Annotated in this window: 95 protein-coding genes, 1 tRNA gene and 1 pseudogene (1 of these 97 only partly in view); 40 read left to right on the plus strand and 57 right to left on the minus strand. The window is 59.9% G+C overall.

Going from position 1 to position 115343, the window contains the following annotated elements:
- Window positions 1-206 precede the first annotated feature (206 nt).
- The 10 genes from TRM7557_RS04575 to pdxR all read right to left on the minus strand — a co-directional run bounded on the left by TRM7557_RS04575 (window position 207) and on the right by pdxR (window position 12837).
- Entirely contained in the window at window positions 207-1076 is an 870-nt protein-coding gene (locus tag TRM7557_RS04575) for a sigma-70 family RNA polymerase sigma factor (RefSeq protein WP_110590848.1), read from the minus strand.
- A 20-nt stretch (window positions 1077-1096) separates the two neighbouring features.
- A complete protein-coding gene (locus TRM7557_RS04580) occupies window positions 1097-1570 on the minus strand; it encodes a carboxymuconolactone decarboxylase family protein (RefSeq protein WP_058289041.1) in 474 nt (157 codons plus the stop codon).
- A gap of 78 nt (window positions 1571-1648) precedes the next feature.
- Window positions 1649-2536, minus strand: a complete 888-nt coding sequence (locus tag TRM7557_RS04585) for a dimethyl sulfoxide reductase anchor subunit family protein (protein WP_058289042.1) — start codon at window positions 2534-2536, stop codon at window positions 1649-1651.
- Entirely contained in the window at window positions 2536-3327 is a 792-nt protein-coding gene (locus TRM7557_RS04590; RefSeq protein WP_058289043.1) for a 4Fe-4S dicluster domain-containing protein, read from the minus strand. The genes TRM7557_RS04585 and TRM7557_RS04590 overlap by 1 nt, the downstream gene beginning before the upstream one ends.
- Window positions 3328-3415: 88 nt before the next feature.
- Window positions 3416-6238 (minus strand): molybdopterin oxidoreductase family protein, encoded by a 2823-nt coding sequence (locus TRM7557_RS04595; RefSeq protein ID WP_074942070.1) that lies wholly within the window; start codon window positions 6236-6238, stop codon window positions 3416-3418.
- Between the two features lie 21 nt (window positions 6239-6259).
- Complete coding sequence (locus TRM7557_RS04600) at window positions 6260-7267, minus strand: YeiH family protein (protein ID WP_058289145.1); 1008 nt, start codon at window positions 7265-7267, stop codon at window positions 6260-6262.
- A gap of 167 nt (window positions 7268-7434) precedes the next feature.
- Window positions 7435-8616, minus strand: coding sequence for an acetate/propionate family kinase (locus TRM7557_RS04605; protein WP_058289044.1), 1182 nt, complete (start codon window positions 8614-8616; stop codon window positions 7435-7437).
- Window positions 8616-9371 carry a TSUP family transporter gene (locus TRM7557_RS04610; RefSeq protein WP_058289045.1) on the minus strand — a complete coding sequence of 252 codons (756 nt, stop codon included), beginning with the start codon at window positions 9369-9371 and terminating at the stop codon, window positions 8616-8618. Before TRM7557_RS04610 ends, TRM7557_RS04605 begins: the two co-directional genes overlap by 1 nt.
- A 5-nt stretch (window positions 9372-9376) precedes the next feature.
- Complete coding sequence (gene xsc, locus TRM7557_RS04615; protein ID WP_058289046.1) at window positions 9377-11155, minus strand: sulfoacetaldehyde acetyltransferase; 1779 nt, start codon at window positions 11153-11155, stop codon at window positions 9377-9379.
- A gap of 194 nt (window positions 11156-11349) precedes the next feature.
- Window positions 11350-12837 carry a MocR-like pyridoxine biosynthesis transcription factor PdxR gene (gene pdxR / locus TRM7557_RS04620; RefSeq protein WP_058289047.1) on the minus strand — a complete coding sequence of 496 codons (1488 nt, stop codon included), beginning with the start codon at window positions 12835-12837 and terminating at the stop codon, window positions 11350-11352.
- Window positions 12838-13037: 200 nt separating this feature from the next.
- On the opposite strand from pdxR, the gene TRM7557_RS04625 reads away from it, so the two are divergent.
- The 3 genes from TRM7557_RS04625 (at window position 13038) to TRM7557_RS04635 (ending at window position 15761) form a co-directional block, all read left to right on the plus strand.
- Window positions 13038-13370, plus strand: coding sequence for an ArsR/SmtB family transcription factor (locus TRM7557_RS04625; protein ID WP_058289048.1), 333 nt, complete (start codon window positions 13038-13040; stop codon window positions 13368-13370).
- Complete coding sequence (locus TRM7557_RS04630; protein ID WP_058289049.1) at window positions 13363-14403, plus strand: permease; 1041 nt, start codon at window positions 13363-13365, stop codon at window positions 14401-14403. Before TRM7557_RS04625 ends, TRM7557_RS04630 begins: the two co-directional genes overlap by 8 nt.
- A 338-nt stretch (window positions 14404-14741) precedes the next feature.
- A complete protein-coding gene (locus tag TRM7557_RS04635; RefSeq protein ID WP_058288881.1) occupies window positions 14742-15761 on the plus strand; it encodes an IS110 family RNA-guided transposase in 1020 nt (339 codons plus the stop codon).
- A gap of 343 nt (window positions 15762-16104) precedes the next feature.
- Here TRM7557_RS04635 and TRM7557_RS04640 read toward each other — a convergent pair whose 3' ends face one another.
- The 6 genes from TRM7557_RS04640 to TRM7557_RS04670 all read right to left on the minus strand — a co-directional run bounded on the left by TRM7557_RS04640 (window position 16105) and on the right by TRM7557_RS04670 (window position 21397).
- A complete protein-coding gene (locus TRM7557_RS04640; protein ID WP_058289050.1) occupies window positions 16105-16395 on the minus strand; it encodes a PAAR domain-containing protein in 291 nt (96 codons plus the stop codon).
- Window positions 16395-17027 carry a hypothetical protein gene (locus TRM7557_RS04645; protein ID WP_058289051.1) on the minus strand — a complete coding sequence of 211 codons (633 nt, stop codon included), beginning with the start codon at window positions 17025-17027 and terminating at the stop codon, window positions 16395-16397. Before TRM7557_RS04645 ends, TRM7557_RS04640 begins: the two co-directional genes overlap by 1 nt.
- A complete protein-coding gene (locus TRM7557_RS04650; RefSeq protein WP_131727517.1) occupies window positions 17027-17971 on the minus strand; it encodes a hypothetical protein in 945 nt (314 codons plus the stop codon). Before TRM7557_RS04650 ends, TRM7557_RS04645 begins: the two co-directional genes overlap by 1 nt.
- On the minus strand, window positions 17971-18507 hold the full coding sequence (locus TRM7557_RS04655) for a hypothetical protein (protein ID WP_058289053.1): 537 nt from the start codon (window positions 18505-18507) through the stop codon (window positions 17971-17973). The genes TRM7557_RS04650 and TRM7557_RS04655 overlap by 1 nt, the downstream gene beginning before the upstream one ends.
- A gap of 260 nt (window positions 18508-18767) precedes the next feature.
- Window positions 18768-19313, minus strand: coding sequence for a hypothetical protein (locus tag TRM7557_RS04665; RefSeq protein WP_058289055.1), 546 nt, complete (start codon window positions 19311-19313; stop codon window positions 18768-18770).
- On the minus strand, window positions 19313-21397 hold the full coding sequence (locus TRM7557_RS04670; protein ID WP_165592410.1) for a type VI secretion system Vgr family protein: 2085 nt from the start codon (window positions 21395-21397) through the stop codon (window positions 19313-19315). The genes TRM7557_RS04665 and TRM7557_RS04670 overlap by 1 nt, the downstream gene beginning before the upstream one ends.
- A gap of 264 nt (window positions 21398-21661) precedes the next feature.
- On the opposite strand from TRM7557_RS04670, the gene TRM7557_RS04675 reads away from it, so the two are divergent.
- The 4 genes from TRM7557_RS04675 (at window position 21662) to TRM7557_RS04690 (ending at window position 25485) form a co-directional block, all read left to right on the plus strand.
- Window positions 21662-22294 carry a tyrosine-type recombinase/integrase gene (locus TRM7557_RS04675; protein ID WP_058289056.1) on the plus strand — a complete coding sequence of 211 codons (633 nt, stop codon included), beginning with the start codon at window positions 21662-21664 and terminating at the stop codon, window positions 22292-22294.
- Window positions 22295-22666: 372 nt separating this feature from the next.
- A complete protein-coding gene (locus TRM7557_RS04680) occupies window positions 22667-23299 on the plus strand; it encodes an alpha/beta hydrolase (RefSeq protein ID WP_058289057.1) in 633 nt (210 codons plus the stop codon).
- 57 nt (window positions 23300-23356) lie between these two features.
- The gene (locus TRM7557_RS04685; RefSeq protein WP_165592411.1) at window positions 23357-24913 is read left to right on the plus strand and encodes a sensor histidine kinase; all 1557 of its coding nucleotides are present in this window, start codon (window positions 23357-23359) and stop codon (window positions 24911-24913) included.
- 11 nt (window positions 24914-24924) lie between these two features.
- Window positions 24925-25485, plus strand: a complete 561-nt coding sequence (locus tag TRM7557_RS04690; protein ID WP_165592412.1) for a response regulator — start codon at window positions 24925-24927, stop codon at window positions 25483-25485.
- Between the two features lie 421 nt (window positions 25486-25906).
- Here TRM7557_RS04690 and TRM7557_RS04695 read toward each other — a convergent pair whose 3' ends face one another.
- Window positions 25907-26527, minus strand: a complete 621-nt coding sequence (locus tag TRM7557_RS04695; RefSeq protein ID WP_058289060.1) for a hypothetical protein — start codon at window positions 26525-26527, stop codon at window positions 25907-25909.
- A 453-nt stretch (window positions 26528-26980) separates the two neighbouring features.
- Between TRM7557_RS04695 and TRM7557_RS04700 the strand changes: the two genes are divergently transcribed.
- The 3 genes from TRM7557_RS04700 to TRM7557_RS04710 all read left to right on the plus strand — a co-directional run bounded on the left by TRM7557_RS04700 (window position 26981) and on the right by TRM7557_RS04710 (window position 33532).
- Window positions 26981-27469, plus strand: coding sequence for a hypothetical protein (locus TRM7557_RS04700; protein ID WP_058289061.1), 489 nt, complete (start codon window positions 26981-26983; stop codon window positions 27467-27469).
- Between the two features lie 111 nt (window positions 27470-27580).
- Window positions 27581-31477 (plus strand): hypothetical protein, encoded by a 3897-nt coding sequence (locus TRM7557_RS04705; RefSeq protein ID WP_131727518.1) that lies wholly within the window; start codon window positions 27581-27583, stop codon window positions 31475-31477.
- A gap of 192 nt (window positions 31478-31669) precedes the next feature.
- The gene (locus TRM7557_RS04710; RefSeq protein WP_235811394.1) at window positions 31670-33532 is read left to right on the plus strand and encodes a TniQ family protein; all 1863 of its coding nucleotides are present in this window, start codon (window positions 31670-31672) and stop codon (window positions 33530-33532) included.
- Between the two features lie 134 nt (window positions 33533-33666).
- Here the strand turns inward: TRM7557_RS04710 and TRM7557_RS04715 are convergent.
- The 5 genes from TRM7557_RS04715 to TRM7557_RS04735 all read right to left on the minus strand — a co-directional run bounded on the left by TRM7557_RS04715 (window position 33667) and on the right by TRM7557_RS04735 (window position 38592).
- Window positions 33667-33744 (minus strand) — tRNA-Arg (locus TRM7557_RS04715).
- 161 nt (window positions 33745-33905) lie between these two features.
- On the minus strand, window positions 33906-34415 hold the full coding sequence (locus tag TRM7557_RS04720; protein ID WP_058289064.1) for an asparaginase domain-containing protein: 510 nt from the start codon (window positions 34413-34415) through the stop codon (window positions 33906-33908).
- Window positions 34416-34520: 105 nt separating this feature from the next.
- Entirely contained in the window at window positions 34521-36707 is a 2187-nt protein-coding gene (locus TRM7557_RS04725; protein WP_058289065.1) for a methyl-accepting chemotaxis protein, read from the minus strand.
- Window positions 36708-36728: 21 nt separating this feature from the next.
- Window positions 36729-37139, minus strand: coding sequence for a rhodanese-like domain-containing protein (locus TRM7557_RS04730; RefSeq protein WP_058289066.1), 411 nt, complete (start codon window positions 37137-37139; stop codon window positions 36729-36731).
- Between the two features lie 178 nt (window positions 37140-37317).
- Window positions 37318-38592, minus strand: coding sequence for a replication initiation protein (locus TRM7557_RS04735; RefSeq protein ID WP_058289067.1), 1275 nt, complete (start codon window positions 38590-38592; stop codon window positions 37318-37320).
- Between the two features lie 746 nt (window positions 38593-39338).
- Between TRM7557_RS04735 and TRM7557_RS04740 the strand changes: the two genes are divergently transcribed.
- From TRM7557_RS04740 to TRM7557_RS04750, 3 genes are all read left to right on the plus strand, one after another.
- On the plus strand, window positions 39339-40706 hold the full coding sequence (locus TRM7557_RS04740) for an AAA family ATPase (RefSeq protein WP_058289068.1): 1368 nt from the start codon (window positions 39339-39341) through the stop codon (window positions 40704-40706).
- A gap of 3 nt (window positions 40707-40709) precedes the next feature.
- Window positions 40710-41771 (plus strand): ParB/RepB/Spo0J family partition protein, encoded by a 1062-nt coding sequence (locus tag TRM7557_RS04745; protein ID WP_058289069.1) that lies wholly within the window; start codon window positions 40710-40712, stop codon window positions 41769-41771.
- 241 nt (window positions 41772-42012) lie between these two features.
- A complete protein-coding gene (locus tag TRM7557_RS04750) occupies window positions 42013-42945 on the plus strand; it encodes a carbohydrate kinase family protein (RefSeq protein WP_058289070.1) in 933 nt (310 codons plus the stop codon).
- Here TRM7557_RS04750 and betI read toward each other — a convergent pair.
- Complete coding sequence (gene betI, locus TRM7557_RS04755; RefSeq protein WP_058289146.1) at window positions 42942-43535, minus strand: choline-binding transcriptional repressor BetI; 594 nt, start codon at window positions 43533-43535, stop codon at window positions 42942-42944. The genes TRM7557_RS04750 and betI overlap by 4 nt on opposite strands.
- A gap of 193 nt (window positions 43536-43728) precedes the next feature.
- Between betI and TRM7557_RS04760 the strand changes: the two genes are divergently transcribed.
- The 3 genes from TRM7557_RS04760 to betA all read left to right on the plus strand — a co-directional run bounded on the left by TRM7557_RS04760 (window position 43729) and on the right by betA (window position 48393).
- Window positions 43729-44937 (plus strand): choline transporter, encoded by a 1209-nt coding sequence (locus TRM7557_RS04760; RefSeq protein WP_058289071.1) that lies wholly within the window; start codon window positions 43729-43731, stop codon window positions 44935-44937.
- 192 nt (window positions 44938-45129) lie between these two features.
- Complete coding sequence (gene betB, locus TRM7557_RS04765; RefSeq protein ID WP_058289072.1) at window positions 45130-46587, plus strand: betaine-aldehyde dehydrogenase; 1458 nt, start codon at window positions 45130-45132, stop codon at window positions 46585-46587.
- A 150-nt stretch (window positions 46588-46737) separates the two neighbouring features.
- Entirely contained in the window at window positions 46738-48393 is a 1656-nt protein-coding gene (betA, locus tag TRM7557_RS04770; RefSeq protein ID WP_058289073.1) for a choline dehydrogenase, read from the plus strand.
- Window positions 48394-48569: 176 nt separating this feature from the next.
- Here betA and TRM7557_RS04775 read toward each other — a convergent pair whose 3' ends face one another.
- From TRM7557_RS04775 to TRM7557_RS04815, 9 genes are all read right to left on the minus strand, one after another.
- The gene (locus tag TRM7557_RS04775) at window positions 48570-50219 is read right to left on the minus strand and encodes an ABC transporter substrate-binding protein (protein WP_058289074.1); all 1650 of its coding nucleotides are present in this window, start codon (window positions 50217-50219) and stop codon (window positions 48570-48572) included.
- Between the two features lie 366 nt (window positions 50220-50585).
- Window positions 50586-51416, minus strand: a complete 831-nt coding sequence (gene iolB / locus TRM7557_RS04780) for a 5-deoxy-glucuronate isomerase (RefSeq protein ID WP_058289075.1) — start codon at window positions 51414-51416, stop codon at window positions 50586-50588.
- Complete coding sequence (gene iolE / locus TRM7557_RS04785) at window positions 51413-52309, minus strand: myo-inosose-2 dehydratase (RefSeq protein ID WP_058289076.1); 897 nt, start codon at window positions 52307-52309, stop codon at window positions 51413-51415. Before iolE ends, iolB begins: the two co-directional genes overlap by 4 nt.
- Window positions 52310-52324: 15 nt before the next feature.
- Window positions 52325-54154: a 3D-(3,5/4)-trihydroxycyclohexane-1,2-dione acylhydrolase (decyclizing) gene (iolD, locus tag TRM7557_RS04790; RefSeq protein WP_058289077.1), complete on the minus strand. Its 1830-nt coding sequence runs from the start codon at window positions 54152-54154 to the stop codon at window positions 52325-52327.
- Window positions 54151-56064: a bifunctional 5-dehydro-2-deoxygluconokinase/5-dehydro-2-deoxyphosphogluconate aldolase gene (locus tag TRM7557_RS04795; protein WP_058289078.1), complete on the minus strand. Its 1914-nt coding sequence runs from the start codon at window positions 56062-56064 to the stop codon at window positions 54151-54153. Before TRM7557_RS04795 ends, iolD begins: the two co-directional genes overlap by 4 nt.
- Window positions 56061-56840, minus strand: a complete 780-nt coding sequence (locus TRM7557_RS04800) for an ATP-binding cassette domain-containing protein (RefSeq protein WP_058289079.1) — start codon at window positions 56838-56840, stop codon at window positions 56061-56063. The genes TRM7557_RS04795 and TRM7557_RS04800 overlap by 4 nt, the downstream gene beginning before the upstream one ends.
- Window positions 56840-57937 carry an ABC transporter permease gene (locus tag TRM7557_RS04805; protein WP_058289080.1) on the minus strand — a complete coding sequence of 366 codons (1098 nt, stop codon included), beginning with the start codon at window positions 57935-57937 and terminating at the stop codon, window positions 56840-56842. Before TRM7557_RS04805 ends, TRM7557_RS04800 begins: the two co-directional genes overlap by 1 nt.
- An 89-nt stretch (window positions 57938-58026) precedes the next feature.
- Window positions 58027-58980 carry a sugar ABC transporter substrate-binding protein gene (locus tag TRM7557_RS04810; protein WP_058289081.1) on the minus strand — a complete coding sequence of 318 codons (954 nt, stop codon included), beginning with the start codon at window positions 58978-58980 and terminating at the stop codon, window positions 58027-58029.
- 119 nt (window positions 58981-59099) lie between these two features.
- A complete protein-coding gene (locus TRM7557_RS04815; protein WP_058289082.1) occupies window positions 59100-59921 on the minus strand; it encodes a MurR/RpiR family transcriptional regulator in 822 nt (273 codons plus the stop codon).
- 138 nt (window positions 59922-60059) lie between these two features.
- Here TRM7557_RS04815 and TRM7557_RS04820 point away from each other — a divergent pair, with 138 nt between their 5' ends.
- Window positions 60060-61220 carry a Gfo/Idh/MocA family protein gene (locus tag TRM7557_RS04820; protein ID WP_058289083.1) on the plus strand — a complete coding sequence of 387 codons (1161 nt, stop codon included), beginning with the start codon at window positions 60060-60062 and terminating at the stop codon, window positions 61218-61220.
- Complete coding sequence (iolG, locus tag TRM7557_RS04825; protein WP_235811395.1) at window positions 61220-62209, plus strand: inositol 2-dehydrogenase; 990 nt, start codon at window positions 61220-61222, stop codon at window positions 62207-62209. Before TRM7557_RS04820 ends, iolG begins: the two co-directional genes overlap by 1 nt.
- On the opposite strand, the gene TRM7557_RS04830 is transcribed toward iolG, so the two are convergent.
- The gene (locus tag TRM7557_RS04830) at window positions 62206-63129 is read right to left on the minus strand and encodes a GlxA family transcriptional regulator (protein ID WP_058289085.1); all 924 of its coding nucleotides are present in this window, start codon (window positions 63127-63129) and stop codon (window positions 62206-62208) included. The genes iolG and TRM7557_RS04830 overlap by 4 nt on opposite strands.
- A gap of 117 nt (window positions 63130-63246) precedes the next feature.
- Here TRM7557_RS04830 and TRM7557_RS04835 point away from each other — a divergent pair, with 117 nt between their 5' ends.
- Together TRM7557_RS04835 and TRM7557_RS04840 are read left to right on the plus strand one after the other, a co-directional pair.
- The gene (locus TRM7557_RS04835; protein ID WP_058289086.1) at window positions 63247-64164 is read left to right on the plus strand and encodes a beta-keto acid cleavage family enzyme; all 918 of its coding nucleotides are present in this window, start codon (window positions 63247-63249) and stop codon (window positions 64162-64164) included.
- Window positions 64161-65600, plus strand: coding sequence for a carnitine 3-dehydrogenase (locus TRM7557_RS04840; RefSeq protein WP_058289087.1), 1440 nt, complete (start codon window positions 64161-64163; stop codon window positions 65598-65600). The genes TRM7557_RS04835 and TRM7557_RS04840 overlap by 4 nt, the downstream gene beginning before the upstream one ends.
- 74 nt (window positions 65601-65674) lie before the next feature.
- On the opposite strand, the gene TRM7557_RS04845 is transcribed toward TRM7557_RS04840, so the two are convergent.
- On the minus strand, window positions 65675-66598 hold the full coding sequence (locus tag TRM7557_RS04845) for a GlxA family transcriptional regulator (RefSeq protein WP_058289088.1): 924 nt from the start codon (window positions 66596-66598) through the stop codon (window positions 65675-65677).
- Window positions 66599-66701: 103 nt separating this feature from the next.
- Between TRM7557_RS04845 and TRM7557_RS04850 the strand changes: the two genes are divergently transcribed.
- The 4 genes from TRM7557_RS04850 to TRM7557_RS19970 all read left to right on the plus strand — a co-directional run bounded on the left by TRM7557_RS04850 (window position 66702) and on the right by TRM7557_RS19970 (window position 73225).
- Window positions 66702-67862: an acyl-CoA dehydrogenase family protein gene (locus TRM7557_RS04850; RefSeq protein WP_058289089.1), complete on the plus strand. Its 1161-nt coding sequence runs from the start codon at window positions 66702-66704 to the stop codon at window positions 67860-67862.
- A 118-nt stretch (window positions 67863-67980) separates the two neighbouring features.
- Entirely contained in the window at window positions 67981-69993 is a 2013-nt protein-coding gene (locus tag TRM7557_RS04855; protein WP_058289090.1) for an acetate--CoA ligase family protein, read from the plus strand.
- 3 nt (window positions 69994-69996) lie between these two features.
- Window positions 69997-70776 (plus strand): carnitinyl-CoA dehydratase, encoded by a 780-nt coding sequence (locus tag TRM7557_RS04860; protein ID WP_058289091.1) that lies wholly within the window; start codon window positions 69997-69999, stop codon window positions 70774-70776.
- Window positions 70777-71017: 241 nt separating this feature from the next.
- A complete protein-coding gene (locus TRM7557_RS19970; protein WP_058289092.1) occupies window positions 71018-73225 on the plus strand; it encodes an FG-GAP repeat domain-containing protein in 2208 nt (735 codons plus the stop codon).
- A 52-nt stretch (window positions 73226-73277) separates the two neighbouring features.
- Here TRM7557_RS19970 and betC read toward each other — a convergent pair whose 3' ends face one another.
- The gene (gene betC / locus TRM7557_RS04870) at window positions 73278-74786 is read right to left on the minus strand and encodes a choline-sulfatase (protein WP_058289093.1); all 1509 of its coding nucleotides are present in this window, start codon (window positions 74784-74786) and stop codon (window positions 73278-73280) included.
- A 120-nt stretch (window positions 74787-74906) separates the two neighbouring features.
- Between betC and TRM7557_RS04875 the strand changes: the two genes are divergently transcribed.
- Together TRM7557_RS04875 and TRM7557_RS04880 are read left to right on the plus strand one after the other, a co-directional pair.
- Window positions 74907-75833, plus strand: coding sequence for a LysR family transcriptional regulator (locus TRM7557_RS04875; protein WP_058289094.1), 927 nt, complete (start codon window positions 74907-74909; stop codon window positions 75831-75833).
- Between the two features lie 297 nt (window positions 75834-76130).
- On the plus strand, window positions 76131-76919 hold the full coding sequence (locus tag TRM7557_RS04880) for an SDR family NAD(P)-dependent oxidoreductase (protein ID WP_058289095.1): 789 nt from the start codon (window positions 76131-76133) through the stop codon (window positions 76917-76919).
- Window positions 76920-77564: 645 nt separating this feature from the next.
- On the opposite strand, the gene TRM7557_RS04885 is transcribed toward TRM7557_RS04880, so the two are convergent.
- Window positions 77565-78473, minus strand: a complete 909-nt coding sequence (locus TRM7557_RS04885) for a DMT family transporter (RefSeq protein ID WP_058289096.1) — start codon at window positions 78471-78473, stop codon at window positions 77565-77567.
- Window positions 78474-78581: 108 nt separating this feature from the next.
- Between TRM7557_RS04885 and TRM7557_RS04890 the strand changes: the two genes are divergently transcribed.
- A complete protein-coding gene (locus TRM7557_RS04890; protein WP_058289097.1) occupies window positions 78582-79040 on the plus strand; it encodes an Lrp/AsnC family transcriptional regulator in 459 nt (152 codons plus the stop codon).
- On the opposite strand, the gene TRM7557_RS04895 is transcribed toward TRM7557_RS04890, so the two are convergent.
- From TRM7557_RS04895 to TRM7557_RS04905, 3 genes are read right to left on the minus strand one after another with little or no spacing between them, the layout of a single operon-like run.
- Window positions 78995-79777: a maleate cis-trans isomerase family protein gene (locus TRM7557_RS04895; RefSeq protein ID WP_074942093.1), complete on the minus strand. Its 783-nt coding sequence runs from the start codon at window positions 79775-79777 to the stop codon at window positions 78995-78997. The two genes, TRM7557_RS04890 and TRM7557_RS04895, sit on opposite strands and share 46 nt — an antisense overlap.
- 10 nt (window positions 79778-79787) lie before the next feature.
- Entirely contained in the window at window positions 79788-80948 is a 1161-nt protein-coding gene (locus tag TRM7557_RS04900; RefSeq protein WP_058289098.1) for a M24 family metallopeptidase, read from the minus strand.
- Entirely contained in the window at window positions 80941-81978 is a 1038-nt protein-coding gene (locus TRM7557_RS04905) for a pyridoxal-phosphate dependent enzyme (RefSeq protein WP_058289099.1), read from the minus strand. The genes TRM7557_RS04900 and TRM7557_RS04905 overlap by 8 nt, the downstream gene beginning before the upstream one ends.
- Before the next feature lie 172 nt (window positions 81979-82150).
- Here TRM7557_RS04905 and TRM7557_RS04910 point away from each other — a divergent pair, with 172 nt between their 5' ends.
- From TRM7557_RS04910 to TRM7557_RS04925, 4 genes are all read left to right on the plus strand, one after another.
- A complete protein-coding gene (locus TRM7557_RS04910) occupies window positions 82151-82612 on the plus strand; it encodes an Lrp/AsnC family transcriptional regulator (protein ID WP_058289100.1) in 462 nt (153 codons plus the stop codon).
- A 155-nt stretch (window positions 82613-82767) separates the two neighbouring features.
- Window positions 82768-83736, plus strand: coding sequence for an ABC transporter substrate-binding protein (locus TRM7557_RS04915; RefSeq protein WP_058289101.1), 969 nt, complete (start codon window positions 82768-82770; stop codon window positions 83734-83736).
- Window positions 83736-85439, plus strand: a complete 1704-nt coding sequence (locus TRM7557_RS04920; RefSeq protein WP_058289102.1) for an ABC transporter permease — start codon at window positions 83736-83738, stop codon at window positions 85437-85439. Before TRM7557_RS04915 ends, TRM7557_RS04920 begins: the two co-directional genes overlap by 1 nt.
- Window positions 85427-86470 carry an ABC transporter ATP-binding protein gene (locus tag TRM7557_RS04925; protein WP_058289103.1) on the plus strand — a complete coding sequence of 348 codons (1044 nt, stop codon included), beginning with the start codon at window positions 85427-85429 and terminating at the stop codon, window positions 86468-86470. The genes TRM7557_RS04920 and TRM7557_RS04925 overlap by 13 nt, the downstream gene beginning before the upstream one ends.
- A 41-nt stretch (window positions 86471-86511) precedes the next feature.
- On the opposite strand, the gene TRM7557_RS04930 is transcribed toward TRM7557_RS04925, so the two are convergent.
- Entirely contained in the window at window positions 86512-87411 is a 900-nt protein-coding gene (locus TRM7557_RS04930) for a LysR family transcriptional regulator (RefSeq protein WP_058289104.1), read from the minus strand.
- A 114-nt stretch (window positions 87412-87525) separates the two neighbouring features.
- Here TRM7557_RS04930 and TRM7557_RS04935 point away from each other — a divergent pair, with 114 nt between their 5' ends.
- Window positions 87526-88146, plus strand: a complete 621-nt coding sequence (locus TRM7557_RS04935) for a glutathione S-transferase family protein (protein WP_058289105.1) — start codon at window positions 87526-87528, stop codon at window positions 88144-88146.
- Between the two features lie 66 nt (window positions 88147-88212).
- The gene (locus TRM7557_RS04940; RefSeq protein ID WP_058289106.1) at window positions 88213-89835 is read left to right on the plus strand and encodes an FAD-binding oxidoreductase; all 1623 of its coding nucleotides are present in this window, start codon (window positions 88213-88215) and stop codon (window positions 89833-89835) included.
- Window positions 89836-89853: 18 nt separating this feature from the next.
- On the opposite strand, the gene TRM7557_RS04945 is transcribed toward TRM7557_RS04940, so the two are convergent.
- The 7 genes from TRM7557_RS04945 to urtA form a co-directional block, all read right to left on the minus strand.
- Window positions 89854-90177, minus strand: a complete 324-nt coding sequence (locus TRM7557_RS04945; RefSeq protein WP_058289107.1) for an FmdB family zinc ribbon protein — start codon at window positions 90175-90177, stop codon at window positions 89854-89856.
- Between the two features lie 53 nt (window positions 90178-90230).
- Entirely contained in the window at window positions 90231-91511 is a 1281-nt protein-coding gene (gene fmdA, locus TRM7557_RS04950) for a formamidase (RefSeq protein ID WP_058289108.1), read from the minus strand.
- A gap of 38 nt (window positions 91512-91549) precedes the next feature.
- Window positions 91550-92239: an urea ABC transporter ATP-binding subunit UrtE gene (urtE, locus tag TRM7557_RS04955; RefSeq protein ID WP_058289109.1), complete on the minus strand. Its 690-nt coding sequence runs from the start codon at window positions 92237-92239 to the stop codon at window positions 91550-91552.
- 14 nt (window positions 92240-92253) lie between these two features.
- Window positions 92254-92994 (minus strand): urea ABC transporter ATP-binding protein UrtD, encoded by a 741-nt coding sequence (urtD, locus tag TRM7557_RS04960; protein ID WP_058289147.1) that lies wholly within the window; start codon window positions 92992-92994, stop codon window positions 92254-92256.
- Window positions 92995-93010: 16 nt separating this feature from the next.
- The gene (urtC, locus tag TRM7557_RS04965) at window positions 93011-94132 is read right to left on the minus strand and encodes an urea ABC transporter permease subunit UrtC (protein WP_058289110.1); all 1122 of its coding nucleotides are present in this window, start codon (window positions 94130-94132) and stop codon (window positions 93011-93013) included.
- 12 nt (window positions 94133-94144) lie between these two features.
- On the minus strand, window positions 94145-95071 hold the full coding sequence (gene urtB, locus TRM7557_RS04970) for an urea ABC transporter permease subunit UrtB (RefSeq protein WP_058289111.1): 927 nt from the start codon (window positions 95069-95071) through the stop codon (window positions 94145-94147).
- A 137-nt stretch (window positions 95072-95208) separates the two neighbouring features.
- Entirely contained in the window at window positions 95209-96489 is a 1281-nt protein-coding gene (gene urtA, locus TRM7557_RS04975; protein ID WP_058289112.1) for an urea ABC transporter substrate-binding protein, read from the minus strand.
- 183 nt (window positions 96490-96672) lie between these two features.
- Here urtA and TRM7557_RS04985 point away from each other — a divergent pair, with 183 nt between their 5' ends.
- Window positions 96673-100008: a hybrid sensor histidine kinase/response regulator gene (locus TRM7557_RS04985; RefSeq protein WP_058289114.1), complete on the plus strand. Its 3336-nt coding sequence runs from the start codon at window positions 96673-96675 to the stop codon at window positions 100006-100008.
- Window positions 99995-100903 (plus strand): response regulator transcription factor, encoded by a 909-nt coding sequence (locus tag TRM7557_RS04990; protein WP_058289115.1) that lies wholly within the window; start codon window positions 99995-99997, stop codon window positions 100901-100903. Before TRM7557_RS04985 ends, TRM7557_RS04990 begins: the two co-directional genes overlap by 14 nt.
- Window positions 100904-101189: 286 nt before the next feature.
- Here TRM7557_RS04990 and TRM7557_RS04995 read toward each other — a convergent pair whose 3' ends face one another.
- The 6 genes and pseudogenes from TRM7557_RS04995 to TRM7557_RS19715 all read right to left on the minus strand — a co-directional run bounded on the left by TRM7557_RS04995 (window position 101190) and on the right by TRM7557_RS19715 (window position 106688).
- Entirely contained in the window at window positions 101190-102923 is a 1734-nt protein-coding gene (locus TRM7557_RS04995) for a SulP family inorganic anion transporter (RefSeq protein ID WP_058289116.1), read from the minus strand.
- Between the two features lie 108 nt (window positions 102924-103031).
- Window positions 103032-104711 (minus strand): bifunctional protein tyrosine phosphatase family protein/NAD(P)/FAD-dependent oxidoreductase, encoded by a 1680-nt coding sequence (locus TRM7557_RS05000; protein ID WP_058289117.1) that lies wholly within the window; start codon window positions 104709-104711, stop codon window positions 103032-103034.
- A gap of 87 nt (window positions 104712-104798) precedes the next feature.
- Complete coding sequence (locus tag TRM7557_RS05005) at window positions 104799-105680, minus strand: MBL fold metallo-hydrolase (RefSeq protein ID WP_058289148.1); 882 nt, start codon at window positions 105678-105680, stop codon at window positions 104799-104801.
- 89 nt (window positions 105681-105769) lie between these two features.
- Window positions 105770-106378, minus strand: coding sequence for a hypothetical protein (locus TRM7557_RS05010; RefSeq protein WP_074942094.1), 609 nt, complete (start codon window positions 106376-106378; stop codon window positions 105770-105772).
- Window positions 106378-106596 (minus strand): annotated as a pseudogene (locus tag TRM7557_RS20235) (DUF6691 family protein); the annotation flags it as partial. The gene TRM7557_RS05010 and the pseudogene TRM7557_RS20235, both read right to left, overlap by 1 nt.
- Window positions 106569-106688, minus strand: coding sequence for a YgaP family membrane protein (locus tag TRM7557_RS19715; RefSeq protein WP_165592406.1), 120 nt, complete (start codon window positions 106686-106688; stop codon window positions 106569-106571). The pseudogene TRM7557_RS20235 and the gene TRM7557_RS19715, both read right to left, overlap by 28 nt.
- 63 nt (window positions 106689-106751) lie before the next feature.
- Here TRM7557_RS19715 and TRM7557_RS05015 point away from each other — a divergent pair, with 63 nt between their 5' ends.
- Window positions 106752-107345: a GNAT family N-acetyltransferase gene (locus TRM7557_RS05015; RefSeq protein ID WP_235811396.1), complete on the plus strand. Its 594-nt coding sequence runs from the start codon at window positions 106752-106754 to the stop codon at window positions 107343-107345.
- Between the two features lie 3 nt (window positions 107346-107348).
- Here TRM7557_RS05015 and TRM7557_RS05020 read toward each other — a convergent pair whose 3' ends face one another.
- Entirely contained in the window at window positions 107349-108011 is a 663-nt protein-coding gene (locus TRM7557_RS05020; RefSeq protein ID WP_058289118.1) for a Crp/Fnr family transcriptional regulator, read from the minus strand.
- Window positions 108008-108478, minus strand: coding sequence for an RrF2 family transcriptional regulator (locus TRM7557_RS05025; protein ID WP_058289119.1), 471 nt, complete (start codon window positions 108476-108478; stop codon window positions 108008-108010). Before TRM7557_RS05025 ends, TRM7557_RS05020 begins: the two co-directional genes overlap by 4 nt.
- A gap of 119 nt (window positions 108479-108597) precedes the next feature.
- Here TRM7557_RS05025 and TRM7557_RS05030 point away from each other — a divergent pair, with 119 nt between their 5' ends.
- From TRM7557_RS05030 to TRM7557_RS20450, 4 genes are read left to right on the plus strand one after another with little or no spacing between them, the layout of a single operon-like run.
- On the plus strand, window positions 108598-109233 hold the full coding sequence (locus TRM7557_RS05030; RefSeq protein ID WP_058289120.1) for a peroxiredoxin: 636 nt from the start codon (window positions 108598-108600) through the stop codon (window positions 109231-109233).
- 25 nt (window positions 109234-109258) lie between these two features.
- Complete coding sequence (locus TRM7557_RS05035) at window positions 109259-110668, plus strand: cytochrome ubiquinol oxidase subunit I (protein WP_058289121.1); 1410 nt, start codon at window positions 109259-109261, stop codon at window positions 110666-110668.
- A gap of 14 nt (window positions 110669-110682) precedes the next feature.
- Window positions 110683-111684, plus strand: coding sequence for a cytochrome d ubiquinol oxidase subunit II (gene cydB / locus TRM7557_RS05040; RefSeq protein WP_058289122.1), 1002 nt, complete (start codon window positions 110683-110685; stop codon window positions 111682-111684).
- Window positions 111684-111794, plus strand: coding sequence for a DUF2474 family protein (locus tag TRM7557_RS20450; RefSeq protein WP_074942096.1), 111 nt, complete (start codon window positions 111684-111686; stop codon window positions 111792-111794). Before cydB ends, TRM7557_RS20450 begins: the two co-directional genes overlap by 1 nt.
- A 225-nt stretch (window positions 111795-112019) precedes the next feature.
- Here the strand turns inward: TRM7557_RS20450 and TRM7557_RS05045 are convergent, their stop codons facing one another.
- Both TRM7557_RS05045 and TRM7557_RS05050 read right to left on the minus strand, forming a co-directional pair.
- A complete protein-coding gene (locus TRM7557_RS05045) occupies window positions 112020-114323 on the minus strand; it encodes a mechanosensitive ion channel family protein (RefSeq protein WP_058289123.1) in 2304 nt (767 codons plus the stop codon).
- A 2-nt stretch (window positions 114324-114325) separates the two neighbouring features.
- Window positions 114326-115343, minus strand: the 3' portion of a protein-coding gene (locus tag TRM7557_RS05050) for a 2Fe-2S iron-sulfur cluster-binding protein (RefSeq protein WP_058289124.1). The gene runs 140 nt beyond the window's last position; only the last 1018 of its 1158 coding nucleotides appear in the window; the start codon falls outside the window, past its right edge — the gene reads right to left on this strand; it ends in the stop codon at window positions 114326-114328.

Below are 115343 nucleotides of genomic sequence, written 5' to 3' on the forward strand. Positions count from 1 at the left end.
GTCGGTGTCGTGCCGGGGGAGAGGTCCCAGAGTGGCGGCGCCGCCGGGTGGGCGGAAGTGGCAGGGCGTATCCGCCCTATGTGCTAAACGTTGTCTCTGCACAGCCCCAAAGATGGGGGCCGGGTCCTGATGATCGCGATCGAGGTCAGAGTAAGGGGCAGCCGTTGCCATCCCCTCAGCAGGGCGCGCGCGCGGCGCGCAACACCCTAGGACGGCGTGTCCAGCAGCGGGGCAAGATGCGCCGTCTTTTCGGGGTTTCGGACCACATAGATGCGGGTGATCTGACCGTCTTGGATTTCGACCGAGGTGGCCTGCACCAGACCGGCGTTTTCCTGATCGCTGACAATCCCTGGCAGACCGTTCAGATGGCAGAACTGCCAGCGCCCGTCGGTCCCGGTGGTGCCTTTGCGGGCAAGACCCGCAAAAAAGCGCAGCAGCCGGTCGCGCCCGTGGATCACATTGATCGCAGCGACCACCTTGCCGCCGCCGTCGGTGGCGATCTGCGCATCCTGCGCCAGCAACCGGGCCAATGTTTTGGTGTCGCCGGTGCGGCTGGCCTGAAAGAACGCGCGGGTGATCGCGGCCCCGTCTTGGGCGCTGACCACGCTGCGCGGGCGCAGATCCTGCAGATGGCTGCGGGCGCGTTCCACCAGTTTGCGACAGGCTGCGGGGCTTCGGTCCAATGTGGCGGCGACCTCGGCGTAGTCGGTGTCAAACACATCGCGCAGCAGAAAGGCCGCGCGCTCCAGCGGTGTCAGCCGTTCCAGCGCCATCAGCAAGGCAACCGAGACATCGTGGTCAATGCGGTCAATCGGACCATCGGTGACAATGGGTTCGGGCAGCCATGCGCCGGGGTAGTCCGCGCGTTGGCGTTTGGCGCGGCGCAGATGATCGAGACAGAGGTTGGTGGTGATGCGGATCAGATAGGCGACCGGGTCGTCAATCTGATGTGGGTCGCAGCCCTGCCAGCGCAGAAAGCAATCCTGTAGCACATCATCAGCGTCATGCACCGTGCCCAACATGCGGTAAGCGACCGCGAAAAGACGCGGCCGCAGCGACAGAAAATCTTCTGTCATTTGATGTTCAGACGCCGTGGTCACGCAGCTGCTGCCCCCTCGGGCAGAGCATGCGGCATGCGAAATCCGATCGCAATGCGGTTCCAGGTGTTGATGGCACTGATCAGCAGGCTCAGCGCGACCTGTTCGCGGGGCGCGAAATGGGCGGCGATCTGGGCGTAATCGGCGTCCGGCGCCTGCGAGGTTTCAATCCGGGTCAGCGCCTCGGTCCAGGCCAATGCGGCGCGTTCGCGCGGGCTGTAGACCGAGGCCTCGCTCCAGGCGTTTAGCAGATACAGCCGTTCGTCGCGTTCGCCATGCGCCTTGGCGTCCTGCCAGTGCATATTGATGCAGAAGGCGCAGCCATTGATCTGCGAGGCGCGCAGTTTCACCAATTCGATCAGACTGTGTTCAAGGCCACTGTCTTTGAGCAGGGTTTCCTGATCCATCATGGGGCGGAACAGGTCTCCGGCGATGGCAAAATGGTCAATGCGCGGGGCGTGTGTGTCAGACATGTTTGTCTCCTGTTTTGCGATGTCTGCACCAAGGACGCAGGCGCGCCCTTGGCTGTGACATGTCAGGAGAAAAAAACTTCAGCGTTTGCCGTAATAGAGACCGACCACATGCTCGGCCTCGGCAAAGAACAGCCAGCGGCAGCAGAAGACGCCCGCGATGTGCGACACCACCGCCAGTCCCGCCAGCGTGTGTTTCAGCGCAAGGCCCGAGACCGGCAGCAGCAGGAACAAGAGCGGCAGCACAAAGGCGAGCGAGACCCCGATCACTCGCAGCTTGAGGCTGTGTTTGCGGCCCACCACATGCACAAATTCCCGAAGCAGGTAATTGCTGCCGGTGTGCGGCGGTTCAAACGCGCGCACCGCGCCACGGTCGCCCAACCCGGTGGCGGAGCCAATGTCACTGCCCGCCGTGGCAAACGCCCGGTCGCCGCGCTGCCAATAGGCCAGCGCCACGGCGCCTGCGATCAGCAGCAGCCACGTGGCCAGCGTTTCCTGACCGGCCAGCAGCGCACCGCCTGCCAGCGCGAATGTCAGGAACTTCACCGGCACCAGCGCCATGTTCCAGCGCGGAATGGTCTTCAGCTGCGCATAGATCATCGAGGTGGTGAACACGGTTGTCAGCGACAGCATAGCGCCAATGCCGCCCAGAAACTGCCAGTCGGCGGCATAAAAAATGCGCCCAATCGCATAAAGACCCATGATCAAGAGGGCGGCCACGGCCGCGCAGCCTTCGCGGCTCAGCCAGCTGCTGCGCCACTGGGTGAACGCCTTCCATGCGCGTTCGGGATGCCCAAGGTGGAAGGTCGAGGCCAGAAGCCCGCCCACCGCCAGCGCGTAAGCCAAGGCAAAGAACACAAACGCCACCCCGCCCGTGGCACCGGGCATGCCGAGGCCGAGGAAAAACAACAGCCCAAAGCCAAGGCCCGAGAGCGTGGTGAAAACAATAACTGAAGGGGCTGGATGCATCAGTTCGATCCTCCAGAAGAATTTCCGGGTAGGGCGTCGAGCGCCTTGTCGAGCCAGCCAAGGAAGCCTTTGGGTTCTTCGGCGACGGGGGCGAGCAGGGGGGCAAGCACGTCGATGTCGCCCAGCTGATCCTTGGGGCGGGGCGGCAGGTATTTGTTCACGGGCCGCGTGCCCTGTTCCGGCATCAGATCCATGCCACCCCGTTCGGCCACGAGTTTGGAGACATCCGAAGTCGGGTCGCCAAGGTCGCCAAAGTGGCGCGCGCCTGCAGGACAGGTGCGCACGCAGGAGGGTACGCGGTCCTCTTCGGGGAGGTTTTCATTGTAGATCCGGTCAACGCAGAGGGTGCATTTCTTCATCACCCCTTCGGCCAGATCAAGCTCGCGCGCACCATAGGGGCAGGACCATGCACAGAGGCCACAGCCGATGCAGTCGCTCTCGTTCACCAGAACAATGCCGTCCTCGACCCTTTTGTAGCTGGCGCCTGTCGGGCAGACGGTCACGCAGGGCGCGTCCTCGCAGTGGAGGCAGGATTTTGGGAAATGCACCAGCTGCGCTGTGGGGCTGGGCTGGGCGCTGCAGGGGGCGGGCTGGACCTCGAAGGAATGCACGCGGTTCAGGAAGGTGCCGGAGGGGTCGGCGCCATAGGGGTCCTGATCGCTGAGCGGCGCGCCATAGTTTTCGGTGTTCCAACCTTTGCAGGAGATCACACAGGCATGGCAGCCGACACAGGTGTCGAGGTCAATGACGAGACCGAGTTTGCGGTCGGTGGTTGTGGGCAGGTCGGTCATTGGGTCTGGCCTCCTGACGTGTGGCGGATGTTGCGGCGGGGCGCTGCCCCGCACCCCGGAGTATTTTGGGCCAAAAGAAGGATCTGGGTCATTTTCCAACCTTCCATGTGAGCGCGTCGGGGGCGGTGGGGACAGGCGATTTTAGCGGGTCGAGGGCCGGTTGGCTCTGCTCCAGATCGTCTGGCGGGGCGGCTTTTTCGATTTTGACCTTGAGGTCGAACCACGCGGCCTGACCGGTGATCGGGTCGGAGTTTGCCCATCGCAGCCCGTCGCCTTTGGGCGGCAGAAGTTCGTGGATCAGGTGGTTCAGCAGGAACCCTTTGGTGGCCTCGGGCGCGTCTTCGTCCAGCGCCCAGGCGCCTTTGCGTTTGCCGATCGCGTTCCAGGTCCAGACGGTGTTGTCGTTGAGTGCGGCCATCTCCATCACCGGGACGGTGATTTCGCCGTGGGGCGAGGTGACGCGGGCCCAGTCGCCGTCGCTGAGGCCATTATCGCGCATCAGTTTTGTCGGCACGTACAAGGGGTTGCGCCCATGGATCTGCCGCAGCCAGGCGTTCTGGCTGCCCCAGCTGTGATACATGGCCATGGGCCGTTGGGTCAGCGCGTTGACGGTGAAGCCTTCGTTGCCCTGCTGGTCGGTCTCGTACCAGATTGGCAGCGGCGTCATGGTGTCTTTGATCCGCTGGCGCAGGTGTTCGGGCGGTTGGCGGTCGCCGTGGCCTTCGGCGGCCAGTTGGAACTTGCGCATGGGTTCGCAGTAGAGCTGGAACAGATAGGGTTGCGGGCTGTCGAACAGGCCCAGATCCACCGCCCAATCCTGATAGGCGCGGTTCCAGGGTTTGTAATAGGCGCCTTCCTCGGGCACATGGGTCAGGAAGAAGCCGCCATTGTCGATGTACTTGTTGAGCTGATCGGGGTTCACTGCGCCGCGGCCTACCTTGTCGCCGTCCTCACCCCGGAAGCCCGCCAGCGGGCCAATGCCCGGTTTGCGTTCGTGGTTGACGATATAGTCAGCGTAGTCTTTCCACTTGGCGCTGCCGTCCTCATGGGTGAAGCCCGGCAGCTTCATCTTATTGGCAAGCTGCACCAGCACCGACTGGAAGCCGCGCACGTCACGGTCGGGTTCGACCACCGGCCAGCGGATTGCGTCTGCGGCGCCATCAGCCTCGCAGATCGGGCGGTCAAGGAGCGAGATACAGTCGTGGCGTTCGAGGTAGGTGGTGTCCGGCAGGATCAGGTCGGCATAGGCCACCATTTCGGAGCTATAGGCGTCGGAGTAGATGATCCGGGGGATCACATATTCCCCGTCCTCATCCTTGTCGGTCAGCATCTCGATCACGCCGCGCGTGTTCATCGAGGAGTTCCACGACATATTCGCCATATACATAAACAGCGTGTCGATCTTGTAGGGATCACCGGCGTGGGCGTTGGAGATCACCATATGCATCAGCCCGTGGCTGGACATGGGGTTTTCCCAAGTGAACGCCTTGTCGATGCGGGCAGGGCTGCCGTCCGTTTTCAGGGCCAGATGTTCGGGGCCGTGGACGAACCCCAGATGCGGCCCGTCGAGCGGTTTGTTGGGGGTGACGCGGCAGTGGGGCGCGGGGTGGGCCTCGGGCGGTTTGGGGTAGGGCGGTTTGAAGCGGAAGCCACCGGGGACCTCGACCGTGCCGAGGATGATCTGCAGCACATGCAGCGCGCGGCAGGTTTGGAAGCCATTCGCGTGCGCCGAAACCCCGCGCATGGCGTGCATGGACACGGGCCGGCCGACCATGGATTTATGCACGTCGCCGCGGAAATCGGTCCATTGCTGATCAAGCTCAAACGCCTCTTCAAACGCGACGCGGGCCAGCTCAGCCGCGATGGCGCGGATGCGGGGGGCGGGGATGCCGCAGCGGTCGGCCACGGCTTCGGGGGCGTGCGCGTCCTTCAGGTATTCTTCCGCCATCAGCTGGAAGACCGAGACATGGGTCACGTCGCCCATCTGGAAGGACCCGCCGAGATCCGGGCGCACGCCTTTCATGTCAAAGGGCGCGAGCTTGCCGGTGGTGCGGTTGATCACCAAGGGCGCACCGGTGTCGTCGCGCAGGAACAACCCGTAATCGGGGCTTTCCGGGTCCCGGTTCACCAGCACCGGCGCATTGGTGAAGCGCGAGAGATATTCGAGGTCGATTTTCCCCGCCTTCATCAGGCAGTGGATCAGCGACAGGATGAACAGACCATCGGTGCCCGGCGTAATGCCGACCCAGTCATCAGCCACCGCGTTATAGCCAGAGCGGATCGGGTTGACGCCAATGACGCGTGCGCCGCGGGCTTTGATCTTGCCAATGCCCATTTTGATCGGGTTGCTGTCATGGTCTTCGGCGACGCCAAACAGCATGAACAGCTTGGTGTGGTCCCAGTCGGGCTGGCCGAACTCCCAGAAGGCGCCGCCCATCGTGTAGATGCCGGCGGTTGCCATGTTCACCGAACAGAACCCGCCATGGGCGGCGTAGTTGCAGGTGCCAAAGTTCTGCGCCCAGAAGCTGGTGAAAGACTGTGATTGGTCACGGCCGGTAAAGAACGCCAGCTTTTCGGGATTGTCCTTGCGGATGGGCTCCAGCCAGCCGGCGGCGATGTCCAGCGCCTCGTCCCAAGAGATCTCCTCGAACTCTCCGGACCCGCGCGGGCCGACCCGTTTCAGGGGCGCGCGCAGGCGAGAGGGCGCATTGTGTTGCATGATCCCGGCGGATCCTTTTGCACACAAGACGCCCTTGTTTACGGGATGGTCGCGGTTGCCCTCAATGTAGGCAACCTTGCCGTCCTTCATATGAACATTGATACCGCATCGGCAGGCACACATGTAACAGGTGGTCTGTCGGATTTCGTCCGAGACCTTGGGGGATGTTTCCACCCGTGGCTGTGTTGTCATGTTTCCTCCCTTGGCGATGGCTTAGGTCAAAAGCGAGATCCCTGTCAGAATGAAGCCTGCAATGAACAGGGTCTCGATCACAATAAGTGCGATGGCGGCGGCCCCGACAGAGAGCACCTGCTTGAGGTTGCTCTTCATGCCGACGGCGGCAATGGCGATCAGCAGGAGCCAACGGGAGGCATCGCTGAGGGTGTTGGCGAGTGCTTCGGGGATCACACCGAAGGAATTCAGGCCCGCCAGAACAATAAAGGCGATGACAAAGCCGGGCAGCAGCGGTGGCTGTTTGCCGTCGGATTTCTCAGACACATAGGCGCGGATCAGAAGCGAGGCGACCAGAACCACCGGGGCCAGCATGGAGACACGGATCAGTTTCACCAGCGTTGCGGTGTCGCCGGTTTCCTCGGAAATCGAGAAGCCCGCGCCGACAACCTGTGCCACATCGTGGATGGTCCCGCCGAGGAAAACACCCGCCTGAATGTGGTTGAACTCCAGATAGTTGGACAGGATCGGATAGGCGATCATGGCAATGGTGGACAGGACGGTCACGCCCATCACGGTAAAGATCAGCCGTTCTTCCGACCGGCCATCGCGCGGCAGGATGGCGCCAATGGCCATCGCAGCCGAAGCGCCACAGATCGCCACGGACCCGGCGGTCAGCAGGGCAAAGCGCCACTGGTGGCCAAAGAACCGCGCAACCAGCAGGCCAAAGCCAATGGTTGCCACAACACCGCCAATGGTCAGCGCGATCAGCGGCAGGCCCAGACCGGCCAGAACCATCATCGACACGCGTACACCCAGAAGGGCCACACCCAGACGCAGCAGCGAGCGGGCGGAAAAGGCGACGCCGGGCACGGTTTTGCCCTCTTCCCCCAGAAAGCTGACCGCGATGCCCAAAAGCAGCGCCAGCAGCATGGCGGGGGTGTCGTAATGTTCCGACAGGAACTTCGCCGAGGCGGCGACAATCACGGAAACGGCGATCCCCGGAAACAGCTCCTGCGCGCGGGCGTGCAGGGTCTGGACAAAGGGAATGGAGAGGAGCTTGGCGGCGGCTTGGGTCACGATGGTCTTCCGGGTCTTGGACTCAGGAGGAGTGAGTCAATTGGTGCATCATTTGTGTATCAATTCTGCCCAGGGCTTCAAGGTGAAACAATCGTTCCCAAAAAGCCTCTATCACAGATACGACATTTCGCCGAACCCTATCCCGGAGGGACCTTTTGCTTGGGGTCGAAAGCGAAGGTTTGCAGTCTTTTCGCGGCATCCAGCGCGATCTGGCGTTCTTCGTCTGCGGGGATAATCCAGGCGGCCACGCGGCTTTTGGGGTGGTGCAATTGTGTGGCCTTGGCGGTGTTTGCCTCTGAATCGGGGCGCAGGCCAAGGAAGGACAGCCCGCCCAGGATTGCGCCGCGCACATAGGCGTCGTTTTCGCCAATGCCGCCGGTGAACACCACCGCGTCCACCCCCCCCATTGCGGCCACCAGACTGCCTGCGTGGCGCACCGCCCAGTGGCAGAAATGGTCGATGGCAAACTGTGCCTCAGCCGTGCCGGCCTGTCCCAGCGCGCGCATGTCCGAGAGGCCACCGGACAGGCCCTTGAGGCCGCTTTGGTTGTTCAGAAGGGTGCGGGTGGCGTCGATGCCGTCTTCTTCGGCCAGACGCAGCACGGCGTTGGCGTCAATCTGGCCCGCGCGGGTGCCCATGGTCAGCCCTTCCAGCGGCGAATAGCCCATGGTGGTGGCCACGGATCTGCCGTTCAGGATCGCGCAGGCCGAGGCGCCATTGCCAAGGTGGAACGCCAGCACGCGGGCGGGCAGATTGGTGCCAGTCACGTCCGCCCAACGGCGCATGAGGGCGGCATAAGAGGTGCCATGAAACCCATAGCGGCGGATGCCGCGGGCGGTCACTTCGGCCGGGACCGCGTAGGTCGTGGCGATATCCGGGTTGGTGGCGTGAAAGGCGGTGTCAAAGCTCGCGAATTGCGCAAGGCCGGGCGCGTGGCGGCTGATCGCATCAATGCCCGACAGCGCATGCGGGTTGTGCAAAGGTGCGAGTGGCACGGCGGCTTCGATCTGGGCGCGCACATCGGGTGTGATCTCGCAGGCCTCTTTCAGTGTCGCGCCGCCATGCACCACCCGGTGGGCGGCGGCGGCGAGCTGGTCGCGGTCTATGCCTGCCTCGGCCAGCGCGTCCAGCACCGCCTCCAAGGCGGTGGCATGGTCGGGCAGCGGGCGGGTGATGTCGTGATCGCCACAGGTCAGCCGGCCTGCATCGGTGCCAATGCCTTCGGCCTGACCGTGCAGGATCTCGGTCAGGGCGGCATCAAAGACGGCAAATTTCACCGAGGAAGAGCCGGTGTTCAGAACCAGAATGTTTTGGGGCATCAGATCAGCCTCGCAATGTTCAGGGCCGCCAATGCAGCGAGCATCCAGAGTGTCAGGCGCCGGAACTGCACCGGCGTAATTCGGTCAAACCCAAGCGATCCGACCCAGACCCCAAGCCCGAGGATCGGGAAGGCCATGAGCGCGGCCTTGGCGGTGTCTGCTCCCACCAGCCCGTGACCGGCCATGATCGGCAAAGACAGGATGTCGAGCCCGGTCAGAAACACAATCATCGTGGCGCGAAAGGCCGCCGGTCGCATCGACTGGGCGGCCAGCGCGCCTGCGGTGGGAAGGCCGCCGACACCCGCGCCATTGGCGGCACCGGCCACAATTCCGACGGCAAAATGACCGCGCGGGCCAAGGTCCCGTTCCAACTGCCAGCCCGTCAGCAGGAACAGGCACAGCGTCAGAACAAGACCGGAAATCATCAGCCGCGCCAGAGAGGGGTCCAGCGCGGCCAGAAACCCCACCGCTGGCCACAGTGCAACAGCGGCGCCAGCCAAAAGCGGGATCGTGCGGCGCCAGTCCACATGGGGGCGGATGCCGCGGGCTTGAAAGAGGGTCATTGCAATCTCGCAGGCAAAGACCACTGGGATCAATGGCAGCGGATTGGTGACCACCGCTGCCATCAGGATAAAGATCGCGGAAAATCCAAAACCGGATAAACCCCGCACCACCGCCGCCAGAAAAAGCGCTGCACAGAGGAAGAGCCCCTGCGCAGCGGCCAGTTGGAACGGAAGTTCCGGGGAGAAATCCATATGGATCAGTCGACCTGCTGGGGACGCATGTCTTCGGCCGAGATGCCAGCAACCGCAACCGGCTGCTTCATCGCGTCACGGCGGAAGGGTTCGCCCAGTTCCTGGTTGATCATGGCTTCAATCAGGGTGGTGATGCCGTTCTTCTGGTCTTCGACCGCCTGATGCAGCGCCGAGGTCAGCTCGTCCATGGTGCGGGCGACAACGCCCTTCAGGCCACAGGCGTTTGCGATGCCCGCATAAGACACCTGCTGGTCGAGTTCGGTGCCGACGAAGTTGTCGTTGAACCACAGGGTGGAGTTCCGCTTTTCCGCGCCCCACTGATAGTTGCGGAAGACAACCTGCGTCACTGCGGGCCATTCGTTGCGACCGATGGCGGTCAGTTCGTTCACGGCGATACCAAAGGCACCGTCGCCCGCGAAACCAACAACCGGCACATCGGGGCAGCCGATCTTGGCGCCCATGACCGCAGGCAGACCGTAGCCGCAGGGGCCGAACAGGCCGGGGGCGAGGTATTTGCGGCCCTCGTCAAAATCCGGGTAGGCGTTGCCGATGGCGCAGTTGTTGCCGATGTCCGAAGAGATGATCGCTTCGCGCGGCAGGGCGGATTGGATCGCGCGCCAGGCCATACGGGGGGACATCCAGTCGGGTTTGTCGGCACGGGCGCGCTGGTTCCAGGTTGTGCCCGGATCGTCGTCCTCGTGGTCCATCGACGCGAGCTGCTGGGCCCAGCGGGATTTCTCTTCGGCGATTTTCGCTTTGCGTGCTTCGCGGCCTTCGTCACCAGCGGTGTCCGCAAGCTGCGACAGGATCGAGGTGGCGACTTTGGCGGCGTCGCCGACGATGCCAACCGTGACCTTCTTGGTCAGGCCAATGCGGTCAGGGTTGATGTCGACCTGAATGATCTTGGCGTCTGCGGGCCAGTACTCCATGCCGTAGCCGGGCAGGGTGGAGAAGGGGTTCAGACGGGTGCCAAGGCAAAGAACAACGTCCGCCTGCTTGATCAGCTCCATACCGGCCTTGGAGCCGTTGTAGCCCAGGGGGCCTGCAAACAGCGGGTGGTTGCCGGGGAAGGCGTCATTGTGCTGGTAGCCGACGCAGACCGGCGCATCGAGGCGTTCAGCCAGCGCTTTGGACGCGGCGATGCCACCTTTGGACAGGACCACGCCTGCGCCGTTCAGGATCACCGGGTTCTTGGCGTCGGACAACAGGGCTGCGGCTTCGGCCAGGGCGGTTTCGCCACCGGAGGGACGTTCGAATTCCACGATCGCGGGCAGTTCCACGTCGATCACCTGAGTCCACATGTCACGCGGGATGTTCAGCTGGGCCGGCGCAGAGGCGCGTTTGGCCTGCATGATCACGCGGTTCAGAACCTCGCAGACGCGGGAAGGGTCGCGGACCTCTTCCTGGTAGGCAACCATGTCCTCAAACAGTTTCATCTGTTCAACTTCCTGGAAGCCACCCTGACCGATGGTCTTGTTCGCGGCCTGCGGGGTGACCAGCAGCAGCGGGGTGTGGTTCCAGTAGGCGGTTTTCACGGCGGTCACAAAGTTGGTGATGCCGGGGCCGTTCTGCGCGATCATCATCGACATTTTGCCGGTGGCACGGGTGTAGCCATCGGCCATCATGCCGGCAGAGCCTTCGTGGGCGCAGTCCCAGAAGGTGATACCTGCCTTGGGGAACAGGTCCGAGATCGGCATCATGGCAGAGCCGATAATCCCAAAGGCATGTTCAATGCCATGCATCTGCAGCGTTTTCACAAAGGCTTCTTCGGTGGTCATCCGCATTGGGCTTCTCCTAGTCGTGTGCCGCTGAGGGGGCGGCGTTATGTGTCTGTTTCCCCGAGCCACGCGTTTTCATCGGGTTCACCGATATGAAGAAACGCCGCAGCTTTTCATCAGCATTAGGGACAGGCAGGGGTGTGGGTTAGGGCCAGATCTGGCTCTGCATATAGCCAGTGTGTCGGGCGGGGCGACTGGCCTTAGTCGCCTGCGTCGCGCAAAGCTTCCGCAAGCAGTGCAATTCCCGCAGGAATCCGGCTTGCAGGGATCGAGGAATAGCCCAAGCGGTAGTAATGCAGCGGCTGATGCGGGGCAGAGAAAAAGGGCGCGCCGGGTTCAATAAACACGCCTTTGCTGCGCAAAGATCGGGCAACTGGACCCATATCGAGGTGCGCAGGCCCCTCCATCCACAGCGACGAGCCACCGCTGGCGCCATGTTTGCCGAGTCGCACCTTGGTCAGCCCGTGTTTGGCAATGGCGTCTTCCAGAACTTCGCGGCGTTCCTGCAGGACGCGCGCGGTGCGGCGAATCTGGGCGTCGTAGTGCCCAAGCGACAGGAAATAGGCGACGGTGCGCTGAATATGGCCCGGCGGGTGGCGCAGCACATTGGCCCGCAGGGCGCGCGCCTGACGAATAAACGCCTCGGACCCCACCAAATAGCCCAGCCGCAGACCCGGAAACAGCGATTTGGAGAAACTGCCGAGGTAGATCACCCGCCCATCCGCATCGATCGATTTCAGCGCCGGCGAGGGGGCCGCGCCAAAGGACATCTCGAATTCATAGTCATCTTCGACCACCACCGCGCCAATATCCCGTGCGCGCGCCAGCAGCGCCTTGCGCCGCGCCATCGGCATGGTCACAGTGGTCGGGCTCTGGTGGCTGGGGGTGGTGAAGATCACATCGGTGTCGTCGCCGATCTGGTCGGGGGGCAGGCCCGCATCATCGACGGGGATAATATCCAGCTTGCAGCGGCGATGGGCCAGCTGATCGCGCAGGGTATAGTAACAGGGGTCCTCAATCGCAGCCTTGCGGTTGCGGTTCAGCAGCAGTTCCGAGGTCAGCCACAGCGCGTTCTGCGCCCCAAGGGTGATCAGGATCTCTTCGGGGCGGGCAAGGATGCCGCGCCGGGGCAGGGTATGGCGCGAGATATATTCGAGCAGAAGCGGGTCGTCCTGATCGAAGTAATCGCCGGTCATGGCGGCAAAGTCTTTTTGCCCCAATGCCCGCAGCGCACAAAGCCGCCAGTTGGCGTGGTCAAACAGGGTCTCGTCCGCCTGCCCATAGATGAACGGATAGCGATAGCTGCGCCAGTCCTGCGGCTTGCGGGGGGTATCCCCGCCAGTAAAGCTGCGGGTCAGATGGCGCTGCCAGTCCAGCTGGTCGGCGCTGTCGCGCAGATGCTGGGGCGCGGGCGCATAGCTGGGCGGCACCGGCGCGCTGTCCGAGACAAAATACCCCGACCGGCCGCGCGCAGACAGATAGTCGTTGGCCACCAGTTCCGTATAGGCGAGCGTCACCGTAATCCGACTGACCCCAAGGTGTTTGGCCAGCTTGCGCGAGGAGGGCAGCTTGTCGCCCACCCCAAAGCGGCCCGACAGAATACCGGCGGCGATCAGCTCTTGGATCTGCGCTTGCAGGGTGCCTTGGGCTTCGGGGTTCAGGAAGAAGGTGTCAACGGAAAGGGCCATGCGGCGGAGCCTAGACTGGACTTATGTTGGGGGCAATCTGGACTGTGGCTTGATTTGGCATTTTTATCCGGATCTGCTGTGCAATCGGGCGGCTGTGGCGGCTTGCAACCCGGCCCCTTGTATTGGGGGCGTCTTGAGGGCTTGGCGCGCCGTTCAAATAACCATATAACTAGTTTTGTGGTTGTGATTCGAGAGGCGACATGAACAGTGCAGAGGCAGCGGCAGGATTTGCCGCCATGGGATCAGAGGCGCGGCTGTCGGTGCTGCGGCTGTTGATCCGCGCAGGGGACGCAGGGCTGAGTGTCGGGGATTTGCAGACCCGCAGCGGGCTTGCCGCCTCAACGCTGGCCCATCACCTCAAGGTGCTGGCAGAGGCCGGGGTTGTGACCCAGGAACGTCAAGGGCGCAGCACCCTGTGCCGCGCGAATTTCACCCCGCTGGAGGCACTGGCGGGGTTCATCCTGAGTGAATGCTGCGCCGATGCAGAGGCCAGCACACAAACGGGCCCTCAGATGGAGCAAGCCAATGGTTGAACAGACACAAAACGCGCCTGCGATCAGCCTGGCGCAGGTCCTGAAAAAATGGCTCTGGAGCCCCTGGGCGCTGGGTGCGGCGCTGCTCTTGGCGGTGGCGCTGCTGGATCCGGCGAACCTTGGATCCGTCGCAGGATTTGCCGGATCGGCGCTGGTGTCGACGGCGAAATATATCCTCTTTGCGGTGCTCTTGCTGGCCTATCTGAAGGCCACGGGGGCCGAGGTCATGGTGGCGCGCGCCTTTGAAGGGCGCGAAACGCGAATGATCGTGATGGCCGCGCTGTTTGGCGGGCTTGCGCCGTTCTGTTCCTGCGAAGTCATCCCCTTTGTGGCCGGGCTTCTGGCGCTGGGCGCGCCTTTGTCGGCGGTGATGGCCTTCTGGCTGTCCTCGCCGCTGATTGACCCGCCGACCCTGTTAATTACCGCAGCCGCGCTGGGCTGGCCCTTTGCCATTGCCAAGGCAGTGGCGGCAGTGGCGCTCGGGTTGTTTGGTGGCTTTGTCATCAAGGCGCTGATGGGGCAGGGCGTGTTTGCCCAGCCACTGAAGGCCGCGCCCAAGCAAAGCTGCTGTGGCTGTGGCGCTCCAAAAGAAGAGGAAAAGCCGCTGTGGCGGTTCTGGCAGGAGGCCCCGCGCCGCGACGTGTTCCGTCGGGAGTTCATCCAGAACGGTCTGTTCCTGCTGAAATGGCTGGCCTTTGCCTATGTGCTGGAAGCACTCTTGGTGCATTATGTGGCTGCGGAAACCATTGCCGGTCTGGTCGGTGGCGAGGGCATTGGCCCGATCGCGATTGCCGCTGTGGTCGGGATGCCTGCCTATCTGAACTCTTATGTGGCACCGCCGATGCTGGCGGGGCTGATGACCCAAGGCATGAGCGGCGGCGCGGCGCTGGCGTTCATGGTGGCGGGGGCGGTGAGCTCGGTTCCGGCGATGGCGGCGGTCTGGTCGCTGGTCAAGCCGCAGGTGTTCGCTACCTATCTGGCGCTGGGGGTGACGGGGGCGATTGCGTCGGGGGTCATCTTCCAGCTGATGTAGGCGCCTGAGGCCACTGTTGCGAGGGGGCGCCCCGCCCCCCCCCTTCGCCGGACGCCCAGCCTGCGGCCATCCGCCCACAAGGGGTCAGTTGCGTATAGAGGTGTCTAAAGGGGCGACATCCTGTGGCGAAATTTGGGGTTTCTGTCCCAAGTGAACTGCAAGGCAATGCGCGCAGCAAGCCTTTGATCTGCCCAACAGCGTTTTGGGTCAAGGTTGAGCGGAGTTCAATTGGAACAGCGAAGGTCGGCAGTGCGGATGGGGTGGATGGCGTCTGCACCAAGCGTCGCATTTTGCGGCACACTGCAGAAGTCATCTTCTGTCAGGAAAGGAGCCCCATCATGGAAGTTACGACAATAGGATTGGATCTTGGGAAGGACGTTTTCCAAGTTCACGGTGTCACAGCTGACGGCACGGTTGCCTTCAATCGTTCGATCCGGCGGCGACAATTGCTCAAGTTCTTCGAAGCGTTGCCGCGTTGTCTGGTTGGTATTGAAGCCTGCGGATCTGCGCATCATTGGGCACGTGAGCTGACTGCGATCGGTCATGATGTACGGTTGATGCCTGCCACCTACGTTAAGCCGTATGTTAAACGCGGCAAGACAGACGCCGTTGATGCTGAGGCGATTTGCGAGGCCGTCACACGACCAACGATGCGGTTTGTCGCTGTGAAGTCGAAAGAGCAGCAGGCCCTACTGACCATCCACCGGGTGCGCCAGCTTGTCGTTCGCCAGAAGACCCAGATGTTGAATGTGATCCGTGGTCTTCTGCGTGAGTTTGGTCATGTAATCGGGAACGGACCAGTCGCCGCAATGCGCTTCATCAAGACGTTCCAGACGGATAACTGCCTGGACATGCCTGACGTGGCAAAGAGCATGCTCAAGACGCTCTGCGAACAGGTTAATGCGCTCGATGACCGGGTCACGTTTTACGATAAACTGATCGAGTATCATTCTCGGATCGATGAACGCGCCAAACGCATTAGGACCGTTCCTGGCGTCGGCCCCATCACTGCTTCGGCCATTGTCGCAACCATCGGCGACGGCCAACAGTTCAAGAATGGACGCGAGTTTGCTGCTTGGCTGGGACTTACGCCGCTGAACAAGTCGAGCGGTGGTAAAGAGCGCCTGGGCCGCATAAGCAAGAAGGGAGACCGATACCTTCGACGATTACTCGTGATCGGCATGACCTCTCAAGTTCAGCGTGCCCGTGGCTATCCAGAACGTGTGCACCCTTGGATCATGCAGCTTCTTGAACGCAAACCCGTTCGCCTCGCAACGATTGCTATGGCGAACAAGGCGGCCAGGATCATTTGGGCGATCCTCACCAAAGATACCTACTACCGCCAATCGGCGGCATAGAAGGAGCCGAGAAAACACGAATTGCAAGACGAATGCCATGATGGCACGTGCGGTCATCCGAAAACCTGAAATCCCGTGCTTTGTCCTGAACTCTCAGGTTCGCGTCGCCGATTGGGAACAGGTTTGCGGAACCCATCAAGGCCAGCGGCAAATATCCACGCCGCGATCAAAGGCCGGACACAGGACTGTACTGACCAACCGAGCAATCAACGCATTTTTCTCTTGCAAAGCAGACGCCATCCACACAGGACAAAGCACCATTTCGCTGCATATGTACCAATGGCGGCTTCCAATGTGTTGTCAGTTGAAACAACTCCCAATCTGTAAACCACAGGAAATAGGATTACCCGCCGATAAACACGTCTCCAGACCCATTGGAGATGGAACCGCCACAGTCGATGGCATCGCCGACGCGGCCAGCGGGTTGACCATTGATGAACACGCTGCTGGATCCTGCGGCCAAAGCCCGACCATGCGGCGGGTGTTTGGGCTTTGAATGCGCCGCAAAGGCATCGCCCTTGCGCAGAGCCTCAACGCCATTGGTAAAGACATCGCCACTCCCGGATGTTGCCGGGGTTGGTGGAAAGCCATCGTGACCTGATCCTGTATCGCCATTGCGTCCTGCTGCCGGCATTATACGCGCTCCAATGTATCAAATTCAGTATCTTTAAATGCGGTCGACCAGGCTGTGAGGAGCTCTTGGTCCGGCTGCGGCACTTGGCGCATCTTTGCGTGCAAAAAGGCGGCGATCTCAGGCGGCGCTTTGACCATTATTTCGCGTGGCATGTCAAACACCAGCGGCTCCTTGAGAGCTGCGAGCATGGCGCAAATTGCAATGTGCGAATTGCTGCCTGCTTCGACAATCTCGCTCAAACTATTGGCTTTGGTCAGAAGCGCGGGGTTGAGTAACCGCGCGGGCCGTTCGAATTCTGGTAGCGGTTTGAGAGGAAACCCAGACGTCTCCCAGCCCTCCCACACGTGGGAAATTTCTGCGTCTTTGCACCAAGAACAAGCGATCGCGCTATAAGCAGTCCACCCTGTTGCGGCGCTGAGAGCGCACCAGTTTTCGATTGGCACAGCTTCAAGTCCAGATAGCAACTCTCTCGAGCTGCGGTCCAAATGTCTACGCTCATATTCCAAGTCATCCGACTTCCAAAGATCGCCCCAGCCACGTGCCAATCTGTGCAATTTAGCCCAGATCTCAGGCAATGTTGTATCGTTGACCATGTTCGCGCCCTGCATTGGGCTATAATTTGTATGTGCCATCAATGATTCCAATCAGGCAAATCTTCAGGGCCCGCGTCTGTAAACAAGTCATCCAGGCTGTTCCACTTTTGACCGCTCGGGCGTTCGCCACCGAAAGGATTGACACGGGGCAACGGAAGTGAGTCATCGGTATCAAAGCCGAGTATGTTTTTCTCTGACGGGTCGCGTTTTGTATGCAGGCGGTTCCATTGGGTTATGCTGTAATCTGTTCGATAGGTGTCACGGAAAAAACCCTCTTCCTCGATCAAGAGGTCGCGGGCCTCGGGCATGAAATCCACACAACGCGTTGCACGGATCGGTCCGACAAAGTTTCCGTCTGCATTGATTTTCACAGTGATTAGGGTGCCGCCCAGAAGATGCTGTGCGTTATAGGCAAGCTGCCCCGCCGCATACCCCATCCGATGATGCGTATTCAGCATGATGGGCGTGTCGTTGCTGTCGATTATGAAAACTTCGGAATTCGGGAAGCCGTCTCCGCGCAACGTCGAAGTAATCTGCATTTCCAACACATCAGGGTCGCGATCGATTGCAAAGACAATGGTGCCGCTCAAGTCCAGATAGGGCACCACGAGGTTGTTGAAGGCCCGATTGGGCGTAAAAGCGTGGTTGATTCCACGAAAGTTCCATTGGAAATTACCCGTCTGCATGCCATTTGGGGCGAAGGGGCTGGAAACAAAACTAGCATGTCCTTCAGGCTTGGTTTCAGCTTCAATGTACTCTTCTCTAGTGCCCCCCAAAAACCAAGGCGCAGTACTGGGATCGGAGTTAACATCAAATTCAGTCCATGTAGAGGTCATAAAGTCGACTTGACCAAACGCATATATACGTGATGTCGAACTTAGACTCGCTGAGAATCCACGATTGTCGCCGTGAAAACCTAAGCCACCCAATCCGAATTTTTTATCAGGATGAAACGCTCGCGCGTGGATCACGTAGGCGCTCATTATTCAATCCATTTGAAAGAGGTGCCTGTTAACAGGAAATACAAATTTGACCTAGAAACGCTTTCTACGTCGTTTTCACATCCCCCTGTCGTATCAATTTCAAACTCATTGTAATCGATAAAGCCGTCGGTACGTGTTGAGGTCCGAAGATGCCCATTTTCAAGCATTTCTCTGGTGCCAGATACTGCGGTGATGCCAGTCCCCGTTCGCTTGAAAACCGGATTTCTGCCCAACTTCCCCTCTTGCCCAGAATAAATGAACTGCAGTCCGGCCCGCTCATAGGGTTCGGGCAGATTTATCACCACTGCATTGGGATGTGTTGGATAGATATTGTAGCTCAGAAATTCTGGCGGTTCATCAACAGGCGGCGTGTTTTCGCCCCAGAACACCACGAACTCGCCACAGTAGCCATCCGGAAGAAAAACATGCACTTCGGGTTTGTCCGGTTTGGACGCGCGAGCCCCGTTAATGAATTGCGTACCAAGGCTGATGATCAACGCCAGGGACAGCAAGGCGAGAAAAATATTCTTGAGCATTAGTTCAAATCAATCCGTGATCCATTGAGAGTGATATGGCTACCTTTGATGTTAATCGTTCCATCGCTTTGCGCTTGTATGAGAGTGTCGCCGCAACGAAATTCGATCTCTTCGCCGACAGTGACCTTCAGCTTCTTTCCGACCTCTACACGTTGCTTCGAGGCTGGTCGAAAATCCGCGTTTGTCACCATGGAAGCCAAGACCGCCCATGCCAAATTTCTCGTCCGGGTGAAACGCACGTGCGTGAAGCGAATAGACCGTCATTCCTCGATCCACTGGAAGGTTGAACCCGTCAATTCAAAGTATAGGTCTGGCGTGGGTTCTATCACCGGTTTTGCCGGGCTTTCACATACGATCGTTGTGCCGACAGAATACTCGTCAAATTGGATCCCACCGACCGTAGACGAACTCGTCGTGATTGTACCATCGGCCAGTACTTTTCTGGTCCCGAAGGTCGCCATAGATCCAGTGGAGGTGCGCTTGAAAACCGGATTTCTGCCCAACTTCCCCTCTTGCCCAGAATAAATGAACTGCAGTCCGGCCCGCTCATAGGGTTCGGGCAGATTTATCACCACTGCATTGGGATGTGTTGGATAGATATTGTAGCTCAGAAATTCCGGCGGTTCATCAACAGGCGGCGTGTTTTCGCCCCAGAAGACCACGAACTCGCCACAGTAGCCATCCGGAAGAAAAACATGCACTTCGGGTTTGTCCGGTTTGGACGCGCGAGCCCCGTCAATGAATTGCGTAGCAAGGCTGGTGATCAATGCCAGGGACAGCACAGCGAGAAAAATATTCTTGAGCATTAGTTCAAATCAATCCGTGACCCATTGATAATGATATGGCTACCTTTGATGTTAATCGTTCCATCGCTTTGCGCTTGTATGAGAGCGTCGCCGCAACGAAATTCGATCTCCTCGCCGACAGTGACCTTCAGCTTCTTTCCGACCTCTACACGTTGCGTCTTACCCACCGAAGTACGGCTGTTGCGGCGGGTTTGATCCATGCGATCTCTGGCAACGGTATCTGTGCGATCATTGCCTGCTGAAATACTGACATCAGCTCCGGCATCCAAAATCGCGTTTTTGCGGGCAGACAAGTATATGGTTCCAACAGCATTCATTATGAGATTGCCGACACCTTGCATCGCGCTTTTGCCGCGACCAATCAAGTAACCGATCTTGCGCACGCCTTCCCAATGTTTAGCAACCTCACCAGTTGCAAAAGTTTCTCGATTGGAACCGCTGACAGAGAGCGTGAAATCGCCCCCAACATGCTGCGTAGCCTGCCCCGCCACTTCGACCATACTATTGTGACCTATCGAAGTGAAATGGTTTGCATCAATACGCATGGTGGAGTTGTTTTGAATTTTCTGTGTCAGGTCCTTTTGCGCCCGCAGCATTATTTCTTCTTCGCCCGTTTGATCTTCGAACCGTAGTTCATTAAAACCGGGGCCTTTGTGGCTTTGCGAGCGGAAAGCGGATGCTGTCTTTCGAGCTGGCAGCTCATACGGCGGGGTGTTGTGGCCGTTGTAGACACAGCCCGTCACGATCGGTTTGTCGGGATCGCCGCGCAGGTGCTCGACGATGACTTCCATGCCGATGCGGGGGATGACCATGCCGCCCCAGCCTTTGGACGCCCAGTTCTGGCTGACCCGCACCCGCATCGAATGCGCGCCGTCGAGGTCCCAGTGGTAGCGCACCAGAATGCGGCCGTGTTCGTCGCAGTCGATCTCGCCGTCGCCCACAACCACCGCCGTCTCGGGGCCCTGCACCCGCGGGGCGGGTGTGCGCCGTTCCGGCCGGTAAGGCGCGCTGTCGGGCATCAGGACATAAGCGCCCTCATAGGGGGTCTCATCGCCGCCTGCGTCGCCTGAGCCATAGCCCTGCGCGCGAAATTGATGTTCGGCCCGCAGGCAGACAAAGCCTTGCCCCGTAGCGCCCGACACCGGATCTCCCGCAAGGGTCACCCGCCAGCCCGCGCCCAGCGAGACCACATCGCCGACCGCCTCGTGACGCGGGGCCTGGCCGCGTTCTTCGTCCAGGCGGCGGGTCACCACATGGCGGCCCTCGTCCTGGGTCAGATAGTCGCCGGGCCAGTCGTAGCTTTCCACATCGCCCTGCGGATGCGCGGCCTCGCCCATCTGGTCAGCCTCTTGGGTCGCATGGGGAATTTTGAAGTTATACTCGGTCAGCCGCACCGCGCCGGTGGTGATCCGGGCGGCGGTTGACCATTTGCGGAAATGTTCGTCCTCGTGGCGGTGAAACCCCTCGACCCCATAAAGGGGGCGCGTGCCGCCGGGCACTTCGGGCAGCTGAAACGTCGCATCGCTCAGCACCAGCGTGTGCGAGCCAGGGGCGTGTTTCCACGACCAGCTGATGCCATGGCGCTCCAGCTGGCGGCGGATAAAATCGGCGTCGCTTTCGCCATATTGGACGGTGTATTCCAGCACCGGATAGGCGCTCGAGGTCACGATCTCCAGATGCGGATTGCCCATGGCGCCATAAGTACTCAGCACCTCTTCGACGATTTCGATCACCGATTTATTGTGAAAGATCCGCATGTTACGCCGCAGCGAGGCGAGATGCAGCCAGGGCCGCAGCACCAGATCATAGCGAAACCCGTTCTCAAACGCGCCCCGGCTTCTGGCCTCGCAGACAATCCCGTCAAAGGCACGACGGCCCTGGGCGTGGTCGATTTCCACGGTGGCATGGGTGCCCAGAAGCGCGCTGAGATCCAGCTGATTGTTGAAAGAAAGCGCCTCAACACGCCATTCAAACGACCCCGAGATCTCCTCGCTGCCATCCATGCGCAACAGCACCAACTGGTCCCCGCCAAGCGCCGTCACCAGCCGACCCTGACGGTCCTGCTGCGAAAAATGCCTATTCAAAATAAAAATCCAACAAACAGTTAATGCAAGAGAGGTAGCAAGCCGAACGCCCGCACGCAAGACGTGTGTTAAGCGGTGTTGCAGCAAAGCAGCCCTAAGAACACAACGAAGCATTCAGTAAAGTGGGCTCAGACCGGACCAATGCCAGCGCGGCAACGACTGACATCGCGCGTCTCTGACACCGGTCATTCCTTCAGACTGTAGAGTCGTCCCGTCAGCGCGGTGCTGATGCTTGGGTGCGGAGGGCGGATCGGAGGGCATATTATGCCACGAGTTCAACTTCCCGCAGTCACCCCCAAGCGCAAGGCTTGGAACAAAGGACGCATCATTGGTCAGAAGAGGCCGCTGTTACCAAAACAGGTCTGGGCGATCCGGGCCAGGCTCGAACTTGCGGGCTACCTACGCGATCTGGCTTTGTTCAACATCGCCATCGACAGCAAGCTGCGTGGCTGTGATCTGGTTAAACTGGCAGTTCCTGATCTCGTCAAAGGTGACCGCGTCCGTGAACGTGTGTCGGTCATCCAGAGTATGACCAAGCGACCGGTTCAATTTGAACTGACAGAAAACACGCGCGAAACCGTGCTGGCTTGGGTCAAATCACCGGAGATGTTTGCGTGTCGGTTTATGTTTCCCAGCCGTTTCCATGATCGGCCTTACATCTCAACCCGCCAGTATCGACGGCTCGTTCGTGATTGGGTTACGGCGATCGGACTGGAGCCCAGCGGATATGGCACCCATTCGCTCCGCCGAACAAAGGCAGCGGAGATCTACCGAAAAACCGGCAATCTCCGTGCCGTTCAACTGCTGCTTGGCCACACCAAGGTCGACAGTACTGTTCGGTATCTTGACGTCGAACTCGAAGATGCCCTGAGCATCTCTGAGCGTATCGATATCTGAACCATCTTGGCGAACGGTCCTGCCGTTCGCCTTTCCGAAGCGGGTGTTTGTCCCTTTTGCGGCGTTGGTCGGTGCTGAGCCCAGACTCACCGATGCTGCAACACAGGTGAATGTCTGGTTCCAACAAAACTCGCCCTTACCTGGAGTTACTCAAGCACGTCCGCCTGATTCTTACACTTACTAGATAAGTAGTAGGACCGATGTTTTATTACGAGAAATCGGACACAGATGCGAGCTCATGGAAATGAGCGGGCCATTAGGCATTGAAATTAAGGGGGAAAATAACCCGAGTAGATCGTCAGATTATTTTGAAAGGAAAAATCGCCTCTCGTTCAGACTTAGGAGACAGATCATAAACAGTGGAGAACTTTCATGAATAAACGACTTTATAGCCTGATCCTTTCAGTCAGCGTTGCCTTGGGAGGGGCGGCCTCGGCGCAGTCGAAAGAAACACTGGAAACAGGGATCGATAGCGCGTTTTACATGAGCGACGCCGCATATTATCCTGCGGAGGGGAAAAGGGCCGTGGTTTTTGTGCCCGGTTTCATCTTCAACAAAGAAAGCTGGAAAAACCTTGCTACAAGATTGCAACAGGACGGCATTGCCTCAGTTGCGATCAGCGCCAAGTCCGAAGCCCCCATACGTCGCGCGATTCAAGAACTTACGCGTCGCGGGCACGGTGAGGTTGTTCTGATCGGCGGAAGCAGCGGCGCAGCCGCCATTCTAAATACCATGGAACAGGTCGTCGCGACGGACCACGTTTCGGGCGTTGTGCTGATGTCACCTGTTCGTGGCAATCCGATGGATGATCAACCCGTCAATAAATTATTCATTGTTTCTGAGGGGGAAAAGTCATTTGAAAAAGTGCAGGCGCTGCACGAGGGATCCATGGAGCCCAAATCTCTGATGACTATTCCAGGCAAGGCCCACGCACAGTTTCTGTTCTATGGACCTGACAAGGCTGACGTTGAAGCCGCAATTGTTGAGTTTGTAAAGGCGCAGTAATCTGTTGGGATGAAGAGAGGTTGGATCTATGTGTTGGCTTGTGCCGTCATCGTTGGCATGTCCACGGTGGCGGCCGGCTACTTCGGGCTTTCACGTGAACGGGCCGACCTCATCAAAGAGGCAGCGCGTTTGGAAAGTCAGCTTTCTGATGTGCTGTCTCAGAACCTGCGCGTGGCGTCGTTACTGTCGGGGCATCGTGAGGTTCATGCGGCACTTGCTGCGCATGACGGCGGGTCATCCGATCCGGATGCGCTAGGTCGATTGACGATCGAGACGGCCCGCGCGGCGATCCTTGTCGCGGATCGAAACGGGCAAGTCATTGCGGCTGGCCTGCGTGATCCAGAAGATGCGCAATTTATGACGGCTTTGCCGGAAACTTTGCGTCAGACGCTTAGGGGCTCGGCTTTGTCGCGACGGTTTATCACAGCCGACCCCATAGGCTGGGTATTTGAGGTCGGAAAACCCGTCTTTGGTCCGGGGCGAGAAAGGCTGGGATTCGTCTTGTCCTATCAATCTATCGACGACTTGGCACAGACCTGGCGCGCGCTGCCCGACAACCTTATCGTTGCGACTACTGATGGGAAAACACTCTTTGCGCACCGTCACTTTGCCAAGCCAGACTGGGGGCTGTTGCGCGAAACTGTCACCTCGCAGGTGCATGCAACACGTCTTTCTTTGCAACGAAATCCGCGTGTGCTGCTTGGGTATTCCGGGGTTGGTTTTCTGCTCGGCCTGGCAATATATCTGTCAGTCTTTTTTGCCCTTCTGAGCGCGACGCGGCGGCGGGCATTGGCCCAGGCACGGATTGATGCATTGGCTGAAGACGCGGCCATGTTAGAGGCCAGAGTCAAAGAACGCACCCAAGACCTGCGCGATGAGATCCAGCAGCATAAGCACACCGAACAAGCCCTCAAAGAAAGCCAGTCTCAGCTGATTCAAACCGCGAAACTCAAGGTGTTGAATGATATGGCGACGGGGCTCAGCCACGAATTATCGCAGCCTCTCTTTGCCTTGGAGGCGAGCCTGGATACGTTGGGATATCAGTTAGGCACATTGCCAACAGAGGCCAGCACCTTATTGGAGAAATCCCGCGCGGTTTGTCGGCGCATGGGGCAGATACTGAATAATCTCAAGAGCTTTGCCCGAAAGGATGACGCGCCGCCGGTCCTGACAGACCTGTCAAAACCGGTCGCAGCGGCAATTGATATTCTTGACTATGAGGCCAGGCGCAGCCAAATCATTGTTAAGCATCAGCTTCCGGACGATCTGCCAATAGGGGTCGCCACATCGCCGCGTTTGCAGCAAATTATTGTGAACTTGCTGGCAAACAGCTTTGACGCGGTTGCCAAGGATGGCACCGGCGCTGTCGTCATCGAATACCTCACGGGCCCTCAAATTCGGATCAGCGATAATGGTCCCGGCTTCTCCAACATCAATACCGCTCTCACCCCCTTTGTGACCACAAAAGCGGATCGGAACGGGCTTGGCCTGGGGCTTTCAATTTCGGCGGAGATTATGCAAAGTTTTGGCGGCGCGCTTGATCTTGCTTCACCCCCTGAAGGTGGTGCCTCTGTTACCCTGACCTTTGACCCCGGTGGGGAGGCGCGACAATGAAAAACGTGCTCTTGGTCGATGATGACAGGGATGTGCTCGAAGCGCTGGAATCGCGGCTTATGATCGCCGGATACAATGTGATCGCCTGTGCGTCTTATATCCATGCCAAAGACCATCTTGTACCTGGGTTTGAGGGATGTGTCGTCACCGATATCCGAATGCCGGGGAAAACCGGGCTTGATCTGATCGCGAGAGCCAACGCGGTGGACCCGGAATTGCCTGTTATTGTGCTGACAGGCTTTGCCGAGACCGAGACCGTGGTGAGGGCCATGCGCGAAGGAGCGGTAACGGTATTGGAAAAACCATGCCCGATGGAGATGTTGATCGAGACCATCGCCGAAGCCTTGGCCCGACGGGGCGCAGTTCTGAAGTTACGCAAATCCCGGGTCAAACGCGCCGTCGCGGGAAGACCGCCCAAAGACAGGGCGCTTTCACCACAACTCGCCGAATACGAGGCAGAATTGGTCCGGCGTGCGCTGAAACGCAATGATGGTAACAAAGCCAAAACCGCACAGGAACTTGGCATTTCAAGAAGTCAGCTTTATGCAAAGATCAAGATCTTGGGACTATAGCGACCGTAGGATGGATTTGAAGATTAGACTGAATATTCCAGTTTCCAACGGAAACGTCGGTCTGAATTTCAGGCGCGTTTCATCAAAGCTGCGATCTTTCTCCTGCCTGTCAGTGCCACGTTTGTGGCAGTTCGACAAATGAAAACCAGACATTGCCCTTTGAACAACTAAAGGCGGCAAAGCGGACAAACCGCCATTTCGCTGCGGATACGCCAAGGTCTGTTTTCGATAGGACAGTGGGAAAAAGCCGACCATCGTTAGGGGGCAATCGTGCCAAATCACATTTCAATAATGGACGAGCAAGGCGCCGTCGAAGAGCTTCATTGGTACACCTAAGTGAGTGTTGAGCGGCATTCGGTCGTTGGCTGAGGCCATGCCTTTAACATCACTTCGCCTAACTGGTGAGGCCAAAGCCTCCGCATCAAATGACGCGGCAGCGGACCAGCTTGAACTTCCGGGCGAGGCCGGCTTCTTTTAACCCTTGTGCCAAGCGGTCGCTCAGAAATGTGCCTTTGTGCAAAAAACGCTCGCGCCAGACATCAGGTCCGACAAGGCAATCGCGCGACAAGGCAATTGTGTCGTCTTTGGGAAAGATCGGCGGATAGTAGACATGCTCACCTGGCTTTTCGTATCCAAAGTTCGACTTCTTCAACTCCTGGCTTTGCTCAGGCATCAGATGACTGGCCACGTTTCCGAAATTCCAGAAATAGAACTGCCCGGAAGAGGTCATGTTGCCGTCAGCGTCATACACATCCAAAGGATACACATTCCCTGCCCCCAGATCGTACCCTTTCAGCAATGTCGCCAGTTTCGGCCCGATCACCAAAAACCGGTTGCGGATCAGGTTCAGCTCTGACAAAGCGCCGCCTCGCTTCGTTCTTTGACGAATCCCCTTGGGGATAGCGACGGGCGGCACCGGATCTCCTTGCCAGTTGAAGCCTGCGGCAATGTCTTCGTCAGATGACAAACCCTCGGCATCCGCCGAAGCATAGTCTCGAATGGCGTCCAGCCCGTCGAGATCAGAAAACCAAACCTGTGTCATTGCAACATTTTCCCAATGGGCGTCACTGTTGCGCCCAGCTGGACCAATCTATAGGAAATCAGCGTTGTTTCAGCAAAGTCCAATGTGTTTGAACGCACCGGTTTATTCAACGGGTGTGTCGCGGAAACATTTCCCTCCAATCTACACAATTCTCGCATTTCACAAAAGCCGCCCTTGAACCATTTCGCAGCATCATACACTTCGGGCTCTTTGCCGCCATTAGATTGAGCGCAGCATGTCGAAGCAACAGATCACGTTCCCGGGAAAGGATCGGCCCTAAGCTGCCTTCCGACTACGGTAGCTGTCGCTGCGGTGCGGCCCGTCAAAGGAGACATTCATAAGAACAATGACTTCCGCGTAGGGGTTAGGTCGGCCCCAACGGTTGAATTGACGCCATCCAGCGACCACATGTTGTGGGTGCTCGTTGGTGCTGGACGATCTAGGGGAAGGCTGATGATTGAATACGCTCAGTACTTGTTGCTGACAAATCCGCTGGAGTTCTACACAGCCATCGTCGCGACGCTTGGTGTCGCATTCTGGATGCTCGATCGGAGATCAATGAAGGCGGCACTCAAAGCAACTAAAGGGGCCGAGATCAACGCATTGCGATTGGAAAGGCAAAAGACTGAAGCAAGCGTTGAACAGAGCTTCGCCACGTTCCAACTAAGGTGCCAAGCCTCTCGAGACGCCTGGCGCGACCACGAATGGCGAAATGGGCCAACACTTCGTTCACCTTTACACTCCTCCGAAGGGCAAAAAGAGATACAGCAGCTTGAGCTGGCCGCGAGGGCATATCTGGAGCAGTTCAAAGCATCGGCACCAGACCCCGGTAGCTGCGATATCGAGAAACTGGCAGCTTACTTCTCGGAAGCCAATCGCACATCGTTGGAGTTCGCTAGGCTTGCTTCACAACTGCCTGAACCTAAAAACCGTTTTCACTGACCCGCTAGGAACCGATAACCAAGTACTATTGAGTATGCTGCGTGCGTAGCCTAAAGGTCGACCTTTGCGGAAAACGAAAATGCGTATGTGTCAACTCCCTGCGAGGGTATTGTGTCTAAAGACGATGATGATCTGTTAAAACTGATCTCTGATTTTATAAAGGGAAAAGCAGGCCCGCCTGATGCAACAATGGCGAGCTTAAATCTTGGCGAGAATGTCAATCTGGAGGATTTCGCACCTTTTCCCCTCAGCAAAACATTTGGGGATTTCTCAAAAGAATACAAAACAGTCTGTAGGGCACTGAAAAAATACGGTCGTGTGAATTGTTTGCGCATTATTGGCGCTATGATGACTATCCCTGAATTGCAGGCTAACCACTATCGTTTGGAAGTCCTGATCCACTTAGTGTTCCTTCATGCAGAAGGAAAATCTCGGCCTACGCCAGCGAATGTAACAGCTTGGTTTAACGCACTCGACAAGGGGACATGCGGAAGGCAAGAAGACGCGACCGAAGATGTATTTGTTGCCCCTGTCACATTTGAAGGGCGGCAATATAGACTTTTTGAGGGAAGTGCTGAAGGCAATCGCTTCCACACTCAAATGTTCTTGACGATCCTACAGGACATGCCGAATGGTGGACCTTACACCATGATGAAAAATGGTGTTCGCTCGATCCTCTTACTATCCGAGCTGATTGCAGAGCGATTTGGTGTCCCGCCTTACTATGTAGGGGCCACAACACCAAAATCGGGGATCGGCAAACCCTCACCAGAGACGTGGCGAGAGTTACGCCAAAGGGTCGTCTTCTCGCTGAGTGAGCTTGAAGACCATACGATTGATCTGTCAACGCTTGAGCCCTTCTTTATTCAGAAAGATCACTCGAAAGGTCTCCAAGACCATAAGCCTGGTCATAGCCCTTTGGATTGGCATCCTCTCATCCTGCATAAGGCTGAACTGGTCGTCTTCCATCCGACGATGATCGGCACGGCGATCCGTCATATGATGATAACGCTATGTCAAAGGATGGAGATGGAAAGAGAGCTGCACGAAGCGCTTGCCAATGTGTACGTGCAACTTTTTGCCAATAAAGGCTTACTCAAGAAAAATCCGCCGCCACTTCAGATGCAGTATTGTGGCCCGTTCCATGCCGCACAACTCGTGCAGGAGCTGGATAAAGGGCGATACCTACACCTCTTGTTCTTTGTTGATGGCTTTGAGGGCTTCGCAGAAGAAACATTTATCGGCACGAACTCAGTAGACCCGATTTCGGATTATGTGGGGAAATCAATCGAAGAAGCGCATAAGAAATGCGTTGAGGCGTCGGACTTCCGCGAGGGCCTGACACTTGTTATTCCATGCGGCTGGGGTCGATATGTCGGATTTAGACCACCTGAACTCCCTCAAAGTTGGCGCGTTGAATTGATGCCCCCTCATGATGCGCTTGCTTTTCATGACATGCCTAAATTCAAGACCACTGACTTATTCAAGATATTGGATGCTCAAGACGCCGTGTCAGAACAGAATATCGTCCTGATCAATGCAAACGGCATTTTAAATTTGTGGGCTTGGATGATGAATAACGATGGACACATCGTCCAACATGAGAAGTTGGAGCATGATTTTGTTACTGCGGACCATCCCGGCATGATGCATATTCCAACAAATAGTTTGTTGGATGCTCGCATTGAATCCTATCTCGCGTCTGACATTCGGACCTTGGAGCGTCCAGATGGTACATTTGCAGAAGCACAACGCGCACATGCAACGCCAAGATACGGTACGCGATCTCTATCGCCATTTTACGTTGATGTTACTGGCTACCGCGACGGTGAATATCGAAATGTCTATCTTGGTGAAAAGGGGCAATACTGGATAAGCGTGAGCAGCAAGGATGGCTTGGACCGACATAGCGCTTATCAGCTTCTTTCTCTGACTATGCACTGGGCCGAGAAAGTTTTTCGCATGATTGATGCACAAGATGAGACCCCGCAGGGTGTTCAGATGTCTCACCATGTTGCCTTTGGTGACGATGAGATCGCGATTGATGGGACTGCACCAAGACCAACCGATGAAGAAATTTCTTCCCTGATCGAGCGACGCTCTGGCACTCAGTCCGAGCGTGTGGACGTTGTCATCAATGTCAAGGAGGGCTTCATGTCGGCAGGTCGTCGTGCGGACAATTTCGGAGAGCGACAACTTGTTGGGGCGCTGATCAGCGCATGTGCTGAGGCGCAAGGGCGCGAGCTAGACCGAGATGAACTTGAAACGCTGATTTGGTCGGTAGTGAAGTCAGAGAAAGCGCGGCACTTGCACGCGTTCTCTGAGCCAGATTTGCGCGACTATGTTCGTGATCATTTGCCGTCACCTTTGGTCGTTGAACAGCTAGACGATGCCTTCACACGGATCGGACTAGGATGGTCGTGTCGCGACCGCTCGGACGGTCACAAAATTGAAGGCAAAGGCCCGTGTGCCGCTTATCTCACTCAGTTGCTCGATGTGCTTGCTGCGCGGTTCAAGGAACAGGTGGCAACCTTTGATCGCGAAGCTTTACTTGAGCGCGCGTTGCTCAATCACGAGTCTTGTTCGCACGAAAGTGACGTATGGAAGCGCACCTTTGGTGCGGTTGAGGCACTGAGCGATACGGACGATTTTGCAGTTCAAGATGCCTCCGAAGAAATCGGACGCCTATTTGCTGGAAGCATGGCATCGAGGATCATTGCTGAGGCTGCCATATGCGAAGCGCCATTAGACAAAGGCTTCGAACCTAGCGATATGGACATCAATAGACTCCTTGCTGATGCCTCACAGATGCATCACCTGGGCGGGTACCGCGCAGCTATGCTTGCGGGCATTATGCCTCCAGAGATCGTGATCTCACCTGCTGGTGAAGTCATGATGGATCACGGGTTCAGTGACGCTGTGATAAGACCGTTTGGTCAGCATTTTACCGCACACTCCCTCGCAGGAGAGAAGAAAAAATACGCCTCTCGCTACGAGTCCAGGGAAGCAAACCAAACACCGCCCGATCTTTCCGAGAAAGAACAGAAAGATAAGGATGCCTTTGAGATTGCTTGGCTTGATGAGTTCGGCTTCAGCGCCGAAGATTTTCTCAGATTTATCGGCGGCTTTTGGATGATCTTGCAGGCCGATGGCAAGCCGATCATCAAAGAGCCACGCTCAGCTCTTGTTGAACGGATCGGGAAGGAGATCGAACTTGACTATGAAATAGTCGGTAAGTGTCTCAATAGCTTTACGCTTCAACCGCGCCCATCATGGACTGACTTGCCAGATGGTTATCCTGACCACGCGTGGCATCCGTGGCGATTTCAAAGACAACTGTCATTGGTGACGAAACCCATTGTTCAGGTGAATGATGAAGAAGACCCAACGCTGATGATCGCTCCCGCTATGTGCGTTCTGCACTTGGAACGGTTCTATGCGAATACGCTTGAAGGCGTATTCTCGCATGACATGTTCAGAACGAACGGGAAACTTTTTAAGTTGATGGACGCGATCAATAGCGAGGTCGGCGAAGAGTTCAATAGCATTGTAGCGAAGAAGTTTATTGAGATCGGCTGGGAAGCCAAGTCAAATCAATCGGATGGTCAGATTTTCGACAGGCAGAAATCGCCGACGTTTGGTGATGTGGATGTGCTGGCATGGAACAAAGCTGGCAAGCGTCTTCTCATCATCGAATGCAAAGATTTGTCGTTTGACAAAACAATCGGCGAAGTCGCAAATCGGTTATCGAAGTACCAAGGCATCATTAAGCGCAACGGTAAGCCAGACGACCTCAAGAAGCACTTGAACAGATGTGAGGAGATTGAGGCGAACCTCGATAAGGTGGGCAACTACGTTGGCATGGAGATTGCAACAGTGGAGCGTGTCTTATTGCTCAGCCAGCCCACTCCTTTGATTTTTGCGGAATTGGCTGACAAGCACTCCGTGGAAGTCGTCACATTTACGGATATTGAAACGCGCTTCGAAGATCCTTCAAAGGGTGAGTGATCCGACATAATGTCCTGAATAGGGTCCGCCGGTTAATCGTTTGCCGCTCAATGTCTGCTCAAAACGTTTAAGTCCTAGCCGTTGTCATCTGCAGCGAATGACGGCTTTCCGCCCTTCGTGTTGAAAATTGAGGATACTCAAGATATCGGTAGGCCTTGTTAAGCCTCCGGAAAATGTTGAGGGGAAGATATCGTGCCCTCTTTGTGTCTTACGCTTGCCCCCAACGCGCGGGAGACTTTGCCGTCTTTTGTATCTCGGTTGGCAGCGGCGAATGGGCTGGATGCTGCCTCATTTTCGAAAGACATGGGCTTTTCATTCAAACGCATTTTGAACTTTGAAGAGACCGCGCTTCGGGCGTTGGCGGAGGTCGCGGGCCTCTGCGGTGAACAGATGGACGAACTTGTCTCTTGGACTGGGCGTCCGACAGGTGACATCCGCATTCAGTATCGTGGCGAGCTTGTCCCTTCGCGTGCTCTGCGCAGCCCTGTGGTCATGGGATGTCCGTTGTGCTTGCGGGCTGATATCGACACCCAGCCTGCAGCGCCCTTGCAGGCCATGTCATATCGCGGGGATTGGCAGCTCGCCTACACCAAGGTCTGCGCGGCGCATGGCCATCCGCTAGTCCCACTTTGGGACGAGGATACGCCGTCAAAGCGGTGGGATTTCCAGGCGCGGTTCTCGGATTTGCTGGGCGCGCCCATTCTGGCACAATCCAAACCATCCAGCTCCCAGGTTTCAGAATACGACCGCTGGCTGCATCAGCGCATGCTGACGGGGAAAGACGAGACATGGTTGCAAGCGCATACCATTTTTGCAGCCTCCCGCCTCTGCCTGCACATCGGGCAACAAATCATACGCCACGACATTGCAGGGCGTTTCAGGACAGCGGGACAAGAGCGGCCCGAGGTGGTTGGCTTTGATGCGCTGAGCGACGAACCATCGCGCCTGCCAGCTGTTCTAAACGCCCTGGCAGCAGCAGCATCGGGTCCAGGAGATGGGCCGAAGAAGGCCTTTGGTGCGCTTCATCCAATGCTGAACCGCGATTACGCAGATGCGGAAGAGTTTGCGGAATTCCGCAACGTTTTATGCGTCTGCATTCTAGACAACTGGCCCCATGCCCCGGGGGACGTCGTCCTTGGGCATGTTGTCAAGGAACGCAGGATCCATTCGGTCGCCAGCGCCGCAAAAGAAATTGGCGTTTGGGAGGAGCTTTTGGACCGGGTGTTGACCGAGAACGGGGCCTTCACCGACGGTGACCAGCGCCCCCCAACGCGCAAGACGTTTGATGCCATCCGTTTCAACGATCTACTTCAGGACATCCCGCGATGGGTCGGGCCGAAAGTCATTTACAAAATACTCGGCGCGACCAAGGACCAATTCCAAAGGCTGGTGGAACAGGGCTTGCTGACACCAGCGGTCAGTGACCCCAAGGTCCAGGCACGGTGGCAACCAAACCAAGCCCAAGATCTTCTGAGTACTCTGGTCAACGCATCGAAAGATATTCCGCAGGACGCAGCAGGTTGGATTCCTCTGCACAATGCAGGTGGGCTAGTTAAGGGCGGTCTAAGTCGTTTGATCGACGAGATTGTGTTGGGAACGCTCCCCATTGGATATCTGCCAGACCGGCGGGGGTATCGTTCACTGATGGTACCGAAGTCAAAGGTGATTGAGTTCAGCGCTGAAAGGCCTAAAACCGTGTCCTTTCACTGTCCCACTGCAGTTGCTTTTGCCCGCAGCATCGGGTTGCGCCAAAAAGGGATCTTTGTCGCCTTTATTCAGGACGGACATACCCCCGCCACTCAGGTCGAGCACCCCAATGCGAACCAGCTTACCTATATTATGACGGATGAGGACATTGATGCGTTCAAGGCGCGCTTTACGACGATCACAATTCTGTCTGGGGAAACAGGTCTGCACCGAAACACAGTTCGGCACGCTCTAAAGATCGCTGGTGTTCACCCCTTCACACAGAACAGCCGGGACTATGGTGGCATCTACTTGCGTGAAGATGCTGTTAACGCGGTTTCTAAAATAGGCCTGAAAGCAAAAGGTTAGAGCGAGGCGCTCACCGTCCGTTGCCATTTTCTTTTCTGGGAGCAGCCAATCAGAACAAATGCATTGACAGCCAATTGGCACGCTTATGCCCAAAACGGGCACTGTTATGCTGTAAGAACACAAAAAGATGAAAATGGCGAGCCCTGGAGGACTCGAACCCCCGACCTGAGAATTAGAAGTTCCCTGCTCTAATCCAGCTGAGCTAAGGGCCCGCACTTCTTGTGGCTGTATCGGGCAAATCTCGGGGCTTGTCAACTTGATAGGCGGCCAGAAATGGCACGGACAAAAGCCCCCGTTTTCATGTGCTTGCCAGAACAAAGCCTGCTCTGACCCCAGCGTCTATCGGCATGGGATCAGAGCCTAATAAGGGGAATTACCCAGCAGGCACGACCATGGTCAGGGCCACGCGGTCTTTCTCAACCGCGCCGCCTTCAAACACCTGATTGTGGAAGGCGGTGCGCACACCCGCATCGCTCAGCCGCAGGACCGTCAGCGCCTGCGTCAGGTTCTGCGGCGCGTCCGTGCCCTTCACCGACAGCGGCACCATGGCGCCGGTCAGCACCGTGACACCGCGCCCCCCTGCCCCATCCTCGCAAAGCTTTTGCGCCAGATCCGGCAGCCGATCGGTGCCGCAGATCAGCAGAACCTTTTCCCCTGCCCTGTGGGCCTCGGCCACGGTGCGCAGGATCAGGGCAAAGTCCTCTTCGGTGAAATCCAGGGAATCCTTCTGCAGCAGATCGACAAAACGCACGTCCATCCCGTCCAGACACAGATCGCCAAACAGACGGGCCGCATCATTGTCGGCATTGACCATATTGCCGGTCGACGCCTCATAGGTTTTGGCCAGCGTGCCGCCGGTCAGAATGATGGATATCTTCTGCATGTCTCTGCTCTCCCCGGATCAAAAGAAGATGCCCCGAAACGGGGCAACCGTTCCGGGGCATCCTATGGTCAATTTACCCAAACGCCGCAAGAGCGCCAAAGCGGCCTAGGCGGCAAAGACATCCGCCTGTTGCGGCGCAGACCGCGCCTGCCCCTGCCCCAGCTCAAAGGTCTCCACGATCTGCGCCAGATCACGGCTCTGGCCTTCGACCATCTGCACCTTGCTGTGGTTCTCGCGGAAATTGGCGGCGATCTGCTGGGTGGCCTGATCCAGCTCGCTTGTGGCGCTGTTGATTTCACCAATGCCGGTTGCGGTTTCGCGGGTGGCGACCACAATTTCCTGAATGGTGTCGTCACTTGCCCGTACCGAGGTGACGATTTTCTCGAACGCCGCGCCCGTGTCTTCGACAATCTGCGCGCCCGAGGTCACGGATTTCGACGAGGTGCGGATATGGTCCGAAATCTCCAGCGCCGCCTCTGCCGACCGCTGCGCCAGCGCCTGCACTTCGCGCGCCACCACCGCAAAGCCACGGCCCGCATTACCCGCCCGCGCCGCCTCGACACCGGCGTTCAGGGCCAGAAGATTGGTCTGGAACGAAATGTCTTCGATCACACTCAGCACTTTGGCAATGGTGTCGGACGAGGCCTGAATTTCCTTCATCGCCGCAATCGCCCGGACCATCAGTTCCGATCCAGATGTCGCCTCCCGCGAGATCCGCTCGACCGAGGTGCGGACCTCATCGACGGATTTAGTTACACCTGTAACCGTTTGCGACATCTGCTCCAGCGCCGCGGCGGTTTCCTCGACCGAGGCCGCATTGCGTTCGGTGTGCAGGGCCAGAACGTCAGAGTTTGCCGACATCTCTGCGGTGCCCCGGTCAATCTGGCTGGACGCTACCGCGATCCGGCCAATCACCCCGCGCAGACTGTCCAGCGTGGCATTCATGGAATTGGCAATCTCGCCAAAAACGCCGTTCAGATCCTCGGACATCTCGTGGGTCAGATCACCCTTGGCCAAATAGTCCAGCGAGGTACGGATCTCTTCGAGACCGCCATTGGCCGCATCGCTGATCCGGTTCACATCGGCGCAAAGATCGGCAAACAGCCCCTCTTTGTCGTCGGTGCGCAGACGCTGGGTGAAGTCCCCCGCCGCGCAGGCTGCAACCACCACGGACATTTCCGCCGCCGCCTGCTGCTCGGCCGCGCGTTTGCGCAGCAGCGCATCAATCGCGGTGTTCAGCGCCACGATTTCACGGGCCGAGCTGCGGGCCCGGATTGGCGAGGGTTCGCGGTCAGACGCGGCGGCTTTCAGCGCCTTGGCGCTTTCGCGCAGGGGCAGCATCAGACGGTTCAGGAAGACCACAAGAAACGCGACGAAACCCAAAACGCCCAAACCAACCAGCGCCCCAGTCCGGCGCAGCAGCGCGTTTTCCTCTTGGCGTTGCGCGGTGTAATCCATCGCCAGAAACAGCTCATCTGCGGCGACATCAGCCGCAGCAGAGAACCGTTCACGGGTGACCACAAAGTGATGCCCGCCTTCGGCTACAATCGCAAAAGACTCTGTACTGTCCTGAAAGGCGCTGAATACCGCAGGCGCCAGGGTCTCATTGGCGACCACGACCTGGTCTGCACCGTCGTTCAACGCGGGATCCGACGCCTCAGCCTGCAGCGCATAAGCCGCCCCTGCCCCGCCGTCGCGGCGCGCCACAAAGACAGATCCGCCCAGACCGCCAGCCAGACTTGCGGCCTTGCTGTCCAGATCCTGCGCCAGCAGAAGGAAACCGATCTTCTTGCGCCCTTTCATCACCGGCTGCGTATAGCCGACGCCAAAGCGGTGGGTATCCAACCGTGTCAGGTCAAAGGCCCGGCGGCCGCTGTCGATGCTTTGTTGTACCAAAGGCGGCAGCAGGTTGCCCCCTGCCGCGCGGGTGCTGGCGGATTTGGCATAGAGCAGATCGCCACTGGCAGAGTACACCTGCAAGTCGGTGACATCGCCCCGCGCGGAAATCCGGTTAAAGGTCGAAGCCAGCGCCTCGTCCAGCGCGGCGGTGTTTTCGTTCAGCACCGCTTCGGTCAGGGCTTTGTTGCGCGTGATCAGGCGCGCGTGCTGCGACAGCACCCCTTCGCCGCGTTTCAGCAAAGAGGAGGCCGCCGCATTGGTGTTCTGCGCATTGAGCGAGAGCATCGACCCCTCGACGCGCTCTAACACTGTCATTGCGCCAAAACCGACACCAACCATCAACAGAACGGTAAAGGCCACGACGCTGAAGGTAATTCGGCTCGTCAAGGTCATGTGAAACTCTCCCTGACTGGCTTATTCGACGGGCAGGCCGGCCACGTCCCAGCCGGGCATACCATCGCGGAAGTAATAGACATTGCTGTAGCCCCAGGCGACGGCCTGTTCGCTGGCTTTGGACGACCGCAGGCAGGACCAGCCATTGCAGTAGAACACAACCGCATCCGTTTTCTGTGCCACCTCGGCCAATGCGCCCTCGTTGAAGGTGCTTTTCAGGTCCAGATGCACCGCTTCGGGGATATGGCCGCTGTCAAAATCAGACGGTTTGCGCACGTCCACAAAGATGGCTTCCTGTTCAAACAGCGCATAGGCTTCTTCGACAGAGACGGTGCTTGCACCTGCAACGGACACCGGGGATTCTTGCGCCTGCACGGCAAGAGGAACCACTGCGAGGGCGACAACCCCGCAGAATCGCTGGAAAAATGACATCTTGGAATCTCCAATTCGAAATGACGTCACTTCTTGGCGCGGCGAGGTTTAACCTGCGGTAAATGGCGGGGCTGAAATGTGCCTTTTTGATCCCGCCCAGACCTAGAACTTTAGGCGTTGTGCGAAACGCAGGCATGTTTCGCGGCGAAACCTCTCCGCGTCCCCGTCTTTGGTCCGGTTAGTCGGCAAAGGCGTCGGGCTCCAGCTCCTGCCAGAAACTGATAATCCCAGCCGCATTCAGCGCGGACCGCCAGCCGTGCTGACGGAAATGTTCGCGGTCCAGATCGCTTTCGAGGCTGGTCATGAACAGCCGCTTGTCCGCATCACGTTGGGTGGGGTTTCGCCGCGAAACCAGGTCCTGCACAATATCAAGCTGTCGCGCCCGATTGCGGCGTTCGATGGCCCGCGCCTCAAACGCTGCGGCTTCTTGCGCCTGCTCTACCGCGCGGGCTGTCAACGTTGCATCAACCTGCGCCTGTTGTTCCGGGGTCATGCGTGGTTCTGACTCGACCGGGGTGTAATCCCCTTTGATGGCGGCCTGCAAATAGCCCAGCCGCGATTTCACCCCATCTTGGGACGCCACATAATCGAGCTTTTCCTGCACATACTCCGACCCATGTTCGGTGATCCACTGCCGCGCCAACCGGTCCGAAACCCCCTGCCCGCGCAAGGCCTTGTAGACCGGCAGATTGCGCATGCCTTCGCTGTCGTCGATCTGGAACATTGCCATCTGCGGGTTTTCGCGGATCAGGAAGCGGATGTCGCTGACCGAGCGGCCCTTTTTGCGGATCTCGGGTTCGACAATAATGTCTGAACTTTTGTTGACCTCGGCCACCGCCGGTTTGATGATCTTGGCGTTCAGATGTTTGTAGCTTTGGTAATAGTCAGAGCCATCGACCCCCATCAGCTTGCGAAAGATCTCGAGGCTCCACCAGCCGGTCGACCCCGTGCGCACAAAGCGATAGCAGTTCTCATAGAGCGCAAGCCCATGTCCCGAGGAAAAGTTGCGCTGAATATGCACATTGATCAGGGCATAGATTTTCGGGTCATGCAGTTTCGCCGCCAGCGCCGGGGAATAGGCGTATTCGCAGATCCCGTTCTTCAGCTTGGCATAGGACAGCAGCGCCGAGACGCCCCATTCCTGATGGCCTTGTTCGTCCAGCATGTCCCATTCGGCCACCGTCTCCGCCAGCGTCTTCAGGCTTGCGCGCAGGGTGTCAAAATCGTTCGAATTATACCCGACCATCATCGCCAGCGTGCGCGCATCGATCGTATGTTCGCGCGCCGTGGTCAGCGTGTCATAGGCATTCAGCAGCAACACGTTCGACAGCTTGCGCTGCAGCAATGTCAGCTTGCCCGAAATGTGAATGGCGGCAACGTTCTTTTTGACCGTCTCGCGCGTCAAAGCGCCGGTCAAACGATCGCGGTCGATCTCTGTACCCTGGTCTGGCATCAGCCTGTCCTGTTGTTGGCCCTCGGTCCGAATTCTGAAATGTTCGGAATCACGGGCTTGCTCTTTGGCGTCAGACTGGCACAAAGGAACCCACCCATCAATTGGCCTTGGGTTCCTTTTGTGGATTTAATCTGCGCCCGAGAAAGGGACCCGTTTACAGGATATGCCCCAAAAGGGCGGCACCCTTAGGGGACCCATTTACAGGACGTGACGCCCCCGCGCCGGGGCAGGTGCCGCAGGCCGTTGCGAATCAAATCCCCGCAGACCGCCAGAGCGGCCCCCTGATGCAGAGCCTGTTTCAGGGTCTAAAAGAGTCAAAACAGAGCGTTCTTTCACCCATGGGCCTCTGTGCGTGTTATACGCACAACAGTCGCAAACCCCGAAGGCAAAAACACCGTATCCCGTAAAAAGGTGCCCTAAATCCCGCGCGCAGGGCCCTTAGATCCCGTGTCTGGGTCCCTTTGATCCCGCAGATGGGTCCCTTTCAGACTGTATTCGGGTCCCCAAAGACAATTAACGCCTTGAAATAAAACGTTTTCCTAGTGGCAAAGATTCTAAATATTCTAAAAATCAATAAACGTTCAGTACGCTTTCTTAGGATTAGGTACATGTTTCGCCGCGAAACTTAGGTGCCTGAGCGCGAGATCGGCCAAACATTGGCGCAAAGACCTAGGCAAGGCGCAGAATGTTCTCTAGTCTGCACGACATAAGCGGAAACAGCGCACATTCTTTGAGGCAGAGCATCTATGTCCACCACGCCCCTCCCGCCCTATTTCAATTTGGATCCCAAGGCTGCATCGGAAAAGCTGCCGGATCCTATTCAGACCTCGCGATTTGCCAAGGCTGCAGCCTTCTGTGCAAAGGGCCGCGAGGATCTGGCCCGGCGCGGCTATGCGCCGGATGGTGAAAAGCGGCTGCGAAAATTCTCCACCTGGGAGATCACAAAATACCTTATCCCCGTTGCGCCTGCGCATCTGCGTCGCGTGCTGAAAGCCAACCCCGATCTGCCGCAAGGCGAAGGGGAAGGGGGATCGAAATGGTTCACGTTGGAAGAGGTGCTGACCCTGCGACAGCATTTCGCCAGCGAAGGCATTTCGACAAAAGAATACCTGCCGTATCGCCCCGAAGGTGCCCCGGCCAAAGTGACGGCTGTGGCGAACTTCAAAGGCGGCGTTGGCAAAACCTCCACCGCGGCGCATCTGGCCATGTCGGCGGCTTTGGACGGCTATAAGGTTCTGGTCATCGACCTGGACAGCCAGGGCTCTATGTCGTCGATCCTTGGCGGCACGGTCGAGGACGAATGGTCCACGGTCTTCCCGCTGATTGCCAAGGATTATGCCAAGGCTGTTCTGGCAGAGAACGAGGTCCGCCGGGCCGCCGGCAAGCCCGAGATCCCGCTGGATGAAACCCTGGAAGAAGCGCTGAATGTTTCGCCGCGAAACGTCATCCAAAACACGCATTGGCCGAACATTGATCTGATCGGTGCGCAGCTGAACCTCTATTGGGCGGAATTTCAGATCCCGGTCTGGCGGATGGGGCTGCGCAGCTGGCCGCTGTGGGATGCGCTGACCAACTTCCTCGAGGATGAGGGCATTCTGGAGGACTATGATATTGTCTTCCTCGACACGCCGCCCGCGCTTGGCTATCTGACGATCAATGCCTTGGCAGCGGCGGATATTCTGCTGGTGCCGTTGGGGGCGTCGTTCCTGGAATTTGATTCCACGGGACGCTTCTTTGATATGCTCTATTCGACCTTTGCCTCGATCGAGGAGGGGGAAAACGTGGCGCAACGCGCGGCGGGTTTGCCCGAGGTGAAGTTTGAATGGGACGTGGTCCGGGCGCTGATCACGCGGTTTGATGCCAGCCAGCAGACCGATATGGCCAATGTCATTCAGGCCTATTTTGGCGACTTCATGAATGCCTATCGTCAGGACGTCACGGCGCTTGTTGGGCAAGCAGGCGAACAGGTGAACGGGATTTACGAGGCAGATTACCGCGACTTCAACCGCGACACTTACGTGCGGGGCCGCGAGACTTTTGACAGAACCTATGCCGAGTTCAAAGAGATCCTGATCGGCAGCTGGTGGCGCGACGCGCATATGGAAGGAAACTAACCCATGGCCAAACGCAGAAGACTGGTTGCCCCGGACAGTGCTGAACTGGACAAGATCGAAGAAGGGTTCGCCGCGAAACCGCAGGTGAACCCCTTTGCCGGCAGCCAAAACACAGTGCCGCCAATTGCCAAAGTCGCCGCCGAGACGGCGCAGGCCAACAGCATGGCCAGCCTCACTGATCGGGTGGAAGCGGCCAAAGACAAAGCCGACGCCGAGAAATGGCGCGAGGCCGAAGGGCAGGGGCGTGCGGTGCAGATGGTGCCCGTGGCCGCAGTCGACCGCGACTATCTGCGCCGGGACCGCATGGGGCTGGATGGCGAAGAAATGGCAGAGCTGATCAGCTCGATCGAAGCCAACGGTCTGCGGTCGCCAATCGAGGTGGTGCCACAGGACGAAGGCTTTGGTCTGGTGTCGGGCTATCGCCGTCTCGAGGCGTTTGGGCGCCTTGGTCTTGACGAGATCCCCGCCTTTGTCCGCGTCGGGCAAGAGGGCGCGGACGCCTATGTGTCGATGATCGAAGAGAACGAACTGCGCGCGGATCTGAGCCCCTATGAACGGGGCCGGATCGCGGTGCTGGTTGTGGGGCAGGGGGTGTTTGCCTCGGTCGAGGACGCCGTGGATGCGCTGTTTGCGGCCGCCTCGCGGGCGAAACGGTCCAAGGTCCGCAGCTTTGCCGTTGTGCACGAAGCGCTGGGGGACATGCTGTCTTTCCCAAGCCAGATGTCCGAACGGCTGGGCTTGAAACTGGCGGCGGCATTGCGCGCGGGCGGTCAGGTGGCCTTGCGGTCTGCGCTGGCGGCCAGAGTGCCGGGCACTGCCAATGAGGAAATCAACCTGCTGGAGGGTGCGCTGCGCGGGCTCGAGGAAGCCGAGCCAGAGAAAGACCCGGCGCGCGGCGGGCGGCCCAAAGAGGTGGTCAAAATTGACGGCGGCAAAATTGCGCGGGGTGGTCGGATCTCGGCCGAACTGGGCGCAAAGGGGCTGCGCATTGATCTGAAAGGCTGCGACCTTGAAGCTGGTGAAACCGAGGCGCTGTTGCAGGTGATCCGCGATCATCTGGGCTGATTTGAATTTGGGCGGCCCTGTCCCGATGGGGCCGCTTCCGCTGTATGCGGATCGGTGGAATTCGGGTCTGAATTAGGCTCTAATAAGAGGAAATGCCGACCAAGAGATCTATTTGGGCTCTGTAGGTCGGAAGATGGGCGGGCACAGATTATGGTAGCGCTAAACTTTGCCAGTTGATCCAATCTTTTAAATCGTTTTAAACGCCTCTAACCTTGCGGAATGCCAGTGGAAGGAAACGGCGATGATTCTGTGCTGCGGTGAAGCGTTGATTGATATGATCCCAGCCCCGACGACCACGGGGGGCGAGGGGTTTGTGCCCCATGCGGGCGGTGCCGTTTTCAACACGGCGATTGCATTGGCGCGGCTGGAGGCGCCGACGGCGCTGCTGACGGGGCTGTCCACGGATATGTTTGGGCAGATGCTGGACGCAACCCTGGCCGACAATGGGGTGAACCGGGATCTGATCATTCGCGCGGATCGGCCTTCGACCTTGGCTTTTGTGCAACTGGTCGACGGCAGCGCGCAGTACACGTTTATGGATGAAAATTCAGCCGGGCGGATGTTGCGGGCCGAGGACATGCCCAAGCTGGGGGCTGATATTGAGGCGCTGTTTTTTGGCGGCATCTCACTGGCGTGCGAGCCGGGAGCCGAAGCCTATGCCGCATTGCTGGCGGAAAATGCGGACACGCGGCTGGTGATGATGGACCCCAACATTCGCCCCGGCTTTATTGCTGACCGCGACCGCTATGTGGCGCGGCTCAAGGCGATGCTGGCAAAAACCGATATTGTAAAACTGTCGGACGAGGATCTGGGCTGGTTGCTGCCGGAGGCGGCACCGCTGGAGGAGAAGGCGCGCGCGGTGCAGGCGATGGGGCCTGCGGTGGTGCTGGTGACGCTGGGCGGGGCGGGGGCCATGGGCCTGCTGCCGTCAGGAGACGTGGTGCGGGTGGCGGCCGCGCAGGTCACGGTGGCCGATACAGTTGGCGCGGGCGACACGTTCAACGCCGGTGTGCTGGCGCAGTTGCACGCAGACGGGCTGCTGCGCAAAGCGGCGGTGCGCGACCTGGGGGCAGGGGCCTTGGAGGCCTGTTTGCGCCTTGGCGTGGCGGCTGCGGCGGTGACGGTGTCCCGCAGCGGCGCCAACCCACCCCGACGCGCAGAGCTGAGCGTTTAAGCCGCCATTGAGACGTCGCTGAGCAGACGGGTCACAACCCGGCGCGCCTCGCGGCGGGCGGCGGCGGCATCCAGCGCCGCTTCGGACTGGGTGGCCTGCAGCCAGACGCCGTCCATGTAGCATTGAATGGCGCTGCGCACGACCTCGGCCTGATCGGCGGGCATCTGGGCGCGCAGTTCGTGACGCAGATGGCTGCGCACCCGCGAGCGGTTGATCCGATGCAGCCGCGCAAACCGGGGCGTATAGGGGGCAGAGCCCCAGAACTGCATCCAGATGCTGCATTGTTCAACGGTGAACAGCGAATCATCAAAGTTGGCGTCGACAATCGCGTACAGCCGGTCTTCGGGGGTGGCAGCAGATTTAAATCGCTGAATCAATGAGCGTTGCAAAATCCGCAGCAGATAGCGCATCGTGGCCTCTAACAAGCCTTCCTTGGAGCCGAAATAATAGCTGATCGACGCCGCCGAGGTGCCTGCCTTTGCGGCAATTTCCGCCATAGTAACAGACTGGTAGCCGCGTTCGTACACGGTCTGGATGGTGGCGGCGATCATTGCCTCATTGCGGATATCACGGATGCGTTTCTTGGCCATGGCGCCAATGTGGTCCAAGGCGGCTCTCTGTTCAATATCTCATCGCCGCAAACTGAAAAAACTTGAATGGCTGTTCAAGTTTTGGTTCTTTAGGGACATCCAACATCAAGGATTGGGTGCGGCCGCCGTGGTGGCTGCCATAACAACACAATTGGAAACCGGATGGGGTTGTGCCCCGGAAGGGGAGGTACAAATGACATATCTGATATCGGCAGGGATTCTGCTGGCGTTCGCGCTGGTGATTTTCTGCACGTTGAAATGGTGGAACCTCAAAGTGGTCGGCGTGACGCCGGTGCCGCTGTTCACCTTTATCGCAATTCTGTTCACATCCGGTCTGGACGTGGGCCTGATCATGTTCCCGCTGGCCTGGGACTTCCCGCTCTATGCGGACACAGCGGCCGAGCCTGCCTATGGGTTCACCAACCCGCTGGCGATGGAGTTCGGGTTCTGGGGCTTTTTGATCTGGGGCTTCTATTTCCTGACCACCTTCTATTTCTGCGTCATCGAGCCGAAGGTGAAGTTCTTTGAGATCGGCATTGTGAAGCTGATCAACAATATCGTCATCATTGGCACCTGTGCCTTCACCGGCGCGCTGTTCCTGATCTATCTGCCCTATTACGCGACCTTCGTGGGTGATGGTGAGAGCGTGATCCTGCCGTTCTACATCCTGACCGCACTGGTCATTCTGTTTGCGGCGTTCTCCTCCACTGACATCAAATACGTGCGGATCCTGTCTGTGGGCTCTACCGTGGTCTTTGGCCTGCTGATCGCAGGCATGTGGGCCTATGCCGGTATGGGCTTTGGCGAGTTTGCAACCACCGCGTCCAACATTGGCGGCTACTTTGCGAACATCCACAAATTCGTGCTGCCGCTGACCGATTACCACGAATTCTACCTGTTCTGGTGGTTCGCTTGGTCCATCATGATCGGCCAGTTCACCTCCCGTTTTGTCGGCGGTCTGCGCACCTGGCAGGTTCTGGCGTCGCTTCTGATCTTCCCGTCCATCCCGCTGGGGATCTGGTTCTCGGTGCTGTATTACTACCACCTGAACGAGATCGCGACGACAACCATGATCAATATCTCCATGGTGGTTGTGGGCGTGCTGTTTGTGATCAACTCGTTTGACTCGCTCATCCGTCTGTACACCGACAACCTGAACCTGACCGCGAAGCGTTTTGGCAAGCCTGTCTATATCCTTGGCAATGCGGGTGTTCTGTTCCTGCTGACCCTGGCGTTCCAGAGCCAGTGGCTGCAGATCCAGTGGATCGGCGCGGTGGTGATTGGTCTGTACGTGGCCTGCCTAGTTTACATCGTTCTGTTCAAAGGCCGCGAGGTCATGGCGATTGAAGCAAGCCCCGAGGAAAACACCCTCGACTACACCAAGATCCAGAGCGTGCACTAACGCTTGAAATCCCCTGTCCCGGCGCCACATGTGCCGGGGCAGACCCCTGAAACCGGACGGATGTTCAATCGATTCATTCACTGGTGGCAATCGACCAAACCGATTGAAGTCGCGCCACGGCTGTATGCATCGCTTCGGACCAAGGGACTAGGGTCCCGCAGTCCAAAAACACGTTCAAGGAAAGAACACGACATGACCCACCCGGCACAACCGACCGCGAGCCATTTCATCAATGGTACCTATGTGGAAGACACCGAGGGCACCCCGATCCCGGTGATCTATGCCGCGACCGGTGAGCAGATCGCCACCGTGTACGCCGCGACCCCGTCGATCGTGGAGCAAGCGATTGTCACCGCCAAAGAAGCGCAGAAAGAATGGGCCAAGATGACCGGCACCGAGCGGGGCCGCATTCTGCGCCGCGCCGCCGACATCATCCGCGAGCGCAACCACGAGCTGTCGGTTCTGGAGACCTATGACACCGGCAAGCCGCTGCAGGAAACGCTGGTGGCGGATGCGACCTCGGGTGCGGATGCGCTGGAATATTTCGGCGGTCTCGCGGCCAGCCTCACCGGCGAGCACATCCCGATGGGCGAAGACTGGGTCTATACCGTGCGCGAAGCGCTGGGTCTGTGTGTCGGCATTGGCGCCTGGAATTACCCGACGCAGATCGCCTGCTGGAAAGGTGCGCCTGCGCTGGCCTGTGGCAACTCCATGGTGTTCAAACCGTCGGAAACCACCCCGCTCTGCGCGTTGAAAGTGGCGGAGATCCTGCACGAGGCAGGTCTGCCTGCGGGTCTGTATAACGTCATTCAGGGCCTCGGTGAGGTTGGCGCATCGCTGGTCACCGACCCGCGCGTCGACAAAGTGTCGCTGACCGGTTCGGTGCCGACCGGCAAGAAAGTCTATGCCGCCGCGGCCGCGGGCATGAAGCATGTCACCATGGAGCTGGGCGGCAAATCCCCGCTGGTGATCTTTGACGATGCGGATCTGGAAAACGCCGTCAGCGGTGCGATCAACGCAAACTTCTATTCCTCGGGTCAGGTCTGTTCCAACGGCACCCGCGTGTTTGTGCAGAAAGGCATCAAGGAAAAGTTCCTCGCCCGTCTGGCAGAGCGCACCGCCACCGCGAAGCTGGGCGATCCGATGGACGAGAGCGTGAACTTTGGCCCGATGGTGACCGAGAACCAGATGAACATCGTTCTGGGCTACATCGAGAAGGGCAAAGAAGAAGGCGCGCGTCTGGTCTGTGGCGGCAAGCGCGCGGATATGGAGGGCTACTTTGTGGAGCCGACCATCTTTGCCGATGTCACCGACGAGATGACCATCGCCCGCGAAGAAATCTTTGGCCCGGTTCTGTCCGTGCTGGAGTTTGAAACCGAAGAAGAAGTTGTGGCGCGCGCCAATGACACAGAGTTCGGCCTGTCGGCGGGGGTCTTCACCCAGGACATCAGCCGCGCGCACCGTGTGATCGGCAACCTCGAGGCAGGCAGCTGCTTTATCAACTCTTACAATGATGCGCCGGTCGAGGCGCCCTTTGGTGGGGTCAAAGCCTCCGGCGTGGGTCGCGAGAACTCCAAAGAAGCAATCAAGCACTTTAGCCAGGTGAAATCTGTCTACGTGCGGATGGGAGACTGCGAAGCGGCGTTCTAAGCGCCCTTTCCAGCGGCTCCTGCCCACCCACCCCGCCGCGTCGAGAGGGCGAAAGCCAGACACGGCGCGGTGGTTTCACTCAAATGACGCAGATCTCCGGCATCCCTAAGAAGATAGGGGTGCCGGACCAAGAAAGATGTGAGTACGGAAATGAATGCGGATTATGTCATCGTAGGGGCGGGCAGCGCAGGTTGCGCCATGGCCTATCGTCTGTCAGAGGCCGGTAAATCGGTGCTGGTGATCGAATTTGGCGGCACCGATGCGGGGCCCTTTATTCAGATGCCCGGCGCGCTGAGCTATCCGATGAATATGAAGCGTTACGACTGGGGCATGAAGTCCGAGCCGGAGCCGCATCTGGGCGGTCGCCAGCTGGTGACCCCGCGCGGCAAAGTGATTGGTGGGTCGTCTTCCATCAACGGGATGGTCTATGTGCGTGGTCACGCGGGCGACTACAATCACTGGGCTGAAAGCGGCGCAACCGGCTGGTCTTATGCCGACGTGCTGCCCTATTTCAAACGGATGGAGCACTGGCACGAAAGCGGCCAGGGCGGCGACCCGGATTGGCGCGGCAAGGATGGCCCGCTGCACATCACCCGTGGCCCCCGCGACAACCCGCTGCACGCGGCCTTTGTTGAGGCAGGCGAACAGGCGGGCTATCCGGTCACCAAAGACTACAACGGCGAGCAGCAAGAGGGCTTTGGCCCGATGGAGATGACCGTCTACAAGGGCCGTCGCTGGTCTGCGGCCAATGCCTATCTGAAACCGGCGCTGAAGCGCGAGAACTGCGATATTATCCGGGGTCTGGCCCGCAAGATCGTGATCGAGGATGGCCGTGCGGTCGGCGTTGAGGTTGAACGCGGCGGCAAGGTCGAGGTGATCCGCGCCAAGGAAGAGGTGATCGTCTCTGCCTCGTCGCTGAATTCGCCCAAGCTGCTGATGCTGTCCGGCATTGGCCCGGCAGCGCATCTGGCCGAACATGGCATTGAATGTCTGGTCGACCGTCCGGGCGTGGGTCAGAATCTGCAGGACCATCTGGAGTTCTATTTCCAATATGCCTCCAAACAGCCGATCACGCTGTATAAATACTGGAACCTCTTTGGCAAGGCGCTGGTGGGCGCGCAGTGGCTGTTCACCAAGACCGGTCTGGGCGCGTCGAACCAGTTCGAAAGCGCGGCCTTCATCCGGTCCGACAAAGGCGTGGACTATCCGGATATCCAGTACCACTTCCTGCCGATCGCGGTGCGTTACGACGGCCAGGCGGCGGCCGAAGGGCATGGCTTCCAGGCGCATGTGGGCCCGATGCGGTCGCCCTCGCGCGGGTCGGTGACCCTGCGCAGCGCGGACCCCAAGGATGACCCCAAAGTGCTGTTCAACTACATGTCCGAGGAGAAGGACTGGGAAGACTTCCGCAAATGTATCCGCCTGACCCGCGAGGTCTTTGGCCAAGACGCGATGAAGCCGTTTGTGAAGCACGAGATCCAGCCGGGCAATGATCTGCAAACCGATGAGGAGTTGAACGGCTTTATCCGCGAACATGTGGAGAGCGCTTATCACCCCTGTGGCACCTGTAAGATGGGCTCCGTGACCGATCCGATGGCGGTGGTTGATCCCGAATGCCGGGTGATTGGGGTGGAAGGGCTGCGGGTTGCAGACAGCTCCATCTTCCCGCGCATTACCAATGGCAACCTCAATGGCCCGTCGATCATGACCGGCGAGAAGGCCTCGGACCACATTCTGGGCCGCCGCCTGCCGTCGTCGAACGCGCAGGCCTGGTTCAACCCGAACTGGGAAACCGCGCAGCGGTAAGCCTTGGTTAGAGCCAGACTTAGGGTCTAATATAGCGAAGCGGCATCTCTTTGGAGGTGCCGTTTTTTGTTGCGCGCGGCGTGCGGCCTGCTTGCCGCGTCGAATATTCTATTCCGGCAAAAAAGAACGGCGCCCCCGGGTGGGAGCGCCGTCTTTGGTCAGACTGTGAGGTCTGATTAGCTTTCCAGTGCCAGCTTGTGGACGTGGATTTCCGCGATTGGGTGCATGTCTGCGCCGATCACGCCCGGACGGGAGTGACGGTAGAGCGAGCGCCAGTAGGGCTGGATCATGGTGCCGTCGTCGCGCAGGAACTCTTCGAGTTCTTTCATCAGCTCGCGGCGGGTGTCCGCGTCTGCGATGGCGGAGGCCGCTTCCAGTTTCTGGTCGAACTCTGCGCTGGCCAGACCGGTTTCGTTCCAGGCCACACCGGTTTTATAGGCGAGGCTCAGCACCTGCACACCCAGCGGGCGGTGGCCCCAGTCGGTGGAGGAGAACGCGTATTTGTTCCAGTCGTTCCAGAAGGTGGAGCCCGGCAGAACAGTCCGCTTTACCTTCATGCCCGCGTCGCGCATCTGCGCGGCCAGTGCATCGGTGGTGTTGCGGCGCCAGTCGTCATCGATGGAGACGATCTCGTGCTCGTAATCGGCCATGCCTGCCTCAGCCATCAGGGCCATTGCCGCTTCTGCGTCCCGCTTGGGGGCGCCGATGTCGGCGTATTCCGGGTGGATCGGGCAGACATGGTGGTTTTCAGCCAGGGTGCCGCGGTTGGCATAACCCAGTTCCAGCAGAACTTCGTTGTCGCAAGCCAGCGCCAGCGCCTGACGGACGCGCTTGTCGGCATAGGGCTTTGCGCCGTTCACTTCGGTTTCGCGGTTGGTGCGCAGAACCATGGTGTTGGCCGAGACAGATTCACTCTGCTGCCAGCCGATGGCTTCGAACAGATCCACAAATTCGCCGACCGTTTCATAGGTCATGTCGATTTCTTCGGATTCCGCCGCTGCAAAATGCGCCGCACCATCGGTGCCGAAGTCGATGAATTCGATGCGGTCCACATAGGCGCCTTCGCCCCACCATTCGTGGTCGGTGTTCTTTTCCAGAACAGCCTTCACGCCAACGACGTATTCCACCAGCTTGTAGGGGCCGGTGCCAACCGGGTCTTCGGCCAGATCGCCGTTCCAGCCGTCGGGCAGAACTGCGGCCGGGTATTCGGTCACGGCGGGGATGATGGTGATGTCGGGGCGGGTCAGCTTCAGCTTCAGGGTCAGGTCGTCGATCACTTCGATCGCGCCTTCGGCCGGGCCGTCGCCTGCTTCGTTCTGCAGGGAGCTCATCCGGGCGGCCATGGAGTTGCCTTCCCAGGTGCCATCACACCAGCGCGAGAAGTTGTAGGCGACGTCTTTGGCGGTCAATGCGCCGCGGCCGTCGTTCCAGCTGACGCCCGGGCGGACCTTCAGCAGGTATTCGGTGGCGTCGGCGTTGACTTCCCAGCTTTCCAGCAGGCGGGGTTCAAAGGTGCCGTCAGCGTTGTACTGAACGAGGTATTCCAGGAAGCCACGGACAACATTGCCCAGCTGCGGCCAGCTGAACAGGGCCGGGTTGACCAGGCCGCGCACGTCCTGCTGGATGCGGATGGTGCCGCCCATCGGCAGGGTAGAGGCCTGTGCCGGAGCAGCAGCGCCGATCAGCCCGTAGGCTGCAGTGGCGGTAACACCGAGCGCAGTTGCGCGGGACAGAAATTCCCGGCGGCTCAGTTCGCCCTTGGCAACCTCTTCGACGTGCATTTGCACGGCCGGATGCATTTTGGACTGATTGTAGTACTCTGTCATAGTTGTCTCCCTGTGACGTTTTGACATGTGTTCCCCGGCGAAAGGCTGATCCGCAGATGTCGCGAACCGCCCCTTTTTTGGAGCCGTGGGGTCCGGTGGTTCAGCGGTGATCGCAAGAGTGCGGTCGGCTTGGCCCGGACAGTTTTTTCGTTTTGCAAAAACACTTTCAAATGGTCGTCTGGAAAAACTTGAAGATGCTTTCGTAAACCGACCGGATAAGTGATCTTTGCGACATTGGGTAACTTCCGCGACGGAAAATGTCCAGATGTCGTGATGTAACGAAATTTTATGCCCAAATGATAAGCAGACGCCCGCAGGGGAGTCTGCGGGCGTCTGGAGTGTCGCAATTTTACAAGTCAGCAAGGCTCAGGAGGCGTTGTCCCGTTGGTAAATCCAGTCGTGATCGGGGTGGTTTTTGAACCGCCAGTTGCGGCGCGGACCGGCCATGACGTTGAGGTAATACAACTCGTAGCCGTAAGGCGCGGCGCAGGGGTGGTGTCCTTTGGGGACCAGAACCACGTCGTGATTCTCTGGGCTGAGGGCCACATCCAGGCTGCCGTCTTCGGTAAAGACCCGCTGGTGGCCATAGCCCTGCGCGGGGTTCAGCCGGTGATAATAGGTCTCCTCCAGATAGGTCATATGAGGGTAGTCGTCTTCGTCATGACGATGCGGGGGATAGGAGGACCAGTTGCCTTGGGGGGTGAAGACCTCGGTCACCAGAAGGCTGCCTGCGACGTCGCGGTCCTCCATGGCGATATTGTTGATGTGGCGCAGATTGGCGCCTTGGCCGCGTGGGGTCAGGGTGATGCCCTCGGGGCCGAGCCGCTGTGCTGTGTGGCCGCCCTTGCCCGGCGCGGTGCAGACCGCGAGCGTCAGGTCGGTGGTGGCCGTGGCCTGCCAGTCGCTGCCCGAGGGCACATAGAGGCAATGGGGCGGAGTTTTTTCAAACACATCCATCCGGTCGCCCATGTCGCCAAAGTCCTGCCCGGCGGCGGTCAGGCGCGCCTTGCCTTCGACGATGACAAGGATGGCTTCCATGTCACCCGTGGCCTCCCCCACGGTTTCGCCGGGGGCCAGACGGTAGAGGCCAAAGCCCACATAGCCCCAGTCGGGGCTTTCGGGCCCGCGCGCGCTGGCGGGGGTGATGTCATGCACCTTGCCGGATTGGCCGGTGGGTTTGCGCAGCAGATCGCTCATGTCAGGCCGACCTCCGATGCGATGGATTTCAGGGTTTTGAGGCCCAGCGACTGGTACTCAAACGGGTTGCGTTCATCGGGGTCCTGTTCGGCTTCGATCACGATCCAGCCCTGATAGTCTGCGTCCTTCAGGATTTGTAGCAGGGGGCCAAAGGCAACGCCGCCTTCGGTATCACCGGGCACGGTGAACACACCAGCGCGCACGCCGTCCATAAAGGACAACCCCTTGCTGCGGACCTCGGCCATCACGGCAGGGCGGACGTTTTTGGCATGCACATGAGCCACGCGGTCGATGTATTTCGCCAGCACGGGTGCGGGATCCTGACCATGAGCGCCGAAATAGGCGTGGCCTGCGTCAAACAGCAGCTTGGTCGCGGGGCCGGTCGCCGCCATGAAGGCGTCGATTTCCTCGGGCGTTTCCACCACGGTGCCCATGTGGTGGTGATAGACCAGCGCAATGCCTTGGTCGGCGCAATAGGCGGCGATCTCTTCGACCTTGGCGCCAAAGGTCGCCATGGCGTCGGGGCTGAGGACGGGCGCGGTGTTCACCGCCACATCGAGGCCTTGGACGGAATTGGAGGTCTCGCAGACAATGCAGACCTTGCAGCCATTGTGTTTCAGCCGGTCCAGATGCGGCTGGATGGCGGCTTTTTCCGCCTCTACGCTGTGGGTCAGCAGGTTCAGGGAATGCCAGCCCGAGATAAAGGCGAGGTCATAGGACGCCATCAGTTGGCGCAGCTCTTCTGGGTCCGCAGGCCAGCGGTGGCCGTTTTCAATCCCGTCAAAGCCGATCTCGGCGGCCTCGGCCAGGATTTGGTCGGTCGGGATATGCGCGCCAAGGGTCTGGTCGTCGTCATTGGCCCAGGCGATCGGGTTGGTGCCAAAAAGGATCATCTCGTGTTTTTCCTGTCAGTTTAGGCGGGCACGCAGCGCGGCCTCGTAAGCGCGGCGGGCGTCGTTTACCTCGTCCCGGTCCGAGACCTCGGGCACCGCCACATCCCACCAGTGGCCCCCATCCGGAGTGGAGGGGTAGGGGTCTGTGTCGATCACCACCACAAAGGGGCCGGATGCGGATTTTGCCTGTATTAGGGCCTGTTCCAGAGCCTCAATGTTGGAGACTTTCACGGCGGTTGCCCCCATGGAGGCCGCATGGGCGGCAAAGTCGATTTGCGCGGGGGTCACGTGGTGGGCGTGGTCCAGAAGGTTGTTGAACTCTGCCCCGCCGGTGCCCATCTGCAGCCGGTTGATGCAGCCAAAGCCGCGGTTGTCGGTGATCACAACGGTGATCTTGATCCCCATCATCTGGGCGGTGGCGAGTTCAGAGTTCGCCATCATGTAGGACCCATCGCCCACCATACAGATCACATCGCGGTCGGGTTGGGCCATTTTGATGCCCATGGCACCGGCGACCTCGTACCCCATGCAGGAATAGCCGTATTCCATGTGATAGGCGCCGGGGCGCGGGGCTTTCCACAGTTTGTGCAGCTCTCCCGGCATGGTGCCTGCAGCGCACATGACCACGGTGTCGGGGGTGGCCGCACGCTGCACCGCGCCGATCACCTGCTGGTCACTGGGAAGGGCGTTGCCGTCTGTAGGCGGGGCGGTCAGCGGATCCACGGCAGCAAACCAGCTGGCCTTCAGATCTTCCGACGGCGCAGTGAAACGGGAGTCGCCCAATGCGTCTGTCAGGTCTGCCAGACCGACGCCCGCATCCGCCATCAAGGGCAGCGCGCCATGTTTCATCGCGTCATAGGCGGCGACATTCAGGCTGACCAACTGGCGGTCGGGGTTTTTGAACAGCCCCCAGGACCCGGTGGTGAAATCCTGAAACCGTGTGCCAACGCCCAGCACCAGATCCGCGCCTTCGCAGTGGGTGTTGGCGCTGGCCGCCCCGGTGACACCAACGGGGCCAAGGTTCAGCGGGTGGTCCCACGGCAGCGCGGATTTCCCGGCTTGGGTTTCAACCACGGGGATCTGGAAGCGTTCGGCAAAATCTTGCAGCGCCGTGCAGGCCCCGGCGTAATGCACACCGCCCCCGGCGACGATCACCGGGGATTGAGCGCTTTTGAGGGCCGCGACCACGCGCGTCAGTTCGCCCAGATCCGGGCGCGGGCGGCGTTGGTGCCAGACGCGGGGTTCAAAGAATGCCTCGGGCCAGTCGTAGGCCTCGGCCTGGACGTCCTGACAGAAGGCGAGCGTCACGGGGCCGCAGTCGGCGGGGTCCGTCATACAGGCGAAGGCGCGGGGCAGGGCGGTGAGCAGCTGTTCGGGGCGGGTGATCCGGTCGAAATAGCGGCTGACGGGTTTGAAACAATCATTGGCGGACACGGTGCCGTCGCCGAAGTCTTCGATCTGTTGCAGCACCGGGTCGGGTCCCCGGTTGGCAAAGACGTCACCGGGCAGCAGCAGCAGGGGCAGGCGGTTCACATGGGCCAGCGCGGCCGCCGTGACCATATTGGTGGCGCCGGGACCAATGGATGAGGTCACCGCCATCGCCCGCTTGCGGCCCGATTGTTTGGCATAGGCAATGGCGGCATGGGCCATGGTCTGTTCATTGTGGCCGCGCCAGGTCTGGAAGGTTTCGCGCGCACCATAGAGCGCCTCGCCCAGCCCGGCGACATTGCCGTGGCCAAAAATCGCCCAGCAGCCCGCAATAAAGGGGTCGCCGTCTTCGTTCAGCTGGGCGGCGACATAGCGCACCAGCGCCTGGGCTGCAGTGAGGCGGAGGGTTTTGGTCATGGCTGCGCTCCTTCTTGTGCAGCAGTTCGTGCCGCGTCCCAGATGCCGCAGAGGCGGCGGTAGTTTTCAGCCATGGCAGTCACGGCGTCTGCGGGGCTGATCTGGTCCAGCATATAGGCCTTGGCGGGTTCACCAAAGAGCGTGCGACCCACGGCAAAGCCTTTGACCAGATCGTATTTGGCCGCGACCGCGAAGCTCTGAGCGAGGGCGGCCTCCTCTGCGGCCAAGCCCAGAACGACAATGCCACGGGTGTAGGCATCATTGCGGGTGATCGCATCCACAGTCGCGGCCCAGGCGGCATCTGTTGTCAGCGGTTCCAGCTTCCACCAGTCGGGGTAGACGTCAATGTCATAGAACCGCTGGATCACATCCGCGGTGGTGTCATCACCCACCGGGCCTGCTTTGGAGGGGATGACCTCGAGCAGGAACTCCAGACGGTTGCGACGGGCGGCGTCAAACAGGCGTTTGACGGTGGCTTCCTGTTCCAGCCGCATCTCTTCCGTGTCGCCCGGGTGATAGAAGCACAAGGCTTTCACCACATGTTCGAGCGGCCATTCCGACAGCCCGCCAAAATCGCTGCCAAGCTCCGGTTCGACCTGCAAAGGGCGCGAGCCCGGCCATTCCACGGGGTGCCCGACCCAGAGCCCTTGCCCGGCGGCGCGGTGCAGCGCCCGGCGCCCCAAACGGCTGTCACAGAGCAGGCCATAACCCGGCTGGCCGTCGGCGACCTGTTCTGTGGCCTCAAGACACAGTTCTTTGAAGGCGCTGATTTTTTCGGGCGTTGCGCCCTCCAGTTCCTCGAACTGCATACGGTGATCAAAGGCAAAGACCCGCATGGTGGACCAATTGCCTTTGCGGTTGGTGGACCAGTGGATCTGTTCGAGTTCGGCATCATGGCGCAGGGCCGGGGTTTTGATGCCGCGTTTCAGGAAGAACTGCAGTTCTTCCCAGCTGGGGTAGGCTGGGGTGCAGCCGTGGCGGCTGACGGCGAACGCGCCGCAGGCATTGGCATAGGTGAGCGTGGTGGGCCAGTCTTCGCCATCGAGCCAGCCTTTCAGGAGGCCCGACATAAACCCGTCACCGGCGCCAAGGACATTGAAGACCTCGATCGGGAAGCCGGGGCCGCTTTGGCCGTCGTCGAGGTTGGCGGGAATGTCACCGGTAAAGGCCACGGCACCCATGGGGCCGCGTTTGCAGACCAGTGTGGCTGCGGTTTTGGCGCGCACCGCGTTCAGCGCCGCGATGGTATCGGTGCTGCCGCCTGCGATGTGGAACTCTTCCTCGGTGCCGACGATCAGGTCAAAGAGATCCAGCGTGGACTGGAGTTTTTCGGTCACCGCATCGGAGGCAATAAAGCGGTTTTCCCCGTCGCCATGGCCCGACAGGCCCCAGAGGTTGGGGCGATAGTCGATATCCAGCGCGGTTTGCTGGCCGCCGTCGCGGGCGAGGTGCAGGGCTTTTAGAACCGCCGCTTCGGTCTGGGGATTGGACAGATGGGTGCCGGTCGCCACCACCGCGCGGGCGGATGCGATGAAGGCGGGGTCAATGTCGTCAGGGGACAGCGCCATATCAGCGCAGTTTTCGCGGTAGAAGATCAGCGGGAACTGATCCTCGTCGCGAATGCCGAGCAAAACAAGGGCCGTCAGCCGGTCCGGGTCGGTGATGACGCCGGAGGTGTCGACCCCTTCACGGGCCAGTTCTTCGCGGATAAACCGGCCCATATGTTCGTCACCGACGCGGGTGATCAGCGCCGATTTCAGCCCAAGCCGCGCGGTGCCTGCAGCCATATTTGTGGGCGAGCCGCCTAAGTATTTACTGAAGGAGCCCATATCCTCGAGCCGCCCGCCGATCTGCGCGCCGTAAAGATCCACAGAGGATCGGCCAATGGTGATTACGTCGAGAGGTTTCATACCGTGCCTCCCAGACTGCCTTCGAGCTGGGCCATTTCCTGACCGCCGGCCATGAGGTCCTGCAGCTGTTCGGGGGTGATTTCGCCCCGCCCGGCGGTGCCCAGCGTCTTGCCCCGGTTCAGCACGGTAAAGCGGTCGCCCACCGCCAGCGCGTGGCGGACATTGTGGGTGATGAACACGACGCCAATGCCCTTTTTACGGACCTTGTCGATGGTGGAGAGTACATTGGCGGTTTGTCGAACGCCAAGCGCTGATGTGGGTTCATCGAGGATCAGCACCTTGGCCCCGAAATAGACCGCCCGCGCGATGGCCACTGTCTGGCGTTCGCCCCCGGACAGCGTGCCAACGGCCTGGTCGGGGGACCGGAGGTTAATGCCCATCTTTTTCATCTCGTCCATGGTGACTTGATTGGCATGGTCGAAATCAACGCGTTTGAAGGGGGCAAAGCCTTTTTCCGGCTCGCGGCCCATCCAGAAGTTTCGCGTCACACTCATCAGCGGGATCATGGCGAGGTCCTGATAGACGGTGGCAATGCCTGCCTCCATCGAATCCCGCGGGCTGTCAAAGGACATCGGTGTGCCTTCAAACAGGATCTCGCCTTTGGTGGGTTTATGGACGCCGGCCATGGTTTTGATAAAGGTCGACTTGCCTGCACCATTGTCGCCCAGAAGGCAGTGGCATTCGCCGGGGCGGATGTCGAAGCTGACGCCCGCCAGGGCAATCACCGGGCCAAAGTGCTTCTCGATGGATTTCATTTCAACGATAGGAGTGGACATCAGCGTTCTCCTGTAATCATGCGGCGGATGTAGGTGTTGAGGATCACGGCAAGGATCAAAATAGTGCCAAGGAAGACCCTAAACAGGGAACTTTCCGCCCCAGAGAAGAACAGACCCTGCTGCACCACCCCAAAGATCAGCGCGCCCAAGGCGGCGCCAATGACCGATCCATAGCCGCCCGTCAGCAGCGCGCCGCCGATGACGACGCAGATGATCGCCTCGAATTCCTTCAAGAGGCCCCGGTCGGCGGCGGCCGAGCCGAACTCCATCACCTGACAGGTGGCAAAGACGCAGGCGCAGAAGGCGGTGAACATGAACATCAGGATTTTGACGCGGTCGACGGGGACACCGACGTAGCGCGCGGCCTGCTTGTCGCCACCGGCGGCAAAGATCCAGTTGCCGAATTTGGTTTTGGTCAGAAGGAAATGCCCAAAGACAATGAGTGCGAGCGCCCAAACCACCAGCATGGGCACACCTTCGACCACCGGCTGACCGGCGCGGGTGCCACGGGTGAATGTGTCGATGAGGCCAATATCGGCCAGCCACTGAAACACCGGTTTCAGGATCACGCCACCAAAAGCCCATGCAAGCGGGTCACCTTCGGCCACGTCTTTGACGCCGCCAATAATGGTCTGACGGGTGGTGAGGATCGACAGCCAAATGGTCAGGCCGCGCAGGATGTAGAGAAACGCAAGCGTCACAATAAAGGACGGCAGGCCGGTTTTGATGACCAGCACGCCATTGACAAACCCAAGCGCAAGGCAGATCGCAAAGGCGACAATGATCGACGCCCAGACCGGCCAGCCCCATTGGACCGACAGGATGGCAATAACCACCCCGGCAAAGCCGATCATCGAGCCGACCGAGAGGTCAAATTCACCGGCGATCATTAGCAAACAAGCGCCCACTGCGATGATCGCAAACTGCGCCGACACAACGGTCCAGTTCTGAATGCCCTTGGGGCCGAACATGCCGCTGTCGCCAGCAATCATCAGAAAGAACACAAAAACCAGGATCGTGCCGGCAATCGCGCCCAGTTCGGGGCGGATCATGGCACGGCGCAGCCGTGAGACTTCGCGCAAGCGCTCGTCCGTCATTTTTCCCTCCGGGAAGTCATCAAATGTAGGAATAGGGTGCGTGTGACGGGGGGAGGGTGTCTACCCCCGCCACCGGGTGTGTCGAAGGCTTAGCGGTATTCGCCCGCGTATTTTTCGACCAGTGCGATATTGTCTTTGGTGACAAATCCGGGGCCAGAGTTCACGGAGTTGCCCGGAACCACGCCGTAGCGCGCCAGGTTGGTCAGCACGACCACCGGCAGGTAGCCCTGCAGGAAGGGCTGCTGGTCAATGGCAAATTCAATCACGTCGCCTTTGATCGCCTCGGCAATTTCACCCGACAGGTCAAAGGTGCCAAAGAAGATCTCGCCGGACAGGCCGTCGGAATCCAGCGCCCGCAGGGTTGGATGCGCCGAGGTCGGGCCGAGCGTCAGGATCGCATCGGTTTCCGGATTGGCCGACAGATAGGCCGAAACCTTGTTCTGGATCTCGGAGGGGTCCTGACCGCTGTCGATCATCTGGCTGCCCATCTCGACGCCAAGCGCATCGGCAAAGCCCTGGCAGCGTTCCACCGAAGCCGGGTTGGTGATGTAGTGGTTCACACAGAGGAAGCTGTCGGCGCCCTGCGCCTTGGCTTTCAGGCCCGCGCCGTAACCGGCGTCATATTCGGGCTGGCCCACATGCATCAGCGCGCCAAGGGCGCGGGATTGCTCGGCGGTGCCAGAGTTGATGGTGATGACCGGAATGCCCTGATCCACGGCGGCGGTGATCGGCCCTTCGAGCACGTCAAAATCGGCGATGGTGACAATAATGCCTGCCGGGTCGGTGGCGGCGGCCTGTTCCACAATGCGTGCCATATCCGCAAGGTCGCCGGTGGGCGGGTTGCGGTAATCCACGTCTGCGCCCATCTGTTCACCTGCCAGCGCAATGGCGTTTTTGATGGTGTTCCACCAGCTATCGCTGTCTGGCGCATGGCTGACCAGAACGATTTTTTCGCCTTCGGCAAAGGCGGGCAGTGCAGTGCCCGACAGGGTTGCGGTGACGGACAGTGCGCCGACGGCCAGCGCGGTCAAAGTCTGTTTCATGGTATCCTCCCTATATGTCAGGTCCGGTGGGCTCCTCTTCCTGCCGGACCTTTTGTGCCGCGTGATTCCAATTCGGCGGCTACATAGAATATTTATTCCAAAAAGAAAGAATGCAAGCTTTAAATTCTATTTTCACTCTCGCGCCGCGTGCCAACGGCCACCGCAAGGGTGATCGCAAGGGACAGGGTGGCCGAGAGCGCGCGGAAAGCACCAAAGTCGACCTCGGACACCGACAAGGGCAGAATGCCGGGCGATTGCACCGGGCTCATCACGGTGTCGGTGATGGCCACCACGGGCAGGCCACGGGCGGCGGCGGCCTGGGCCATGTCGACGGTTTCGGTGCTGTAGGGGGCGAAGGTGATGGCGATCACCGCATCGCCTGCGCGCACCGCGTGGCTGTGGTCGAGCTTGCCGGTGCCATCGTGCAACATGGCGGCAATGCCCATTTTCTCGAAGGCATAGGACAGGTAGCTGGCCACCGGAAAGGCGCGGCGCAGGCCAACCACATGGATCATCTGCGCGCTGGCGAGGGCCTCGACCGATTGGTCCAGCACGCGGGAATCCACCGTATGGGTCAGGTTTTCAAGCGACATGCGGCCTGCGTCGACAAATTCGGCAAGCAACGCCGAGGGGCTGCCCGCACCGCGGTCGCGCAGGTTCGACAGCCGCGTGCCATAGTCGGGCAGGGCGGGGCTGTAGACGTCGCGGAACATCTTTTGCATATCGGAAAACCCCGAAAACCCCATCAATTGGCAGAACCGCATCAGGGCCGAAGGCTGGACCTCCGCCCCGGCGGCGAGCTCGGCCACGGTCGACACCGCGATCCGTTCGGGATTGGCGCCAAGGTATTCGGCGCATTGCTTCATCCGCTTGGGCAGAGTTGGCATCAGATCCTGAAGTTGGGCGCGGAACCCGTCGAGCGTGGTGGGGGCAGTTGGCATATTCGGACCTTCGGAAGTGTCTTGACAGAATGGCTACACCTCATGTTAGCCAAAATGGAATAAAAATTCCACCGGTGAATCGCAGAGGAGACGCACCGTCGGATGTGAACAGGACACGCATTGTAAAGGGAGAAGACAATGCAGACAGAGCAGCCAAGCCCGCTGCGGGTTGGCCTGATTGGCACGGGGTTCATGGGCAAGACCCATGCTTTTGCCTGGCGCAACGTAAAGGCCATATTGGGTGGGCAGCCGGGGGAGCTGCCCGAGATCGCGCTGCACACGCTGTGTGATACGCCGAAACCGCAGGCCGAGAAATTCGCCGCGCAGTTCGGCTTTGCCAAGGCCACCGATGACTGGGAAGCGATGGTCAACGACCCGGAGATCGATGTGGTGTCGATCACCACGCCAAACCAGATGCACAAGGACATGGCGCTGGCGGCGATCGCAGCCGGAAAACACGTCTGGTGCGAAAAGCCGATGGCGCTGACCGCTGAGGACGCGGCAGTGATGACAACTGCCGCCGAAGCGCGCGGTGTGCGCACCATGGTGGGGTATAACTACATCCACAACCCGGCGTTTCTGCATGCGCAGGCGTTGGTGAAATCCGGCGCCATTGGCCGGATTGTGCATTTTCGCGGCTGGGTGGACGAAGACTATCAGGCCGATCCTGACCTGGCCTGGACCTGGCGCGCGCGTCTGGCGGATGCCGGTCTGGGCACGCTGGGGGATCTGGGCTGCCATCTGGTGTCGATGGCCTATGGGCTGTGCGGCCCGGTGGAGAGCCTGATTGCCGATATGCAGACCGTTCATGAAACCCGGCCCCTGCCCGATGGCACTGGCAGCGGCGTGGTTGAGAATGAGGACACCGCCACGGCGCTCCTGCGGTTTCAGGGGGGCTTTCAGGGCTCGATCTCGTCATCGCGGTCGGCCTGGGGGCGGAAGAACCGGCTGGCCTGGGAGGTGCATGGCACCAAGGGCATGATCTGTTTTGATCAGGAGCGGATGAACGAGCTGCAGCTTTATGTGAACGAAGGCCCCAAAGCGACGCAGGGCTTTCGCACCATTCTGACCGGGCCGGAACATGCGCCTTATGGCGCGTTTTGCCCCGCGCCCGGGCATCAGCTGGGGTTCAATGACCTGAAGGTGATCGAACTGGCCGCGTTCCTGAAGGCGATGAAGGCCGGGCAGGCGGCGCACCCGGATTTCCGGGCGGCTTATGAATTTGAACGGGTGATCCACGCGGTGGCGCAGTCGGCACGCGGCGGTGGGCAGCGGATTCTTTTGGGAGGAGACATGTGATGGTCAAGATTGCTCTGATCGGGCTGGGGCGCATTGGGCAGGTTCATGCCCGTGCTATTTCCCGCACGCCCGGCGCGCAGCTGGTGGCGGTGGTGGAGGCCAACGCAAGTGTTGCCGCAGAAACCGCAGCGGCCTTTGGCGCTGAAGTCCGCGATCTGGACGCGGTTCTGGCCGCCACAGATGTTGAGGCTGCGATCATCTGCACGCCCACCGACACCCATGCGGATCTCATTGAACGGTTCACGCAGGCGGGCAAGGCGGTGTTTTGCGAAAAACCTGTGGACCTGAGCCTTCAGCGGGTGGAGGCCTGTCTGGCATCGGTCGAGGCCGCCGCAGGCGCGCTGATGATCGGGTTCAACCGCCGGTTTGATCCGCATTTCGCGGCGCTGAAGGCGGCGATTGATGCGGGCGAGATTGGCGCGGTGGAACAGATCACGCTGACCTCGCGCGATCCCGGCCTGCCGCCTGCGGAGTATATCAAAGTGTCGGGCGGGATCTTCCGCGATATGACGATCCATGATTTTGACATGGCGCGGCATCTGTTGGGCGAAGAGGTCGCATCGGTCTATGCCACGGCGTCGGCACTGGCGGATCCGGCGGTGCGTGATTTGAAGGATTACGACACAGCAACCGTGGTGCTGACCACCCACAGCGGCAAGCAGGCGACGATCCTGAATTCGCGGCGGGCGACCTATGGCTACGACCAGCGGATCGAGGTTCACGGCAGCCTGGGCATGGTGCAGGCAGAAAACCAGCGGCCTGCGGATATTGTCATTGCGCGGGGCGACGGGTTCACCAAACCGCCGCTGCATGATTTCTTTATGACCCGTTACACCGCGGCCTATGAGGCGGAGATCCAGGCCTTTGTGGCCACGCTGAACACGCCCGGTGCGGATCTGTCGCCGTCGGGTCAGGATGGGCTGGCAGCCCTGCAACTGGCCGAAGCGGCGGTGAAATCTGTGGAAACCGGGCAGGTGGTGGCGCTTTAGGCGCCGCGCAGATCCTTGAGGCTGCGCTGGTAGGTCTGTTGAAACGACCGCGCCAATGCGACGCCCGAGGAAAACCCGCATCGCAAGGCGATCTGTTCCTGGCTGAGGGTTGTTTCCTCGGCCAGGAGCCGCGCGCGGCCAAGGCGCAGCAGTTTGTAGTATTTGCCCGGCCCCATGCCGAGCTCGCGGTGAAACAGCCGGTTCAGCGTGCGTTCGGCAAGGCCGACCTGATCGGCCAGCTCAAACGTGGTGAGCGGCGTTTCAATATGGCTGGCCATGGTATCGAGCGCGGCCAGCAGTTTCGGTGATCCCCGGTCACGCAACCGTTGCGGCCCATGTGCCTGCCGGTTGGGATCATAGAGGAACATGTTTGAGGCCTCGAACGCGGCGGCCGCACCGAACTGGTCGTGGATCAGATCCAGCATCATATCCAGCGCGGTGCTCGCGCCACCGCAGGAGAGGAATTTGCCGGAGCGCACAAAGCGCGCGGGCGTGACCGCGACATTGGCAAAGCTTTCCTGAAAGCTGTCGAATTCCTGCCAGTGAATGGTGGCCTGATGCCCCTCGAGCAGCCCAGCAGCGGCGAGGATCCAGGGCGCGGTATCGGCGGCCACAACCAATGGCGCGGCACGGGCGGCCTGGCGGATGCGGGTCAGGGCAGCGGGGGCAAGCTGGTCGCGCATATGGTAGCCTGCGACCAGAACCAGGGTCGCCCCCTGGGCAGGCGCAAAAGCGGCATCCGGCGTCACGGTCAAGCCGCTGGAGCTGCGCACGGCGGCCCCATCCAGCGTGGTGATCCGCCAGCTGAGGTCCGCATCCACACCACGCAGGCCAACATCGCGCAGGGGTTCCAGCGCGCTGGCCAGAACCATATTCGAGAACCCCTCGAACAGCAGAAATTCAAACAGATGTGACGACATTTATCGCAAATATGGCGATGAATGAGTGTATGGCAAGGGATTTTCGCGCCTAGCGTGGGGGCAAGCGGGTGCCTTCGGGCGACCCGATACGCCAACCTAAAGAATGGAAAGACCCCCATGCCCCTCTCTATGAACCGCGACGTCTTTATCACTGCGGCCGTGACCGGATCGGGCGGCACGCAGGACCGCAGCCCGCATGTTCCGCGCTCTCCCGAGCAGATCGCAAATTCGGCCATTGCCTGCGCCAAAGCGGGCGCCGCCGTGGTGCACTGCCACGTGCGCGACCCGGAAACCGGCGCGCCGAGCCGGGATCTGGCGCTGTACCGCGAACTGACCGACCGCATTCGCGAGTCGGAGGTTGATGTGGTCCTGAACCTGACCGCTGGCATGGGTGGCGATATTGTCTTTGGCACCACCGAAGCGCCGTTTCCGGTCAATGAAGCAGCCACCGATATGATCGGTGCGAGTGAACGTATGGCCCATATCGCCGAATGCCTGCCCGAGATCTGCACGCTCGACTGTGGCACCATGAACTTTGCCGAAGCCGATTATGTGATGACCAACACGCCCGGCATGCTGCGCGCCATGGGGCAGATGATGACCGATCTGGGCGTGAAGCCCGAGATCGAAGCCTTTGACACCGGTCATCTGTGGTTTGCAACCCAGCTGGTGAAAGAAGGCATTCTGACAAGCCCCGCGCTGGTTCAGCTGTGCATGGGGGTGCCGTGGGGCGCGCCCAATGACCTCAATACCTTTATGGCGATGGTCAACAATGTGCCGTCCGACTGGAACTGGTCGGCGTTCTCGCTGGGTCGTGATCAGATGGCCTATGCGGCGCAGTCGGTGATTGCGGGCGGCAATGTGCGGGTGGGTCTAGAAGACAACCTGTGGCTCGACAAGGGCGTTTTGGCCACCAATGAACAGCTGGTCGAGCGCGCCGTGGGCGTGATCGAAGGCATCGGGGCCAAGATCATTGGCCCGGCAGAGGTTCGCGAGAAGCTGGGCCTGACCAAACGCGCGCCGGTGGCGAAATGAGCGCCCGCAAGACAGCCGCGATTGTCGGCGGTGGCGTGATTGGCGGCGGTTGGGCCGCGCGGTTTCTGCTCAATGGCTGGGATGTTCAGGTCTTTGACCCGGATCCCGAAGCCGAACGCAAAATCGGCGAGGTGCTGGACAATGCCCGCCGCGCGCTGCCTGCGCTTTATGACAAAGCGCTGCCTGCCGAGGGTCAGCTGAGCTTTCATGACAGCATGGAAGAGGCGCTGGCGGATGTGTCCTGGGTGCAGGAAAGCGTGCCAGAGCGGCTGGATCTGAAACATAAGATCCACGCGCAAATCAATGAATTCGCACCTGCGGATGCGATCATCGGTTCGTCCACTTCGGGGTTCAAACCGTCCGAGCTGAACGAAGGCGGCGACACCCGTGTGATTGTGGCGCATCCGTTCAACCCGGTCTATCTGCTGCCGCTGATCGAACTGGTGGGCGATGCAGCGATCTGCGCCAAGGCAGGCGACATCCTGCGGTCGGTTGGCTGTTTCCCGCTGACCGTGCGCAAGGAAATCGACGCCCATATTGCCGACCGCCTGCTGGAGGCCGTGTGGCGCGAGGGGCTGTGGCTGATCAAGGACGGGATCTGCACCACGGAAGAGCTGGACGAGGCGATCCGCATGGGCTTTGGCCTGCGGTGGGCGCAGATGGGTCTGTTTGAAACCTACCGGATTGCCGGCGGTGAAGCGGGCATGAAGCATTTCATGGCGCAGTTCGGCCCGGCGCTGGAATGGCCCTGGACCAAGCTGATGGACGTACCGGAGTTCACCGATGAGCTGGTGGACCTGATCGCAGATCAGTCGGATGCGCAATCGGGGCATATGTCGATCCGCGCGCTGGAACGCCTGCGCGATGACAATCTGGTGGGCATGATGCGCGCGTTGAAGAAATCGGGCACCGGGGCAGGGGGCGTGTTGAACGCCCACGAGGCCCTGCTGCCGACCGCCCCGCAAGGGGATCTGCCGGTCACCGTGGACCGCGTCATTCCGCAAAGCTGGACGGACTACAACGGCCATATGAACGAGGCGCATTACCTCGAGGTTTCGGCGCAGGCGACCGACCGTTTCATGGAGATGATTGGGGCCGATGCCGACTATGTGGCGGCGGGCAAAAGTTATTTCACCGTGGAAAACCACATTCGCTATCTGGACGAGATGCACGCAGGCGAAGCCGCAAAGGTCACCACGCAGGTGCTGGCCGGTGCGGGGAAGAAAATGCATCTGTTCCACAGTCTGCTGAAAGCCGATGGCAGCGTGGCCGCCACCGTGGAAACCCTGCTGCTGCATATGGATCTGACGGCGCGCAAGACCAGCGTGCCGGATGACCCCGTGGCAGCGGCGCTGGCGACCTATGCAAGCGCCCACGAAACCCTGCCCCTGCCGGATGGCGCAGGGCGTCATGTGGGGCAGAGAGACCCCTCCTGATCCGCACGTATGGACGGGAAACTCCCCCCGGCACCTTTGCCCGAAGGTGCCGGGGTTTTTTGTTTGTGCCTGCCTTACCAGGCCTCGCCCTTGCGCAGCTGGCGCGGGGTGCAGCCGAATTGGACCTTGAAGGCGCGGGTCAGGGCGCTGGCGTTCTCGTAGCCGCAGCGGCCTGCGATCTCGGCCACGGTTTGGTCCGTTTCGGCCACCAGTTTACGCGCAAGGTTCAGCCGCAGCCGCCGGTAAATTGCGTTTGGCGTGCCTTGCAGTTCGGCCTGCATGCGCACCTCGAGCAGTTTCTGGCTGCACCCCATGCGGCGCGCGATTTCAGCAATCGGCAGGGGGCTTTCCAGATTGTCCTGCATCAGATGCAGCACCCGGTCGACCATGCGGCCGCCGGGGCTGGGGGCAAGGGTAAAGGCGCGGGCGGAGGCTTCGGTCATGAATATCTGCGCCACCTCTACGGTGATAAGCGGGCCGTGGGCCTCTCCGATCAGCGCCATCACCAGATCAAAGGCCGCCATGGCGCCGGAACAGGTGATCCGGTCGCCGCTGATCACATATCGCGCGCGCAGGGCGTCGATGTCGGGAAAGGTTTCCTCAAAACTGGCCAGTTCCTCCCAATGGATCGTGGCCTGATGCCCGTCCAGAAGCCCCGCCCGCGCCAGAAGCCAGCTGCCGGTGTCAAAGCCTGCGAGCTGGGTGTAGCGGCTGCGTGCCTGTTGCAGGGGGCGGGTGACGGCGCGGTTGTCGAGGTCGCGAAAGCCATAGGACGGCATCACGATCAGCAGATCCCCGCCGCCATCCGACAGCGCGCCGTGGGGGGTGACCGAAAGCCCGCTGGAGCTGACGGCAGGCGCGCCATCCAGTGTCAGGAATCGCCAGTTGTACAATATGCGCCGCGCCACGGTATTGGCCGCGCGCAGGGGTTCCACCGTATTGGCGAGGCAGTGATTGGAGAAATTGTCGAAAAGCAAAAGGTCAAATTGCTGCGCCATCTGGGTGTTTCCTGCGATTTCTGCACGAAAACTATCCAAGTCTGCACGGTGTGCCAAGGCAAGAGGTGCTCTGCTGTGAAAAACGAAGACAGGAGCCTACCCCATGCATTTTGGCCTGAGTGAAGAACAAGAGATGATCGTCTCGACCGTCCGCAGTTTTGTGGAGAACGAGATTTACCCCCATGAGGCCGAGGTGGAGCGCACCGGCCATGTGCCCCACGAACTGGGTGAAGAGATCAAGCGCAAGTGCATTGATCTGGGGTTTTACGCGACCAATTTCCCGGAAGAGGTCGGCGGCGGTGGTCTGAGCCATTTTGACTTCACGCTGGTGGAACGCGAACTTGGCCGGGGGTCGATGGCGCTGACCCATTTCTTTGGCCGTCCGCAGAACATCCTGATGGCCTGCAACAAAGAGCAGCGCGAACGCTATCTGCTGCCTGCGGTGCGCGGGGAGCGTATGGACGCGCTGGCGATGACCGAACCGGATGCGGGGTCGGACGTGCGTGGCATGAAATGTCAGGCGGTGCGCGATGGCGGCGACTGGGTGGTCAATGGATCTAAACACTTTATCTCGGGGGCGGAGCACGCGGATTTCTTCATTGTGTTCATCGCCACTGGTGAAGATGACACGCCCAAGGGCCCGAAGAAACGCATCACCACCTTCCTTGTGGACCGCGACACCCCCGGTTTTGAAGTGCGCGATGGCTATAATTCGGTCAGCCACAAGGGTTACAAGAACTACATCCTGACCTTTGACGACTGCCGCCTGCCGGATGCGCAGGTTCTGGGCGAGGTCGATGGTGGCTTTGCGGTGATGAACGAATGGCTTTATGCCACCCGCCTGACTGTTGCCGCCTTTAGCGTGGGTCGCGCGCGGCGCTGTTTTGACCATGCGCTGCAGTATTCCGCCGAACGTCAGCAGTTCGGCCAGCCGATTGGCAAGTTTCAGGGCATTGGCTTTCAGATCGCCGACATGGTCACCGAAATTGACGCCGCTGACTGGCTGACCCTGTCTGCGGCCTGGCGTCTGGATCAGGGGCTTCCGTCAAACCGCGAGATCGCTTCGGCCAAGCTTTATGCCTCCGAAATGCTGGGGCGGGTCACTGATGCCACGCTGCAGATCTTTGGCGGCATGGGTCTGATGGATGACTTCCCGATCGAACGGTTCTGGCGCGATGCAAGGGTCGAGCGGATCTGGGACGGCACCTCGGAAATCCAGCGTCACATCATTTCCCGCGATCTGCTGCGTCCCCTCGGGGCGTGAGGCAGCGCCTACGCGGGGATCAAGTTGCTCTGGCGGTGAGGTGTGCGTCTTCCTTGCTCTCACTTCAGCCATGCCTTGCTGCCGGGGCGCCTTGCAATAATCGGGCAAAGGACCAGACATGAAAAAAGATCTGAACAGGCTATTCAAACCCGCCGCTCTTGCGGTGATTGGCGGGGGCGCGTGGTGCGCGCAGGTGATCCGCCAGTCGCGCGATATGGGATATACGGGCGAGATCTGGCCCGTGCATCCAAAACAGGCCGAGGTCGAGGGGCTGCAGGCCTATCCTTCCGTCGCGGATCTTCCGGGCGTGCCGGATGCGGCCTTTGTTGGCGTCAACCGGCATCTGACGCTGGAGATCGTCGGCGCGCTGTCGGCGATGGGTGCGGGCGGCGCGGTCTGTTTTGCCAGCGGGTTTTCCGAGGCCGCGGCCGAAGACCAAAGCGGCGATGATCTGCAGGCGCAGCTGGTGGCGGCGGCGGGCGAGATGCCGATTTTGGGGCCGAACTGCTATGGGTTTATCAATGCGCTGGATGGCGCTTTGCTGTGGCCGGATCAACATGGCTGTACCCGCGTGGATCGCGGTGTTGCGATCCTGACGCAAAGTTCCAATATTGCCATCAACCTGACCATGCAGAAGCGCAGGTTACCGGTGGCTTATACCGTGACCTGCGGGAACATGGCGCAGACCAGCCAGGCCGAGGCGGCGCTGGCGCTGTTGGATGATCCGCGCGTGACGGCGATTGGCCTGCACATCGAAGGCTTCGGCGATCTGCGCGGCTGGGAGGCGCTGGCGGCGGCGGCACATGCAAAAGACATCCCGTTGGTGGCGCTGAAGGTTGGCGCCTCTGAGCAGGCGCAAAAAGCCACCGTGTCGCATACCGCATCGCTGGCGGGCAGTGATGCAGGCGCGCAGGCGTTTTTGGATCGGCTGGGAATTGCGCGGGTGCCGTCACTGCCAGCCTTCCTTGAGACCCTGAAACTGCTGCATGTCCATGGGCGGCTGGAGGCGGCACAGATTGCCTCGATCAGCTGTTCGGGGGGCGAAGCAAGCCTGATTGCCGACATGGCGCTGCCGCATGGGGTGACGTTTCCGGCCCTTGAGGATGGCCAGAAAACCCACCTGCGCGCTGCGCTTGGCCCCATGGTCGCGTTGAGCAACCCCTTGGATTACCACACCTATATCTGGCGTGATGAGGCCGCGATGACGCAGGCCTGGTCCGGCATGACCGGTCCCGAGATCGCGATGACCCTGTCGATTGTCGACTATCCGACCACCGATCCGACCGACTGGCATGTGGCCACACGGGCGGCCTGCAATGTGCGGGCGCAGACCGGGGCGGGCTTTGGCGTGGTGGCCACCCTGCCCGAGCTGATGCCTCAGGAGACCGCCACTGATCTGATCGCCGGCGGGGTGGTGCCTTTTATGGGCCTGGAGGAGGCGCTGGTGGCCATCAAGGCGGCCAGTCAGATCGCTGCGCCATCCACCCTGCCGGTGGCCTTGCCCGGACAGGTCGCCCCCGATCACACGCTGACCGAAGGCGAGGCGAAAGCTGCGCTTGCGGGCTATGGCGTGCCGGTGCCGCAGTTCCGGCTGACCACAGCTGACACCATCGCGGTCGATGCCGCCGATCTGACCGCACCTTTTGCGATCAAGGGCGTGGGACTGGCGCATAAATCGGAACATGGGGCGGTGCGACTGGGCATCAGCGCTGAGGACGCCCCCAAAGTTGCGGCTGAAATTGGCACCGACCAGATCCTGATCGAGGAAATGGCAAGCGGCGCACTGGCAGAGCTGCTGGTGGGTGTCACCCGTGACCCGGCCCATGGCTATGTGCTGACCGTGGGGGCCGGGGGGGTGCTGACGGAGGTGCTGCGCGACACGGCATCGCTGTTGTTGCCCAGCACCCGCGCCGAGATTGACGCCGCCCTTGACCGGCTGAACTGCGCCCCGATCCTGCGTGGCTATCGCGGCAAACCACCGGTGGCGCGCGCGGCGCTCTTGGACGCGATCGAGGCCGTGTCGGCCTATGTCTTGGAAAATGCCGAGACCCTCGGTGAAGTTGAAATCAATCCGCTCATCTGTACTGCTGACCGTGTGGTTGCAGTTGATGCGCTTATTCGAAAGGGCTGACAGATGTCTCCGATCAAAACCCGCCGTGATGGCGCGATCTTCGAGGTCATCCTCGACCGTCCGAAAGCAAATGCCATTGATCTGGCCACCAGCCGGGTCATGGGCGAGGCTTTTGCCGAATTCCGCGACGACCCAGAGCTGCGCGTGGCGATCCTGACTGGCGCGGGCGAAAAATTCTTCTGCCCCGGCTGGGATCTGAAGGCGGCTGCGGGCGGCGATGCGGTGGATGGCGACTATGGCGTGGGCGGCTTTGGCGGCCTGCAGGAACTGCGCGATCTGAACAAACCGGTGATTGCGGCGGTCAATGGCATCGCCTGCGGTGGCGGGCTGGAGCTGGCGCTGTCGGCGGATATGATCCTTGCCGCCGATCACGCCACCTTTGCCCTGCCAGAGATCCGGTCTGGCACGGTTGCCGATGCGGCCAGCATCAAATTGCCCAAGCGCATCCCCTATCACATCGCGATGGAACTGCTGCTGACCGGGCGCTGGTTTGACGCCGAAGAAGCCCATCGCTGGGGGCTGGTGAATGAAATCATCGCGCCCGATCAGCTGATGGATCGCGCCTGGGAGCTGGCGCGGCTCTTGGCCTCGGGGCCGCCGCTGGTTTATGCGGCGATCAAAGAGGTGGTGCGCGACGCCGAAGACAGCAAATTCCAGGACGCGATGAATCGGATCACCACGCGCCAGCTGCGCACGGTTGATGTTCTTTATGGCAGCGAGGATCAGCTGGAGGGCGCGCGGGCCTTTGCCGAAAAGCGCGATCCGGTCTGGAAAGGGCGCTGAGGTCTCGGGCTTTTTTGGATGAAAACAAAGGCCTTTAGGCCTGCAAATATTCTGGGCGGTTTTCCGCCCGGAATAGGCGGATAAATTCCGAAAATCAAAATCTAATGAAAATCCAGACTTGACGGCGGCTTTTGGACAATTGGCCCTTGGCGGGCGCCTCATATTGCGACACATTTGTAAAAGGCAAATCCCCATGCCTTTCGATTTTAAGTTTCCTCTGTGTTGTTAACGAGGTCCAGTTATGTTCAATTCTCCCTCTCTTGACCGTTTGTTGCCCTTTGGGGCTGGCGCGCCTGCCCTGCTCGCCCCCGGTCGTACCGAAGCCGAAGATCTGAAGTTTGTCCGCGGGTTTAAGGAGGTCTCAAACCCTCATGCCTCGGGCAAGGCCTTTGCGCAGGCCAATGGCGATCAATCCCTGATGCGCGGGCAGTTTGATGGGCCCGAAGGCTATTATGATCTGACCTTTGGCTATTTTGATGAAACTGATGGCGTGTCGCAGATGGCGATCCTGCTGAACGGGACGGTTCTGGATCAGTTCCTCTGGGACAGTCCGGACGGTGATGAGATCGCCACGCGCAACAGCCGCGCCGAACACGAGATCAAGTCGATCTACCTCAAACCCGGCGATCGTCTGGCGTTTGAAGGCTGGGCTGACGGGCGGGAACCGCTGCGCAGTGACTATATCGACCTGACGCCCGGCTCAGAGCCCGATGATCCGCCTGATGATCCACCGGACGACCCTCCGGATGACCCAGATCCCGGCAATTCTTTCCGGGTGGAGGCCGAGACATTAGAGATCCTGTCGGGACTGCGCGTGGTCAACAATCGCGCAGCCTCGGGGGATGCGTATTTGCAGTCCAAAGGCAGTTCGCCCGCCAATCCCGGTCGGGCGGTCTATGTCGTCGAAGAGGACGGCCGGTTTGACCTGACCCTTGGCTATTACGACGAAAGCGATGGCGTTTCGTTTCTGCGGATCCTGCTGAACGGCGAAGAGATCGACAGTTTCGACTGGGACGCAGACACCGGCCAGAAGCTGGCCAATGCAAAGAGCCTCGTGGAACGCACGTTGGAGGGGCTGGACCTGGAAGAGGACGATGAAATCGTGCTGGAGGGCTATGCCAATGGTGGCGAGCCGCTGCGCATTGATTACCTGCAGTTTGACCCGGCCGCAGGCGGTGATCCTGACCCTGATCCTGACCCTGATCCTGATCCGGACCCAACGCCCGAAGACCTGCCCGATCTGTGGTATCAGGATGCGGGCGAGGTGAAGCTGGCCCTGAACCTGGGTGGGGACAGCGACAGTTTTGCGTTCGAGGAACGCGCAACCGGCATCACGGTTGGGGCGCTGGGTATTGTGGCGGCGGATTTTGACGACGATGGCGATGTCGATTTCCTCAATAGCGAGTTGATCGACCTGCTGGTGAACCCCAGCACCGACGAGATCGAGCTGACCTTTGCCGTGACGGTTCTGGAAAACGACGGGGACGGCAACTTCAGCGAAGGCACCCGGTCGGAGATCGAGATTGCCCCGGCCTCTGGCGCGCAGTTCTTTGACGGCAGCGTTGAGCAGAACTTTACCCTGCTGGCAGCAGGCGATCTGACCGGCGACGGAATTGCCGATGTCTATGCCAGCGAAGGGCTGGGGGGCACGTCTTACTTCCTTGAAAACGATGGCAATGGCGGCTTTAGCCTGCTGTCCGAACTGGCGTTTGTCGATGGCGGCCTGCGCGATGCGGCGCTGATTGGGGATCTGAACGGGGATGCCTTTGGCGATGTGGCGTTGGCCAGTTCGCTGAATGCAAGCACCGTGCATGTGCTGACCAGCACTGGCGGTGGCACTTACGAGATTGCGTTGAGATCGATCCCAACACCCGAAGACAATGGCGATCCCAACCTGATCGATCTGGATGGGGATGGCGATACGGATTTTGTCTTTGTGTCCGATGGCGAAGGCGCTGGTATCAGCACCTTCTTCAACGATGGCAGTGGCGGGCGCCAAGCCGGCACACCCTTTGTCCTGCCCCTGGATCTGGGGGAAAACGGCAACCCCGGATCGGTTGAGGTCGGAGAGTTCGACGGGGATCCGGGCATAGAGGTCATTGTTGCCGGCGCCCGAGAAGGCGATGCCGACCCGATTGCGCCGGGGCTGAGGATCTTTGATCTGGTAGAGGATGGCAGCGGGCTGGCCTTTGAGCAGAGCGCGTTTGATCCGTCCATCGTTGGCAATGTGCTGGGGGCGGCGGACTATGACGGGGATGACGATCTGGACCTGCTGCTGGCGGGGCTGAATTTCTCTGGCACCCACGACCTGCGCCTGTTGCTGAACGATGGCAGCGGTGATTTCACCGATGCTGGTGTGGTCGTGGACCCGTTTGATCCGGGAACGCTGACCTTCTTTGGGCCGGCGGTTGGGGTTGAGTTCTTTGACGATCCGCTGATGGTTGCGTGACCCTCAGCCTGCGCGCCGATTGGAAAACCGGCGCGCGCCCAAAGGGCTGGGTTTACTCCCCTCGGGGAAAACGCTGGGTTTCTTCGACGGTGTTCAGGTCCATGTGATTGCGCATGTAGCGTTCGGAGGCTTTTTGCAGCGGCTGGTGGTCCCACGGGTAATACCCGCCTTCGCGCAGCGCCTCGTAGACAACCCAGCGCCGCGCCTGACTGGCACGGACCTCAGCATCGAAACGGTCCAGATCCCAACGGGCGCGGACCTTGTCCTGAAAGCTCTGCACAACGTCCTGATAATCGGGATCCTGTGCCAGATTGCGCAGCTCGTGCGGGTCGGCGTCCAGATCAAACAGCTGGTCTGCGTCCAACTGGCACTGGGTGAACTTCCACTGGCCTTCGCGCAGGGACACCATCGGCGCATAAGAGGCCTCGGCCGCGTATTCCATGGCGACGGGGGTGGTGCGTGTTTCGCCTTTGCCCAATCCAACCAGCGATTCCCCGGTGGTCCATTGGGCGACCTCTTCCATGCTGATGCCAGCCAGATCACAGAGGGTTGGGCACACGTCGATATTGCTGACCGGCGTGGTTACAAGGCCGGGCGCCATGTCGGGGGCAGAGACCATAAGGGGCACCCGGGCGGAACCTTCAAAGAAGGACATTTTGAACCACAGCCCCCGTTCACCCAACATGTCACCATGGTCCGAGACAAACAGGATAATCGCCTCCTGACGGGTTCCTTCCAGGGCTGTCATGACCTCGCCGATTTTGTCGTCGATGTAGGAAATATTGGCGAAATAAGCGCGGCGGGAGCGCTGGATGTCTTCTTCGGAGATATCAAAAGACCGCCAGTCATTTGCGTCAAAGATCCGCTTGGAATGGGTGTCCTGATCTTCGTAGGGGAGGGCGGGGACCTCGGGCAGAAGATGTGCGCAATCCGCGTAGAGATCCCAGTATTTCTTGCGGGCGACATAGGGGTCGTGGGGGTGCGTGAAGGACACGGTCAGACACCACGGCCGGTCATCCTTGCCGCGCGCCAGATCATAGATTTTGCGCGTCGCGTGATAGGCGACCTCGTCATCATATTCGAGCTGATTGGTGATTTCTGCAACGCCTGCCCCGGTGACCGAGCCCATATTGTGATACCACCAGTCGATCCGTTCGCCCGGTTTGCGGTAATCCGGCGTCCAGCCAAAGTCCGGCGGATAGACATCGGTGGTCAGACGCTCTTCGAAGCCATGCAGCTGGTCCGGGCCGACAAAATGCATCTTGCCCGACAGCGTGGTCTGGTAGCCGGCGCGGCGCAGATGGTGGGCATAGGTCGGCAGGGAAGAGGCAAATTCCGCCGCATTGTCATAGACGCCGGTGTCGCTGGGCAATTGACCGGACATGAACGACGCTCGTCCCGGCGCGCAGAGGGGCGAGGCGGTATAGGCATTTTGAAACCGGGTCGACCGCGCGGTGAGCTTTTTGAGATTTGGCGCATGGAGCCAGTCGGCTGGGCCATCCGGGAACAGGGTGCCGTTCAGCTGATCGACCATGAATATCAGAATGTTAGGTTTTGTCATCGGATCCGGGCATGTTGCGGAACCAGAGGCGCGGGTGAAACACCTGCCAAGGTTCTAGGTTTTTGCTATGGTTCTGCTAAGGTAGGCGTCCCAAAATAGACGAAAAAGACCAAATGTCTGATGGCTGATACAGGAAATTCCTATACCAAACTGGCGCGCAGCGCGGCGGATCTTTGTGCGTTCATGATGGTGTGCCGACATGGGCAGCTGTCGGCAGCAGCGCGAGAGATGAAGCTGTCCCAGCCCAGTCTCAGCCAGCGCATCCGCAATTTGGAAACCGCGCTGGATCAGCAGCTGTTTGAGCGCGGGCCAAAAGGCGTGACGCTGACGCGGGACGGGCAGGCGCTGTATCGCAAACTGCACCGCCCCCTGACCGAGCTGGCCGAACAGTTCTGGGAGGTCTCGAACAGCAAAAGGCCGGACAGGCTGCTAATCGCGGTGGATTTTGCCTTTGCCTATTTCTGGCTGCTGCCCCGGTTGCCGGCCATTCGCGAAAAGCTGGGCGATGTGGATGTCTGTGTTCTGACCTCGCAGGAACCCAGCGTGGATTTGGTCAGCGGCACGGATCTGATTATTCAGATGGGCGAGGCGGGACAGGCCCTCGCGGATGCGACCTGGCTGATCAAGGAAAAGGTCAGCGTTGTCTGTAGCCCTGCGTTCAAGGATCTGCATCCCGAACTTCGCACCCCCGGTGATCTGAAGGACGCCAAGGCGTATTTGCTGCACCTCAACGCGCCGTCGCGGACGACCCATTGGTGCAACTGGGAAGAATGGTTGAACGCTTGGGGGGTGGATACGGCGGGTTTGGGCAAGGGCACGGTCTTCAACAATTACGAAATGATCGTGCAGGCCACGGTCCGGGGGCAGGGCATCGCATTGGGCTGGCAGGGGCTGGTCGATGACCTGATGCGCAGCAATGCGTTGACGGAACTTATGCCGCAAGTGTTCGAGACAGAGCGCGGGTATTATATGTCACACGCAAAGGCGACCCCGTCTCGCAGTGCCATTGAACTGCACAATTGGATCGCCCGCGAAATCGCGCTCTAGACGGCGTCTTTGTTGCCGTCGTGTCCGGGCTTTGTTGCTGAGCCGTCCATCCAATTATACCCCAAACCGGAATTATGTTTCCGTGATTGGAGTGTTTATATCCGTTTTTCAACGCGTATTTTGAGGGCGCACCTCAGGAGAACACGATGCCGGTCACCGCGATTTCATATTGATGCGTACGGCATTGTTGGGCACAGCGCCGTTGATCTGGTCGAAGCCCTCCCCCCTCAGTATTGCCTGCCAGAGCCTCGCGACGCGCACATTGGTTCGGTTTGAACACCAAAGTTAGGAGACGAAATGTCCAAAACAATTCTCATCACCGGATCAACCGATGGTATTGGCCTGCTGACGGCAAAAATGCTGGCGGCCCAAGGCCATAAGGTCCTGTTGCATGGGCGCAGCCAGACCAAACTGGACGCCGCGATCCAAGAGGTCGGAGGCGCAACCGAAGGCTTTATCGCTGATTTTTCAAAACTGGGCGATGTCACAGCCCTGGCGGATGCGCTGCTGGCGCGAGGGGGGCAGATCGACGTTCTGATCAACAATGCCGGGGTGTATAAAACGCCGCAGACCCGCTCCGCAGAGGGGCTGGACCTGCGTTTTGTTGTGAACACGCTGGCGCCTTGGGTACTGACGCAGCGGTTGCTTCCGGTGATCCCTGCGGCGGGCCGGGTCCTCAACCTGTCCTCGGCCGCGCAGGCGCGGGTCGATCTGGAGGCATTGTCGGGGCAGAAAGCTCTGGATGATTTCGAGGCCTATGCCCAAAGCAAGCTGGCCATAACAATTTGGTCGCAAGAGCTGGCCGCAAGCCGTCCCGACGGCCCGGTTGTGATCGCCGTGAATCCGGGGTCGTTGCTGGCGTCCAAAATGGTCAAGGACGGCTTTGGCGTTGCGGGAAACGACCTGCGGATTGGCGCGGATATCCTGTGTCGCCTGTCGCTGGACGAGGACTTTGCCGGCGCCTCTGGCAAGTATTTCGACAATGACGCAGGCCGTTTTGCCGCCCCGCATCCTGCGGCCCAGAATGCAGAACACAGACAGCAGGTGACCGAAGCCATTGATCGGATTGCGAAGTCGCTGGTGTAAGGCCCGGGGATTGGGACTCAAGCGGTCATTCAGGCTGCCTCAGCGGGGCGCGGGTATCCTGCGTCCCGAGTGCGTTTTGGGGGATTGGCGGATCAGGACTAGCCCGCGGCCAAAGACGGGCATGTGATCCTCCGACGTGCCGCGACGCCGTAGGTTGGTGTAATAATATAACATAATCTCTATTAGGGTGCATTCGGACGTGTCCCTCCAACCGGAAAAAACGACAAAACCTGTCCTGACTTTTTTGCGATACCGTGACAGTATCGGTCCCGTTCTTCTGACGGTGGCCGTTAGGGTGGGCACATGCTCTTGCTTGGTTGGAATGTTTTGATGCGTGACACTAACCGGAGACATAATTCTGGCGCGGCCGCCCCCGGTGACGCGCGATTGGTTATGCCGGGCAAGTTTCGCGACCTTTCCCGCCGCCCTCTGTCGTTGCGACGTGCGTATGAGCACAGTTTTCTTGTCAAAGACCTGCCACGCATTGCGCGGATGCGAAATTCGATGGCGGTGCTGGATGCGCAGCGGATTTCTGAGCTTCACGGGCCGCCCGCATTTCGAGGTGTCGTAACCGCAGCCGTTTGGCGCGCACCTCTGTAGGGGCAACGCGACAGGGTGTGGCTGATGTCAGGTCCGGTTGAACGGCTAGGTCCGGTTGAACAGAATGACGCCGGTGCAGATGACTGCAATCGCCAAGAGCATCAGCGCGGGCAGCGTTTCATGCAGGATGAACACCGCCATAAGCGCGGTCAGAACTGGGGTCAGCGCCCCAATGGTGGCGCAGGTCGCAGGGCCCAGACGGGTGACCGCAAAGGCATAGGTCAGGCTGGCGATGACCCCAGCGCCCAGCCCTTGTGTCAGGAAGAATGGCATCGCGTCGTCAAGACCGTAGCTGCCCCATTGCAGGGTCAGGGTGCCGGTTGCAAGCAACGCAACCATGATCAGGAAAGAACTCAACGCGATCAGAAGCGCACAGCCCACCGGGTCCAGACCAGAGCGGGCCGCCGCCACAGAATAGGACGACCAGAACAGGCTGCCGCACAGCAGCAGTGCAATCCCGCGCCAATCAGGAAGCTGCCCTTGGGCGACCACCAGAAGACAGGCTCCCGCAATGATCACCGCCAAGGCACCCTGCCCCGATCGCGTAGGTGTCTCACCGGTCAGCCGCCACAGGATCAGGGCCACAAAGATCGGCAGGGTGCCGGGGATCAGCGCGCCCAGATGCGCCGCAGAGGTCAGGCCCGCGCCATGGGCGGCCAGCGCAAAAAACGGAATGCCCGCGCCAATGCTGATGATCATGCAAGGGCCCAAACCCGCCTTGCGGAACATCTGGATCCGCGCGGGCAGGAACGGCAAAAAGACCAGCAAAGGGACAAGGGTGCGGATCACCGCAACATCTGCAAACCCCAAGGCAGAACCATTGGTTGCCCGCGCGCTGAGCGCAAAGCTGGCCCAGATCAGCACGGTCACCCCCATTGCAAGGAAGCCGGGAAGCAAATGCAGCCGCTGGCTGCTTGGCTCAAGGCCAAGGGGGATGTCGGGGGAATGTGCCATTGTCGTCTCCAGAGTGCTGGGGGCACTATGCACAGTGGCGCGTGCGGGGAATTGCGTTCTGACGCTCTGAACTGGATAATATTGGCAGAATCTGCCAATAGGGGCGCCATGGATAGCAAAGACTTTCAAATCATTCGGGAATTGCAGAAGGACGGGCGGCTGAGCAATCAGGAGCTGTCCGAGCGGGTGAACCTGTCGCCCTCCCCCTGTTTGCGCCGGGTTCGCAATCTGGAAAAAGAGGGTGTGATCCGCGGCTATGCGGCGATTGTCGACGAGCCGAGCCTTGGCCTGTCGGTGACCGCCTTTGTGCGGGTCACGCTGGAGCGTCACACCGAAGAGACCACCCGCGAATTTGAAGACAGCATTCGGCGGATCGACGAGATCCTGGACTGCTATGTGATGACGGGGGGCTCGGATTATCTGCTTCGGGTCATTGCGCCCGACCTGCAAAGCTATGAGAGGTTTGTGCGCGAGCGCCTGCATAAGGTAAAGGCCATTGCCTCGATCGACACCGGTTTTGCCTATGGGGTTGTCAAACGCTCGACCCTGTTGCCGTATCCGGTCTGAGGGACAGGCGCGGTCCACAGCCGCCCGGCTCCGGTTGTGTTTTCGGTCAATCCGGTCAGCTGCGCCATGTGCCAGCACAGGGTTTGGTTGGAGCTGAGCACAGGCAGGTTCAGCGCGTCTTCCAGCGCGGGAATGACGCCAAAGGTGCGCAGGTTGGTGCAGGACAGAAAGAGCCCATCAATATCGCCGCCCTGCGCCAGATGCGTGGCGGCTTTGATCAAGGACTGGGGCGAAATGCGGGCCACGCGGGCTTCTTGGTCTTCGCCAAACGACAGGCTGCGGGCCACGGTCAACCCGTGGTCTTCAAAGGCCTGCCTCAGTGGCGTCGCGACCGAGGGAATATAAGGCGTCAGCAAACCCAGACGTTGGATTTTCAGCGTTTTCAGCGCCGCCAATGTTGCGGTCAGCGGATCAGTAATATGGCCCGCGGGGAGGGTTCTGGTTATCAGCGCCTCGACCTTTTTTGCGCCGATCATCATTGCCCCTGATGTGCAGCCATAGGCGATGGCTGCGTAGCTCGGGGCCTTGGGCAGCAGGTCGACGGCAGCGGGGAGGGTTGCGGCCATGGCGTGCAGGGTGTCCGGGTTCAGCTCGGCCCGCGATGGAACCCGGCTGATGTGCAGGCGGGCGACGTCCGGGGCAAAGACCCGGCGCAGGTCCTCTTCGAGCGTTTCGTCGTTTTCCAGAACCAGCACGCCAAGGCGGGGTTGCGGGCTTTCCGACAGATGGCAGTCCATTTGGTCCAAGTCAGATCTCCGGCAGGTCTTTGGGGGCGCGCGGCGACAGAAGCTCTGGCCCCCGTTGGGTCAGCAGAATGTTTTCCTCGTGGACCATCCCCACCCCGCCAGCGCCAAAAATACCGGGTTCAAGGGTCAGCACCATGCCGTCGCGCAGAACCGTCTGATCCTGCGGCGTGAAGGAGGGCCATTCGGTCAGCGCCACACCCAAGCCGTGGCCCAAGCGGCCCTGTGCCGGGGCGAAACCTTCGCGGGTGATCACGTCGGCCATCAGCCGATGCGCGTCCGCGGCGCGCATGTCGGGGCGCAGGGTCTGCAGCGCGTGTTCGGTCGCGTGCCACAGGGTCCTATGCATATGTTTGGCGGTGTCATTGGCGGGGCCGATTGAATAATTGCGGTCGAAATCGCAAAAATACCCATCCCGCACCGCGCCGGTGTCCAGCATGAGGATATCACCGGGTTGCAGCGGCGTCTGGCGTGCCGGGGAAATCACATCGCCGTAGCCGCCGGGCCCGGCCCCGCCGGCCACATAGCTGACCCAATCCGCCCCTTCCTGCAGCAAGGCGATCTGAAAGGCGCGAAACACTGCGTCCAGCCCCTGCCCTGCGCGGGCAAAGTCTGGCACCCGGTCAAAGGCGCGGGCGGCAATGGCGCAGCTGGCGCGAATTTTGGCAACTTCAGCGGCGGATTTGATCTCGCGGACGCGTTGGACTGTGTGGGTGGCATCGGCCATGTGGCGTGCGCCAATCTGGTGCGAAAGTTCAGCATAGTCCGCCAAAGGCATCCGCAGATGGGTCTCTGGCCCCATGGGAACGCCAATCCGGCTGTGCTGCGGAGACAGCGCGGTGATTGTGTCGGCGAGCAGGCTGATGCCGTCATCATAGGGGTTGGGCGCGGTCCAGGTGCGGATGTCGGTCATCCAGGTGCGGCCCATAAGATCCGCGCCGATGGATGGGATCACTGCCACCGGGTCCCCTTTGGCGGGGATCACCACAAACCACGGGCGCGCGGGGCTTTCCCAGAACCGGGTCAGAAACCCCGTGACATAGAAGATGTCGGCGGGTGTGGTCAGCAAAAGGACGGCCAGCCCGTCCTCTTCCATCTGGATCTGCAATTGGTGCAACCGGGTCTGATATTCAGCCCGGGGAAAGATCAGCGACTGCTCAGCCATCTGTGGGCCCTTCGCTGAGGATTGCCAGCACTGTGGCCTCTGGGCCCAGTTCCAACCCGGCCAGCAGGGCGGCCAGCCCCGCGCCGCCCGACGCCGAGGTCCTGAGGCCACAGGCGGCAAGCGTCGCAATGCCCGCGGCCGCTTCGGCGTCCGAGAGGGTGACGAACTGGTCTGCATCCCGTGCAAGACCATTGAGCGCAATCAGCGACGGTGTTTTGCAATCCAGCCGCCCCATCGTGGACACCGGCCCTGTGGTGTCGACCACATGGCCTGCGCGGATGCTGTCGATCAGGGCAGGCGCGGCTTCGGGTTCGACCACGATGATCTGGGTTTCGGGCCAGGTGGCCCGGAACAATGCCGCCGCTGCCCCGGCCAAGCCGCCCACCCCGGCCTGCAGCAGAATATGGCTGGGCGGCGCCGGGATTTGGCTGGTGACCTCGGCAGCGAGCGCCAGATAGCCCTCCATCACGCGATAGGGCAGATCAATGTAGCCGGGCCAGGAACTGTCTGACAGCAGGGTCCAGCCATGGGTCTCGGCCGCCGTGGCGGCGGCGACCATGCTGGCCTCGTAATCCGGGCCTTCGACCACGACCTCTGCCCCTTTGGCACGCAGCCGGTCGGCAAACCCGTCGGGCACGGTTTCGGCGAGGTAAATGATCGCCCGTGCGCCAAAGAGGGCCGCGCCGGCGGCGACAGAAAGCCCGTGATTGCCGGCGCTGGCGGTAACAAAGACGCGATCCCGTAGCGCATGGGGCAGATCCCCTCCTGCTGCGACGGCCTCGCGGGCAATGGCATAGGTCGCGCCGAGCGCCTTGAAACTGCCAAGCCCCATGCGGCTGCGCTCATCTTTGATCCAGACCTCTGCGACCTCTGCGGCCTGAGCGACATCGCGGGCCTCCAGCAGCGGGGTCGCGGCATAGGCCGGGCAGCGGCGCAGAAGATCCAGCACGGGCTGGGCATCATGGGCGGGCACCGGGGCATCGCACCCAATTCCTGTGCCGCGCCAGGGGTTGGTCATAAGGTGTGGCATCGCGGGTTCCCTGTCTGTTGCGGCCAAGGTAACAGCGATCCCCAGTGTATTGCGGGACAATTCAGGGGCCATTGGTCCGAAATTCGGCGCAGGCATGCGATCCGGGGCGGAAATCCGGGCGTTTGCGAGGGCTTGGCTTTCCCTAGGGCCGAATTTCCGACAGGCTGGGCCCATGGACAGATTCGACGCGCTGATTTTAAACGCCCTTCAGGACAATGCCCGGCTCACCGCAGAGGCGCTGTCGACGACGGTTGGCCTGTCGCCGGATGCCTGTCGCAAGCGGCTGGCAAAACTGCGCGCCTCTGGGATTATTGAGGCCGAAATCGCCGTATTAGACCCGAAATCCGTGGATCGCGGGCTGTTGCTGATTGTTGAGGTGTCGCTCCAGAAAGAGCGCCTGAGCGATATTGATGCCTTCAAAGCCCGGATGCGGGCCGCGCCCGAGGTCATGCAGTGTTATTATGTGACGGGGGATGCGGATTTTGTCCTGATCCTGTCGGCCGCGGATATGACCGATTACGAGGCCTTCACGCGGCGCCATTTCTTTGGCGACGACAATGTGCTGAAGTTTCGCAGCAGCGCGGTGATGGACCGGGTGAAGGCCGGGTTCGCCCTGCCGGTAGCGCCGCGCTGACCCCAGCAAAACAGGCGTTGCAGGGCAGTTTTCAACCAAAACATGTTCTGCAACATAAATCTGCAATCGTTTTCACACATAGAATTTGCAAAGCGCGGCAATAACAGCTCCATCGCGATCTTTCGCTCGCAATTTCATGTCACTGGAGATCTGTTATGAAGTCCTTTCTGACTGCCGCCGCCCTGGCCTGTGTTGCCACGGCCAGCTTTGCCGACACCCTGACCGTCTATACGTCGCAGCCCAATGCGGATGCGCAGCGCACGGTTGACGCCTTTATGGCCGCCAATCCGGGCACCGACGTCGAATGGGTGCGCGATGGCACCACCAAGCTGATGGCGCGTCTGCGGGCCGAGATCGAGGCCGGCAGCCCCCAGCCGGATGTTCTGCTGATTGCCGACACGGTGACGCTGGAAGGCATGGCGCAGGAGGGTCTGCTGACCGCCTATCAATCGCCAGAAGCCGCCGCCTATGACCCAGCGCTGTACAGTGCGGATGGCTATTACCATTCGACCAAGCTGATCACGACGGGCATCGTCTACAACACCGGCGTAGAGACCGCGCCTGTCTCATGGGCCGATCTGAAAGATGCGGCGCTGAAAGGTCAGATCGCCATGCCGTCGCCGCTCTACTCTGGTGCGGCGCTGATCCATCTGGCGACCCTGACCGGCGACAAGGATCTGGGCTGGGATTATTATAACCAGCTGGCCAGCAATGATGCCCGGGCCAAAGGCGGCAATGGCGGCACCTTCAAAGCCGTGGCCGCGGGCGAGAAGCCCTATGGCATGGTTGTGGATTTCCTTGCCATCCGCAACAAGGCGCAGGGGTCACCGGTTGAATTTGTCTTCCCCGAAGAAGGCGTGTCTTATGTGACCGAACCGGTGGCGATCCTGTCCACCGCCAAAAACCTTGAGGCGGCACAGAGCTTTGTTGATTTTGTGCTGAGCCAGCAAGGCCAGGATCTGGTGCTGGAAATGGGCTATATCCCCGCACGCAATGGCATGGGTGTGCCCGAAGGGTTTCCTGCGCGTGAAGACATCAAGCTGATGGCCTTTGACCCGGCTGTGGCGCTTCAGAATGCGGAAGCCAACAAAGCCAAATTCGCCGAGATCTTCGGGGCCGAGTAATGCAATCCGGCATAAGATTTGGCGGCAGCCGGTCCGAGGACCGGCTGCTTGCGTGTGTTCTGTTGATTGCCATCGCAGTGACGCTGACCCCGGTCCTGCGGCTGTTTGTCGAAGGCATCACGGTGGGGGATCAGCTGAGCCTGGGCCGGATCACGGATGTTCTGTCGAAACCTTCGACCCACAGCGCATTGCGGCACTCGCTGTTCACCGCTGGGCTGGGCACTCTGGTTTCGCTGGTGATCGGCGGTGGCTTTGCTTTTCTGGTGGCGTTGACGGATCTGCGCGGCAAGGGGGCGCTGGTGTTCTGTCTGATGATCCCGATGATGATCCCGCCACAGATCACCGCCCTGTCGTGGACCCAGATTATGGGGCCCTCTTCGGTGCTGCTCCGGACGCTGGGGATGGCGCCGCCATTGGGCGCGCCGCAGCCGCTTTATTCTGCGGGTGGGATTATTCTGCTTTTGGGGGTGCAGCATACATCGATTGTGTTTCTGACCCTGCGCGCCAATCTGCGGGCGATCCCGCAGGACGTGGTCGAAGCTGCGCGGATCAGTGGCGTGCGCGGCTTGCGCCTGTGGTGGCAGATTGTTTTGCCGCTGTGTCTGCCCGGGCTGATGGCGGGCATCGCGATCACCTTTGTCACCGCGCTGGGGAATTTTGGCATTCCGGCGATGCTGGGCATTCCGGCGGGCTATTCGACGTTGCCGACCCTGATCTATCAAAAGCTTGCCGGGCTGGGGCCTGCGGTTCTGGGTGAGGTTGCGGTGCTGGCGATGCTGATTGGCGCGGTGGCCATTCTGGGCATTGTGCTGCAACGGATCTGTCAAGCGCGCCAGGTGGTGCATCTGGTGGGGGCTGTGTCCCGGCCGCTGGAAATACCGCTGGGGCGGTTGCGTCTGCCGGTCGAGGTCGGGCTGTGGCTGACGGTGACGGCCATTTTGGTGCTGCCCTTGCTGGGGCTATTGGCGACCTCTTTGGTGCCTGCTTATGGCGTTCCGCTGCGGCCTGATACGGTCACGCTAGCCTCCTGGCAGGAGGCGCTGTTTCGCCAGCCGATGACGGCGCGGGCGTTTCAGAACTCTTTCCTGTTGTCGATTGGGGCGGCGGCTGTGCTGATGGCCATTTGCGTGCCGTTGGCTTGGTTGATGGACCGGCATCCCACGCGATTGGCGCGGCTGTTCGACAGTCTGGTGGACCTGCCTTACGCGCTGCCCGGTGTCGTGCTGGCGATTGCCATGATCCTGCTGCTGATCAAGCTGCCCTTCACCGAGGCGACGCTCTATGGGACGATCTGGATTATCTTTTTGGCCTATCTCGCGCGGTTTCTCGCGGTGATGTTCCGGCCCATTCAAGCCAGCCTCCGGCAGCTGGACCCGGCCATGAACGAGGCCGCGCAGTCGGTCGGGGCGACCCTGTTCCAGCGGGTGCGAACGATCATCCTGCCACTGTCTGCCCCCTCTGCCGCCGCGGGTGCGATCCTTGTGTTTCTGACCGCGTTTAACGAGCTGACCGTGTCGGCGTTGCTGTGGTCCTCCGGGACCGAGACGCTGGGCGTGGTGATTTTCAACCTTGATGACAGCGGTGAAACGGTCATGGCTTCGGCTTTGGCGATGTCCATTGTGCTGGTGGTTGTTGCGCTGATGGCGGCTGTGCAGCTGTCCGCCCGCCGCCTGCCGAAAGGAGTTGTCCCATGGCAGACCTGAGCCTCAGTTCGGTTGAAAAACACTTTGGTGGCACCCCTGCCCTGCGGTCGATCACCACCCGGATCACGGATGGTGAATTTGTCGCCCTGCTGGGTCCCTCGGGCTGCGGTAAATCCACGTTGTTGCGGTTGCTGGCCGGGTTTGAAACGCCGACGCGCGGTGCGATTTCCATCGGCGCACAAGAGGTCGCAAATGCGGCGACGGGCCAATCTGTGCCGCCCGAAGCGCGCAATATTGGTTTTGTCTTTCAATCCTATGCGCTGTGGCCGCATATGACGGTCTGGCGCAATGTGTCCTATCCGCTCGAGGTGCGGGGCCTGTCAAAGCAAGCGCGCGCGGAACAGACCGCCCGCGCGCTGGAGGCGACAGGCCTGACCGGGTTTGAGGCGCGGATGCCTTCGGATTTGTCCGGCGGGCAGCGCCAGCGCGTGGCCCTTGCACGTTGTCTTGTATCGGACCCGCAAGCGGTGCTGTTGGACGAACCGCTGGCCAACCTCGATGTGGCGCTGCGGGCGGCCATGCAAGAGGTTTTTTTGGATTTTCACGCCCGAACTCAGGCAACCATGATCTATGTCACCCATGATCAGGCCGAGGCCATGGCCATGGCGGATCGCATTGCGGTGATGGATCAGGGTCAGATTGCCCAGTTCGACACCCCGCAAGCGCTCTACGCCCGTCCCCGCAGCCGGTTTGTGGCCGGGTTTGTTGGCGAAGGCACCGTGTTGCCGCTGGATGGCGTGCGGCAGGACAAGGACGGGCTGGTTGCGCAGCTCAACGGTGCGTCGTTTGCGGTGGCGGCGGACACCGCACAGCCTGACCACATCTGTCTGCGGCCGGAAAACATCGTCCTTGCGGAAACCGGCGACCTGCGCTGCGTGGTGCAGCGCTGCACCTATCTGGGGGGGCGGTATCGGCTGACCCTGTTGGGACCGCACGGAGAGCAACTGGTCGCAGAAAGCCGGTCGGCCTTCAAAACGGGCGCGCAGCTGGGGGTGTCCCTGCGCATGCCTTGGGCGTTTAAAGAGACCTGATCCCGAGGGATGCCTTTGCAGGCTCAGGCTCAGGCTCAGATTCAGGCGCCCGCGTCGCAGATCTGCGGATCCTTGGCGAGGTGGTCAATCAGGGCCCGCACCCGCGTTGATAGCCGCCGGTTCTGGGGGAAGAGGGCGGCGACAACATAGGGGGCGACGCGGTGTTTGGGGAACAGTTCGATCAGATCCCCCGACCGCAGCATCTCGGCCACGGTATAGGCCGGGCAGCGGGCAATCGCCACGCCGGCCGCCGCAAGCTGTGCAGCGGCGGCGGGGGCATTTGCGGTCAGCCGCCCTGTCACCGGCACCGCGATGGTTTCGCCCATCATGTCAAAGCGCCACATGGTGGTGTCGCTCTGGCTGCCATGGCGCACGCATTCATGCGTTGTCAGCGCGCTGGGATGCGTGGGTCGCCCTGCCCGATCGAGATACGCAGGCGAGGCGCAGACAATCAGCGGCATCGGTCCAAGCTGGCGGATCATGAGCGAACTGTCCCGCATCGGGCCGATCCGCACCGCAAGGTCCAGCCCTTCTTCAATGATCGACACCCGCCGGTCAGACAGCTGCAGGTCGATTTCTATTTCAGGGTGGTCTGCGGCAAAGGTCGCGAGGGACGGCGCAAGCCGCAGGGCACCAAACCCGGTGGGCGCGGAAATTCGGATGACCCCACGCAGCGAGGATTGGGTGTTTTTGACCGCCTCTTCCAATTCGTCAAACCCATCCAAAAGCGGTTCACACATGGCAAGATAGGTTGCCCCGGCTTCGGTCAGGGACACGCTGCGGGTGGTGCGATAAAGAAGCTGAACGCCCAGATCCTCTTCCAGATCAGCCACATATTTGCTGACCAGCCGCGCGGATCGCCCCAGCCGCTGCGCGGCCTGGGTGAAAGAGGTGTTCTTGGCCACCAGCGCAAACGCGCGCATCCGGTCGATCTTGTCCATGCTGATTGCGCCCCCTTAGGGCCTAATGTTTCCCAAAAGGTGGCAATTATCGCGCGCCACTGCAAGGCGTATCTGTGTCCCAGCACGAAACTTGAACATGACAGGAGCAAACAGATGTCCAACGCAGTCCGCCTTTATGACTTCCCCAAATCCGGCCACGCCCATCGCGTGACCGTTTTTGCAAAGCTTGCAGGCATTGCCCATGAAACCGTCTTTGTCGATCTGGCGGCGGGTGAACATAAGACCCCGACGTTTTTGGAAATGAACCCCAACGGGCAGGTGCCGGTCTTGGAAGATGGCGATGTTTTTGTGTCCGATTCCAACGCGATCCTTGTCTATCTGACCCGGAAATACGCGCCCGACTGGATGCCCGGCGACGCCGTGGGCGAGGCCGAGGTGCAGCGCTGGCTGACCCTGGCGGCGGGTGAAATCGCCTTTGGCACCGCAGCGGCGCGGTTGATCACCGTCTTTGGCGCGGATCGCGATGCCGCGTTTGCGGCCGCAACCGGGGCCAAAGCGCTGGAGAAACTGGAGCGCGGCCTGGAAGGCAGCGACTGGCTGGTGGGCACCCGCCCCACGATCGCCGATGTTGCCGCCTATTCCTATACCGCCCATGCGCCAGAGGGGAACATCTCGCTTGATCCCTACCCGAATGTGCGGGCCTGGATTGCGCGGTTTGAAGCGCTGGATGGGTTTGAACCCATGCCTGCCACCAAGGTCGGCCTTTCGGCCTAAACGCGCATCCGGAGCCGCGGTTGCGCGGCTCCGGGTTCTTGTTTCACCGGTATGAGGATCAAAACGATGCTGGACAAAGACACCCCGTTTCATCCGGGCGAGCTGGCCGCGCAGGCGCGGGCTGGGGCCGGAGACATCGCCCTGCGCGCGGCCCCGTTTATTCGCGACTTTATGCCGGACCAGCATCGCACCTTTTATGAGGCACAGCCGTTCTTTGTGGCAGCGGCCAGCGACGACGAGGGCCGCGTGTGGACGACGATTGTTGAGGGCCCGGATGGGTTTGTCCAGTCGCCCGACACGCGAACCCTGGAGGTGCAGACCCAGATGGACGCCAGTGATCCGCTGGCAGCGCCGCTGCAGTCGGGCACCGATATTGGCCTCATTGGGATTGAGCTTGCCACCCGGCGCCGCAATCGTCTGAGCGGCCGCACGCGGCGCAGTGAAACGGGGTTTGTCATCGACATCCGCCAGAGCTTTGGCAACTGTCCGCAGTATATCAGCGAACGAAACTGGCGGCGCGTGGACCGCACCCAACCGGCAGACGCGCGGCACGCGCAGGCCCTTGACCCGGAGCAGGTCGCCCGGATCGCGGCGGCGGATACGATGTTCATCGGATCCGGTCAGCGCCGCCGGGAAGAGGCGGCCTCGAACGGGTTTGATGCCTCGCATCGGGGCGGCGCGCCGGGCTTTGTGCGCGTGCTGAGCCCCACGCGCCTGCGCATCCCCGATTACGCGGGCAATAATTTCTTCAATACGATTGGCAACCTGATGGAGGATCCGCGCATAGGACTGCTGTTTGTGGATTTTACAACCGGCGGGCTGCTGCACCTGAGCGGGCGGGCGACGATCGATTGGACGCCGGACGCAGCGGACGACAGCGCAGCGCTGCGGGTGATCGAGGTCGCGGTGGAGGCGGTGATCGACCGCCCCATGGCCCTGTCGCTGCGATGGGATAGCGCTGCGGACGCGGCCCAGAAATTTGTGGTCACCAATAAGGTCAAAGAGGCAGAGGACATCACATCCTTCGTCCTGACCCCGGCGGATGGGCGCGGGCCGGCGCCGTTTGCAGCCGGGCAGCATTTGCCGGTCATTCTGGATGTTCCGGGGCAGGCCAATAAGGTGCAGCGGAGCTATTCGCTGTCAGGTCCCCCCGCAGCCCCCACCTACAGGATCACGGTCAAACGCGATCCCAATGGCATCGCGTCGCGTTTTTTGCACGATACAATCGAGGTCGGGGATGTGATTACTGCCAACCCACCCGCCGGGGATTTTGGACTGCCCAGTGGCGACGGTCCTTTGGTTCTGGTCAGCGCCGGTGTGGGCCTCACCCCGCTGCTGGCGATGCTGCATCACGTTGCGGCGTCAGGGCGCAACCGAAAGGTCTGGTTTATGCATGGGGCGCGAAACGGACGCCATCATGCCTTGCAGCACGAGGTGGCGCGTCTGGTTGCCGCAGCCCCGCAAGTCCAGGCGCGCCTGTTTTACTCTGCGCCAGACGCCGCAGACCGGACCCGCAATCTATTCGATGCCGAGGGCCGCATCACCGCGCGGGATCTTCTGGCGCTGAAGGCGGGCCCCAAGGCGCAATTTGTGCTGTGTGGCCCATCCGGGTTCGTCGCAGATCTGCAATCGGGCCTTGAGGCAGGCGGGGTGCCAGCTGGCCAGATCCAGTTTGAAACCTTTGGCTAAGCGCCGGGGCCGATGGCGTCAGTGCGACAGCATCCATGGCCGTTTATTGGCAAAGCTTTTGGCCCCGTCCGCGCTTTTGGTTTCGCGGCGGCGGGTGATTTTCTGACCTTTCATCCGAGGGTCCACATCGCGGCTGAATTTGGGACTATGGGAGGCGCGTTCGTTCACGGAATGCGCGGACCGGCGACCGCTGTCCAACCGTGACAGCTGTGGGGCGGCGACGGTGATGCGCGGGCTGGCGGTGCCACAGATCGGGCAGCCACAGGGCGCGTCCGAGGTCGCCATGCGCCCCATGGATTGGAACGGGCCACAGTCGGGGCAGGAATATTCATAAATCGGCATTTCTGATCCTTCTTGAAAAAAGGCGGCACCGGAAAGGCGCCGCCAGAGCGGACTCACAAATCGGGAGCCACAGGAACATTCACAGAGCCATCAAGGAACTTGGTCGGACCATCCGCACCCGGCATCATGTCAAATTCAAAGATGTCGGTCGGCAGCCAGAGCGTTGCACAGGCGTTGGGATAATCGACAATGCCTGACACGTGACCCTGCACCGGCGCGGTGCCCAAGATCGCCAGCGCCTGTTCGCGCGAATAGCCGAATTTGGTCATATATTCGATCGCGTTCAGACAAGCTTGGCGGTAGGCTTCGGTCATGTCGACGTAATGCTGGTTGTCATCCTCATCGACGGAGATGCCTTCAAAGATCAGGTAGTCGTCGTATTTCGGCGTGATCGGGGAGGGTTTGAACATCGGGTTTTTGACCCCATATTTCGCAATCCCGTCCTTGATGATGCTGACCTTGACGTGCAGCCAGCTGGCCATCTCGATCCCACCGCAGAAGGTAATTTCGCCATCGCCCTGGCTGAAGTGGGTGTCGCCCATCGAAAGACCACCACCTTCGACATAGACCGGGAAGTAACAGACCGATCCACGGCTCAGGTCTTTGATGTCGCAGTTGCCGCCGTTCTCGCGCGGCGGCAGGGTGCGGGCCGCTTCGGCTGCGGCGGCTGCGCGGGCGTCCCCGGTCATCTTGCCCATATGGGCGGCCTGCGTATTGGGCAGCTCTGCCAACGCAGGCACGCGGGTTGGGTTGGTGTCAAACAGCGCCTTTTCGCGGGTGTTCCAGGCATCCAGCATTTTGCGGTCGGGCAGCGTGCCAATCAGACCGGGGTGGATCAGGCCGGCATAGCGCACACCGGGGACGTGACGCGAGGTGGTGAACATGCCCTGGAAATCCCAGATGGATTTCTGCGCCGTGGGGAATTGTTCCTGCAGGAAGCCGCCACCGTTGTTCTTGGAGAACACACCGTTGAAGCCCCATTGGCTGCGGTTGAGCGGCCCGACGTCCAGCAGTTCCACCACCAGAAGGTCGCCCGGCTGCGCGCCGCGCACCCCGATGGGGCCGGACAGATAATGCACCTGCGGCAGTTCCACATCGCGCACATCAGAGGCATCGTCATTGTTGGAGATCTGGCTGCCGGTCCAGTCATAGGCCTCGACGATGAAGTCATCGCCCGGATCCACCCATTCCACCATCGGGATATCCGGGTGCCAGCGGTTGTGGATTTTCTCGTTGGTGTGCGGGCTTTCGTCCAGGTTTACCCGGATCAGCGTGTCGGCGGAATAGGTCGCCTCGGGGGCGGGATCCGCAGGGGTGTGAAGCGTATCTGGCATGGAAATATCCTCCTTGTTGGTTTGCTTCTTGATCGGAATTAGACGGATAGGAATTTGGAGACCTTGGCCTCGTCGATGCCGTCGCGGGGGCTGTCGTGGACGAATTCTCCGTTCTCGATGACCATCACCCGGTCGGCCACATCGAGCGCGAAGCTCAGCACCTGTTCAGAGACCACAATCGACAGCCCCTTCTGGTCGCGGATCTTGCGCAGGGTCCGGGCCATTTCGCGGATGATCGAGGGCTGGATGCCTTCAGTGGGTTCATCCAGCAGCAGCACCTTGGGGTTCGAGGCCAAAGCCCGTGCGATTGCCAGCTGCTGTTGCTGCCCGCCCGACAGGTTGCCGCCGCGGCGGTTTTTCATTTCCAAGAGCACGGGGAACAGCTCGTAAATGTCGTCGGGCACTTTGGACTGGCCCGTCACGGTCAGGCCGGTTTCCACGTTCTCCTGCACCGTCATGGCGGAAAAGATCATCCGCCCCTGCGGCACATAGGCGATGCCCCCGGCGACCCTTTGGTGCGATTTCATCCCCGTGACCGGGGTGTCGCCCACCCTCACCGCGCCGGATTTTTCCGGCACAATGCCCATCAGGGTTTTCATCAGGGTGGTTTTGCCCATCCCGTTGCGGCCCATGATCGCGACGATCTCGCCGGGTTTCACATCGAGGTTAAGCCCATGCAGCACCTCGGATTCCCCATAGGCTGCGCGCAGTTCTGATACGTTCAACATCGTTGGCGCCCTCCTTAATGGCCCAGGTAAACTTCGATGACTTTGGGATCGTTCTGCACCCGCTCCATGGAGCCTTCGGACAGGGTTTTGCCCTGATGCAGAACGGTGACGCGGGTGGCGATGTCTTCGACAAAACCCATGTCGTGTTCGATCACGATGACGCTGCGGTCTTTGATGATCCGGTTCAGCAGCTCGGCGGTTTTCTTGCGTTCGGCCACCGACATGCCGGCCACGGGTTCATCCAGCATCAGAAGTTCGGGGTCCTGGATCAGCAGCATCCCGATCTCGAGCCATTGTTTCTGCCCATGGCTGAGGTAGGCGGCTTTTTCCTCCAGCATCCCATCGAGAAAGATCGTCGCGGCGATCTCTTTGATGCGGGATTTGACGGCCTCATCGCGTTTGAAGGTCAGCGCGCCAAAGACGCCGTGGCCTTTGGGATAGCTGAGCTCGAGGTTTTCAAAGACGGTGAGGTCCTCATAGACGGATGGGGTCTGGAACTTGCGGCCGACGCCCGCGTGGACGATCTGGTCCTCGCGCATCTCGAGCAGTTCCTGACCTTTGAATTTGACCGACCCATCGGTGGCTTTGGTGCGGCCGCAGATCAGATCCAGCACCGTGGTTTTGCCCGCCCCATTGGGGCCAATGATCACGCGGCATTCATTGGGTTCGACATAAAAGCTGAGGTCATTTACGGCCTTGAAGCCGTCGAAACTGACGGTCAGCCCTTCGACCCGCAGAAGGAATTTATCGTTCATTTTGTTCATGATGTCCTCACTCCGCCGGGGCGCCCTGCCCTGTGGCAGGATTGGTGTTTTTGGAGATCAGCTTGGTCAGACGCGGCGCGATCTGTTCGGACCAGATGCCTGCCAGCCCGTTCGGAAACAGCATCACCACAGCGATGAACAGCCCGCCCAGACCCAGAAGCCACAGCTCGGGGAAGCTTTCGGAAAAGGTGGTTTTGGCCCAGTTCACCACCAGTGCGCCATAGACTGCGCCAAGGATCGACAGGCGCCCACCCACGGCGCAGAAAATCACCATTTCAATCGAAGGCACGATGCCCACCAGCGTTGGCGACATGAAGCCCACCTGCAGGGTGAACATGGCACCGCCAATGCCCGCAAAAGCCGCGCCGAGGCAGAAGATGAAGATCTTGAAGCTGGCGACGTCATAGCCGGAGAACCGCACCCGGTCTTCCTGGTCGCGCATGGCGATCAGCAGGCGGCCCAGCTTGGATTTGCGCACAAACTGCGCCGCAAACAGGACCGCAAACAGCAGCACGCCATTGACGTAATAAAGGATCTCCTTGGCCTCATCGGTGCGGATGTCCCAACCCCAGAGCGTGCGCAGATCGGTGATCCCGTTGACGCCGCCGGTGAACCCCTGCTGGCCAATGATCAGGATCGTCAGGATCGCGGCAAAAGCCTGCGTGATGATCGCGAAATAGACCCCGCCGACCCGGCGTTTGAACATGGCCACGCCAATGACAAAGGCAAAGACCACGGGCACCATCACCACCGCAAGGATCGTGAACGGCAGGCTGTAGAAGGGCTCCCACCACCATGGTAGCGCGGTCAGCTGGTTCCAGTCCATGAAGTCGGGAATGCCCGGCGTGGATTGAATTGCGGTGTTCTCGGGCGTGGAGGCCTCAAGCTTCAGGAACATCGCCATGCAATAGCCGCCAAGCCCGAAGAACACCCCCTGACCGAGGCTGAGGATTCCTCCCGCTCCCCAGCACAGCGCCAGGCCAACGGCCACGAAGGCATAGGTCAGGTATTTGCCAAAGAGGTTCAGACGAAAGCTGTCCAGAACCGCCGGCAGAAGAAGAAAGATCACCACAGCGAGGACGGCAAAGCCAATAATGTCAGCGCGTGGGAAAAGCGTATTGGTTTTCATGAAAACGTCTCCTTATTTGCGCAGCTTCAAGGCAAAGAGCCCCTGCGGGCGCAGCATCAGGATGCCGACCACGGTCAGCAGGGTCAGAACCTTGGCCATGGAACCAGAGAGGAAGAACTCCATGATCGACTGGGCCTGGCTGATCGAAAATGCGCTGGCAATTGTGCCCAGAAGGCTCGCCGCGCCGCCAAAGACGACCACAAGGAAGGTGTCGACAATATAGAGCTGCCCTGCCGTCGGCCCGGTGGAGCCGATCATGGTGAAGGCAGAACCCGCAACACCCGCAACCCCGCAGCCGATGCCAAAGGTCAGCCGGTCGGTCCATTCGGTGTTGATGCCCACAGCGCCCGCCATCACCCGGTTCTGGTTGATCGCCCGAACCTGCTTGCCCCAGCCCGAGCGGAACATCATCACATAGACCGCAACCGAAATGCCAACCGCCAGCACCATCACAAAGATGCCGTTTATGGGCACCTCGATCAGATCGGTGAGCGGCAGCGACCCCATCATCCAGTCGGGGATGGTCACACCCACTTCGCGGGCGCCAAAAATGGAGCGGTAGAGCTGCTGCAAAATCAGGCTGAGCCCCCAGGTGGCCAGCAGCGTATCCAGCGGGCGTTTGTACAGATGCCGGATCATCGCCCATTCAATGAACAATCCAAGCCCGCCCGAGACGACAAAGGCCAAGCCCATGGCAATAAAGAAATAAATGCCGAAGATCCCCGGCAGGAAGGCAGCAAAGAAATTGGACACCAGATAGGTGACATAGGCGCCGAGGATCATGAACTCCCCGTGGGCCATGTTGATGACGCCCATCTGGCCGAAGATAATGGCCAGCCCCAGCGCCATTAGCACAAAGACGGAAAAGAGGATCAGGCCGGCGAAGCCTTGCATGGCGAAAATCGCGCCAAGCTCGGACATGGAATAGTCAGCAAACATGCAGCACACCCCGCGTGGAAGAAATTTGGGAAGGGAGGGCAAAGGGGGGCGGCCCGGCGCGCAACAAGCCAAGCCGCCCAAGTGGGCCTGAACAGGTCAGGTCCAACAGGGATTTTGCCCGAGGGAGGGGTCGGGGTTTACTGGTAGCCTTCCGGGAAGGGATCCGGTTCCACCAGCTCTGCGGTCTCGTAAACCACATCATACTGCCCGTCCGCCTTGGCCAGACCGACGCGGGTCTTGGACCAGAGGTGGTGGTTGTCGTGCACTTTGACATAGCCTTCGGGCGCGGTGCCCAGCTCAATGCCCGGCGTTGCCGCGCGGACCTTGTCGACGTCAAAGCTGCCTGCTTTTTCCACGGCGGCTTTCCACAGCCACGGACCCAGATAGGCCGCCTGTGTCACATCACCAATGACCATGTCATCGCCCCACATCTCTTTGAAGGATTTGACGAATTCCATGTTGTTTTCATTGGTCAGCGACTGGAAGTACTTCATGCAGGCATAGGCACCTTCGATGTTTTCACCACCGATGCCGCGGATCTCGTCCTCGGTCACGGAAATGGTCAGAACAATCGGATCTTCCTTGGTCATGTCGATGCCAGCAGCTTTCAGCTGCTTGTAGAAGGCCACGTTCGACCCGCCCACAACGATGGCATAGATCACATCCGGTTTCTTCAGGCGGATCTTGTTGATGACAGAGTTGAACTGGGTGTGACCCAGCGGATAGTATTCTTCGCCCACAACCTTCGCGCCGAGGAAGTTTTCGATGTGCTTGCGGGCGATTTTGTTCGAGGTACGCGGCCAGATGTAGTCCGAGCCCAAAAGGTAGAAGGTCTTCGCGCCCTTGGTTTCGCTGACCCAGTCGAGGCCCGCGATGATCTGTTGGGTCGCTTCCTGACCGGTGTAGATCACGTTCGGGGACTGTTCGAGCCCTTCATAGAAGGTCGGGTAGTAAAGGAAGCCGTTATACTGTTCGAACACCGGCAGAACTGCCTTGCGGCTGGCCGAGGTCCAGCAGCCCATCACGGATGCAACCTTGTCATTGACCAGGAGCTTCTTGGCTTTCTCCGCAAAGGTCGGCCAGTCGGAGGCACCGTCTTCCTGAATGTATTCGATCTTGCGCCCCAGAATGCCGCCCTGGGCGTTGATCTGGTCGATCGCCAGTTTCTCGGCCTGAACCGAGCCGGTCTCGGAAATGGCCATGGTGCCGGTGATCGAATGCAGGATGCCGATGGTCACCGTATCATCGGTGACAGCCAGACCTGTGGTGTTGACCTCGGCGGTCGGATAATCGGCCGCCATCAGGTTCTTGGGCATGAAAAGCGATGCCGTCAGGGCCGTACCACCGGCCAGAACGGCACGGCGATTCATACCGGTGCTTTGGCTTTGATTTGGTTTTTTGGAGCTTTCGTCAGTCATGTCGCCTCCTTGTCAGCGCTCAGGATTTGGGCGATTCTGCGCCGCCCGCTGAGAAAGAGGATCACTGGGAATGCTGCATCGCAGTATACGTCAAATGACGTATAGGGCTGCGCATTTTGCGCATTATGCTGGATCGGGCAAAGCAAGGACTGCGCAAAAGCGGTCAGGCTGAGGGGGATCCGCATGAACGCCGCACTTCGGGCCACACGCGAAAAACGCATTTACAACCGGTGGGTTGCAAATGAAACCATGGAGGATTTCGCGTTGCGCTTCACCGCGCATCGGGCGCGGAAGTGGAGCTTTGGACGCGTGGCCAACACCGCCATTGGCTCCATCTCCTTCCTCGCGCTCGAAGCAATTGGTGGCACGCTGACGCTGACCTATGGGTTCGATATTGCGGTGGCAGCAATCATGCTGGTGGGCGCGCTTCTGTTTCTGACCGGATTGCCGATTTCTTATTATGCGGCGCGCTATGGGCTTGATATTGATCTGCTGACGCGCGGGGCGGGCTTTGGCTATCTGGGCTCCACCATCACCTCGCTGATCTATGCGACGTTTACGTTTATCTTCTTCGCACTTGAGGCCGCGATCCTCGCGCTGGCGCTGGAGTTCTGCCTCGGCGTGCCGTTGTTCATTGGCTATGTGGGCAGTTCGCTCATTGTGATCCCACTGGTGCTGCACGGGTTTTCCAAGATCTCGGCCTTTCATACATGGACGCAGCCGCTGTGGGTGTTTCTGCATGTGCTGCCTTTTGTCCTGCTGGCGCTGGTGGGCTATGACACCGACCTTTGGACGGAATACCCCGGCCTGTCAGAGCCCGATGCCCGCTCCAAACTGCTGATGCTGGGTGCGGCGTCTGGCGTGGTGTTTTCGCTGGTGGCACAGATCGGCGAGCAGGTGGATTTCCTGCGGTTCCTGCCAGAGCCGAAAACCACGGCAGAGCGGCGAAAATGGTGGCTGACAGTGCTGGCCTCTGGTCCCGGCTGGTCGATCCTTGGAGTGGTGAAAATGCTGGCCGGGTCTTATCTGGCGGTCTTTGCGGTGCAGCAGGGCATCCCCACATCCGAGGCCGGGGACCCGACGCGGATGTATTTTGCGGCCTTTGATTTTGTGCTGGGCAATCCGGCGCTGGTGATCGTGCTGACGGGGTCCTTTGTGGTGCTGTCGCAGCTGAAGATCAATGTGACCAATGCCTATGCCGGGTCGATTGCCTGGTCGAATTTCTTTTCGCGCCTGACCCGCACCCATCCGGGCCGGGTGGTCTGGCTGGTGTTCAACGTGGCCATTGCGCTGATGCTGATGGAATTGGGCGTGTTCAAAGGGCTGGAGCAGGTTTTGGGCCTGTATTCCCATGTGGCGGTGGCCTGGATCGGGGCGCTGGTGGCGGATCTGGTGGTGAACAAACCCCTGGGCCTCAGCCCCAAGGGGATCGAGTTCCGCCGCGCCTTTCTGTATGACATCAATCCGGTTGGCCTTGGGTCGATGGCGCTGGCCTGTGTGGCGTCGCTGGCCTGCTATGCCGGTGTCTTTGGCGAGATTGCGCAGGCGTTCAGTTCTTTTGTTGCCCTGCTCACCGCCTTTGTCTCAGCGCCGCTGATCGCCTTTGCCACCGGTGGCCGCTTCTATCTGGTGCGCCATGACCGGGATATGGAAGTGTCAAACGGCCAGCATGATTGCGGGGTTTGTGAGTACACCTTTGACCATGAAGACATGGTCCACTGCCCTTTTCACGACGCGCCGATCTGTTCGCTGTGCTGTATGCTGGATGCCAGCTGTCATGACGCCTGCCGCACCGAGGGCACGCTCGAGGCCAATCTGACCCGGCTCGCCCATGCGCTGTTGCCTCAGACCCTGGCGCGGGCGGTGCATTCGCGGTTGTTTCGGTTCTTTGCCACAACGGTGGTGCTGTCCAGCGCCTTTGCGCTGTTGTTGGTGGTGATCCGCAATATGGAGGGCGCCGCGAATTTCGAGGCCGGGCTGATGATCATCTTCTGCACGGTGGTCATTGTGATCGGGATCAGCGTCTGGATGTTTATCCTGACCGGCGAAAGCCAACGCAATGCCCGTGCCGAGGCCGAACGCCAGACGGAACGCGCGATCAAGGAAATCCGCGCCCATGAACGCACTGACCGCGCTTTGCAGGCGGCGAAAGAAAAGGCCGAGGCCGCCAATCTGGCCAAGACCCGCTATATGTCCGGGCTGAGCCACGAGCTGCGCACGCCGCTCAACGCGATCTATGGTTTTGCGCAACTTCTGGAAAAAGACCCGGACCTGAAGAACTGGAACCACCCGATTGGCAGCATCCGCCGGTCAAGTGAACATCTGGCGGGGCTGATCGAGGGGCTTCTGGACATTTCGCGCATTGAAGCCGGCCGGATCGAGATCATGCGGGACCGTATTAACCTGCCCGCTTTCCTGAGCCAGATTGCCTCGATCTTTGAGGCAGAGGCCGCGCGCAAGGGGCTGACCTTTACCATGCAGACCCATGGGCGTTTGCCGAATTTCATCGCCTGTGATGAAAAGCGCCTGCGCCAGATCATTATCAACCTTCTGTCCAATGCGATCCGGTATACGCAGGCGGGCACGGTCACCTTTGACCTGACCTATCGCAATGAGGTTGCAATAATTTCGGTCACCGACACCGGCTGTGGCATTCCGCCGGCGGACATTGAGCGGATCTGGCGCCCGTTCGAGCGGGGCTCTTCCCATACGGTGCCGGGGTCCGGTCTGGGGCTGACGATCACGCGGCTGCTGGTGGAAATCCTGGGCGGCGACATTGAAGTCGACAGCACGCCGGGCAAGGGCAGCACGTTCAGCATCCGCCTGATGCTGCCAACCCTGACCCAAAGCGTGATCGCCGATCAGGACGTGGGCCAAAGCACCGCCTTCACCGGCTACAAGGGCCAGCGCAAGACAATCATGGTGGTGGATGACGACATCAACCACCTGTCGCTGGCCGATCATTTCCTCAGCGGGCTTGGCTTTGTTGTGGTGGCGGTTTCAACTGTGGATGCGGCCGAGCTGATCCTGACCGATGCCTCGCCGGACATTCTGCTGCTGGACATTGATATGCCCGAACGCGATGGCTGGTCCTTTGCCCGATCGCTGCGGGCGGGGCCTGCGCGCAATATGCCAATTGTGATGATTTCCGGCCATGCCAAAGACGAAGCGCGCCCGCGCAGCGAACCTGTCCTGCATGATGCCTTTATCGCCAAACCCTATAATCTGGACGAACTGCTGTTGCAGATCGCGGAACTGCTGAAAATCACCCTTACGGCCGATGTGCCCGACCCTGCAGAAGACGCGGCAGCGGGTCATCTTTTGCCAGACGATATTGGTCTTTTGCTGGAATTTGCAGACATCGGCCATGCGGCTGGGCTGCGGGACAAGCTTGACGAGTTGGAACAATCCGGGCGCTGCCCCGAAACCTTGATGACCGGCCTCAAAGCGCGGCTGGATGTGTTTGACATCGAAGGGATCATGCAGCTCTTACAGGAGACACGACATGAGCTATCCTGAAACGGCAATTGAACACTCCAACCGCTCCATTGCTCTGGTGGTAGACGACAACCCGGAATCCTTGGGTATGGTGTCGGCAGCCTTAGAGAACGAAGGCATGACGGTTCTGGTCGCCCGCGATGGGGCCTCTGCAATCCGGCTGGCCCACCGGGTGCAGCCAGACGTGATCCTGATGGACGCGATCATGCCCGAAATGGACGGGTTTGAGACCTGCCAGACGCTGAAGTTTGGGGCCAACCCCGTGGCGGCGCCGATCATCTTTATGACCGGGCTTTCTGATCAGGAACATATTGTCCGCGGCCTCCGGGCAGGCGGTGTGGACTATGTCACCAAACCTGTGGTTCTGGAAGAGCTTCTGGCCCGGATTGGCACCCATATTGCAAACGCCAAACTGATCCTCAGCGCGCGCGAGGCGGCGGCGTCTTTTGGCGGGTCGGTTCTGGCACTGGACAGCGAGGGGCAGGTGTTATGGGGGGCGAGCAAGGCGCTTGGCTGGCTGGAAAGCGAACGCGCCAATACGCGGGCTCCTTTGGTGTCTGCCTGGCTGCAACGCAATCTGACCCAAACCGCACCACCCCCGCTGGAGATCGGCCCCTTTCGGCTGAGCTTCGTGTGCCTGTCGGGCGCGCAGGAATTTCTGGTCCGCCTGTCACATGTCAGCGGCATCGCCAAAGAAGAGATCCTGAGCAAACGGTTCGAGCTGACCTACCGCGAGGCGGAAATCCTCTATTGGCTGACCTTGGGCAAAACCAACAAAGACATCAGCGTGATCCTTGAACTGAGTGCGCGGACGGTGAACAAACACCTTGAACAGGTGTTCCAAAAGCTCGGCGTCGACAACCGCACCGCGGCCGCCGTCTTGGCCGACCGCACCTTGCAGCAGCGCGCGGACTAGGCGCAGGACAGAGGCGTCTTGAGGATACAGCTGGACCTTAAAGCGGTTTCGCCACGAAACAGCGTTTGTCGAAAGACCCACCGAAGGCGGCTCTGAGCTCAACGTTTGAATTCAACTTGGTGCCGCCTGCGCTCGCAGAACGTTAATCGCTGCCATTCGATCATCACGGTGTCAGTCCCTGCCGGTCTATCACTTGTAACGACAGAACGCAGGTTGGGTTCCGGTATTCGGATTGCCCATTTTTCCCAAACATGGGGGACGCAGAGTGATCAAATCGACGTGCCAATTACTCCGCGGCTTGTGACACCTCGCGATTGCTCAGTTGGTCCCATGCGTCGAATTGGGATAGGAACACTTTTCCGTTCAGTTCGTGGATCAAATGGGACCGTTTCAGGCGGTCCATCACGGGGCCTTTGACCTCGGAAAGGTGCAGGCCGACGCCCATGTCCGTTAGCCGCGCGTTAATGGCCTCTAGGCTTTCGAGGGCAGAGTAATCGACCTCATTCACGGCGGAAAACATCAGCACCACGTGGCGAATGGCGCAGCCTTGGGTGACGCGGGTCTGGATCAAGTCTTCAAGGAAACGAGCGTTCACGAAGTAGAGGCTTTCATCGACCCGCAATGTGACCACCGAATCCGAGGTTTCGACGTCATGGCGGTGGATGTTGCGGAAGTGCTGGGTGCCGGGGACAAGACCCACTTCGGCCACATGGGGGCGCGAAGTTTTGTACAGATGCAACAGGATAGAGATCGCGACACCGGCAGCCACGCCCACTTCAACGCCCAAGCCCAGCGTCAGAAGGATGGTGGCCACCACAGCCGTGAAATCGGCGCGGGAATAGGCCCATGTTTTCCATAGGATCGAGAAATCCACCAGCGATAGAACCGCTACGATGATGGTGGCGGCCAGCGTGGCATTGGGCAGGAAGTAGACCAAAGGCGTCAGGGCGATAGCGGCGATGGCAAGGCCAATGGCGGTAAAGATGCCTGCGGCGGGTGTTTCCGCGCCCGCGTCATAGTTCACGACCGAACGGGAAAAACCGCCCGTCACCGGAAACCCGCCCGTAAAGGCCGCGCCAAGATTTGCGGCACCCAACCCAATCAGTTCTTGATCGGGGTCGATGCGCTGGCGTTTCTTGGCGGCCAGGGTCTGTGCGACCGAGACGCTTTCCACAAAACCAATGATCGAGATCAGGATGGCGGGGACCAGCAGGGCGCCCAAAAGGTCGAAGGACAGGCCGGGCACGGTCAGGGGGGGCAGGCTCTGCGGGACATCGCCCACGATTTTCACGCCCTGATCGGCCAGACCAAACGCCCAAACCGCGACCGTGGTCGCCACGACGGCCACAACAGGGCCACCTTTGGAGAGGAAATCCGTCAACAGTGGCCCTGTGCCAAGCCGTTTCAATAGTGGTTTGAGATTGCCCCGAACCCAGAACAGAAAGCCCGCCGCGCAGACGCCGATCAGCACGGTGATCCAGTTGATGTCACCCAGATGGACAAGCAAGGATCCGAGCATTTCCGGCATTGTATGGCCATGCGCGCTGACGCCAAGGATGTGTTTCAGCTGGCTTGTGGCGATCAGGATGCCTGAGGCGGTGATAAACCCGGCAATGACGGGGTGGCTGAGGAAATTGGCCAGAAACCCGAGGCGCAACACCCCAAGCACAACCAGAAAACCGCCCGACAGAAAGGCCAGTGTCAGGGCTGCGATCGCATAGCCTGCTGTACCTGCCTCGGCCACTTGACCGATGGCCGACGCGGTCAGCAAGGACACCACCGCCACCGGTCCCACGGCCAGTGCGCGGGAGGTGCCGAAGATCGCGTAAAGCACGATGGGCGCAATGGAAGTATAGATCCCCGCCTCTGGCGGCAATCCCGCCAGCAATGCGTAAGCCAGCGATTGCGGGATCAGCATGATGGTTACGATGACAGCCGCGATCAGGTCATTCGAAAAAGCGGATGAGTCGTAGGTCCGGCCCCAGTAGAGGATCGGCATATAGCTGCGGAGTCTGTGCATCATGGTTTCTTTCGGGAAAGGCGATGGACGGGCCATTCGAAGCAGGCGACCCATCCACCAGGAACGCTGCGGGCAGCAGGAAGGCCGCCCGCAGTGTGTGACTGCAGTTTATTTAGCAGCGACCTGGATCTTTTCGGGCTTGGCCATCCATTCCTTGCCCTTCAGCATGGCCTGCCAATAGATTGGTGGCAGCATCTTCTCCTTCAGGAACCAGGCCGCACGTGTCGGTTTCGTGCCATCCAAAAGGAACGATGGGAAAGAGGGCTTGAGAACACCGCCGTAGCCGAACTCGGCCAGCACAATCTTGCCGCGCTCCACCGTCAGCGGGCAGGATCCGTAGCCATCGTAGGCCGCAACGGGCGAACGTCCGGCGATGTCCGCGGCGATATTGTCCGCGACCACGGGCGCTTGTTTGCGCGCGGCTGCGGCGGTTTTCGCGTTGGGGGCGTTCATCACATCGCCAAGGCTCCAGACATTGTCGAAGGTCTTGTGGCGCAGGGTGACCTGATCAACGTCGACCCATCCCGCCGCGTCAGCCAATGGTGAGACACGGATGAAATCCGGTGCGGTCTGGGGCGGGCAGACGTGGATCATGTCAAAATCAACCGTCACCATCTCTGGATCGGTGTCCGGCTTGGCAACTTTGAAAGTGGCCTTCTTCGACTCCCCGTCGACAGATAGCAGATTGTGGAAGAAGTTACAGGTCGCGTCATATTTGGCGATATAGCTTTCCAGCGCGGGCACGTAGTCTTTCACGCCAAAGAGCACGCCACCCGCATTCATGAACTGGATGTCGATGTCCTTCAGGCGTCCGTTGCGGAACCACGCATCGCCAGACAGATACATCGCCTTTTGCGGCGCGCCTGCGCATTTGATCGGCATGGGCGGCTGGGTAAAAATCGCCCGCCCATCTTTCATCTCTTGCACCAGCTGCCAAGTGTAGGGCGCCAGATCGTAGCGATAATTGGATGTGACCCCGTTGCGGCCAAGGGTGTCTTCGAGGCCTTCGACAGCGTCCCAATCCAGCTTCAGGCCGGGGCACACCACAAGGCGATCATATTTCACCACGCGGCAGCCATCGAGGATGACGGCGTTGTTTTCGGGCTCAAACGCGGCGACTGCGGATTTGATCCATTTGACGTCGCGTGGGATGAGAGAGCCCATCGTCTTGGCGGTCTGGCTGGCCTCAAAAATGCCGCCGCCCACCATGGTCCAGCCGGGCTGGTAGTAGTGGATATCCGCTGGATCGATAACCGCAATTGATAGGTTCGATTTGCGCGATTGCAGGCTGGCCGCGACGGACACGCCGCCCGCACCGCCACCGACAATAACAACGTCATATCTCGCATCGCCCGTGTCGGTCGGAGTCTTGCCACCATTGGCGATGCGCCGCGCAACGCCATTCATGTCGTAGCCCGCTGCCTTGGTCGCGGCGAGGATCTCGGCCATTGGGCGCTTCTTGCTTTCATGGAAAGACCATAGCGTGGCGGAGCGCGTGCCCGTGCGGCAATAGGCCAGAACCGGACGCGGCAACTTCTCAAGTGCGGAACCGAACGCCGCAACGTCTTCGTCTTGGACCATGCCTGAGGTCACAGGCACATAGGCCGCCTCAATCCCGGCTTTCTGCGCCGCTTTTTCGATTTCCTCAAAGCTCGGTTGATCCGCCCCTTCGCCGTCAGGGCGGTTGCAGATGATCGCGCGAAAGCCTGCCGCTTTGATCGCGGCCATATCTTGCGGCGTGATCTGCGGGCATACGCTGGTTTTGTCGGTGATCTTCTTCAGGTCCATGTCTCTTTCTCCTCCGGGCTATGATTGCCCTATCGCTTCGCTGCTTGAGGGCTTTGATTGCCCTATCGCTTCGCTCCTTGAGGGCGATTACAGCCCGTTCACGGGCACTTTGAGCATCGGGTTACCGTCCTTGTCGGTCGGCACCTCGCCCGCGCGCATGTTCACTTGCAGGGACGGAATGATCAGTTTCGGCATCGCCAGTTGGGCATCCCTTTCGGTGCGGAACTTGACGAAGTCTTCTTTGGTCTTGCCTGCACCCACATGGATGTTCTCGGCTTTCTGTTCGGCCACGGTGGTTTCCCAAGCGATCGTGCGACCACCGGGGCCATAGTCGTGGCACATGAACAGGCGCGTTTCATCGGGCAGCGCCAGCACCTTCTGGATGCTGTCGTAAAGCTCCTCGGCCGAGCCGCCGGGGAAGTCGCAGCGGGCCGAGCCACCGTCAGGCATAAACAGCGTGTCGCCCACGAAAGCCGCATCGCCCACCACATGCACCATGCAAGCCGGCGTATGGCCCGGCGTGTACATGGCAAAGGCCTGCATATGGCCGATCATGTAAGTATCGCCGTCCTCAAACAGCGCATCGAATTGGGAGCCGTCACGCTCGAACTCGGTGCCTTCGTTGAACACCTTTCCGAAGGTTTCCTGCACGATGGTGATCTTGGATCCGACGCCGATCTTGCCGCCCAGCTTTTGCTGGATGTAAGGCGCGGCGCTCAGGTGGTCGGCATGAACGTGGGTTTCGATGATCCACTCAAGCTTAAGGCCCTGAGACTTGATCTGGTGAATCAACTCATCAGCATGATCGAACGTGATGCGGCCAGCGGCATAGTCGATGTCCATCACAGTATCGATCAGGGCGCAGCTGTTCGAGGCAGGGTCTTTGACCAGATATGTGATCGTGTTGGTCGCTTCGTCAAAGAAGGCCTGAACCTCGGGTTTAATCGTCATATCAACAGGGTATGTCATTTTTGGGGTCTCCTTTTCGGTCGCGCGCGCTGCCATTTGTGTCGCATGGCCGGATGCTCAACACCGGTTTCCACGTTTGGGCGCCATGCTCAGTGACCGCGCCCTTGTTCCATCATCATGTCGTGAACGGCGGCCATGCCGCGGTCGACCATTGCGGTTACCTCGGCTGCATGGATTTGCATCGCGGCGACCACCTCGGGGTTGTCCGAGGTCTGGATCACAACCAGTCCTTCGTCTTCGACGGAAACGTCTGAAACGATCTCGTCTCCGTGCAGGAAAAACGTATCAAGTGTGGGGCTTTGGATAATGATCTTTGGATCGTCCTTGGCGTGTACACGATCGATCATGCCAACCGCGTGGCTGACCAAAACATCCATGACCTCCTGGTCGCTCGACCGTGTGACGGTGCGAATGCCATTCGGCAGGTTCTCAACCTCGCGGCTGAGCGTTTCGAATTTACGGAACAGGAGGGCAAGGTCCGCACTCTCCTGCGCGCTGGCGTTTTCACCGGTCAGGCCCGGCATATTGACTTCGTCATGCTGGTGCATGCCAGCCCCGTGGCCAGACCCGTGGCCAGACCCGTGGCCAGCCCCGTGGCCGTGGCCCGCGCCGTGTATGTTCTGTGCCAGGACGTAACCACCGGTTCCAGCGCCCAGAACGGCTGCTGCGACGAGACCATAGAGGATTGGATGTTTCATCAGGCAGTCCTTACGACTTGGGTCGGTGTAACCAACCTGCGGATGTAGAAGCCCAGACTAACGGACACCAAAAACAGCGCGACTTCCCAACGGCCTGTGCCAAGCGCGGGAATGGCCGCACCCGGACAAAACCCTGCGATACCCCAGCCGATGCCAAACAATGCGGACCCGCCGATCAGTTTCGGATCGATCACGGTAGATGTGGGGACTTGAAAGCGGCCGCGTCTGACCGCGAACCCTCGCCAAGACCGATCGCGAGGCCAAGCGCCGCGCGCAGAATACGATCCATGGTGCCAACGTTGGTGGTCATAATGTCCTCCATCCAGATAACTTGGAGAAGTGATATAACTTTGATCTTGCCTCTTCAGTGACAATGTCACCCAACGCGTATATTCTTGGTTTCTACGATCTAGCCACCGAGGTTTTTATGTCGAGAATTCAGTGTCGCAACGCCCGCAACTCCGACCTTGTAGACTTGTTCAATAGTGTGTTCACAGCCTCCGAAGGTGCGGATGAAGGTGCCACGATCGCTCAGTTTGTCGATCGGATGTTGGAACGAACAGACGCTCACGACCTGCGGATCTTTGCGAGCTGGGATAGATCTGATTTGGTTGGCGCTGCCCTTTTCTCTCGGCTCACCTACTCCGAAGACAGCCGAAGCGTCATGATACTCTCGCCAATGGCTGTCTCGACTCCGCGGCAAGGCGAAGGCATTGGCCAGTCCTTGATCCGACACGCACTGGAAGATCTGGCCCGCGAAGGCGTTGATGTCGTGCTGACCTACGGAGATCCGAATTTCTATGGCAAACTAGGCTTCGCATCTCTCTCAATGACGCAGGCGCGCGCGCCGATGCCGCTGAGCTATCCTGACGGCTGGATAGGGCAATCCATATCGCAAGCGCCGTTTGAGCCGTTGAAAGGTGCATGCGTCTGCGTCCCGGCGCTAAATGATCCTGCTTTGTGGTAGGTCTCAACGGCTGTCAGCCAGCGCTCGAAGCGCAGGTTTATCAACCAAAGCAATGCGCCCGCGTGATTGCGCGATCATCTCGCGCTTCTGAAAGTCCGACAGAACGCGAGAGACGACTTCGCGCGCGGTGCCCAGCTCACTCGCCAGCCGTTGGTGAGTCGCGGGGATTTCCTTCAGGTCCCCCGCCAAGGCCAGCAGCCGCTGCGCCAGTCGCACATCCATATGCCCAAAGGCCACATCATCGACGACGCGCAGCAAGTCGATGAGCCGTTTTGAGTAGGCCGCAAAGACGAACTTTCGAAACGCCTCTTCTTCTGCGACCAGCCGGTCAAAGGCAGGTTTCGGCAGGACCACGGCGGTGATTTCGGTCTCCGCCACGCCTTCTGCGTTGTAGGCCTCTTCGGCCAGCATGCAGGCGGTGGTCAGCACGCAGCTGTCGCCGGCATCCACACGATAAAGCGTGATTTCGCGCCCCGTGTCAGAGCTTTGCGACACGCGAATACGCCCGTCATAGAGGAAGAACAGACTGTCTGGCACATTCATAGGGCCAAATACCTGCGCGCCTGCGTCCATGTGAATGATGCGGGCGACATCCACCAAGCGGTCGCGAACAGCGCGTGGCAGCGCGGCGGTTCCTTGAAAGCGTTCGGTCCAGTCGGGGATCATTTGGCTTTCCTCATCGGCGCAACTATGCCCTCTTCCAGCGGCGCGATCCGGGCAAGCAAGTCGCCCCGGTTTGCTGCGATATCGGCCAGGGTCAGATCATCGAGTACCGCCATGAAGGCCCGCGTTGCCTCTTGCAGGGCGCGTGACAGCTTGCAGATCCCGATCAGCGGGCAGGTGTTTTTCTCGGGGTTGAAACATTCGACAAGATCAAGCGGCCCCTCGGTCAGGCGCACGACATCACCGATGACGATATCTTCCGCAGGCTTGGCCAAGCGAAAGCCGCCGTTGCGGCCGCGCTGTGTGATGACATAGCCTGCCACGCCAAGCTCGTGCACGATTTTGACGATGTGCGGACGGGCCAGCCCATGCACGCGCACAACGTCATCAACACGGATCAAGTCCGGGTCTTTCAGGGCGGCCAGCTGCAGCGCACGCAGGGCAAAATTGGTGTAGGATGTCAGCTTCATTTTGTCACCTCCCCCAAACTTATACTTACTGTATAACTTTTTGCAAGTTGGGTGACATTGTCACTGAACTCTCGTCCGACCGCGCCTAGCTAGGGGTCAGACATGAAAAGGAGACACGCATGACACTTCTGCTTGGTGATATCGTCCCTGACTTCAAAGCCGACACTACAACCGGCCCGATTTCCTTCCACGACTGGATCGGCAACAACTGGGCGTTCTTCTTCAGCCATCCGGCAGACTTCACGCCGGTCTGCACAACTGAAATGGGCCGCACCGCGCAGCTGGCAGATCAGTTCGCCGCGCGTGGTGTCAAACCCATCGGGCTGAGCACCGACAGCGTCGAAGAACATCTGAAATGGATCGAGGATGTTAACGACACCCAGAACACCACGCTGCGTTTTCCTATCGTGGCCGACCCTGATTTCGAGATCGCCAAGCTGTACGAGATGATCCACCCCGGCGAGTCCCAAACCGCCGCCGTGCGGTCCGTGTTCATCATTGATCCCGACAAAAAGCTGCGTCTGTCGATGACCTACCCAATGAGCGTTGGTCGAAACTTTGATGAAATTCTCCGCGCGATTGACGCTTTGCAAACCGGTGATGCCAAAGGGGTGGCGCTGCCAGCAGATTGGCGCCCCGGCGACCGCGCGATCATTCCGCCGTCTGTGTCGAACGCGGATGCGCTGGTCAAATTTCCGCAGGGGTTCGAAGAAATTCGTCCTTACTTGCGCACGGTCTATATCGACGAAGCATAAACGACAAGAATGGAAAGGCAGACAAATGTTAGAGGGTTTCAGCGCAGAGGGACTGGCAAGGTTTCAATTCGCCTTCACAGTGTCCTTCCATATCATCTTCCCATCCTTCTCCATTGGACTCGCGAGTTACCTCGCTGTCCTGAACGGGCTTTGGATGCGCACGCGGGATGAGGTTTATCTCACCCTGTTCAACTACTGGAAGAAGATCTTCGCTGTGGCCTTTGGCATGGGGGTCGTGTCGGGCATTGTGATGTCCTACCAGTTTGGGACCAACTGGTCGGTCTTTTCCGATAAGGCAGGGCCGGTGGTCGGGCCGCTTATGGCCTATGAGGTTCTGTCGGCCTTTTTCCTCGAAGCTGGGTTCCTTGGGATCATGTTGTTTGGCCGAGAACGGGTGGGTGAAAAGCTGCACATGTTTGCCACCGCGATGGTTGCCTTCGGCACACTGATGTCCGCCACCTGGATCTTGTCGGTGAACAGCTGGATGCAGACCCCGGCGGGCTATTCCATCAACGAGGTTGGGCAGTTCGTGCCGGAAGACTGGTGGCAAATCGTCTTCAACCCGTCCTTCCCCTATCGCCTTGCGCATATGGTCCTCGCCGCATTCCTGACGACCGCTCTGGTGGTCGGTGCTGTCGGCGCTTTGCATCTGTTGCGGGACAAGGCCGACAAAGAAGCGCGGCGGATGTTCTCCATGGCCATGTGGATGGCTGTGATTGTTACCCCAATCCAGATTTTCGCAGGCCACGAGCATGGGCTCAACACGCTTGAGCACCAGCCGGTCAAGATCATGGCGATGGAGGGCCATTACGAAAGCCACCCTGAAGGTTGGGCGCCGCTATATCTTTTCGGCATTCCCAATGACACCGCGCAACGGCTGGACTACGCCATTGGCATCCCAGGTCTTGGCAACATCATCTTTGAAAAGCCGCTGGATAAGCCGGTGATGGGGCTCGACACCATTCCGGACGCAGACCAGCCGCCTGTCGGCATCGTCTTCTGGTCCTTCCGCGTTATGGTCGGACTGGGGTTCTTGATGCTGGGTCTTGGCTCTTGGTCCGCTTACGCGCGCTGGCGCGGGCGTCTTTACGATGCACCTTGGTTGCACCGTGCCTGTATCGCGATGGGGCCGTCCGGGTTCGTTGCCGTTCTGGCTGGATGGATCACGACCGAGGTCGGTCGCCAGCCCTACACCGTCTATGGCCTGTTGCGCACCTCAGACAGCCTCGCGCCTGTGGATGCGCCTGCGGTTGCGGCGTCGCTGATCGCCTTCATCGTGGTCTATTTTGCCGTCTTCGGGGCAGGCACCTACTACCTGCTGCGGATGATGAACAAGCGGCCTGCGACACCCAAACTGGGCCTGCGCGATGGTCCGATCCGAACGGCCAAGACGACAATGGCGCCGGAATTCAATCCTGAACTCATGAAAGACTAAGAGGGAGCAGACCCATGGTATTTGATCTTGCATTCATCTGGGCCGGGCTCATTGCCTTCGCCGTTTTGACCTACGTCATTCTTGACGGGTTCGACCTTGGCATCGGCATCTTGTTCCCCTTTGGCAAATCGGAAGCGGACCGGGATTTAATGATGAATTCCGTGGCCCCTGTCTGGGATGGCAATGAAACATGGCTGGTGCTGGGTGGTGGCGGCCTCTTTGCCGTCTTCCCGCTGGCCTATGCCATCGTCATGCCTGCGCTCTATATGCCCATCACCCTCATGCTGCTTGCGTTGGTCTTCCGTGGCGTGTCCTTTGAATACCGCTGGCGGGCTGAGAAAAAGGGCCTGTGGGACGCGGCCTTCTTTGGCGGGTCGATCCTGGCGGCCCTGTGCCAAGGCATCGCCCTTGGCGCGCTTGTGCAAGGCATCGAGATCGACGGCCGCGCCTATGCGGGCGGTTGGTTTGACTGGCTGACACCGTTCTCTGTCTTGACCGGCTTTGCTGTTGTCATCGGCTACGCACTTCTTGGGGCCACTTGGCTGGTGCTCAAAACCGAAGGCGACCTGCAAGTGCAAATGCGCGGATATGCGTGGTGGCTGGGGGCCGGAACACTGGGCCTCATCGGCCTGATCAGCATATTCACACCGTTTCAGGATCCCGTGTATTTCGAGCGTTGGTTCAATCTACCCGGCAGCCTGTGGGTGATGATCGTGCCACTGCTGATGGCTGGCCTGACATGGTCTTTCTTCACCGGGCTGAATGATCAAAGCGACGCGCGACCCTTTCTGTCTGCGCTTGGCTTCTTCGTGGTCAGCTTTGTCGGGATTGGCATCAGCTTCTATCCGATGATGGTGCCACCCTCCCTGACGATCTGGGAAGCCGCCGCCCCAGACAGCAGTCTTGCCTTTGCATTGGTCGGCGCTGTCATCCTGATCCCGATCATTCTGATCTATACCGCTTACGCCTACTGGGTGTTCCGCGGGAAAATGGACCCAAGCGAAGGGTATCACTGATGGAAAAGACAAAGCTACCAACCCGTCTGCTTTGGTTCGCAGGCCTATGGCTCGCCAGTGTCGTCACACTTGGACTGGTCGCTTACGCGATCAAATTGGTGGTTCTATAAAGCTTAGGGCAAGCACCTTTGACCGCCGTTGCCGAGGATGGCCTGGTAAAAAACATCTGACGGGCTGAAACGAAGGCAGATTGGCTTTCAGCGGTGCGGGACTTCTGGTGCGCGCCTCGTACGAGGGCGGGAGCTACGGCCCATTTGACACAGCGTATGATCGGAAACACTCCCGCGCTGACCCTGGGAGCGGGGGGATCAATGAGATGCTTGTGGTGTGTCGGCTTAGGGTTCATCGGGGATTGGTTTGGGCGGGCCACCGGGGCCCTGCACGGCGTCCTGCGCGGCGCCTGCGACGGCTTGGCGTTGCTCTTCGCTCAGGTGATCGCCGCCCTCAATGGCCACTTTTACATTGCGTTCGGCCATGCGGATGCCGTTGGCCTCGAAGGCGTCGCGGACCTTTTGATAGGCGTCGCGGCGCACCAGCCATTGTTCGCCCGGTTTGGTCATGAATTTCACGCCGACCACCATATTGAACTCTTCCATGCGGCGGACGCCTTGGGACTTCAGCGTGCTGAGGATCGAGGGGCCGTAGTGTTCATTGGCCTTCAGCTCCGCGCCGACTTTTTTGACGATCTTTTTGACCAGCTGCAGGTCGGTGTCGAAGGGCACGCGGAATTCCAGCTTCATGATCACCCAGTCGCGGCTGTGGTTGGTCAGGCTTTTAAGTTCGCCGTATGGCACGGTGTGGACCTTGCCCCGGTGGTGACGGATGCGCATGGAGCGCACCGAGATGCTTTCGACCGTGCCCATGAGATCGCCGACCTCGATATATTCGCCCAGGCGAAACGCATCATCAATGAGGAAGAAAATACCCGCCACAATGTCGCGCACCAGCGATTGTGTGCCAAAGCCAATGGCAATGCCGACGATGCCGGCGCCCGCAAGGATCGGGCCAATGTTCACACCGGATGCGCTGAGCACGCTGAGCACAACCATCACCAGAAGCGTGACCATCAAAATGGTGCGCAACAGCGGCAGCAGGGTAATCATCCGTGCCTCAGGCCCCGGCGCCTGACCATCCGTGGGGGGCTCGTAATCGGCAACCCGTTTGTCGATGACGCTGGTGGCCCAGGTCCAGATCAGGTCAGCGAGGAGGAGTGCGACAATACTGTCGACCAGCACCTCAAGAATACGCCCCAGCACGCTGCGGTCTGCGGAGAGATCCAGAATATTCACGCCCCAGGCGCTCGACAACAGGACCACGGCCGTCATGATAAAGGCAAACCGCGCGCCTCGTTGAACAATCGGGCGGGTGGTCACATATGGGTCGGCAAATTCGGGAACATCCGGCTGCGGCTCGCCCTCGGGCAATTCATTTGCGGCCTCGGCGGCGGCAAAGTCATCGAGAACCTTTTGAGCCTCGGCCTTGTGTTCTTCGTGCAGGGCTTCGGTGGATTGATCAAAGAAATGGTCGATCCAGGCCCGCATCAGGCGCAGTCCGGGGACCACCAGACCGATGATCAGCACCGCCCACATGATATTGAACAGCCCCCCCAGCCAGAGGGCAAACACAGCGCCCACAAGGACAATCAGAGCATTGCGCCAGATTTGCAGCGCGCGGGGGCTGGCGTCAATCTCGCAGAGCTGCGGCAGACGCCGGAAGGCCAGCCAGATACAGGCCCAGATCACCACAACAACCATAAGCGCAAGCGTGATTGTCTGCGCCAGCGCGACCGTTGCCAGATCGCTGCCGTCGGCCATGCCGTGGTGTTCGACAATGCGGTTCAGCATGTAGAGCATCGCAAAAGCCACCACCACGGCCAGCGAGATGACCCCGACAAGCCGGTGCAGGAACATGGCCGCAGGCGTGCCATAAGGCACCAGACGCAATTCGGGCGCGCGCGGGGCCTGGAAGAACAGCGAAATCGTGGTCAGAACCCGGAACAGCAGGACCGAGATCAACAGGTCCAGCACCAGACTTTCCAGCAGCGGGTGCCAGTCGAAACTGTCGAACGCGCCGATGCTGCCAATGGCAAATATGCCCAGACCGGCAAAGATGATCGCTGCGCGCAGCAGCGCCCCGATGAACTTTTGAGAAGGTGCATCCTTGGGCGCCTGTTCGACCCGCAGAAGCGCAAAGCGGACGGTCTGGCGGTACAGCCATTCCAGCCCGTAGCCGATCAGCAGAAAGATCAGGATATAGGTGACGGATCGCACTTTTTGCGCATGCGACAGTTCGGTCGCCCAGACCTCGGCCAGTACCGAAGGCATCTGTGGCAGAACCTGCCAGGCCAGAACCACGGATTGTGCCCGATTGGCGATCCGGGCCACCTGCGTGTCCAATTGTTCCCGGAAGCTGCGCGTCTGATTGTCGGCCAGGGTGCCATCGTCGTTTGCGCTTTCGGTGATCCAGGCCTGAACGGAAGGATCACCCAAAAGGCGCAGAAACTCTTTGACGTCATTGGGAGATGGCGGCGGGACAACGGTGGCCTCACTGCTGCCCGTGCTGGGGATGAACTGTGCCTGCGCCATGCCGGTGCACAGCACCAGCGCAATTGCGGAGAGTAGAAAACGGAGCCACTGCATGATCAGACCTCCGCCGGGTTTGGTTTGGCCCCTTTCGGGGTGTCATAGTCGAGGTTGGAGTAATCCGGTTCGATCACACGTTCCACCTCCAGCGTCCCGGAGGTGGGTTTCAGCTGACAGGCCAGACGCTCTTCGGGGGCGGCTTTCCAATGGGCGAGGACCTTTGCCTCTGCTTCGGAGGGGGGCGCGAGCGTCTCTGCCCCCGTCAGAACCCGCACGCGGCAAGTGCCGCAGCGCCCGCGCCCACGACAGACGCTTGCATGGGGCAGGTTTTGTGCACGCGCCATCTCCAGCAGGCTGAGCCCGGCTTCGGCGTCAAAGGTTGCGGGGCGTTTGCCGTGATAGGTGACCGTGAGGCGGCTGCGGTTTACACCGCGCAAGCGCAGCCAGCGGGCCAGCAATGCCAGCGCAACAAGTGCCAGCGACCCGCGGGTTGCCATCTGTGCGCCGCTGCGGGCGCGATCGATAATGGCTGGGATGTCGTCTTGCGCGACGGTTGGGCCATTGGCATTGGGGTCGTTGGCGAGGGTGAAGCCCATGCCGCCTTCTTCGACCGGAATGATCTGGCGGCCGGCTTCGACATAGCCCAGCATGGCAAGGATCGGCAGCGCCACCACAAAGGGATAGAAAAACCGCATCAACCGCGGCGATCCGTCCTGCGATTGCAGCCAAGTGTAGATGCCGATCGCGCCGTGCACCCAGGCAACAACCAGCATAACAATCTGTTTCAGACCGTCTTCCGGGGACACCACCCAGAATTGACTCAGCACCAGCGTATAGGTGGGTTCCAGTCCCAGATCCTTGACCGCCATAATGCCGAACACATGGCCGGACAGCAGAGGGATGATCAAAACACCCGCCACCATCTGCGCCATGTCATAGGCGGGCACCCGCAGTGTATTGCGCAGGTACAATGATACCAGTGCCAGTGCGAAATGCAGGAGCAGCGAAACCTGCAGCAGCAGCTTGAGCGGCGGAACGGATGTCCAGATCCCACTAAGCGCCCATCGCCAGTCCTCC

This window comes from Tritonibacter multivorans, from assembly GCF_001458415.1.
GTDB lineage: Bacteria > Pseudomonadota > Alphaproteobacteria > Rhodobacterales > Rhodobacteraceae > Epibacterium > Epibacterium multivorans.

Coding starts and splice junctions, on each gene's coding strand:
- TRM7557_RS04910 (WP_058289100.1), top strand. CDS start 82,151: ATGGACAGATTCGACGCGCTGATTTTAAACGCCCTTCAGGACAATGCC.
- TRM7557_RS05025 (WP_058289119.1), bottom strand. CDS start 108,478: ATGAAGCTGACATCCTACACCAATTTTGCCCTGCGTGCGCTGCAGCTG.
- TRM7557_RS04855 (WP_058289090.1), top strand. CDS start 67,981: ATGAAAAAAGATCTGAACAGGCTATTCAAACCCGCCGCTCTTGCGGTG.
- TRM7557_RS04735 (WP_058289067.1), bottom strand. CDS start 38,592: ATGCCAGACCAGGGTACAGAGATCGACCGCGATCGTTTGACCGGCGCT.
- TRM7557_RS04820 (WP_058289083.1), top strand. CDS start 60,060: ATGCAGACAGAGCAGCCAAGCCCGCTGCGGGTTGGCCTGATTGGCACG.
- TRM7557_RS04995 (WP_058289116.1), bottom strand. CDS start 102,923: ATGCACAGACTCCGCAGCTATATGCCGATCCTCTACTGGGGCCGGACC.
- iolG (WP_235811395.1), top strand. CDS start 61,220: ATGGTCAAGATTGCTCTGATCGGGCTGGGGCGCATTGGGCAGGTTCAT.
- TRM7557_RS04605 (WP_058289044.1), bottom strand. CDS start 8,616: ATGCCCCAAAACATTCTGGTTCTGAACACCGGCTCTTCCTCGGTGAAA.
- urtE (WP_058289109.1), bottom strand. CDS start 92,239: ATGTTGAACGTATCAGAACTGCGCGCAGCCTATGGGGAATCCGAGGTG.
- TRM7557_RS04665 (WP_058289055.1), bottom strand. CDS start 19,313: ATGCTCAAGAATATTTTTCTCGCTGTGCTGTCCCTGGCATTGATCACC.
- fmdA (WP_058289108.1), bottom strand. CDS start 91,511: ATGCCAGATACGCTTCACACCCCTGCGGATCCCGCCCCCGAGGCGACC.
- TRM7557_RS04655 (WP_058289053.1), bottom strand. CDS start 18,507: ATGCTCAAGAATATTTTTCTCGCCTTGCTGTCCCTGGCGTTGATCATC.
- TRM7557_RS04940 (WP_058289106.1), top strand. CDS start 88,213: ATGCTGGACAAAGACACCCCGTTTCATCCGGGCGAGCTGGCCGCGCAG.
- TRM7557_RS19715 (WP_165592406.1), bottom strand. CDS start 106,688: ATGACCACCAACGTTGGCACCATGGATCGTATTCTGCGCGCGGCGCTT.
- pdxR (WP_058289047.1), bottom strand. CDS start 12,837: ATGGCCCTTTCCGTTGACACCTTCTTCCTGAACCCCGAAGCCCAAGGC.
- TRM7557_RS04635 (WP_058288881.1), top strand. CDS start 14,742: ATGGAAGTTACGACAATAGGATTGGATCTTGGGAAGGACGTTTTCCAA.
- TRM7557_RS04880 (WP_058289095.1), top strand. CDS start 76,131: ATGTCCAAAACAATTCTCATCACCGGATCAACCGATGGTATTGGCCTG.
- TRM7557_RS04760 (WP_058289071.1), top strand. CDS start 43,729: ATGACATATCTGATATCGGCAGGGATTCTGCTGGCGTTCGCGCTGGTG.
- TRM7557_RS04590 (WP_058289043.1), bottom strand. CDS start 3,327: ATGACCGACCTGCCCACAACCACCGACCGCAAACTCGGTCTCGTCATT.
- TRM7557_RS04720 (WP_058289064.1), bottom strand. CDS start 34,415: ATGCAGAAGATATCCATCATTCTGACCGGCGGCACGCTGGCCAAAACC.
- TRM7557_RS04925 (WP_058289103.1), top strand. CDS start 85,427: ATGGCAGACCTGAGCCTCAGTTCGGTTGAAAAACACTTTGGTGGCACC.
- TRM7557_RS04625 (WP_058289048.1), top strand. CDS start 13,038: ATGAACAGTGCAGAGGCAGCGGCAGGATTTGCCGCCATGGGATCAGAG.
- iolE (WP_058289076.1), bottom strand. CDS start 52,309: ATGATCCTTTTTGGCACCAACCCGATCGCCTGGGCCAATGACGACGAC.
- TRM7557_RS20450 (WP_074942096.1), top strand. CDS start 111,684: ATGGAAAAGACAAAGCTACCAACCCGTCTGCTTTGGTTCGCAGGCCTA.
- TRM7557_RS04675 (WP_058289056.1), top strand. CDS start 21,662: ATGCCACGAGTTCAACTTCCCGCAGTCACCCCCAAGCGCAAGGCTTGG.
- TRM7557_RS04580 (WP_058289041.1), bottom strand. CDS start 1,570: ATGTCTGACACACACGCCCCGCGCATTGACCATTTTGCCATCGCCGGA.
- TRM7557_RS04595 (WP_074942070.1), bottom strand. CDS start 6,238: ATGACAACACAGCCACGGGTGGAAACATCCCCCAAGGTCTCGGACGAA.
- xsc (WP_058289046.1), bottom strand. CDS start 11,155: ATGCGGATGACCACCGAAGAAGCCTTTGTGAAAACGCTGCAGATGCAT.
- urtD (WP_058289147.1), bottom strand. CDS start 92,994: ATGAACGATAAATTCCTTCTGCGGGTCGAAGGGCTGACCGTCAGTTTC.
- betC (WP_058289093.1), bottom strand. CDS start 74,786: ATGACAAAACCTAACATTCTGATATTCATGGTCGATCAGCTGAACGGC.
- TRM7557_RS05015 (WP_235811396.1), top strand. CDS start 106,752: ATGTCACCCAACGCGTATATTCTTGGTTTCTACGATCTAGCCACCGAG.
- TRM7557_RS05035 (WP_058289121.1), top strand. CDS start 109,259: ATGTTAGAGGGTTTCAGCGCAGAGGGACTGGCAAGGTTTCAATTCGCC.
- TRM7557_RS04805 (WP_058289080.1), bottom strand. CDS start 57,937: ATGACGGACGAGCGCTTGCGCGAAGTCTCACGGCTGCGCCGTGCCATG.
- TRM7557_RS19970 (WP_058289092.1), top strand. CDS start 71,018: ATGTTCAATTCTCCCTCTCTTGACCGTTTGTTGCCCTTTGGGGCTGGC.
- TRM7557_RS05020 (WP_058289118.1), bottom strand. CDS start 108,011: ATGATCCCCGACTGGACCGAACGCTTTCAAGGAACCGCCGCGCTGCCA.
- TRM7557_RS04815 (WP_058289082.1), bottom strand. CDS start 59,921: ATGCCAACTGCCCCCACCACGCTCGACGGGTTCCGCGCCCAACTTCAG.
- TRM7557_RS04695 (WP_058289060.1), bottom strand. CDS start 26,527: ATGACACAGGTTTGGTTTTCTGATCTCGACGGGCTGGACGCCATTCGA.
- TRM7557_RS04930 (WP_058289104.1), bottom strand. CDS start 87,411: ATGGACAAGATCGACCGGATGCGCGCGTTTGCGCTGGTGGCCAAGAAC.
- urtC (WP_058289110.1), bottom strand. CDS start 94,132: ATGAAAACCAATACGCTTTTCCCACGCGCTGACATTATTGGCTTTGCC.
- TRM7557_RS04875 (WP_058289094.1), top strand. CDS start 74,907: ATGGCTGATACAGGAAATTCCTATACCAAACTGGCGCGCAGCGCGGCG.
- TRM7557_RS04845 (WP_058289088.1), bottom strand. CDS start 66,598: ATGGCGCAGCAATTTGACCTTTTGCTTTTCGACAATTTCTCCAATCAC.
- betI (WP_058289146.1), bottom strand. CDS start 43,535: ATGGCCAAGAAACGCATCCGTGATATCCGCAATGAGGCAATGATCGCC.
- TRM7557_RS04840 (WP_058289087.1), top strand. CDS start 64,161: ATGAGCGCCCGCAAGACAGCCGCGATTGTCGGCGGTGGCGTGATTGGC.
- TRM7557_RS04800 (WP_058289079.1), bottom strand. CDS start 56,840: ATGTCCACTCCTATCGTTGAAATGAAATCCATCGAGAAGCACTTTGGC.
- TRM7557_RS04640 (WP_058289050.1), bottom strand. CDS start 16,395: ATGCCGGCAGCAGGACGCAATGGCGATACAGGATCAGGTCACGATGGC.
- TRM7557_RS04725 (WP_058289065.1), bottom strand. CDS start 36,707: ATGACCTTGACGAGCCGAATTACCTTCAGCGTCGTGGCCTTTACCGTT.
- iolD (WP_058289077.1), bottom strand. CDS start 54,154: ATGACCAAAACCCTCCGCCTCACTGCAGCCCAGGCGCTGGTGCGCTAT.
- urtA (WP_058289112.1), bottom strand. CDS start 96,489: ATGACTGACGAAAGCTCCAAAAAACCAAATCAAAGCCAAAGCACCGGT.
- TRM7557_RS04945 (WP_058289107.1), bottom strand. CDS start 90,177: ATGCCGATTTATGAATATTCCTGCCCCGACTGTGGCCCGTTCCAATCC.
- cydB (WP_058289122.1), top strand. CDS start 110,683: ATGGTATTTGATCTTGCATTCATCTGGGCCGGGCTCATTGCCTTCGCC.
- TRM7557_RS04890 (WP_058289097.1), top strand. CDS start 78,582: ATGGATAGCAAAGACTTTCAAATCATTCGGGAATTGCAGAAGGACGGG.
- TRM7557_RS04990 (WP_058289115.1), top strand. CDS start 99,995: ATGAGCTATCCTGAAACGGCAATTGAACACTCCAACCGCTCCATTGCT.
- TRM7557_RS04630 (WP_058289049.1), top strand. CDS start 13,363: ATGGTTGAACAGACACAAAACGCGCCTGCGATCAGCCTGGCGCAGGTC.
- iolB (WP_058289075.1), bottom strand. CDS start 51,416: ATGAGCGATCTGCTGCGCAAACCCACCGGCCAATCCGGCAAGGTGCAT.
- TRM7557_RS04900 (WP_058289098.1), bottom strand. CDS start 80,948: ATGGCTGAGCAGTCGCTGATCTTTCCCCGGGCTGAATATCAGACCCGG.
- TRM7557_RS04730 (WP_058289066.1), bottom strand. CDS start 37,139: ATGTCATTTTTCCAGCGATTCTGCGGGGTTGTCGCCCTCGCAGTGGTT.
- TRM7557_RS05030 (WP_058289120.1), top strand. CDS start 108,598: ATGACACTTCTGCTTGGTGATATCGTCCCTGACTTCAAAGCCGACACT.
- TRM7557_RS04830 (WP_058289085.1), bottom strand. CDS start 63,129: ATGTCGTCACATCTGTTTGAATTTCTGCTGTTCGAGGGGTTCTCGAAT.
- TRM7557_RS04905 (WP_058289099.1), bottom strand. CDS start 81,978: ATGCCACACCTTATGACCAACCCCTGGCGCGGCACAGGAATTGGGTGC.
- TRM7557_RS04685 (WP_165592411.1), top strand. CDS start 23,357: ATGTCCACGGTGGCGGCCGGCTACTTCGGGCTTTCACGTGAACGGGCC.
- TRM7557_RS04750 (WP_058289070.1), top strand. CDS start 42,013: ATGATTCTGTGCTGCGGTGAAGCGTTGATTGATATGATCCCAGCCCCG.
- TRM7557_RS04835 (WP_058289086.1), top strand. CDS start 63,247: ATGCCCCTCTCTATGAACCGCGACGTCTTTATCACTGCGGCCGTGACC.
- TRM7557_RS04850 (WP_058289089.1), top strand. CDS start 66,702: ATGCATTTTGGCCTGAGTGAAGAACAAGAGATGATCGTCTCGACCGTC.
- TRM7557_RS04895 (WP_074942093.1), bottom strand. CDS start 79,777: ATGGACTGCCATCTGTCGGAAAGCCCGCAACCCCGCCTTGGCGTGCTG.
- TRM7557_RS04795 (WP_058289078.1), bottom strand. CDS start 56,064: ATGAAACCTCTCGACGTAATCACCATTGGCCGATCCTCTGTGGATCTT.
- TRM7557_RS04810 (WP_058289081.1), bottom strand. CDS start 58,980: ATGAAACAGACTTTGACCGCGCTGGCCGTCGGCGCACTGTCCGTCACC.
- urtB (WP_058289111.1), bottom strand. CDS start 95,071: ATGTTTGCTGACTATTCCATGTCCGAGCTTGGCGCGATTTTCGCCATG.
- TRM7557_RS04985 (WP_058289114.1), top strand. CDS start 96,673: ATGAACGCCGCACTTCGGGCCACACGCGAAAAACGCATTTACAACCGG.
- TRM7557_RS04585 (WP_058289042.1), bottom strand. CDS start 2,536: ATGCATCCAGCCCCTTCAGTTATTGTTTTCACCACGCTCTCGGGCCTT.
- TRM7557_RS04700 (WP_058289061.1), top strand. CDS start 26,981: ATGATTGAATACGCTCAGTACTTGTTGCTGACAAATCCGCTGGAGTTC.
- TRM7557_RS04885 (WP_058289096.1), bottom strand. CDS start 78,473: ATGGCACATTCCCCCGACATCCCCCTTGGCCTTGAGCCAAGCAGCCAG.
- TRM7557_RS04650 (WP_131727517.1), bottom strand. CDS start 17,971: ATGAGCGCCTACGTGATCCACGCGCGAGCGTTTCATCCTGATAAAAAA.
- TRM7557_RS05005 (WP_058289148.1), bottom strand. CDS start 105,680: ATGACATACCCTGTTGATATGACGATTAAACCCGAGGTTCAGGCCTTC.
- TRM7557_RS04775 (WP_058289074.1), bottom strand. CDS start 50,219: ATGACAGAGTACTACAATCAGTCCAAAATGCATCCGGCCGTGCAAATG.
- betB (WP_058289072.1), top strand. CDS start 45,130: ATGACCCACCCGGCACAACCGACCGCGAGCCATTTCATCAATGGTACC.
- TRM7557_RS04610 (WP_058289045.1), bottom strand. CDS start 9,371: ATGGATTTCTCCCCGGAACTTCCGTTCCAACTGGCCGCTGCGCAGGGG.
- TRM7557_RS05045 (WP_058289123.1), bottom strand. CDS start 114,323: ATGCAGTGGCTCCGTTTTCTACTCTCCGCAATTGCGCTGGTGCTGTGC.
- TRM7557_RS04860 (WP_058289091.1), top strand. CDS start 69,997: ATGTCTCCGATCAAAACCCGCCGTGATGGCGCGATCTTCGAGGTCATC.
- TRM7557_RS04740 (WP_058289068.1), top strand. CDS start 39,339: ATGTCCACCACGCCCCTCCCGCCCTATTTCAATTTGGATCCCAAGGCT.
- TRM7557_RS04645 (WP_058289051.1), bottom strand. CDS start 17,027: ATGGCACATACAAATTATAGCCCAATGCAGGGCGCGAACATGGTCAAC.
- TRM7557_RS05000 (WP_058289117.1), bottom strand. CDS start 104,711: ATGGACCTGAAGAAGATCACCGACAAAACCAGCGTATGCCCGCAGATC.
- TRM7557_RS04935 (WP_058289105.1), top strand. CDS start 87,526: ATGTCCAACGCAGTCCGCCTTTATGACTTCCCCAAATCCGGCCACGCC.
- betA (WP_058289073.1), top strand. CDS start 46,738: ATGAATGCGGATTATGTCATCGTAGGGGCGGGCAGCGCAGGTTGCGCC.
- TRM7557_RS04575 (WP_110590848.1), bottom strand. CDS start 1,076: ATGACAGAAGATTTTCTGTCGCTGCGGCCGCGTCTTTTCGCGGTCGCT.
- TRM7557_RS04920 (WP_058289102.1), top strand. CDS start 83,736: ATGCAATCCGGCATAAGATTTGGCGGCAGCCGGTCCGAGGACCGGCTG.
- TRM7557_RS04745 (WP_058289069.1), top strand. CDS start 40,710: ATGGCCAAACGCAGAAGACTGGTTGCCCCGGACAGTGCTGAACTGGAC.
- TRM7557_RS04680 (WP_058289057.1), top strand. CDS start 22,667: ATGAATAAACGACTTTATAGCCTGATCCTTTCAGTCAGCGTTGCCTTG.
- TRM7557_RS05010 (WP_074942094.1), bottom strand. CDS start 106,378: ATGAAACATCCAATCCTCTATGGTCTCGTCGCAGCAGCCGTTCTGGGC.
- TRM7557_RS04915 (WP_058289101.1), top strand. CDS start 82,768: ATGAAGTCCTTTCTGACTGCCGCCGCCCTGGCCTGTGTTGCCACGGCC.